Annotated in this window: 85 protein-coding genes and 2 riboswitches (1 of these 87 cut by a window edge); of the genes, 49 read left to right on the top strand and 36 right to left on the bottom strand. The window is 67.6% G+C overall.

Annotation, left to right across the window (positions count from 1 at the left end; genetic code table 11):
* Positions 1 to 112 precede the first annotated feature (112 nt).
* From queF to aceK, 9 genes are all read left to right on the top strand, one after another.
* Positions 113 to 931 (top strand): NADPH-dependent 7-cyano-7-deazaguanine reductase QueF, encoded by an 819-nt coding sequence (gene queF / locus N7367_RS06400; RefSeq protein WP_053515757.1) that lies wholly within the window; start codon positions 113 to 115, stop codon positions 929 to 931.
* Positions 932 to 1,216: 285 nt separating this feature from the next.
* Complete coding sequence (locus N7367_RS06395; protein WP_053515622.1) at positions 1,217 to 1,510, top strand: LysM peptidoglycan-binding domain-containing protein; 294 nt, start codon at positions 1,217 to 1,219, stop codon at positions 1,508 to 1,510.
* 47 nt (positions 1,511 to 1,557) lie between these two features.
* The gene (locus N7367_RS06390; RefSeq protein ID WP_053515624.1) at positions 1,558 to 2,064 is read left to right on the top strand and encodes a hypothetical protein; all 507 of its coding nucleotides are present in this window, start codon (positions 1,558 to 1,560) and stop codon (positions 2,062 to 2,064) included.
* Between the two features lie 296 nt (positions 2,065 to 2,360).
* Positions 2,361 to 4,583 (top strand): NADP-dependent isocitrate dehydrogenase, encoded by a 2,223-nt coding sequence (locus N7367_RS06385; protein WP_279941999.1) that lies wholly within the window; start codon positions 2,361 to 2,363, stop codon positions 4,581 to 4,583.
* Between the two features lie 309 nt (positions 4,584 to 4,892).
* Positions 4,893 to 5,864, top strand: coding sequence for a hypothetical protein (locus tag N7367_RS06380; RefSeq protein ID WP_279941998.1), 972 nt, complete (start codon positions 4,893 to 4,895; stop codon positions 5,862 to 5,864).
* On the top strand, positions 5,857 to 6,405 hold the full coding sequence (locus N7367_RS06375) for an ATP/GTP-binding protein (protein WP_065174394.1): 549 nt from the start codon (positions 5,857 to 5,859) through the stop codon (positions 6,403 to 6,405). Before N7367_RS06380 ends, N7367_RS06375 begins: the two co-directional genes overlap by 8 nt.
* A complete protein-coding gene (locus tag N7367_RS06370; protein WP_053515632.1) occupies positions 6,398 to 6,814 on the top strand; it encodes a roadblock/LC7 domain-containing protein in 417 nt (138 codons plus the stop codon). Before N7367_RS06375 ends, N7367_RS06370 begins: the two co-directional genes overlap by 8 nt.
* A 53-nt stretch (positions 6,815 to 6,867) precedes the next feature.
* Positions 6,868 to 7,227, top strand: coding sequence for a hypothetical protein (locus N7367_RS06365; protein WP_279941997.1), 360 nt, complete (start codon positions 6,868 to 6,870; stop codon positions 7,225 to 7,227).
* Positions 7,228 to 7,319: 92 nt separating this feature from the next.
* Positions 7,320 to 9,050, top strand: coding sequence for a bifunctional isocitrate dehydrogenase kinase/phosphatase (aceK, locus tag N7367_RS06360; RefSeq protein ID WP_279941996.1), 1,731 nt, complete (start codon positions 7,320 to 7,322; stop codon positions 9,048 to 9,050).
* Between the two features lie 16 nt (positions 9,051 to 9,066).
* Here aceK and N7367_RS06355 read toward each other — a convergent pair whose 3' ends face one another.
* From N7367_RS06355 to N7367_RS06345, 3 genes are all read right to left on the bottom strand, one after another.
* Positions 9,067 to 10,641, bottom strand: a complete 1,575-nt coding sequence (locus tag N7367_RS06355; protein WP_053515759.1) for a sensor domain-containing diguanylate cyclase — start codon at positions 10,639 to 10,641, stop codon at positions 9,067 to 9,069.
* 115 nt (positions 10,642 to 10,756) lie between these two features.
* Positions 10,757 to 11,773, bottom strand: coding sequence for a cupin-like domain-containing protein (locus N7367_RS06350; protein WP_065174396.1), 1,017 nt, complete (start codon positions 11,771 to 11,773; stop codon positions 10,757 to 10,759).
* Positions 11,774 to 11,896: 123 nt separating this feature from the next.
* On the bottom strand, positions 11,897 to 14,890 hold the full coding sequence (locus N7367_RS06345; RefSeq protein WP_277381140.1) for a TonB-dependent receptor: 2,994 nt from the start codon (positions 14,888 to 14,890) through the stop codon (positions 11,897 to 11,899).
* 409 nt (positions 14,891 to 15,299) lie between these two features.
* Between N7367_RS06345 and N7367_RS06340 the strand changes: the two genes are divergently transcribed.
* Positions 15,300 to 16,577, top strand: a complete 1,278-nt coding sequence (locus N7367_RS06340; RefSeq protein ID WP_065181547.1) for a sugar MFS transporter — start codon at positions 15,300 to 15,302, stop codon at positions 16,575 to 16,577.
* A 20-nt stretch (positions 16,578 to 16,597) separates the two neighbouring features.
* On the opposite strand, the gene N7367_RS06335 is transcribed toward N7367_RS06340, so the two are convergent.
* A complete protein-coding gene (locus N7367_RS06335) occupies positions 16,598 to 17,605 on the bottom strand; it encodes a LacI family DNA-binding transcriptional regulator (protein WP_053515642.1) in 1,008 nt (335 codons plus the stop codon).
* 341 nt (positions 17,606 to 17,946) lie between these two features.
* Here N7367_RS06335 and N7367_RS06330 point away from each other — a divergent pair, with 341 nt between their 5' ends.
* The gene (locus N7367_RS06330) at positions 17,947 to 20,478 is read left to right on the top strand and encodes an exo 1,3/1,4-beta-D-glucan glucohydrolase (protein WP_279941995.1); all 2,532 of its coding nucleotides are present in this window, start codon (positions 17,947 to 17,949) and stop codon (positions 20,476 to 20,478) included.
* 79 nt (positions 20,479 to 20,557) lie between these two features.
* On the opposite strand, the gene rho is transcribed toward N7367_RS06330, so the two are convergent.
* Positions 20,558 to 22,291 carry a transcription termination factor Rho gene (gene rho / locus N7367_RS06325; protein WP_279941994.1) on the bottom strand — a complete coding sequence of 578 codons (1,734 nt, stop codon included), beginning with the start codon at positions 22,289 to 22,291 and terminating at the stop codon, positions 20,558 to 20,560.
* Positions 22,292 to 22,521: 230 nt separating this feature from the next.
* Positions 22,522 to 22,851, bottom strand: a complete 330-nt coding sequence (gene trxA, locus N7367_RS06320) for a thioredoxin (RefSeq protein ID WP_025878607.1) — start codon at positions 22,849 to 22,851, stop codon at positions 22,522 to 22,524.
* A gap of 522 nt (positions 22,852 to 23,373) precedes the next feature.
* Here trxA and rhlB point away from each other — a divergent pair.
* The 6 genes from rhlB (at position 23,374) to rpoH (ending at position 29,575) form a co-directional block, all read left to right on the top strand.
* Positions 23,374 to 25,101: an ATP-dependent RNA helicase RhlB gene (gene rhlB / locus N7367_RS06315; protein WP_065174408.1), complete on the top strand. Its 1,728-nt coding sequence runs from the start codon at positions 23,374 to 23,376 to the stop codon at positions 25,099 to 25,101.
* A gap of 123 nt (positions 25,102 to 25,224) precedes the next feature.
* Positions 25,225 to 25,911, top strand: a complete 687-nt coding sequence (gene ftsE / locus N7367_RS06310) for a cell division ATP-binding protein FtsE (RefSeq protein WP_279941993.1) — start codon at positions 25,225 to 25,227, stop codon at positions 25,909 to 25,911.
* Positions 25,912 to 25,914: 3 nt separating this feature from the next.
* Positions 25,915 to 26,862 (top strand): permease-like cell division protein FtsX, encoded by a 948-nt coding sequence (gene ftsX / locus N7367_RS06305; protein WP_053515654.1) that lies wholly within the window; start codon positions 25,915 to 25,917, stop codon positions 26,860 to 26,862.
* 7 nt (positions 26,863 to 26,869) lie between these two features.
* On the top strand, positions 26,870 to 27,712 hold the full coding sequence (locus tag N7367_RS06300) for a response regulator (RefSeq protein ID WP_193395996.1): 843 nt from the start codon (positions 26,870 to 26,872) through the stop codon (positions 27,710 to 27,712).
* On the top strand, positions 27,709 to 28,422 hold the full coding sequence (gene ung / locus N7367_RS06295) for a uracil-DNA glycosylase (protein ID WP_053515657.1): 714 nt from the start codon (positions 27,709 to 27,711) through the stop codon (positions 28,420 to 28,422). The genes N7367_RS06300 and ung overlap by 4 nt, the downstream gene beginning before the upstream one ends.
* Positions 28,423 to 28,699: 277 nt before the next feature.
* Complete coding sequence (gene rpoH, locus N7367_RS06290; protein WP_053515659.1) at positions 28,700 to 29,575, top strand: RNA polymerase sigma factor RpoH; 876 nt, start codon at positions 28,700 to 28,702, stop codon at positions 29,573 to 29,575.
* An 81-nt stretch (positions 29,576 to 29,656) separates the two neighbouring features.
* Here rpoH and purD read toward each other — a convergent pair whose 3' ends face one another.
* Both purD and purH read right to left on the bottom strand, forming a co-directional pair.
* Complete coding sequence (gene purD, locus N7367_RS06285) at positions 29,657 to 30,943, bottom strand: phosphoribosylamine--glycine ligase (protein WP_279941992.1); 1,287 nt, start codon at positions 30,941 to 30,943, stop codon at positions 29,657 to 29,659.
* A 61-nt stretch (positions 30,944 to 31,004) separates the two neighbouring features.
* Positions 31,005 to 32,588 (bottom strand): bifunctional phosphoribosylaminoimidazolecarboxamide formyltransferase/IMP cyclohydrolase, encoded by a 1,584-nt coding sequence (purH, locus tag N7367_RS06280; protein ID WP_065174411.1) that lies wholly within the window; start codon positions 32,586 to 32,588, stop codon positions 31,005 to 31,007.
* Between the two features lie 210 nt (positions 32,589 to 32,798).
* On the opposite strand from purH, the gene N7367_RS06275 reads away from it, so the two are divergent.
* The 6 genes from N7367_RS06275 to N7367_RS06250 are packed head-to-tail and all read left to right on the top strand — an operon-like array spanning position 32,799 to position 38,606.
* Positions 32,799 to 33,416 (top strand): CDP-alcohol phosphatidyltransferase family protein, encoded by a 618-nt coding sequence (locus N7367_RS06275; RefSeq protein WP_128987698.1) that lies wholly within the window; start codon positions 32,799 to 32,801, stop codon positions 33,414 to 33,416.
* A gap of 24 nt (positions 33,417 to 33,440) precedes the next feature.
* Positions 33,441 to 35,204, top strand: coding sequence for a bifunctional alpha/beta hydrolase/class I SAM-dependent methyltransferase (locus N7367_RS06270; RefSeq protein ID WP_279941991.1), 1,764 nt, complete (start codon positions 33,441 to 33,443; stop codon positions 35,202 to 35,204).
* Positions 35,201 to 36,538 carry a phosphatase PAP2/dual specificity phosphatase family protein gene (locus tag N7367_RS06265; protein ID WP_279942002.1) on the top strand — a complete coding sequence of 446 codons (1,338 nt, stop codon included), beginning with the start codon at positions 35,201 to 35,203 and terminating at the stop codon, positions 36,536 to 36,538. The genes N7367_RS06270 and N7367_RS06265 overlap by 4 nt, the downstream gene beginning before the upstream one ends.
* On the top strand, positions 36,535 to 36,972 hold the full coding sequence (locus N7367_RS06260; protein WP_279941990.1) for a hypothetical protein: 438 nt from the start codon (positions 36,535 to 36,537) through the stop codon (positions 36,970 to 36,972). The genes N7367_RS06265 and N7367_RS06260 overlap by 4 nt, the downstream gene beginning before the upstream one ends.
* A gap of 12 nt (positions 36,973 to 36,984) precedes the next feature.
* Positions 36,985 to 37,614 (top strand): lysophospholipid acyltransferase family protein, encoded by a 630-nt coding sequence (locus N7367_RS06255; RefSeq protein WP_279941989.1) that lies wholly within the window; start codon positions 36,985 to 36,987, stop codon positions 37,612 to 37,614.
* Positions 37,611 to 38,606 carry a phosphatidate cytidylyltransferase gene (locus N7367_RS06250; RefSeq protein ID WP_053515673.1) on the top strand — a complete coding sequence of 332 codons (996 nt, stop codon included), beginning with the start codon at positions 37,611 to 37,613 and terminating at the stop codon, positions 38,604 to 38,606. Before N7367_RS06255 ends, N7367_RS06250 begins: the two co-directional genes overlap by 4 nt.
* Positions 38,607 to 38,635: 29 nt before the next feature.
* On the opposite strand, the gene fis is transcribed toward N7367_RS06250, so the two are convergent.
* The 3 genes from fis to prmA all read right to left on the bottom strand — a co-directional run bounded on the left by fis (position 38,636) and on the right by prmA (position 40,742).
* The gene (fis, locus tag N7367_RS06245) at positions 38,636 to 38,911 is read right to left on the bottom strand and encodes a DNA-binding transcriptional regulator Fis (protein ID WP_005419706.1); all 276 of its coding nucleotides are present in this window, start codon (positions 38,909 to 38,911) and stop codon (positions 38,636 to 38,638) included.
* Between the two features lie 115 nt (positions 38,912 to 39,026).
* The gene (locus tag N7367_RS06240; RefSeq protein ID WP_279941988.1) at positions 39,027 to 39,779 is read right to left on the bottom strand and encodes a DUF3426 domain-containing protein; all 753 of its coding nucleotides are present in this window, start codon (positions 39,777 to 39,779) and stop codon (positions 39,027 to 39,029) included.
* A 42-nt stretch (positions 39,780 to 39,821) separates the two neighbouring features.
* A complete protein-coding gene (prmA, locus tag N7367_RS06235) occupies positions 39,822 to 40,742 on the bottom strand; it encodes a 50S ribosomal protein L11 methyltransferase (RefSeq protein ID WP_279942001.1) in 921 nt (306 codons plus the stop codon).
* Between the two features lie 151 nt (positions 40,743 to 40,893).
* Between prmA and N7367_RS06230 the strand changes: the two genes are divergently transcribed.
* Complete coding sequence (locus N7367_RS06230) at positions 40,894 to 41,868, top strand: hypothetical protein (protein ID WP_053515678.1); 975 nt, start codon at positions 40,894 to 40,896, stop codon at positions 41,866 to 41,868.
* Positions 41,865 to 42,239, top strand: coding sequence for a hypothetical protein (locus N7367_RS06225; protein ID WP_065174417.1), 375 nt, complete (start codon positions 41,865 to 41,867; stop codon positions 42,237 to 42,239). Before N7367_RS06230 ends, N7367_RS06225 begins: the two co-directional genes overlap by 4 nt.
* A 133-nt stretch (positions 42,240 to 42,372) precedes the next feature.
* Here N7367_RS06225 and accC read toward each other — a convergent pair whose 3' ends face one another.
* The 4 genes from accC to N7367_RS06205 form a co-directional block, all read right to left on the bottom strand.
* Positions 42,373 to 43,740, bottom strand: coding sequence for an acetyl-CoA carboxylase biotin carboxylase subunit (accC, locus tag N7367_RS06220; protein ID WP_014648613.1), 1,368 nt, complete (start codon positions 43,738 to 43,740; stop codon positions 42,373 to 42,375).
* 10 nt (positions 43,741 to 43,750) lie between these two features.
* Positions 43,751 to 44,230 (bottom strand): acetyl-CoA carboxylase biotin carboxyl carrier protein, encoded by a 480-nt coding sequence (gene accB / locus N7367_RS06215; protein WP_279941987.1) that lies wholly within the window; start codon positions 44,228 to 44,230, stop codon positions 43,751 to 43,753.
* Between the two features lie 59 nt (positions 44,231 to 44,289).
* Entirely contained in the window at positions 44,290 to 44,733 is a 444-nt protein-coding gene (aroQ, locus tag N7367_RS06210) for a type II 3-dehydroquinate dehydratase (protein ID WP_053515684.1), read from the bottom strand.
* 231 nt (positions 44,734 to 44,964) lie between these two features.
* On the bottom strand, positions 44,965 to 45,699 hold the full coding sequence (locus tag N7367_RS06205) for a DOPA 4,5-dioxygenase family protein (RefSeq protein WP_164151383.1): 735 nt from the start codon (positions 45,697 to 45,699) through the stop codon (positions 44,965 to 44,967).
* A 153-nt stretch (positions 45,700 to 45,852) separates the two neighbouring features.
* Between N7367_RS06205 and N7367_RS06200 the strand changes: the two genes are divergently transcribed.
* Entirely contained in the window at positions 45,853 to 46,680 is an 828-nt protein-coding gene (locus N7367_RS06200) for an isocitrate lyase/phosphoenolpyruvate mutase family protein (protein WP_279941986.1), read from the top strand.
* A 64-nt stretch (positions 46,681 to 46,744) separates the two neighbouring features.
* Here N7367_RS06200 and N7367_RS06195 read toward each other — a convergent pair whose 3' ends face one another.
* On the bottom strand, positions 46,745 to 48,793 hold the full coding sequence (locus N7367_RS06195) for a TonB-dependent receptor (RefSeq protein WP_279941984.1): 2,049 nt from the start codon (positions 48,791 to 48,793) through the stop codon (positions 46,745 to 46,747).
* Positions 48,794 to 48,995: 202 nt separating this feature from the next.
* Between N7367_RS06195 and N7367_RS06190 the strand changes: the two genes are divergently transcribed.
* Both N7367_RS06190 and N7367_RS06185 read left to right on the top strand, forming a co-directional pair.
* Positions 48,996 to 49,592 (top strand): NAD(P)H-dependent oxidoreductase, encoded by a 597-nt coding sequence (locus N7367_RS06190; RefSeq protein WP_053515689.1) that lies wholly within the window; start codon positions 48,996 to 48,998, stop codon positions 49,590 to 49,592.
* Positions 49,593 to 49,608: 16 nt separating this feature from the next.
* On the top strand, positions 49,609 to 50,202 hold the full coding sequence (locus N7367_RS06185) for a TetR/AcrR family transcriptional regulator (protein ID WP_279941983.1): 594 nt from the start codon (positions 49,609 to 49,611) through the stop codon (positions 50,200 to 50,202).
* A gap of 13 nt (positions 50,203 to 50,215) precedes the next feature.
* On the opposite strand, the gene N7367_RS06180 is transcribed toward N7367_RS06185, so the two are convergent.
* Entirely contained in the window at positions 50,216 to 51,004 is a 789-nt protein-coding gene (locus N7367_RS06180; protein ID WP_279941982.1) for a D-alanyl-D-alanine carboxypeptidase, read from the bottom strand.
* Positions 51,005 to 51,124: 120 nt separating this feature from the next.
* Here N7367_RS06180 and N7367_RS06175 point away from each other — a divergent pair, with 120 nt between their 5' ends.
* The 3 genes from N7367_RS06175 (at position 51,125) to N7367_RS06165 (ending at position 54,515) form a co-directional block, all read left to right on the top strand.
* Positions 51,125 to 52,675: an alkaline phosphatase gene (locus N7367_RS06175; protein WP_279941981.1), complete on the top strand. Its 1,551-nt coding sequence runs from the start codon at positions 51,125 to 51,127 to the stop codon at positions 52,673 to 52,675.
* Positions 52,676 to 52,736: 61 nt separating this feature from the next.
* Complete coding sequence (locus N7367_RS06170) at positions 52,737 to 53,303, top strand: GIY-YIG nuclease family protein (protein WP_279941980.1); 567 nt, start codon at positions 52,737 to 52,739, stop codon at positions 53,301 to 53,303.
* A 315-nt stretch (positions 53,304 to 53,618) separates the two neighbouring features.
* On the top strand, positions 53,619 to 54,515 hold the full coding sequence (locus N7367_RS06165; protein ID WP_065174425.1) for a LysR substrate-binding domain-containing protein: 897 nt from the start codon (positions 53,619 to 53,621) through the stop codon (positions 54,513 to 54,515).
* 51 nt (positions 54,516 to 54,566) lie between these two features.
* Here the strand turns inward: N7367_RS06165 and N7367_RS06160 are convergent, their stop codons facing one another.
* On the bottom strand, positions 54,567 to 55,283 hold the full coding sequence (locus N7367_RS06160; protein WP_279941979.1) for a transporter substrate-binding domain-containing protein: 717 nt from the start codon (positions 55,281 to 55,283) through the stop codon (positions 54,567 to 54,569).
* 80 nt (positions 55,284 to 55,363) lie between these two features.
* On the opposite strand from N7367_RS06160, the gene N7367_RS06155 reads away from it, so the two are divergent.
* Entirely contained in the window at positions 55,364 to 55,570 is a 207-nt protein-coding gene (locus tag N7367_RS06155; protein WP_279941978.1) for a hypothetical protein, read from the top strand.
* A 23-nt stretch (positions 55,571 to 55,593) separates the two neighbouring features.
* Here the strand turns inward: N7367_RS06155 and N7367_RS06150 are convergent, their stop codons facing one another.
* Entirely contained in the window at positions 55,594 to 56,433 is an 840-nt protein-coding gene (locus N7367_RS06150) for an arylamine N-acetyltransferase (protein WP_279941977.1), read from the bottom strand.
* Positions 56,434 to 56,636: 203 nt separating this feature from the next.
* Between N7367_RS06150 and N7367_RS06145 the strand changes: the two genes are divergently transcribed.
* Positions 56,637 to 59,171: a methyl-accepting chemotaxis protein gene (locus N7367_RS06145; RefSeq protein ID WP_279941976.1), complete on the top strand. Its 2,535-nt coding sequence runs from the start codon at positions 56,637 to 56,639 to the stop codon at positions 59,169 to 59,171.
* Positions 59,172 to 59,207: 36 nt separating this feature from the next.
* Here the strand turns inward: N7367_RS06145 and N7367_RS06140 are convergent, their stop codons facing one another.
* Together N7367_RS06140 and N7367_RS06135 are read right to left on the bottom strand one after the other, a co-directional pair.
* Positions 59,208 to 61,724 (bottom strand): sulfite reductase flavoprotein subunit alpha, encoded by a 2,517-nt coding sequence (locus N7367_RS06140; protein ID WP_279941975.1) that lies wholly within the window; start codon positions 61,722 to 61,724, stop codon positions 59,208 to 59,210.
* A gap of 161 nt (positions 61,725 to 61,885) precedes the next feature.
* On the bottom strand, positions 61,886 to 64,429 hold the full coding sequence (locus N7367_RS06135) for a TonB-dependent receptor (protein WP_164151368.1): 2,544 nt from the start codon (positions 64,427 to 64,429) through the stop codon (positions 61,886 to 61,888).
* Between the two features lie 296 nt (positions 64,430 to 64,725).
* Between N7367_RS06135 and N7367_RS06130 the strand changes: the two genes are divergently transcribed.
* Positions 64,726 to 65,646: a helix-turn-helix domain-containing GNAT family N-acetyltransferase gene (locus N7367_RS06130; protein WP_279941973.1), complete on the top strand. Its 921-nt coding sequence runs from the start codon at positions 64,726 to 64,728 to the stop codon at positions 65,644 to 65,646.
* Positions 65,647 to 65,684: 38 nt separating this feature from the next.
* Here the strand turns inward: N7367_RS06130 and N7367_RS06125 are convergent, their stop codons facing one another.
* The 4 genes from N7367_RS06125 to N7367_RS06110 form a co-directional block, all read right to left on the bottom strand.
* On the bottom strand, positions 65,685 to 66,251 hold the full coding sequence (locus tag N7367_RS06125; protein WP_279941972.1) for a TlpA disulfide reductase family protein: 567 nt from the start codon (positions 66,249 to 66,251) through the stop codon (positions 65,685 to 65,687).
* Entirely contained in the window at positions 66,248 to 68,626 is a 2,379-nt protein-coding gene (locus N7367_RS06120; RefSeq protein WP_279941971.1) for a protein-disulfide reductase DsbD, read from the bottom strand. Before N7367_RS06120 ends, N7367_RS06125 begins: the two co-directional genes overlap by 4 nt.
* Positions 68,623 to 68,961: a divalent-cation tolerance protein CutA gene (gene cutA / locus N7367_RS06115; RefSeq protein ID WP_053515713.1), complete on the bottom strand. Its 339-nt coding sequence runs from the start codon at positions 68,959 to 68,961 to the stop codon at positions 68,623 to 68,625. The genes N7367_RS06120 and cutA overlap by 4 nt, the downstream gene beginning before the upstream one ends.
* 68 nt (positions 68,962 to 69,029) lie before the next feature.
* Positions 69,030 to 70,820, bottom strand: coding sequence for an endonuclease (locus tag N7367_RS06110; protein WP_065181577.1), 1,791 nt, complete (start codon positions 70,818 to 70,820; stop codon positions 69,030 to 69,032).
* 312 nt (positions 70,821 to 71,132) lie between these two features.
* On the opposite strand from N7367_RS06110, the gene N7367_RS06105 reads away from it, so the two are divergent.
* Positions 71,133 to 71,420 carry a co-chaperone GroES gene (locus N7367_RS06105; protein ID WP_006396661.1) on the top strand — a complete coding sequence of 96 codons (288 nt, stop codon included), beginning with the start codon at positions 71,133 to 71,135 and terminating at the stop codon, positions 71,418 to 71,420.
* Between the two features lie 81 nt (positions 71,421 to 71,501).
* Positions 71,502 to 73,151, top strand: coding sequence for a chaperonin GroEL (gene groL / locus N7367_RS06100; RefSeq protein WP_053515717.1), 1,650 nt, complete (start codon positions 71,502 to 71,504; stop codon positions 73,149 to 73,151).
* Between the two features lie 99 nt (positions 73,152 to 73,250).
* Here the strand turns inward: groL and N7367_RS06095 are convergent, their stop codons facing one another.
* Entirely contained in the window at positions 73,251 to 74,411 is a 1,161-nt protein-coding gene (locus N7367_RS06095; protein WP_279941969.1) for a serine hydrolase, read from the bottom strand.
* 166 nt (positions 74,412 to 74,577) lie between these two features.
* Between N7367_RS06095 and N7367_RS06090 the strand changes: the two genes are divergently transcribed.
* Both N7367_RS06090 and N7367_RS06085 read left to right on the top strand, forming a co-directional pair.
* A complete protein-coding gene (locus tag N7367_RS06090; protein WP_053515766.1) occupies positions 74,578 to 75,078 on the top strand; it encodes a MarR family transcriptional regulator in 501 nt (166 codons plus the stop codon).
* Positions 75,075 to 75,809, top strand: a complete 735-nt coding sequence (locus N7367_RS06085) for a DNA alkylation repair protein (RefSeq protein WP_279941968.1) — start codon at positions 75,075 to 75,077, stop codon at positions 75,807 to 75,809. The genes N7367_RS06090 and N7367_RS06085 overlap by 4 nt, the downstream gene beginning before the upstream one ends.
* Positions 75,810 to 75,868: 59 nt before the next feature.
* On the opposite strand, the gene N7367_RS06080 is transcribed toward N7367_RS06085, so the two are convergent.
* The gene (locus N7367_RS06080; protein ID WP_279941967.1) at positions 75,869 to 76,225 is read right to left on the bottom strand and encodes a hypothetical protein; all 357 of its coding nucleotides are present in this window, start codon (positions 76,223 to 76,225) and stop codon (positions 75,869 to 75,871) included.
* Positions 76,226 to 76,734: 509 nt separating this feature from the next.
* Between N7367_RS06080 and N7367_RS06075 the strand changes: the two genes are divergently transcribed.
* Together N7367_RS06075 and N7367_RS06070 are read left to right on the top strand one after the other, a co-directional pair.
* On the top strand, positions 76,735 to 76,995 hold the full coding sequence (locus N7367_RS06075) for a hypothetical protein (protein ID WP_053515725.1): 261 nt from the start codon (positions 76,735 to 76,737) through the stop codon (positions 76,993 to 76,995).
* Positions 76,996 to 77,252: 257 nt separating this feature from the next.
* Positions 77,253 to 78,326 (top strand): 3-deoxy-7-phosphoheptulonate synthase, encoded by a 1,074-nt coding sequence (locus N7367_RS06070; RefSeq protein ID WP_053515727.1) that lies wholly within the window; start codon positions 77,253 to 77,255, stop codon positions 78,324 to 78,326.
* Between the two features lie 197 nt (positions 78,327 to 78,523).
* Here N7367_RS06070 and N7367_RS06065 read toward each other — a convergent pair whose 3' ends face one another.
* A complete protein-coding gene (locus tag N7367_RS06065) occupies positions 78,524 to 79,141 on the bottom strand; it encodes a trimeric intracellular cation channel family protein (RefSeq protein WP_053515730.1) in 618 nt (205 codons plus the stop codon).
* An 82-nt stretch (positions 79,142 to 79,223) separates the two neighbouring features.
* Positions 79,224 to 79,329, bottom strand: a riboswitch (glycine riboswitch).
* Positions 79,330 to 79,342: 13 nt separating this feature from the next.
* Positions 79,343 to 79,432: riboswitch (glycine riboswitch) on the bottom strand.
* A 39-nt stretch (positions 79,433 to 79,471) separates the two neighbouring features.
* Here N7367_RS06065 and N7367_RS06060 point away from each other — a divergent pair.
* Both N7367_RS06060 and N7367_RS06055 read left to right on the top strand, forming a co-directional pair.
* The gene (locus N7367_RS06060) at positions 79,472 to 79,747 is read left to right on the top strand and encodes a GIY-YIG nuclease family protein (protein WP_279941966.1); all 276 of its coding nucleotides are present in this window, start codon (positions 79,472 to 79,474) and stop codon (positions 79,745 to 79,747) included.
* A 137-nt stretch (positions 79,748 to 79,884) separates the two neighbouring features.
* The gene (locus N7367_RS06055) at positions 79,885 to 80,295 is read left to right on the top strand and encodes a hypothetical protein (protein WP_253119251.1); all 411 of its coding nucleotides are present in this window, start codon (positions 79,885 to 79,887) and stop codon (positions 80,293 to 80,295) included.
* A 62-nt stretch (positions 80,296 to 80,357) separates the two neighbouring features.
* On the opposite strand, the gene N7367_RS06050 is transcribed toward N7367_RS06055, so the two are convergent.
* A complete protein-coding gene (locus tag N7367_RS06050) occupies positions 80,358 to 81,638 on the bottom strand; it encodes an NAD(P)/FAD-dependent oxidoreductase (protein WP_065174438.1) in 1,281 nt (426 codons plus the stop codon).
* Between the two features lie 119 nt (positions 81,639 to 81,757).
* On the opposite strand from N7367_RS06050, the gene N7367_RS06045 reads away from it, so the two are divergent.
* Positions 81,758 to 82,552: an NYN domain-containing protein gene (locus tag N7367_RS06045; protein WP_053515735.1), complete on the top strand. Its 795-nt coding sequence runs from the start codon at positions 81,758 to 81,760 to the stop codon at positions 82,550 to 82,552.
* Between the two features lie 104 nt (positions 82,553 to 82,656).
* Positions 82,657 to 83,277: a glutathione S-transferase gene (locus N7367_RS06040; RefSeq protein WP_053515737.1), complete on the top strand. Its 621-nt coding sequence runs from the start codon at positions 82,657 to 82,659 to the stop codon at positions 83,275 to 83,277.
* A 59-nt stretch (positions 83,278 to 83,336) separates the two neighbouring features.
* Here N7367_RS06040 and N7367_RS06035 read toward each other — a convergent pair whose 3' ends face one another.
* The gene (locus N7367_RS06035; RefSeq protein WP_111186295.1) at positions 83,337 to 85,514 is read right to left on the bottom strand and encodes a primosomal protein N'; all 2,178 of its coding nucleotides are present in this window, start codon (positions 85,512 to 85,514) and stop codon (positions 83,337 to 83,339) included.
* Between the two features lie 413 nt (positions 85,515 to 85,927).
* Between N7367_RS06035 and N7367_RS06030 the strand changes: the two genes are divergently transcribed.
* From N7367_RS06030 to sppA, 4 genes are all read left to right on the top strand, one after another.
* On the top strand, positions 85,928 to 86,935 hold the full coding sequence (locus N7367_RS06030; RefSeq protein ID WP_279941964.1) for a hypothetical protein: 1,008 nt from the start codon (positions 85,928 to 85,930) through the stop codon (positions 86,933 to 86,935).
* Positions 86,928 to 87,497, top strand: a complete 570-nt coding sequence (locus tag N7367_RS06025; protein ID WP_053515743.1) for a DUF3106 domain-containing protein — start codon at positions 86,928 to 86,930, stop codon at positions 87,495 to 87,497. The genes N7367_RS06030 and N7367_RS06025 overlap by 8 nt, the downstream gene beginning before the upstream one ends.
* A 125-nt stretch (positions 87,498 to 87,622) precedes the next feature.
* A complete protein-coding gene (locus N7367_RS06020; protein ID WP_053515745.1) occupies positions 87,623 to 88,987 on the top strand; it encodes an MATE family efflux transporter in 1,365 nt (454 codons plus the stop codon).
* A 109-nt stretch (positions 88,988 to 89,096) separates the two neighbouring features.
* Positions 89,097 to 91,019, top strand: coding sequence for a signal peptide peptidase SppA (gene sppA, locus N7367_RS06015; protein WP_279941963.1), 1,923 nt, complete (start codon positions 89,097 to 89,099; stop codon positions 91,017 to 91,019).
* A 100-nt stretch (positions 91,020 to 91,119) separates the two neighbouring features.
* On the opposite strand, the gene N7367_RS06010 is transcribed toward sppA, so the two are convergent.
* Complete coding sequence (locus N7367_RS06010) at positions 91,120 to 91,332, bottom strand: hypothetical protein (protein ID WP_053515748.1); 213 nt, start codon at positions 91,330 to 91,332, stop codon at positions 91,120 to 91,122.
* A gap of 111 nt (positions 91,333 to 91,443) precedes the next feature.
* On the opposite strand from N7367_RS06010, the gene N7367_RS06005 reads away from it, so the two are divergent.
* Entirely contained in the window at positions 91,444 to 92,220 is a 777-nt protein-coding gene (locus N7367_RS06005) for an SDR family oxidoreductase (RefSeq protein ID WP_065181584.1), read from the top strand.
* A 38-nt stretch (positions 92,221 to 92,258) separates the two neighbouring features.
* On the opposite strand, the gene N7367_RS06000 is transcribed toward N7367_RS06005, so the two are convergent.
* The 5 genes from N7367_RS06000 to N7367_RS05980 all read right to left on the bottom strand — a co-directional run.
* Entirely contained in the window at positions 92,259 to 92,981 is a 723-nt protein-coding gene (locus N7367_RS06000; RefSeq protein WP_279941962.1) for a hypothetical protein, read from the bottom strand.
* 25 nt (positions 92,982 to 93,006) lie between these two features.
* On the bottom strand, positions 93,007 to 93,681 hold the full coding sequence (locus N7367_RS05995; protein ID WP_053517098.1) for a hypothetical protein: 675 nt from the start codon (positions 93,679 to 93,681) through the stop codon (positions 93,007 to 93,009).
* Positions 93,682 to 93,737: 56 nt separating this feature from the next.
* Positions 93,738 to 94,328: a Sua5/YciO/YrdC/YwlC family protein gene (locus N7367_RS05990; protein ID WP_080375246.1), complete on the bottom strand. Its 591-nt coding sequence runs from the start codon at positions 94,326 to 94,328 to the stop codon at positions 93,738 to 93,740.
* Between the two features lie 105 nt (positions 94,329 to 94,433).
* Complete coding sequence (locus N7367_RS05985; RefSeq protein ID WP_279941961.1) at positions 94,434 to 96,920, bottom strand: DNA topoisomerase I; 2,487 nt, start codon at positions 96,918 to 96,920, stop codon at positions 94,434 to 94,436.
* 191 nt (positions 96,921 to 97,111) lie between these two features.
* A protein-coding gene (locus N7367_RS05980) for an RDD family protein (RefSeq protein ID WP_053517104.1) crosses the window boundary here: on the bottom strand, positions 97,112 to 97,386 show its 3' end. 658 nt of this gene lie beyond the right edge of the window; 275 of the gene's 933 nt are visible here — the last part of the coding sequence; its start codon lies off the right edge, out of view; the stop codon is at positions 97,112 to 97,114.

The following is a 97,386-nucleotide window of genomic DNA, read 5'->3' as shown; positions in this document are numbered from 1 at the left end:
CGGCCAAGCCGAGAGACCGCCTTCCACGACCAACCGACAAAACCACCACGGAGGGGCTCCGCCGTTGGCCGGCCCGGCCGGAGGCCCAGCGCCGTCGCGATACAATGGCCCCATGAACACCCCCCAGGATTCCAGCCTCGGTCGCGAGGTCAGTTACCCGTCGCAGTACGATCCCGGCCTGCTGTTTCCCATCCCCCGCCGCGCCGCCCGCGCCGAGATCGGCCTCGACGACACCGCGCTGCCGTTCGTCGGCCATGATCGCTGGCATGCGTTCGAGCTGAGCTGGCTCGACCCGCGTGGCAAGCCGCAGGTGGCCGTCGCCACCGTGCAGGTGCCCTGCACCTCGCCGTGCCTGATCGAATCGAAGTCGTTCAAGCTGTACCTGAATTCCCTCAACAGCAGCCGCATCGACAGTGCCGAGGCACTGCATGCGCGTCTTGTCGACGATCTGTCAGCCTGTGCCGGCGCACCCGTGCAGGTGGCGTTCGGCCTGCCCGAACTGCGCCCGGTACCGCTGGGCGAATCCATCGACGGCCTGGACCTGGAGATCGACTGCTACGGCCCCCCGCAGGCGGACTTCCTCTCGGCCGACGCTGCGCAGCCGGTGGAGGAGACGTTGGTCTCCGCGCTGCTGAAATCCAACTGCCCGGTTACCGGCCAGCCGGACTGGGCCACGGTCAGCCTGCGCTATCGGGGGCCGAAGATCGACCGGGCCGGCCTGCTGCGCTATCTGGTGAGCTACCGCGAGCACGCGGAATTCCACGAGCAGTGCGTGGAGCGGATCTTCAGCGAGGTCTCCGCGCGCTGCCGGCCGCAGTGGCTGGAAGTGGAAGCGCGCTACACGCGTCGCGGCGGCCTCGACATCAATCCATGGCGCGCCAGCCCCGGCATCGCGGCCCCGGCCGCGACCTACCGCGAGCTGCGCCAGTAACCGCGCAGGCGGTTACGGTAGCGCCGGGCCACGCCCGGCGAGCGCAGCGGCCCCACCGATCCCCCGCAGGCGTTACGGTAGCGCCGGGCCACGCCCGGCGAGCGCAGCGGCCCCAGCCACCGCCGCCGGGCATGGCCCGGCGCTACCGGTGGAGCAGCGGGCAGGGGGTGTCCATCTCCCGATTGTTCAGCCCCCCGGGGGGGCGGCTTCACATCTGCACCATCCCCATTTAACAACCGCCATGGCACCGTGCGAACCACGTAGTCATGCAGACGGGAGTTGTGGATGAGTACCGAGAAGAAAGCTGATTTCTCCGGCGTCAGCGCCAGCGTCGACAGTACCGCCCAGCAGGCACCGAAGGCGGACTTCTCCGGCGTCAGCGGCTCGGTGGACAGCACCGCCGAGGTGGTCAGCGGCGGCACCTACACCGTGCAGAAGGGGGACTCGCTGTCGAAGATCGCCAAGGCGCATCTTGGCGACGCCAATGCCTGGAAGAAGATCTTCGAAGCCAACCGGGACGTGCTTGATGACCCGGACAAGATTTTCCCTGGCCAGACCCTGAAACTGCCACCGAAGTAAGCCGGCCGCGCCCGCACGCCATCCGACAATCCTGGGAGGAACACCGAATGATCAAGACCACGCCGCTCCAGACCGCCCTGCTGACCGCCCTGTTGGGCAGCGTCGCCCTGGTGGGTTGCAAGAAGAAGGAAGAGTCGACCGACAGCAATGCAGCGCCCGCTGCCACCGCCCCGGCCGAAACGGCCCCGGCACCGATGACCGGCGCGCCGCCGCCGATGTCTGAGGCGGCAGTAGCCGTCTCCTCCGTCTCCGTCGGCAAGACGGCGGCAGCGGACAAGTCCGTCGCTCCGGCAGCACTGTTCGCGCCGAAGGACGATGTGATCGTGTCGGTCCGCACAGACGGTGCTGCCAACAACGTCAACGTCGGCGCCAAGCTGACCTTCCAGGACGGTCAGGTCGCCGGCGAGCAGAATGCCACGCTGAACACCAGCGGTGCCGAGACCACCAACATCACCTTCAAGAATGCCAATGGCTGGCCGGCCGGCAAGTACCGCGCCGAAGTCATGGTTGATGGTAAGGCGGCCGGAACGCCGCAGGAGTTCGAGGTCAAGTAAGTCCTGCCGACTCTCTCCCGGCAGGGCTCACGATGGACGCAGCCGCGAGGCTGCGTCTTTTTTTTTGCGTGACACCCCCAGCCGGGTGAATCACTGCGTTGCAGTACCGGCGCGTATGGCGCGGCTTTGCCCCGCGCGGCTGAAAACGCGACAATGCAGGGGTTTCCCCGCCGCGCGCCCACCCTGACGGCGACGGGGGAAAGCGTGGGGCCAAGCCCCGCGCGAGACACGGTTGCACGTGGTCCGGCGCTGCCGCCGGGCTTTCCCTGAGCACTGCTACAGAGTCCAAGTCCCCCATGTCCAAGATTCTCTACACGCTGACCGACGAAGCCCCGTTCCTGGCCACCCAGTCGCTGCTGCCGATCGTCGATGCCTACACCGCCACCGCTGGCATCGTGGTGGAAACCCGCGACATCTCGCTGTCCGGGCGCATTCTTTCGCAGTTCCCGGAACTGCTGGGTGAGGAGCAGAAGGTCAGTGACGACCTGGCCGAGCTGGGCCAGCTGGCGACCACGCCGGACGCCAACATCATCAAGCTGCCCAACATCTCCGCCTCGGTGCCGCAGCTGAAGGCGGCCATCAAGGAGCTGCAGGACCAGGGCTATCCGTTGCCGGATTACCCGGAAACGCCGGCCGACGACCAGCAGCGCGACTACAAGGCGCGCTACGACAAGGTCAAGGGCAGCGCGGTGAATCCGGTGCTGCGCGAAGGCAACTCCGACCGTCGCGCGCCGCTGTCGGTGAAGAACTATGCCCGCAAGCATCCGCATCGCATGGGCGCCTGGTCCGCCGATTCGAAGTCGCACGTCTCGCACATGGACGCGGGCGACTTCTATGGCAGCGAAAAGTCGGCAACCCTCGCCAACGCCGGCACCCTGAAGATCACCTTCCATGGCAATGACGGCAGCACCGTCGTGCTGAAGGAAAAGACCGCGGTCAAGGCCGGTGAGATCGTTGATGCCGCCGTGATGAGCCGCAAGGCGCTGGCTGCCTTCATCGACGCGCAGATCGCCGATGCCAAGAGCCAGGGCGTGCTGTTCTCGCTGCACCTGAAGGCGACCATGATGAAGGTCTCCGACCCGATCATGTTCGGCGTGGTCGTGGAAGAGTTCTACAAGGACGTGCTGGCCAAGCACGCCGACGCCATCCGGCAGGCCGGTTTCGATGCCAACAACGGCATCGGAGACCTGGTCGCGCGCCTGCCGACGCTGCCGGAGGCCACCCGCGCCGCCATCGAAGCCGACCTGAAGGCCGAATACGCGCAGCGCCCAGGCCTGGCCATGGTCAACTCGGACAAGGGCATCACCAACCTGCACGTGCCGAGCGACGTGATCGTCGACGCCTCGATGCCGGCGATGATCCGCGACTCCGGCAAGATGTGGAATGCCGAAGGCAAGCTGCAGGACACCAAGGCGGTCATCCCGGACCGCTGCTATGCCGGCGTCTACCAGGCCGTCATCGACGACTGCAAGGCGCACGGCGCCTTCGACCCGGCCACCATGGGCTCGGTGCCGAACGTCGGCCTGATGGCGCAGAAGGCCGAAGAGTACGGCTCGCACGACAAGACCTTCCAGATCGCCGCCGACGGCGTGGTCAAGGTCACCGATGACGCGGGCAGCGTGGTGTTCGAGCACGCGGTGGAGGCCGGTGACATCTGGCGCATGTGCCAGACCAAGGACGCCCCGATCCAGGACTGGGTCAAGCTGGCGGTCGAGCGCGCGCGCCTCAGCAGCACCCCCGCCGTGTTCTGGCTGGACGCTGCCCGCGCCCATGACGCGCAGGTCATTGCCAAGGTCGAGCAGTACCTGAAGAACCACGACACCGCCGGCCTGGACATCCGCATCCTGCCGCCGGTGGAAGCCACCGCGTTCTCGCTGGCCCGCATCCGCAAGGGCGAAGACACCATCTCGGTGACCGGCAACGTGCTGCGTGACTACCTGACCGACCTGTTCCCGATCATGGAGCTGGGCACCAGCGCCAAGATGCTGTCGATCGTGCCGTTGATGGCCGGTGGTGGCCTGTTCGAAACCGGTGCCGGCGGCTCGGCCCCCAAGCATGTACAGCAGTTCGTCGAAGAGGATTACCTGCGTTGGGATTCGCTCGGTGAGTTCCTGGCGCTGGCAGCGTCGCTGGAGCATCTGGGCAACCGCTACGACAATGCAGCAGCCCGTGTGCTGGCCAAGGCGCTGGACGAAGCCAACGGCCAGTTCCTGGACAACGACAAGTCGCCTTCGCGCAAGCTCGGTGGCATCGACAACCGTGGCAGCCACTTCTACATCGCGCTGTACTGGGCGCAGGCCCTGGCCGCGCAGGACGAGGACGCCGCACTGAAGGCACGCTTCGCCCCGCTGGCCAAGGCCCTGACCGACAACGAGCAGAAGATCGTCGAAGAGCTGATCGCAGTGCAGGGCAAGGCCGTGGACATCGGCGGCTACTACCGTCCGGACGTGGAAAAGGCCAGCAAGGCGATGCGCCCGAGCGCGACCTTCAACGCCGCGCTGGAGCAGCTGCGCGGTTGATCCATCGCCGTTCGGTCGTGACCCCGGAACCCGCGCTTCGGCGCGGGTTTCTTTTTGGCTCCGGGGTCAGATCCCCTTTTTGCCATGCAAAAGGGATCTGACCCCAAGCGATGAAAACGTGACTTCCGTCAGCTGTCGGAATGCCGTCAACACGGCATGAAACTTGCCCGCGATGGCCGTCGCAGAACCGATGCGTGCGTAGGCGCGGGCACTGTCAATCTGAGCGGTCGATCACGACGGATGCCGCGGGCGATGACCTAGCCTTGGCGACGCGAGATCGCCGGGGAGGCGGTCGCACGGGGAACACGGATGGCACGCGTGCTGGTAGTGGGAACCGATATCCAGGGAGAGCAGGCCCTGCTCAGGCGCCTGCGCATCGCTTCGGCCCTGCCTGACAGCCAGATCCGCCGCAGCCAGGATCTGGACGACTGTGATCTGCTGGTCATCCGCGATACGCCCGCATTGCGCAACGCGGCCCTGCGCATGCGCCAGCAGCGGCCCCGCCTGCAGTGCTGGATCGAAGATCCCGGTGGCCAGCTGCGCGACGGCGATGGCCAGCAGCGTGTGCTCGATGACGGCGCCATCGGCCGCGCACTGCGTGGCATGCAGCGCCCACCGGAACCCGTAATTCCACACGTGCCCGCGCCGATCCGCCTGGCCGATGGTGCACACGCGATCACCCGCCTGCTGCGCGAGCGCTTGCCACTGCGGCAGGGATACGCGCTGCTGGGGGATGCCGCTGCGCCCCTGCTGCTGCTGGACCTGGAGCAGGACCAGGCCATCGCACTGCACGAGCCCGTCGTGGCATTGGTCGAACGCCTTGCGCGGGGGTTCGAACAGCTCTGGCTCGATGCGCTGACAGCAGCGCAGCTGCAGGCCCAGGCGGCAGATCGCACCCGGCAGCCATTGCGCCCGTTGCTGTGGCAGTGGGCGCAGCGCAGCCCGCATTGGCAGGCCCTGGACGAGCGCCTGCGCGTCGCCTCGGTGAAACTGCTGCGCTGGCCTGACTTCCGCGTACTGGGCCACGATCACGATGGCTTCCGCCTGTGCTCGCTGCTGCTCAAGCGCGCCTGTACGGTGGACGAGTGTGCCGTGCTGCTCGACCTTCCGCAGGCTGCAGTACGCGATTTCGTGCACGCCGCTTATCTGTGTGGCTATGCGCAGCTGCAACCGGCGCCTGCGGCGACGGTGACGGTGACGGTCATGCGCGGCACGGGCAACGACAGCGGGCTATTGGCCCGGCTGTGGCGCCACCTGCGCGGGAGCGAACGCAATGCGTGAGCACAAGGTGGTCGTGCTGGGTGGCATGGGCAGCGGCAAGTCGACGCTGGTGCGCAGCATCGCCGCCGGCACGGTGGTGGACACCGACGTCGCCAACAGCGATCGGCTTGGCGCCGACAAGGCATCGACCACGGTGGCGCTCGACTACGCCGACATCGATCTGCCCAATGGCGAGCGTCTCCGCCTGTACGGTACGCCGGGTCAGCAACGTTTTGATTTCCTGTGGCCGATCCTGCTGCAGGGCGCGCGCGGCGCGGTGCTGCTGCTGGATGGCCGACGTGCCGGCGTGGCTGCCGAACTGGACGGCTACCTGCAGGTGCTGCGGCCGTTCGGACCGGCGCTGGCACTGGTGGTGGCGGTGACCCATCTGGACCAGGCACCGGCGGCCGCGATGGAACACTGGGCAGCACATGCGCAGATCGACGGCCAACCGCTGCCGCTGCTGCCGCTGGATGCGCGCGACCGCGAACAGGGGCTGTTGCTGATGGATGTGCTGATGAGCGAGATCGAAGCGTACGCGCTGGTGACCGCGCATGGCTGACGGACAGGCCGCACTGCTGCCCGATGCACGCCAGCGCGAACGCCTGCAGCCGTTGCTGCAGGACCTGCAGCACCGGGTGGAAGGGGTGCGCACCGTGGTGCTGGCCAGTGTCGATGGCTTCGCGCTGGTCAGCGCCGGCGCCGAAGGGCGTGGTGAACGCCTGGCCGCGATGACCAGCGCAATGCTGGCGTTGGCGGCAGCAGTAGGGCGCGAGCTGGTCCTGGGAGACCTGCAGACGCTGATGCTGGAAGCCGCGGGCGGCAAGGTGCTGATGCTGGCCATTCACGGTGAAGGGCGTGTGCCGCTGCTGCTGATGGCAGCCTGCGACCAGCGCAGCGTGATCGGCCAGGTGCTGTGGCAGAGCAGGGAATGTGGCCAGGCGATCCTGGCCGAACTCGGCGGACCGTGAGCCCGGCCGCAGGGGAACGAGGGGCTCGAACCTACACCGACAAGGGGTGCAACGTGTCTGGATTGACTGAATCGTTGAATGCACTGATGGGTATCGATGGCGCGCAGGCCGTGGCGCTGGTCGACTATGAAAGCGGCATGCTGCTGGGCGAAGCCGGTGCGGGGATGGACATGGAAGTGGCGGCAGCCGGCAACACCGAAGTGATCCGCGCGAAGATGAAAACCGCAGCGTCGCTCAACCTCAACGACAGCATCGAGGACATCCTGATCTCGCTGGGCAAGGCGTACCACATCATGCGCCCGGTGGCCAGGAAGAAGGGCCTGTTCTTCTACATCGTGCTGGACCGTAGCAAATCCAATCTGGCATTGGCCCGGCGCAAGGTGCAGGAAGTGGAGGCCGAGCTGGCCATCTGAGCCGATGCCTGTTGGAGCCGGGCATGGCCCGGCTCTACCCATTCCACCCCACGCTGGCGTATGGTTGAGCCATCTTCTCCGGTGAGCCCTGCATGTCCACGCCTGACATCGCTGCCGAGCTGGCGCCGCGCATCGCCGGCGCCATCCGCGATGGATTCGAGCAGTACCATGCCCGCTTCGCGGCGATCACCGCCCGCGCGCGGCAGCGCTTCGAGCAGCGCGACTGGAGCGGTGCCCGCCAGGACGCCGTCGAGCGCATCGCCCTGTACGACCTGTGCATCGCCGAGCAGATGGATGCACTGCGCCGGCTTGCCGGCGAGGCGATCGGCGAGCGCTCGCTGTGGCTGCAGGTGCACGGCGCCTACAGCGCACTGCTGCAGGGGCTGATCGACGCCGAGCTGTACAAGACCTTCTACAACACGCTGTCGCGGCGGCTGTTCGCCACCCGCGGCGTGGACCCGGCGGTGGAGTTCATCGCCTTCGATGTCGAGCCGTCCGATGCGATCACCCATCCGGTCGCCCGCCACACCTATGCGGTCTCGCCGACGCGCCCGGTGGAGGCGCTGCAGCGGGTGCTGGCTGACTATCGCTTCGATGTTCCCTATGCGCACCAGCTGCGCTGTGCCGCCGCCATCGCCGTACGGCTGCAGGATGATCTTGCGCACTGGGGCGATACGCCGGTACGCAGCATCGAACTGCTGGATACCGTGTTCTACCGCGAGCGTCGCGCCTATCTGGTAGGGCGCGTCTTCGGCGAGCATCGCTTCTCGCCCTGCGTGATCGCGCTGGTCAACGACGAACAGGGCCTGCGTGCCGATGCAGTGCTGACCCGTCGCCGCGACGTCGCCCACCTGTTCGGCGTGTCGCGCAGCTATTTCCAGGCCGACCTGGCCACCGTCGGCGACGCCGTGGTGTTCCTGCGCAGCCTGCTGCCGGGCAAGCCGATCGACGAAATCTACACCGTGCTGGGCCGTGCCAAGCAGGGCAAGACCGAGCGCTACCGCACCTTCTTCCGCCATTTCAACGAACATCCACACGAGCGCCTGGTCCACGCCGAAGGCACCCCCGGCATGGTCATGGCCGTGTTCACCCTGCCCAGCTATCCGCTCGTGTTCAAACTCATCCGCGATCGTTTCGCCTGGCCGAAGGCGATGTCACGGCAGCAGGTGGAAGAGAAGTACGCGCTGGTGTTCAACCTGGACCGTGTCGGCCGCCTGCTGGACGCGCAACCCTATCGGCACCTGCGCTTCCCGCGCGACCGCTTTGCGCCGGCGCTGCTTGACGAACTGCTGGGCCAGTGCGCGCAGAGCATCCGCGTCGATGGCGACGAAGTGGAAGTGGCGCTGTGCTACGTGCAGCGCCGTTTCCGCCCGTTGAACCTGTACCTGCGCGAGCAGGGCGCAGAGCCGGTGCGCGCTGCGGTGCGCGACTACGCGCAGGCGATCACCGACATGGCGCGCAACAACATTTTCCCCGGTGACATGCTGCCGAAGAATTTCGGTGTTTCACGTCACGGCCGTGCGGTGTTCTACGATTACGACGAACTGTGCCTGGTCAGCGACTGTGTGTTCCGTGCCTGGCCGCAGCCGAGCTCGCCGGAAGAGGCGATGGCCGACGAGCCCTGGTTCCATGTTGGCCCGCGCGATGTGTTCCCCGAACGCTTCGGTCCCTTCATGGGATTGCCGGTCGGCGAACTGGCGGCCGTACGTGAGCACTATCGGCACCTGTTCGATCCTGGCTGGTGGCAGGCCCTGCAGGCCCGCTTCGCCAGTGGCGACTATCCGGACACGCCGCCCTATGCCGCCAGCCACCGGCTGGCGTAGCCCGCGCGCCTGCGCTTCAGTCTGCGTGGGGGTAGACGATTACCCGGTTGCGCCCCTGTTCCTTGGCCAGGTACAGGGCCTTGTCGGCCAGGCGCAGGGCCTGCTCGGCATCGGCATGGAAGCTGGGGAAATGGGCCACGCCCAGCGACACCGTGATCGTGCCGACCGGTGCGAAGGGGTGATCGGCGATGTGCTGGCGCAGGCGCTCGGCGGCCTGGCGCGCAGGCTCGGTACCGATACCCGGCAACAGCAGCAGGAACTCCTCGCCGCCAGCGCGGCACAACAGATCGCTCTCGCGCGAGTGGCGGCGCATCTGCTCGGCGATATGGACGATGACGGCATCACCGACGTCATGCCCATGGCCGTCGTTGATCGATTTGAAGCGATCGATGTCCAGCGCCAGGATCGCGAAGGGAATGCCCTGCGCCTGCAGCGCATCCAGCGCATGCTGCAGCCCGCGACGATTCAACAGACCGGTCATCGGATCGGTGCGGCTGGCGCGGTTGAGCGTGCCGATCCGATCCTGCAGTGCGTTGAAACTGTGCAGCACCGCATGCTTGAGCTGGGCAACCTCGAAGTACCAGGCGCGGATGCCGTTGACATGGCTGATCGCGTTGCCCGTGTCCTCGCCGGCCTGCACGTTGCGCGCCAGCTGCCACAGCGGCAGCGAAATGCGCCGGGCGAACCACCAGGTGATCACCAGTGACAACACACCCAGCGGGATCGCGTTCCAGATCACCGCCGACATCAGCCGCGACAGTGGTTGCAGGGTGGCTTCGGTGGGCCGCTGGGCGACGATGCCCCAGCCGGTGACAGCGACCGGGGCATAGCCGGCCAGCATCGATACACCGCGGTTGTTGCGTACCTGCTGCGCTCCCCGCTCACCGTGGATCACCGCCGTCACCGCCGGATTGCCGACCACATAGTCGCCCACCCGCTCGCCTTCGACGTGGTACAGCAGGCGGCCATGGCGGTCGACCACATACAGATACGAGCCGTCGCGATAGTAATGCGTACCCAGCAGCGTATGCAGCGCGCTGCGCTGGCGCAGGTACAGGGTGCCGCTGATATAGCCGCGGTACCGGCCCTGGCCGTCGAAAATCGGATGCGACAGTGAGACCAGCAGCTTGCCGGTGGCCGACTGGTAGGGATCGCTGATCATCGGCTGACGGGAGGCCAGTGCCGCATTGTTGCCCGCGCTGTGCAGGATCTCGCCCTGGAGCTGCAGCGTCTGGGGCGAGGTGGCGATCACCAGGCCATCGGCATCCACGACCAGCGAGGAATTGAAGCTGCTCGACTGCAGCTGCAGGCGGCTGGCTTCGCCCTGCGCCTGGCGCGGATCCATGTCCGCCTCGCCCAGCCGGGTCGCGCTGTAGGCCAGCTGCTGCTGGGCGGACAGCAGGAAGTTCTGGGTCGTCTCGGCCAGCTTGCTGGCATAGACGCGGTTGGCCTCCAGCGTGTTGCCGACCAGCTGGTCGCGTTGCACGCGGTAGCTGGCCAGCAGTGTATTGGCCAGGGCGATGATGGCGCTGAGCAGGGCGAGGGCCAGGATCAGCTTGCCCAGGTTGAGGCGGGGCGAAATCAGGCGCATGCGGAGCAGGATGGGGCGGGGGGGACCGCAATGCGGGCAGGCGCAGGCGGAATGCAGGCAGCATTATCGCCAGAAACGGCGTCGGCGCGGGTGAAGCCCGGCGCGACCGGCGGCCTCAGCGCTGCAGGCGGCGCAGCAGGGTCTGGCGCACGTGCGCGGCCGCGGCTGCGTCGAGCGTTCCCAGCACACCCTGCGCCTGCATCGGGATGTGTGCGGTCGCCGCCTCGCTGTCGGCGAACACATAGTGGTCGAACATCGCGCGCCACTGCGCGCGCTGTGCCGCGGGCAATCCGCGCAGGGCCAGGATCGACAGCATCAGGGCATTCATCGGCGAGTCCATCCAGGCCGGCACCGGCCGCCACCAGGTGTTGACCAGCACATTGAATGTTTCCAGACCTTCCATGTGGTGCCACCACAGTGAAGGGATGAAGACCGCATCGCCCGGTTCAAGTTCGGCCACCAGCGCCTGCTGCAGCGCCTGCGGGAAGCGCGGAAAGCGATCAAGGTCAGGTGCGTGGAAATCGACCAGGCTGATCGCCTGCCCTGCGGGAGTGAAATCGAGCGGGCCGATGTACAGGTTGTCGATCTGGTCCGGTGGGAACAGCGTCACCCGGCGGCGCCCGGCCGCCACGCATGCCAGGTTGTCCGGTACGTCCTGATGGGCGGCAATGCGCGAGCGGTTGCCGATCCAGATGCTGCTGAGAGGTTCGTCCACGCCCAGCTGCAGCGGATTGGCCCGGGTGAAGCCGGGCAGGAAGCTGTCCAGCGTCGTCGATGCCACGTAGATCGATGGCGGCGCCGGATCGGTGGCGTACTTCAGCAGCGTGGCCAGCACCACTTTCAACGGTACCTGCTCGCGGCGGAAGTTGAAGCCGCTCATGTCCGCGTTGTAGAACAGCCGGCCGCCGGCGTCGGGTGCTGCCGTGGTCGCGGTCACCGGCATCTGCCCGTGGTCGAACGCGGCCAGGTGCGCAACCGCCTCCGCAGGCGAGCGGCGCGCGGCCGCGACCAGGGGCCAGTGCGCGACCAGCCCGCGGATCACCTTCGGCGTGGTCCAGGTGTGCAGCCGGGCCGGCAGCTCATCCGGGTCCAGGTCCCGCACGTCATCGATGGGTCGGGGGTGGGGCAGCATGCGTGGACATCCTGGTCGTGATGGAGAGCCGGGCCCGTGCCCGGCGGCCTTGGGTCCGCGCATCATGCACCCGTGCGGCGTGGGCCGGGCATGAACCCGGCTCCACGAGCCCTCCGGCGCCGGTCAGAACTTGTAGCGGACGCCGAACATGTAGCGCGGACCGGTCTGGGTGGCATAACGCAGCATGTTGGTGTGCCGCGAATAGGTGCGCATGGTCTCGTCGGTCAGGTTGATTGCTTCCAGGCTCAGCGTCAGCTGTTCGCTGACCGCGTAGCTGATGTTGAGATCGAGCTGACCGTACGCGGCAGTGTAGTTCGGGTTCGGGCCCTGGCCACCGATGCCGTTGAGGAACTTGTCGCGCCAGTTGTAGGCCGCGCGGATCTGCCAGGCGTTCTTGTCGTAGAACGCGACCACGTTGGCCGAATCGCTCAGGCCGATCATCGGGTACTGGTCGCCCAGGCTGAGGTTGTTGAACGTCAGCCCCGACTTCACCTTGGTGTAGTTCGCGGCCACGCCGAAGCCGGACTGGCCGAACAGGTGCTGCACCGCCACTTCCCAGCCGTCGAGGTGATCCGAGTGCTGGTTGGCCGGTACCGTGATGTCGAAACCGGCCACCGGGTCGTTGGGCTGGCCGACGATGGTGCCGGTCATCTGCCCGGCCGAATTGCGCCCGGTATAGGTTACGCCGGGATCCCCGGCATGGTTGGTGAAGATGTAGTCGCGGATGCAGGGCATGTCGGTGGTGCCGCAGCCCGATGCCAGTGCCTCGTTCCAGTACGCGCCACCGACCGGCGTATGCAGGGTGCCGGCGTTCTCGCGCACGATGGTGTCGCTGATGAAGTTCTTGATGTTCTTGCGGAAGAAGCCCACGGAGGCATAGCTGGCCTCGCCGTAGTACCACTCCAGCGACAGATCGAAGTTGTCCGAGATCAGCGGCTCCAGACCCGGATTGCCGCGGGTGCCGGTGCCGCCCTGGGTGCGCACGATGTCGGCCAGCGACTGACCGCTCTGGATCTGCGTCCAGCTCGGCCGGCCCAGGGTGCGGCTGTAGCTGCCGCGCAGCGCCAGCGTCTCGGCCAGGTCCAGTTTCAGATCAACGTTCGGCAGCACGTAGTCGTACTTGCCCTTGCCACCGACGAAGCCGCGATCGGCGGCGTAGTCGATGTTGAACTCGTTGGCCGAACTCCAGCTGATGCCGGTCGGTACGCGCACCAGCGCATTCGACTCCACCTCGGTCTGCTCGTAGCGCGCGCCGACGGCCACGTGCAGTGGCATCGACCAATCCAACGTGGTGCGGTACTGCAGGTAGGCACTCTTCGACTTCTCGGTGGTGCGGATGTCCTCGGAGTACTCCGTCGGTGCGTAGTAGCAGCTCGGGCAGGCCGGATCGGAATCGGTGCCGACCTGGGCCGCGCGATCGATCAGGCGGTCGAAGTCGAACACCAGGAACTGGCCGGTCAGGCGCGGATCGTTGTGGCCGGAGAATGCCTTGAAGTACTTGCCCATGTTGTCGGCGTACCAGATGTCATCGGCGTAGTCGGCCGGAGAGCCCAGACCGCCCCAGCTGTTGCGCTGCATGATGGCCGAGGCAGAGCGGTTCTCCACCTGGGTGTGGCCCACGCCGAAGTCCAGCGCCGAATAGTCGGCGAAGCGGAACGTGCCGCGGCCCTGATACTGCTGCACCTTGGACTTGTTGTAGCTGTTCTGGAACACCGAGCCGGTGACCAGTGCGTCGGAGGCCTGCACGCCGCCCGGCGGCAGTGCGATGTTGATGATCGGCAGGTCGCCGCTGTAGTCGACGGTGGTGGTGCCACGCACGAAGGCGGCCACGCCGAGCACGCCCGCCGAGCCATAAGGACTGTCCGGCCGCGATTCCGACTCGGCGTTGTGCACATCGAAGGACAGGTCCAGCGCGTCGTTCACTTCCCAGTCGACGTTGAAGCCCAGCGAGTGCATGTCGGTCTTGGTGGCCAGTTTGGCGCCGCCCATCGACACGTCCGAATTGGTCATGTCCTCGCTGTAGATGATCGGCGCGGACACCGGGCCGTTGGTCCAGATGCTGTCGCCCGGACCATAGTTGAACCAGACCGACAGCTCGCTGCGCTGCTGCTGCACCTTGTTCTCGACATAGGTGTAGTCCAGCGTGGTGGTGACATTGTCGGCCGGCTTCCACTGGAACGTCGCCTGCGCGTTGGTGCGCTGCCGCTGCACGCCGTTGACGTTGTAGGCGGTGTTCTGCGGACGTGCGTAGACGTCGTCGGGGCCGGGGCGGTTGGTGATGCGGTCGGAATACCCCTGGCCCGGCAGCGGCAGTGCCCGCCAGTCCGCGCTCTCGTTGCCCTTGAACGTGGCCCAGCCCTCGGCCACGGTGGCCTGGTTGAAGCCGGAATCACGTTCCTGGTGGCTGGCGCTGAACGTCACGCCGAAGCGATCGTCGGCGTAGCGCTGGCTGAAGATGCCCGAGAGCTCACCGGTGACGTTGGAGCCGCGCAGGGTCCGCGGCAGGTTGTCGTTGGACGAATCGTTGACCGCCTTCAGACCAAGGCTGATCACCGGTTCGGACTCCAGCGGCCGCAGTGTCTTGATGTTGATGGTGGCACCGATGCCACCGGCAGGATTGTCGGCGCGGCTGGTCTTGTATACCTCCACCGCAGAGATCGACTCGGAAGCGAGGTTGGCGAAGTCGAACGAGCGCGAGCCGGACAGGCCGCCGCCGCCGTTGCCCAGATTCGACGCCGGCATCTGCCGCCCGTTCAGCAGCACCAGGTTGTAGTCCGGACCAATGCCGCGCACGGTCACCTTGGACCCTTCGCCGCTGGAGGTGCGGTCGATGGAAACGCCGCTGATGCGCTGCAACGATTCGGCCAGGTTGGTGTCCGGGAACTTGCCGATGTCCTCGGCGACGATGCCGTCAACCACGCCCTGGCTGTCGCGCTTGAGGTTCATCGATGAGGTCAGGCTGCCGCGGATACCGGTGACCTGCACCGCATCGAGCGTGGTCGGATCGACTTGTTCGTTGGTGGCGGGTGCGTCCTGTGCCCATGCCGGGGCGGCCAGCGCAGCCAGCAGCGCGGAAGTGAGCATCGTCTTGCGAGGTACTGCCTTGTACGTCTTCATGGAAGCTCCCTCCCCAGGGAATTCGGTAATGGCGATCCTGCTTCGTTCAATCACGGACTACTGCATGTGGCCCGGATTGGAGCGACGCTTGACAGCGTTGTCAACAAACTGCCATGAAGTGCGCCGCGTCGGCGGTCGCAAGGTGCGCTGTGAAATCGTTGCCAGAACCTCGTCGCTTCGGAAACAACGCCTTGTGCGACGGCATCTGCAGCGGTTTTGCAGGGATGACAGCGCTGCCAACACGAGGGCAGGAAAGTGTTGTGCGGTGCAGAACAAAACTGCGCGGATCAGCTTTCAGCCCGCAGGTGTCAGGTCATTCGTCGGATTGACAGCGCTGGACAATCACAATGGCTGCAAATGTCACGCATGACCGCAGGATGGCTTCGATCACTGACTGGAAGGACAAGCAATGGACACAGTAACGACCGTTCGAGGACATCACGTGCAGGGCACCACCCGCGCACTGGCGGTGGTCACCGCCATCTTCTTCATGTGGGGCTTCCTGACCTGCCTCAACGACATCCTCATTCCGCACCTGAAAGCGGCGTTCGCGCTGAGCTGGGTGCAGGCGATGCTCATCCAGTTCACCTTCTTCGGCGCCTACTTCCTGATGTCGCTGCCTGCGGGCCGGCTGGTGGCTGCGGTGGGATACAAGCGCGGCATCGTCGCCGGGCTGGCCATTGCAGGCGTCGGCTCCCTGCTGTTCTGGCCGGCTGCGGCCGCCCATGTCTATGGGCTGTTCCTGGCGGCGTTGTTCGTGCTGGCCACCGGCATCACCGTGCTGCAGGTGGCGGCCAACCCCTACGTGGCATTGCTGGGCGAGGAGCGCACCAGCTCCAGCCGGTTGACCCTGGCGCAATCGATGAACTCGCTGGGCACCACGCTGGCACCGTTGTTCGGTGGCCTGCTGATCCTGTCGGCGCAGCCGCGCAGCGAGGAGCAGCTGGCGCTGTTGCCGCAGGCCGAAGCACTGGCCTACCGTGCAGCCGAAGCGCAATCGGTGCAGCTGCCGTACTTCGGCCTGGCCGTGGTCCTGTTCCTGCTGGCGGCAGCGATCTGGATGTTCCGTCTTCCCGCCATTCCCGGCGTGGAGGAACGCACCGGCGCGCGAAGCCGGCCGTGGGACGTCCTGCGCCACCGCCATGTGCGACTGGGTGTGCTGGCCATCTTCTGCTACGTGGGCGCGGAAGTTTCCATCGGCAGCGTGCTGGTCAACTTCCTGTCCTCGCCGGGCATCGGCCAGGGCATGACCGAGCAGGAGGCCACCGGTTATGTCTCGCTCTATTGGGGCGGTGCGCTGGTCGGGCGCCTGCTTGGCGCGGCGCTGCTGGCGCGGTTGGATGCGCGCTGGCTGCTCGGTCTTTTCGCGCTCGCGGTGGTGCTGCTGCTCGGCATCACCGTCTCCACCACTGGTGGCCTGGCCAAGTGGGCGGTGGTGAGCATCGGACTGTTCAACTCCATCATGTTTCCGACCATCTTCGCGCTGGCGATCACCCGCCTTGGAGCTCTCACCGGACAGGCTTCAAGCCTGTTGGTGATGGCGATCGTCGGCGGTGCGGTCATTCCGCTGGCCATGGGCTGGCTTGCCGACAATCATGGCCTGCAGCTGTCGTTCCTGCTGCCGGCGCTGTGTTATCTCTACATTGCCTTCTATGCATGGAAGGGTTCGCGGCTGCCTGCCGCGTGAGCCGCAGGTTCGCCGCTGGCTCAACGTCGCCGTGGTGCGGCGGTCGACTCGCGTTCGAGTACCGCGTGCTCGACCGTGATCATGCGGCCAGCGGCTTCGGCACGGATGTGCTCGATCAGCTGTTCGGTGGCCAGCCGCCCCATGTGCGAGGTCGGTTGGCGCACGGTGGTGAGTGCAGGGTAGATGTGCCCTGCGATCGGCGTGTCGTCGAACCCGCACACCGAGAGGTCGCGCGGCACGCGAAGGCCGCGTTCGCCCGCGACGCGATACACGGCCGCGGCCATGTCGTCGTTGGCGGCGAAGATCGCTGTGGGAGGCTCATCCATGTCGAGCAGCAGGTTGGCTGCGTCCACGCCGGACTCGAACGAGAACTGGCCGTTGACCACCAGCGCCGGATCGTAGGCGATACCCGCCTGCCGCAGGGCCTGGCGGTAACCGGCGTAGCGCCACTGGCAGGCACCATGCGCGCGCGGCCCCTTGATGTGGGCAATGCGGCGGTGGCCCTGCGCGACCAGGTGACCGATCAGCTCGACCACCGCAGTGGTTTCATCCATGCGCACGCCGATGCGTCCTTCCGGGTGTCGCGGGGCGATGCAGGCGAAGGGAATGTCATGCTCTTCCAGGTACGACAGCACTACTTCGTCGTCGGTCAGCGGCGGGATCAGCACCACGCCATCCGGACGCGAGTTCTCGAACAGCGCGGTCATGTCGGGCAGGGTACGCCGGCCAGTGCCCACCGGGCCGAGGATCAGGTTGTAGTGCTGTGCGTGGCAGGCCTCAAGCATGCCGTTCTGGATTTCCATCAGGTAGTTGCGCGAAGGATTGTTGTAGACCAGTGCCAGCGCGTACGAGCGCTGTCCGGCCAGGCTGCGCGCGGAGAGATTGGGCTTGTAGCCCAGGCGCGCCACGGCCGCCAGCACCCGTTCGCGGGTCTGCTCGCGCACGTTGGGCTCGCGGTTGAGCACGCGGGACACCGTCTTGATCGATACCCCGGCAACGGCGGCGACATCCTCGATTCGACTGCGCATGATGCGGTGGATCCTCCTGGAAGGCGGCGGCTACGCGCCGATGGTAGTGCGTACCTGCGATGTCGGTGTTGCCGGAGCAGGCGGATGGTGCCACGACGCGAGGGGGACTGGCACGTCCTGAATTCTTGTCGCGTCGCAACACCCACCGCCGCGGGCCGTGTGCTGCGTCGGCCGCAAAGCCCGCCGTTACGCGATTGCCGCCACAGGATGTGCGATCGCTCATTGACACGATGCAGGCAGGCTTATATGACAGCGCTGTCAGGACGGGCGTCCGATCGCCCATGCCGACGTGCCGCTGCAGTCCCGCACGCCAGGAACGTCATCCACGGAGGTAGTACCCAGTGAAGCGCCCCACCCAGACCCTTCTTTCCGGCTGTCTGCTGGCCGCCCTGGCCGCATCGGCGGGTGCCGCGCCGTCCACGGGCGAACGCCTGCAGGACTGGCCGCGCGTCCACAGTGTGATCGCTGCTGATGCGGATATCGAAAGGCGCGTGCAGGAGATCCTTGCGCAGATGACGCTGGCGCAGAAGATCGGGCAGATGACCCAGGCCGAGATCAAGACCATCACGCCGGACGAGGTGCGCCGCCACTACATCGGCTCGGTCCTCAATGGCGGTGGCTCCTGGCCGGGCATGGACAAGCACGCCAGCGTGCAGGACTGGCTGCAGCTGGCCGATGCCTACCACGCTGCATCGCTGGCAACCGATGCGAAGACGCCGGTGCCGGTCATCTGGGGCACCGATGCGGTGCACGGCCACAACAACGTGCTGGGTGCGACCCTGTTCCCGCACAACATCGGCCTGGGCGCGGCCGGCGATGCCGAACTGATCGAACGCATCGGCGAGGCGACCGCGCGCTCGGTGCGTGCCACCGGCATCGGCTGGGTGTTCGCACCCACCCTGGCCGTGGCCCATGACCCTCGCTGGGGCCGCACCTATGAGAGCTATTCGTCCGACCCGGCGGTGATCCGCAGCTACGCCCACGCCTACGTGAAGGGAGCACAGGGCACCTTCAAGGACGACGGTAACGTGGTCACCACCGCCAAGCACTACCTGGGCGATGGTGCCACCGACAACGGCCGCGACCAGGGTGAGGCGCTGGTCGACAAGAACACCATGATCAACGTCCACGCGCAGGGATACTATGGTGCGCTTGCCGAGGGTGCGCAGACGGTGATGGCCTCGTTCAACAGCTGGAACGACCGCGCCGCAGGCGTGGACTACGGCAAGATGCACGGCAGCAAGGCGCTGCTGACCGATGCGTTGAAGGACAAGATGGGTTTTGATGGCTTCGTCGTCTCCGACTGGAACGGCATCGCGCAGGTGCCGGGCTGCCGCAACGACAGCTGTGCGCAGGCCATCAATGCCGGCATCGACATGGTGATGGTGCCCGACGACTGGAAAGCGTTCATCGCCAACACCACCGCGCAGGTCAAGAGCGGTGAGATTCCGCTGACGCGCATCGACGATGCGGTCGCCCGCATCCTGCGGGTGAAGCTGCGCGCGGGCCTGTTCGACCACAAGCCGTCCGACAGCCGCTACGCCGGCGATGCCAGTGCCGTGCAGCACCGTGACCTGGCCCGGCGTGCCGTGCGCGAATCGCTGGTGCTGCTGAAGAATGAAGGCGAGGCACTCCCGCTGCGCCGCGATGCGCGGGTGCTGGTGGTCGGCAAGAGCGCCGACAGCATCGGCGACCAGTCCGGTGGCTGGTCGCTGACCTGGCAGGGCACCGAGAACAGGAATTCCGATTTTCCCAACGCCGATTCCGTGCTGGGCGCGCTGCGCGCCGAACTGGGTGCGGACAAGGTCAGCTTCAGCGCCGATGGCCAAGGCGTCGATCCGAAGGCTTTCGATGTGGTGCTGGCGGTGATCGGTGAGACGCCCTATGCGGAAACCAACGGCGATATTCTCGCTTCGGATACCGTCAGCCACAGCCGGGCCTACCCGCAGGACCTGGCCGCGCTGAAGGCCGCAGCTGCAACCGGCAAGCCGGTGGTGACCGTCTACCTGTCCGGTCGCCCGATGTATGTCAACGACCTGCTCAATCTGTCCAGCGCCTTCGTCGCCGCCTGGCTGCCGGGCACCGAAGGCAAGGGCGTGACTGATGTGCTGGTGGCGGGCAAGGGCGGCAAGCCGGCACACGACTTCCGTGGACGCCTCAGCTTCCCGTGGCCGGGCGTTCCGTGCCCGGCACCGATCGACCAGCCCGACGCGAAGAAGCCGGCGCTGTTCGCGCTTGGCTATGGCCTCAGCTACGCCAAGGGCGGCAAGGTCGCCAGGCTCGAGGAAGCTGACCCGGACAGCTGCGGCGAAGTCACCGTGCTGCCGATCTTCAACCGCGCCGACACGCCGCCATTCGCCCTGCACGTTGCCGCCGCGGGAGCGACCCAACCGCTTGGCAATGATCTGAACGCTACGCTGCGCTGGCCCACCGCCAAGCCGGTGGTGCAGGTGCGCACCGTGCAGGTGAACACCCAGCAGGATGCCAAGGAGGTGACCTGGCGGGCCCCGGCGCAGCTGATCGCACGCAGCACCTCGCGCCGCAATCTCGGCGCACTGGCGCGCAGCAACGGCGCGCTGCAGTTCGATGTGCAGCTGGTGAAGCGCCCGGCATCGCCGGTGAAGGTGACCATGCAGTGTGGCAGCGGCTGTGAGGGTGGGGTGGACATCGCCCCGCAGCTGGTCGCGCTGGCGCCCGGGCAGAAGCAGACGGTGACCGTGCCATTGGCCTGCTTTGCAAAGCGCGGCGTGGACCTGGGCGCGGTGGAGGCCCCGTTCGTGGTCAGCGCCGACGCGCCGTTCGCCGCGGCATTCACCCAGGTCAGGTTGACGGCCAACACGGCCACCGCCGAGGGCGCGGTGGCCTGCCCGTAACCGAAGGCAGCGCCGGGCCATGCCCGGCGAACGCGCCGTTCCCGAGCAAAAAAAAGCCCCGCAGTGCGGGGCTTTTCTCTTATCGCTTCATGGAACCGAAGAACTCGTCGTTGGACTTCGTGTTCTTCATCTTGTCCAGCAGGAATTCCATCGCGGCCATTTCATCCATCGGATGCAGCAGCTTGCGCAGGATCCAGATCTTCTGCAGCAGTTCCGGCTCGATCAGCAGGTCTTCGCGGCGGGTGCCGGAGCGGTTGATGTCGATGGCCGGGAACACGCGCTTCTCGGCGATGCGGCGGCTCAGGTGCACTTCGCTGTTGCCGGTGCCCTTGAACTCTTCGTAGATCACCTCGTCCATCTTCGAGCCGGTGTCGACCAGCGCGGTGGCGATGATGGTCAGGCTGCCGCCTTCTTCAACGTTGCGCGCGGCACCGAAGAAGCGCTTCGGGCGGTGCAGGGCGTTGGCGTCCACACCACCGGTCAGCACCTTGCCCGAGCTCGGCACGACGTTGTTGTAGGCGCGTGCCAGGCGGGTGATCGAGTCCAGCAGGATCACCACGTCCTTCTTGTGCTCGACCAGGCGCTTGGCCCGTTCGATCACCATTTCGGCAACCTGCACGTGGCGTGCGGCCGGCTCGTCGAAGGTCGAGCTGATGACCTCGCCGCGCACGGTGCGCTGCATTTCGGTCACTTCTTCCGGGCGCTCGTCGATCAGCAGCACGATCAGGTGCACGTCCGGATGATTGGTGGTGATCGCGGTGGCGACCTGCTGCATCATCATCGTCTTGCCCGCTTTCGGCTGGGAGACGATCAGCGAGCGCTGGCCCTTGCCCTGCGGGGCCATCAGGTCGAGGATGCGGCCGGTGATGTCTTCCGACGAACCGTTGCCGCGCTCCAGGGTGAAGCGGCGACGCGGGAACAGCGGGGTCAGGTTCTCGAACAGCACCTTGTTCTTCGACGCTTCCAGCGGCTCACCGTTGATGGTGTCCACGATCGACAGCGCGAAGTAGCGCTCGCCGTCCTTCGGGAAGCGGATGCGGCCGGACAGGTGGTCGCCGGTACGCAGGTTGAAACGGCGGATCTGGCTGGGCGAAATGTAGGTGTCGTCCGGGCCGGCCAGGTAGCTGGCTTCGGCCGCGCGCAGGAAGCCGAAGCCGTCCGGCAGGATCTCCAGCACGCCATCGGCGGCAACGCCGTCGCCGTGGCGGGTCAGCACCTTCAGCAGGGCGAAGATCACATCCTGCTTGCGGGCACGCGCCACGCCTTCGGAGATCTGCAGCTGTTCGGCGATTTCCAGCAGCTTCTGTGCCGGCATGCGCTTGAGATCGCTCAGCGAATAGACCGGGAAGCCTTCCGGCACCGTCGGCTGCACGCGCGGCACGAAGGCCTGCTGCTCGCCGCCCTCGTTGGGCATGCCGTCATCGCGGAAGCGGTTGTTGCGGTCGCGGTCGCGGCGGTTGCGGAAACGGTCACGGCGGTTGCCCTGACCCTGGCCCTGCTGGCCATTCTGGTTGTGCTGATGCTGGCCGCCACCCTGAGGGTTCTGCTGCCGCGGCTGGCCGGATTCGCGACCCTCACCGCCTTCACCGCCGCCACTGCTGGCAGGGGCCTCGGCGGCGGGCGCGCTCGGCGCGGGAGCGGCTGCGGCCGGCGCCGGTGCTTCGGGCGCGGCGGCCAGCGGCAGGGTCGGCTGCGCGGGGGGCGCGCTGGTTTCGGCGGCGGCCGGTGCGGCAGCCTTGGTCACGCGGGCCTTGCGCACGCGCTTTTCGGCGGGCGCTTCTGCGCTGCCGGTTTCGGGAGTGTTATCGGACAAGAGCGTTATTCCTCGCTTGAAGGTGCGAGCGCCCGGCTGGGGCGGCGAACGTTGGGGATGGGTCTGGAAGAAACTGCGTCCAGAAGGTGCGGCACGCGAACGCGGCCGGATATGCCGACACTATCATCGGCCCGCGGCGCCGTGCAAGGGTCGCCGGGAACAGCATTCATGCAGGCGCGGTCCGCGCCTGCCGGCAGCCGCACCGGGCGGCTGCCGGAGTCGTTACAGGGTCAGGCCAGGGCCTTGTCCAGCAGGCCGGCCAGCTGGGCCTTGCCCACCGCGCCGATCTGCTCGCCGACCTTCTCGCCATCCTTGAACACGACCAGGTATGGGATCGAACGCACGTGGTACTTGGCGGCCAGCGCACGATTGTTGTCGACGTTGACCTTGGCGATCTTGGCGCGGCCCTGGTAGGCATCGGCCAGCTCGTCCAGCGCGGGGGCGATCATCTTGCACGGGCCACACCACTCGGCCCAGAAATCGACCAGCACCGGTTCCTTGGAATTCAGCACGGCGCTATCAAAGTCGGCATCGCCGACGTGTACAACCTTGTCGCTCATCTTGGTTTCTCGTCTTGGATTGCACCCGGCCAGGCCGGAGGTGGGTGAACTGGGCCTTGCCCGGTGGCGCGACCCTCGTCGTTGCCTCGCGGCGTCCTGCCGCGGTGCGTTCGGCGGGATGCCTGGACGCTCACGGCCGGCAGTGTACCCCTATCGCGGGGCATGGACAGTGGCCGGCTGGAACCCAGCGTATCGTGATCGCTTCGAAGCGCGGTATGTGTCGGATTTCACTGTCTTCCTGAAGTGGGGCCGGCAGCCGCGGACTCCAGCGCCCCCGGCAGGGCTGTTCAATCGCGGTGTGGCTGGGTGAAGAGGCGTCCCGCACGGGCCTGTCTCGCGGTTGTGTGAGACGGTTCATTCCGGTTTGGCCGCCGGAGTGCGTTAAACTGGGGCATTGAGCGGCGCGCGGACCCGGTGGTCCCCGGTCCGCCGACCCGCCGCAGGGGCCGCAGTTTGCGACGGTGCCCCCAGACGATGCAGTGCCGCCCGCCCGCTGGCCGGTGGCCATACCAAGACGGACTCATGAGCGACAAACCGCTGACCGATTTGACCTTTTCCTCCTTTGAGCTGCATCCGGCCCTGCAGGCCGGCCTTGAAGGAGCCGGATTCACCCGCTGCACCCCGATCCAGGCGCTGACACTGCCGGTCGCGCTGGCCGGTGGTGATGTCGCCGGCCAGGCCCAGACCGGCACCGGCAAGACGCTGGCGTTCCTGGTTGCCGTGGTCAACCGCCTGCTGAGCCGCCCGGCGCTGGCCGACCGCAAGGCGGAAGACCCGCGCGCGCTGATCCTGGCGCCCACCCGCGAGCTGGCGATCCAGATCCACAAGGACGCCGTGAAGTTCGGTTCCGACCTGGGCCTGCGTTTCGCCCTCGTCTACGGTGGTGTGGATTACGACAAGCAGCGCGAGATCCTGCAGCAGGGCGTGGATGTGATCATCGCCACCCCCGGCCGCCTGATCGATTACGTCAAGCAGCACAAGGTGGTTTCGCTGCACGCCTGCGAGATCTGCGTGCTGGACGAAGCCGACCGCATGTTCGACCTGGGCTTCATCAAGGACATCCGTTTCCTGCTGCGCCGCATGCCCGAGCGCACCACCCGGCAGACCCTGCTGTTCAGCGCCACCCTCAGCCATCGCGTGCTGGAGCTGGCCTACGAGCACATGAACGAGCCGCAGAAGCTGGTGGTCGAAGCTGAAACAGTGACCGCCGCGCGCGTGCGCCAGAAGATCTACTTCCCGGCCGACGACGAGAAGATCCCGTTGCTGCTGGGCCTGCTCTCGCGCAGCGAGGGCGCCCGCACCATGGTCTTCGTCAACACCAAGGTCTTCGTCGAGCGCGTGGCGCGTTCGCTGGAAAAGGCCGGGTACCGAGTCGGCGTCCTGTCCGGCGACGTGCCGCAGAAGAAGCGCGAGAGCCTGCTCAACCGCTTCCAGAAGGGCCAGCTGGAAATCCTGGTCGCCACCGACGTGGCTGCCCGCGGCCTGCATATCGACGGCATCAAGTACGTCTACAACTACGACCTGCCGTTCGACGCCGAAGACTATGTGCACCGCATCGGCCGTACCGCACGCCTGGGCGAAGAGGGTGACGCGATCAGCTTCGCCTGCGAGCGTTATGCGATGAGCCTGCCGGACATCGAGGCCTACATCGAACAGAAGATTCCGTCCGAGCCGGTCACCAAGGAACTGATGACCGCACTGCCGCGTCCGGAACGCCCGGCCACGGTCGCTGGCGAGGACGGTGACGAGAACGAGAGCGTCGGCCAGATCTTCCGCGAGGCGCGCGAAGCCCGCGCCGCCGAGGAAGAGCGTCGTGGCGGTGGCCGCAGCGGTGGTCGCTCCGGTGCCGGCCGTGGCGAGCGCCGCGATGGCGAGCGCAGCGGCGAACGCCGCTCGCGTGGTCCGCGCAAGCCGCGGGTGGAAGGCGAGCAGGGCGCGACCGCGCCGGTGGAAGGTGCCGGGTCCGGCACCCCGGCCCAGGCCCCGCGTCCGCCGCGTCCGCCGCGTGCCGAAGGTGCTCCGGAGCTCGCGGCGGACGGCGAGCGCAAGCCGCGCAAGCGCCGTCGTCGTCGCCATGGCCGTCCGGTCGAGGGTGGCGAGGCGATGGTCGCCAACGGCAGCGCCGGCAACGGTGCCTCGCCGGTGACGCCGGTTCACGTGGTGGCCAAGCCGGTGCGCAGCACCGACGCCGCCGACTCGTTCCTGACCCGCATCGGCCGCAAGATCCGCCGGATGCTGTCGGGCGGCTGATCGGCGCACCCGGTCAGCGGTAGCGCCGGGCCATGCCCGGCGCGCGCAGCGGCAGATCAACGATTCCACCCGGGCGCGTCCCGGCGCTATCGATACTTCGCGCCGGTCCTGCATAATCGGGGCATGAGTGTCCTGCGCTTCGACAATGTCAGCAAACAGTACGCCGGTGGCCACGAAGCCCTGATCGACGTCAGCTTCGGGGTCGCGCCGGGCGAAATGCTGTTCGTCACCGGCCATTCCGGGGCGGGCAAGAGCACCCTGCTCAAGTTGATCCACCTCGACGAGCGGCCCAGCCGCGGCGCGGTGGTCTTCGACGAGCGCAACCTGCTGAAGGTGCGCGGCGGCGACGTCCCGCGCCATCGGCGCGCGGTCGGTGCGGTGTACCAGGACCATCGCCTGCTGATGGACCGGACCATCGCCGAGAACGTGGCACTGCCGCTGATCCTGCGCGGTACGCGCCGTGGCGACATCGGCAAGCGCGTGCGTTCCGTGCTGGAACGGATGGGCCTGGGCCATCGCGAGAAGGCGCTGCCATCGCAGCTGTCGGCCGGCGAACAGCAGCGCGTGGGCATCGCCCGCGCCATCGTCGGTGAACCCAAGCTGTTGGTTGCCGACGAGCCGACCGGCAACCTGGACCCGACCCTGGCGGCGGAGATCATGGCCCTGTTTGCCGAGCTGCCCGCGCGCGGCACCAGTGTGCTGGTGGTCAGCCACGACCTTCCCCTGCTGCGTCGCATGCGCAAGCGCGTGCTGATTCTCGACCACGGCCGGCTGGTGGACGACATCTCGCCGCAGGATCTGGCGGAGTAACGCATGGCGAAGAACGAAAACAGCGAAGCCGCCGCACCCTCGCGTCTCGGCGTGTGGTTCCAGCACCACGTGCACAGCGTGGTGTTCAGCCTGGGCCGCGCCTGCCGCAAGCCGTGGGCGACCCTGCTGACGGTGATGGTCATGGCGCTGGCGCTGGCACTGCCACTGGGCCTGTCGATCGCGCTGGACAACCTCAAGCATTTCGCCGGCAGCGTGCAGCAGTCGCGCGACATCAATGTCTTCCTCAAGGGCACGGTGGATGGCCCGGGTGCGTTGCGCCTGGCCGGCCAGCTGCGCGACCGCGATGACGTCGGCGAGGTGACCGTGCGCACGCCCGAGCAAGGGCTGCAGGAGCTGCGCGATGCCGGCCTTGGCGAGGCGATCGACGCGCTGAACGACAATCCGCTGCCTTCGCTGCTGGTCATCACCCCGGGGCAGGGCAAGGACGATGCGCGTCTGGCGCGTGCGCTGGAAAGCCTGCCCGAGGCCGATCTGGTGCAGCACGATGCGCTGTGGCGCCAGCGTCTGGATGCGTGGCTGGCGTTCGGCGCGCGGCTGGTACAGGTGCTTTCGGTGCTGCTCGGCGTCGGCGCCGCGCTGGTGGTCGGCAATACCGTGCGCCTCGACATCCAGGCACGGCGCGAGGAGATCGGCGTGCTGCAGCTGCTCGGCGCCAGCGATGGCTTCATCCGCCGGCCCTTCCTGTATCTGGGGGCCTGGTACGGGCTGGGCGCCGGCGCGGTGGCGCTGGCCCTGATCGGTGTTGCCGGTGCCGCCCTGCGCGCGCCGCTGGCTGACCTGTCACGCAGCTACGGCAGCCCGTTCGTGCTGCATGGCCTGGACCTGCTGCATGGCAGCCTGGTCCTGCTGGGCACGCTGCTGCTGGGCTGGCTGGGCGCGTGGCTGGTCACCGGCCACTTCCTCCGTCAGACCCGCCCGACCGACACCTGAGACCGGCATGCAACCGCAAGCGCTGAAGCACCTTGAAGGGCCCGCTACGCGGGTGATGGTGGTCGACGGTTCCAAACTGGTGCGCAAGCTGATCGCCGACGTGCTGCAGCGTGATCTGCCGGGCGTGGAGGTGATCGGCTGCGACAGCATCGAGGGTGCCCAGCAGGCGCTGGCGCAGGGGCCGGTGGACCTGGTCACCACCTCGCTGACCCTGCGTGATGGCGACGGCCTGGCGCTGGCGCGGACGGTCCGCGAAGCTGCCGGCCAGGCATACGTGCCGGTGATCGTCGTCTCCGGCGATGCGCAGCAGCATCTGGAGCAGCGGCGCTTCACCGAGTACGTCACCGACTATTTCGACAAGGCGCTGGGCCATGAGGCCCTGGCGACCTTCATCCGTGGCTATGTGCAGCCGCAGACCATTCCCGGGGCGACCATCCTCTACATCGAGGACAGCCGGGTGGTGGCGGAGGCGACCAAGCGCATGCTCGAACGCCAGCAGCTCAACGTGCTGCACGTGGTCAGTGCCGAAGAGGCCTTCACCCTGCTCACGGCCGAATCGCTGGGCCGCAGCCGCCACCGCATCGACCTGGTGTTGACCGACGTCACCCTGAAGGGCGAATTGAGCGGACGCGACGTGGTGCAGCGCGTGCGCGTGGATTTCGGCTACGGCAAACGCCGACTGCCGGTGCTGGTGATGACCGGCGACGGCAATCCACACAACCAGACCGGGTTGCTGCAGGCCGGTGCCAATGATCTGGTGCTGAAGCCGATCGAGGAGCGCCTGCTGGTGACCAAGGTGCTGTTCCAGCTGCGCCTGGCCCGCTTGAACGATGGACCCCTGTTGCGATGACCGATGACGTAGTGGACACCCCGACGATCCAGCTGGAACCGAGCTGGAAGCAGCAGGTCGGCGATTACCTGTTGCAGCCGCAGATGCGCGAACTCTCCACCTTCCTGCGCCAGCGCAAGGCGGCCGGCGCGGCGGTGTTCCCGCCGGGGCCGCAGATCTTCGCGGCGTTCGACGCCACGCCGTTCGAACAGGTGAAAGTGGTGATCCTGGGCCAGGACCCGTACCACGGGCGCGGCCAGGCGCATGGACTGAGCTTCTCGGTGCCCGCCGGCGTTCCGGTGCCGCCATCGCTGCTGAACATCTACAAGGAGATCGAGGGCGACCTCGGCATCCCCCGTCCCGATCACGGCTGCCTGGTGCCGTGGGCGCAGCGCGGCGTGCTGCTGCTCAATGCCGTGCTGACGGTGGAGGAGGGCAGGGCCGGCGCCCACCAGGGCCGCGGCTGGGAAGGCTTCACCGACCACGTGGTGGATGTGCTCAACCGCGAACGCGAAGGCCTGGTGTTCATGCTCTGGGGGGCCTACGCGCAGCAGAAGGGCAAGGTCATCGATACCCGGCGCCATCGTGTGCTGAAAGCCCCGCATCCCTCGCCGCTGTCGGCCCATCGTGGCTTCCTCGGCTGCCGGCATTTCTCGATGGCCAACGATTACCTGCAGCGTCGCGGGCAGGCGCCGATCGACTGGTCGCTGCCGCCGCGCGCGGCGCTTTGACCTCCGCAGGCGGCCGGGCCTGAACACCGGGCAACGTTTCCTGGCCTGAATGGGCCTCCGGAACGGCCCGTTCAGCTCCGCTTGACCGGAATCGGCCGGTTCCCGGCAGGTAATTGGTTGAATTCCAAGGGATTGTGAATCCCGAAAAGCGCGCTCGCCACTGTCATCAAATCGCGCTACGGTAGGGCTCTGTTTGGGACCAGTGTTGCATCAATAGGATGCTGGAACTTTTTCCTCCTTTAGCAGTCCAAATCCCGGACTGCTAAGATGGGTGCCTATGAGCCAGAACACCTCTACTGCCCTTGTGGCAAACAATCTCCCGATTCCCAGTGCGCTCGGTTCGCTGGACGCCTACATCGGTGCCGTGCACCAGATCCCGGTGCTGTCGGTCGATGACGAACAGGACCTGGCCCGTCGCTTCCGCGACGGCAACGATCTGGACGCTGCCCGTGAGCTGGTGCATTCGCACCTGCGCTTCGTGGTGCACGTGGCCCGCGGCTACAACGGCTATGGGCTCGCTCTGGGCGACCTGATCCAGGAAGGCAACATCGGCCTGATGAAGGCGGTCAAGCGCTTTGACCCGGACATGGGCGTGCGCCTGGTCTCCTTCGCCGTGCACTGGATCCGTGCCGAGATGCACGAGTTCATCCTGAAGAACTGGCGCATCGTCAAGGTCGCCACCACCAAGGCGCAGCGCAAGCTGTTCTTCAACCTGCGCAAGTCGAAGACGCGCCTGGGCTGGATGAACGCCGCGGAAGTCAGCGCGGTGGCCAAGGATCTGAACGTGTCCGAGCGCGAGGTCATGGAAATGGAGTCGCGCCTGTCCGGTCGCGATATCGGTTTCGATGCGCCCAGCGACGAGGATGATGATCATGCGCCGCCGTCGCCGGCCGCATACCTGGTGGCCAACGATGAAGATCCGTCGATGGCCTACGAGCGTGCCGACAGCGAGGACAACCAGCTGCAGCTGCTGCGCGAAGGCATGGCCGAACTGGATGCGCGTTCGCGTGACATCATCCGCCGCCGTTGGCTGGATGCGGACAGCAAGGTGACGCTGCAGGAACTGGCAGACGAGTACGGCGTGTCGGCCGAACGCATCCGCCAGGTCGAGGCGAATGCCCTGAAGAAGATGAAGGCGCTGTTCACCGCGTGATGTGACATCACAGGTATCCAACAGAAAACCCGGCATTGCCGGGTTTTTTGTTGGGCCTGCCAAGCAGCAGTCCGCTGCCTTTTACGCGTGCTCACGCGCGATCGCGCGCCAGCCGATGTCGTTGCGGTGGAATTCGTTGGCCCAGCTGACCTTGGCCACACCGGCGTAGGCATTGGCCTGCGCGTCACGCACGCTGTCACCCAGCGCCGCCACGCACAGCACGCGGCCGCCCGCACTGACCACCCGGCCCTGTGCGTCCAGTGCAGTACCCGCATGGAAGACCTTGGCGCTGCCCGGCACCTCATCCAGGCCGGAAATCACATCGCCGGTGACCGGCGATTCCGGGTAAGGTTTCGCGGCCAGCACCACACCCAGCGACGGGCGCGCATCCCACTGTGCCTGCACCTGGTCCAGGCGGCCATCAATGGCGGCTTCCACCAGCTCGACCAGATCCGACTGCAGGCGCAGCATCACCGGCTGGGTTTCCGGGTCACCGAAGCGCACGTTGAACTCGATCACCTTCGGTGCGCCGCTGGCATCGATCATCAGGCCTGCGTAAAGGAAGCCGGTGAACGGAATGCCGTCGGCGATCATGCCCTGCACGGTCGGGTTCACCACCTCGCGCATCACCCGCGCGTGCACCTCCGGCGTGACCACCGGGGCCGGTGAGTACGCGCCCATGCCGCCGGTGTTCGGCCCGGTATCACCGTCGCCGACTCGCTTGTGATCCTGCGAGGTGACCATCGGCAGCGCATGCACGCCATCGACCATCGAAATGAAGCTGGCTTCCTCGCCGTCGAGGAATTCCTCGATCACCACGCGTGCGCCGGCGTCACCGAATGCGTTGCCGGAGAGCATGTCGCGCACCGCATCCTCGGCCTCGGCCAGGGTCATTGCAACGATCACCCCCTTGCCGGCGGCCAGGCCATCGGCCTTCACCACGATCGGCGCACCCTTCTCGCGGATGTAGGCCAGTGCCGCCTCCACGTCGGTGTGCACGGCGTAGAACGCGGTCGGGATGTTGTGCCGGGCCAGGAAGTCCTTGGCGTAGGCTTTGCTGCCTTCCAGCTGGGCAGCGGCGGCGGTTGGCCCGAAGATGCGCAGGCCGGCGGCACGGAACCGATCAACGACGCCTGCCACCAGCGGCACTTCCGGGCCGACCACGGTGAGTTCAACACCTTCGGCCTGGGCCAGGGCCAGCAGGCCATCGATGTCGGTGACCTTCACCGCCACGTTGCGGCACTTGTCTTCGGTGGCGGTGCCGGCGTTGCCGGGTGCCACGAGTACCTCATCGACGCGGGAGGACTGGGCCAGCTTCCATGCTAGGGCGTGTTCGCGGCCGCCGGAGCCGATGACGAGGATCTTCATGGGACAGGGTTCTCGTAAGCAGAAAAGAAAAGCCGGGCAGGGCCCGGCTTGGTGATGCGGATCAGTGGCGGAAGTGGCGCACGCCGGTGAACACCATGGCCAGGCCATGCTCGTCGGCGGCGGCGATCACCTCGGCGTCGCGCATCGAGCCGCCCGGCTGGATGACCGCCTTGATGCCGGCGGCGGCGGCGGCATCGATGCCGTCGCGGAACGGGAAGAACGCATCGGAAGCCATCACCGAGCCTTCAACCACCAGGTTCGCGTCGGCCGCCTTGATGCCGGCGATGCGCGCCGAATACACGCGGCTCATCTGGCCGGCACCCACGCCGATGGTGCGGTTGTCCTTGGCATAGACGATCGCGTTGGACTTCACGAACTTGGCCACCTTCCAGGCGAACAGCAGGTCGGTGAACTGCTTGTCGGTCGGTGCCAGCCTGCTGACCACCTTCAGTTCGTCACGGGTCATGCCGCGGTTGTCCGAGGACTGCAGCAGCAGGCCCGAGCCGACACGCTTGCTGTCGAAGTTGTTCAGGCCATCGCCATGCGGAATGCGCAGCACGCGCACGTTGGCCTTCTTCTGCGCGTATTCCAGCGCCGCCGGCTCGTAGTCCGGTGCGATCAGCACTTCCACGAACTGACGGTCCAGGATGACCTGTGCGGTGGCGGCGTCCAGCGGCTTGTTGAAGGCGATGATGCCGCCGAAGGCACTGGTCGGGTCGGTGGCGTAGGCCAGCTCGTAGGCATCGCCGTTGCCGGCACCCACCGCCACGCCGCACGGGTTGGCGTGCTTGACGATGACACAGGCCGGCGCATCGAACTGGCGCACGCATTCCCAGGCGGCATCGGCATCGGCCAGGTTGTTGTAGCTCAGTTCCTTGCCCTGCAGCTGCTGGAAGGTGGCCAGGGTGCCCGGCACCGGGTACAGGTCGCGGTAGAACGCGCCGCTCTGGTGGGGGTTCTCGCCGTAGCGCAGGTCCATCACCTTGACGAAGGTGGAGTTCATCTGCGCCGGGTACTCGGCACGCACCGGCACGGCGGCGTCGGTGGCGGTGACCGCCGACAGGTAGTTGCTGATCGCCGCATCGTACTGGGCGACGCGGTTGAACGCGGCGACCGAGAAGGCGAAGCGGGTGGCCGCCGGCAGCTGGCCATCATGGGTGTCCAGGGCGCCCAGCAGCTCGGCGTACTGCGACGGGTCGGTGGCCACGGCCACGCGGGCGAAGTTCTTGGCCGCCGAGCGCAGCATGGCCGGACCGCCGATGTCGATGTTCTCCACCGCGTCGGCCAGGGTGCAGTCGGCCTTGGCGGTGACCGATTCGAACGGGTACAGGTTCAGTACCAGCAGGTCGATGGCGCCGATGCCGTGTTCGGCCATCACGGCGTCATCCAGGCCCGAGCGGCCCAGCAGGCCGCCGTGCACCATCGGGTGCAGGGTCTTGACCCGCCCGTCCATCATTTCCGGGAAACCGGTGACCTCGGCGACGTCCTTCACGGCCAGGCCCGCATCACGGATCGCCTTGGCGGTGCCGCCGGTGGACAGCAGCTCGACGCCGCGGGCGGCCAGAGCGGTGGCCAGCTCGACCAGGCCGGTCTTGTCGGAAACGGAGAGGAGGGCCCGACGGACGGGCAACAGATCAGCAGTCATGGGACAGGGCAATCGGCAGCGGAGCGGGGCCGATATTGTAGGCGGTGGGGGCCGACGGCGGGCGGCGGCGGCAAAATTGACCGGCCCCAACGGCCCTGCGGCCGCCTTCGGTATGCCCTGGCCGGCGCCGCGCCGCGGACATTTCGACGGAGGTGCGCTCCCAATCGGGTAGGCTGTGCCGGAACTGCCAGGGAGCTGCGGGTTCGGATCGTGTCGATCTATGCATTGAAAGGACGTTTCCAGGACCTGCTGCGTCCGGCCGTAAGCGGCCTGCATCGCGCGGGGATCACCGCCAATGTGGTGACCGTGGCCGCTGCCGTGGTCTCGCTGCTGGTCGCCGTCGTGGTCTGGTGCTGTGCGCCACAGCAACCGCTGCTGTATCTGGCCCTGCCGCTGTGGATGCTGCTGCGCATGGCCCTCAATGCCGTGGACGGCATGCTGGCCCGCGAGTTCGGCCAGCAGTCGCGGCTGGGCGCCTATCTGAACGAGCTGTGCGATGTGGTGGCCGATGCGGCGCTGTACCTGAGTCTGCTCAGCGTGCCGGGCGTTCGCCCGGAAGCGCTGTGGTTGCTGGCCTGGGGCGCAGCACTGAGCGAGTACGCCGGCGTGCTGGGCCTGATGGTCGGTGCCAGCCGCCGCTATGACGGCCCGATGGGCAAGAGCGACCGTGCCTTCGTCATCGGCCTGCTGGGCCTGCTGCTGGCGTTCGGCTGGGCCGGTGCCCTGACGGTCGGCGGCGTGGCCGCAGCGATGGCGCTGCTGTGCGGGGTAACAGCGGTCAACCGCGTCCGGCGGGGACTGAAGGAAGCGGCCACAGCGCAGCGATAAGTCAACAGCCCACCAGGAGAAGGCATGCGTCAGGTGCAGGAACGGGAATTCCACAGCTTCGACCACGTACCGCTGTTCTACCGGCACTGGCCGGTTGCGGCCGCAGGCACACCACCGGGGCGCACGGTGCGGGCCATCGTGCTGCTGCATCGTGGCCACGAGCATTCAGGGCGGGTCGCCCACCTGGTCGACGAGCTGGACCTGCCGGAGATCGCCTTCTTCGCCTGGGACGCGCGCGGCAATGGCCGTTCGCCGGGCGAGCGTGGCGACGCACCGGGCTTCCCTGCGCTGGTGCGCGACCTGGACAGCTTCATCGCCCACATCGGCAGCGAGCACGGCATCGCGGTCGAGGACATCGTCGTGGTCGCGCAGAGCGTGGGCGCGGTCATCGCTGCGACCTGGGTACACGACTATGCCCCCCGCCTGCGCGCGCTGGTGCTGGCGTCACCGGCATTCAAGGTGAAGCTGTATGTGCCGTTCGCACGTCCAGGCCTGGCCCTGATGCAGAAGCTGCGCGGCAATTTCTTCGTCAACAGCTACGTCAAGCCGCAGTGGCTGACGCATGATCCGGCACGGGTGGAGAGTTACCGCACCGATCCACTGATCACCCCGCCGATCTCGGTACGCGTGCTGCTGGGCCTGTATGAAGCCGCCGACCGCATCGTGGCCGACGCGCAGGCGATCAGCGTGCCGGTGCAACTGCTGGTGTCCGGCTCCGACTTCGTGGTGCACCGTGGTCCGCAGGACCGCTTCTATGAGCGCCTGTCCAGTCCGATCAAGGAGCGCGTGTACCTGCCGGGTTTCTTCCACGACACGCTGGGCGAGCGCGATCGTGCACCGGCACTGGCGCGCATCCGCGACTTCATCCAGGCGCGTTTCGCCGAACCGCTGCGCACGCTGTCGCGGCGCGACGCGCATCGGCATGGGCCGACGTTCGAGGAGTCGGAGATCCTGGCCTGGCCTCCGGAACGCAACAGCCTGGCCGACCTGCGCTGGCGCGGGGTGCGTGCGGGCCTGCGCCTGGGCGGCACCCTGTCCGAAGGCATCGCGCTGGGCCTGCAGACCGGTTTCGACTCCGGCAGCACGCTGGACTACATCTACCGCGACGAAGCGCGCGGCAAGGGGCCGCTGGGGCGGATGATCGACCGCAACTACCTCGATGCGATCGGCTGGCGCGGCATCCGCGTGCGTGGCCAGCACCTGCAGGAACTGCTGCGTGATGCGGCCATGCGCCTGCGCGGTCAGGATCTGCCGGTGCAGGTGCTGGACGTGGCCGCCGGCCATGGCCGGTATGTGCTGGAAGCTCTGGGCCAGGGCGAACAGCGCGCCGACCGCATCGTGCTGCGTGATTTCAGCCCGCTCAATGTGACCCAGGGCCAGGCCTTGATCGAACGGCTGGGAGCCGCCGACATCGCCCGCTTCGAGCAGGGCGACGCGTTCGATCCGGCGTCGTTGGCGACGGTGGAACCCGCGCCGACGCTGGCTGTGGTCTCAGGGCTGTACGAGCTGTTCCCCGACAACGACGCCGTGCTGCGTTCGCTGCAGGGTATTGCCGCGGTGGTGCCGGAGGGGGGCTACCTGGCCTATACCGGCCAGCCCTGGCACCCGCAGCTGGAATTCATCGCCCGTGCACTCACCAGCCATCGCGGGGGCGCGGCCTGGGTCATGCGACGGCGCACCCAGCAGGAGATGGACGAGCTGGTGCGGCTGTCGGGCTTTGAGAAGGTGACCCAGCGCATTGACGCGTTCGGCATCTTCACCGTATCGCTGGCGCGTCGGGTCGCCTGATGGCCATCACCGCAACGCCGATCGTTGCCGATGCACCGCGTCCGTGGCGCCGCGCGCTGCTGTGGCTGGCGGTGCTGGGCCCGTTCTTCTTTGCCAGTTATGGCTTTGCCAACTGGATGGCCGGCCGCCACGACGTGGTTCCGGTTGTCGTGTTCGACTGGGAGACGCGCATTCCGTTCGTGCCCTGGACGATCGTGCCGTACTGGTCGATCGACCTGTTCTACGCGGTGTCGTTCTTCCTGTGCCGGCAGCGCCTGGAGCTGGACCGCCATGCGCTGCGGCTGCTCAGTGCACAGGTGATCGCAGTGACCTGCTTTCTGCTGTGGCCGTTGCGCTTCAGCTTCGAGCGGCCGGAGACGGGCGGTGCCTATGGCTGGTTGTTCGAAGTGCTGCTGGGGTTCGACAAGCCTTTCAACCAGGCGCCGTCATTGCACATCGTGCTGCTGATCGTGCTGTGGGTGAAGTTCGCCCACTACCTGCAGGGCGCCTGGCGGCTGGTGCTGCATGCGTGGGCATTGCTGATCGGCATTTCGGTGCTGACCACGTTCCAGCATCACTTCATCGACATTCCCACCGGCCTGCTGGTCGGCTGGCTGTGCGTGTGGCTGTGGCCGGACCAGGGAACACCGCCGTTGCGTGCCTGGCAGTCCGCGGAGGATCCCGCGCGGTGGCGGCTGGCGCTGCTCTACCTTCTGGGTGCCGCCGTGCTGCTGGTGCCGGCGCTGGCGCTGCGAGGCACTGCGCTGTGGCTGCTGTGGCCGGCGATCTCGCTGCTGCTGGTGGCGCTGGCGTACGCCGGACTGGGCACGGCCATGTTCCAGAAGCGCGACGACGGGCGCCTGACCATGGCCGCGCGCTGGCTGCTCGCGCCTTACCTGGGCGCCGCCTGGATCAATTCGCGGCTATGGACATGGCGGGCACCGCAGCCCTCGGCGGTGGCCGATGGCGTGTGGTTGGGACGGATTCCACGGGCGGCCCTGGCGTCGCCACTGCACGGCGTGGTCGATACCTGCGCAGAGCTGTCGTGCCGGGCGCCAGGTGCTGCGTATGCCAGCGTTCCGATGCTGGACATGGTGGTGCCCTCGCCGGCGCAGCTGCGCGAGGCCGCTACCGCCATCGAACGCCTGCGCATGCAGGGGCCAGTACTGGTGTGCTGTGCCCTGGGCTATTCGCGCAGTGCGGCCAGCGTAGCGACCTGGCTGCTGTGCAGCGGCCGGGCACGGGACGCAGCCGAGGCGGTGGCACGGATACGTGCCGCGCGGCCCTCCATCGTTCTGCATGACGACCACCTGCGCGCCATCCAGGCCGCCATCACCTCGGAGAGCCCCGCATGAGCCTCGCTGTCGACCTGCCGACGATGCGCCTGCTGCTGCGCCAGGGCCGGCTGCCCGCTGCGCTGTCACTGGGACTGCTGCTGGTGGCGTTGCTGCTGCTGGGCATCGAGCCGGGACTGGCGATGTTCGCGGCCGGCCTGTTGCTGCTGAGCGTGGCGGCGGGGATGGTGCAGGCGTACTACGCGGTGCGCGTACAGCTGGACGCCAGCCTCCTGCAGCTGCTGTTGCAGGAGAATCTGCACGGTGAGGCGGCGGCCGAACGGGTGGACGCGGCCCTGCATGTCGCCGGCCTGCGCCGCCGCGACGCACAGGCGCCTACGCGCGGATGGGATGTGCGCTGGGCGGGCATGCGGGGCCTGCTGCTGCGCCAGTACGCGGCAGCGCTGCTGCAGTTCGCCACGCTGCTGCTGGCCGTGCTGTGGCCGCAGACCTGAGGGGAGACATCGATGTTTGCTGAACTGATCGCCCGCGCCTGCAGTGGCGCCATCCATGTGCTCACCGGCGCGCGGGCGCTATGGGTCGGATGCGCGCCCTCCAGCGAGCGCCGTGTCTACTACGGCAACCACGCCAGCCACGGGGATTTCGTGCTGATCTGGTCGTCGATGCCGCCGGCACTGCGGCGGCAGGTGCGTCCGGTGGCGGCCGCCGAGTACTGGCAGCGCGACGCCCTGCGGCGCTACCTGATCGATGCGGTGTTCAACGGCGTGCTGGTCGAGCGCGAAGCGGCGCGCCGCCAGCAGGATCCGCTGCAGGCGCTGCGCGAGGCGGTGGATGCGGAGTGCTCACTGATCCTGTTCCCGGAAGGCACGCGCAACGTCGGCGATGAGCCGCTGCTGCCGTTCAAGAGTGGCATCTACCATCTCGCGCGGCAGCGTCCGGAACTGGAATTCGTCCCGGTGTGGATCGACAACCTGAAGCGGGTGATGCCCAAGGGACGGTTCCTGCCATTGCCGTTGCTGTGCACGGCCACCTTCGGTACTCCGCTGCGGCTGCAGGTCGACGAGGACAAGGCGGCGTTTCTCCAGCGCAGCCGCCAGGCGCTGCTGGATCTGGCACCCGGCGGAGGACGCGCATGAGCGGGTTGATCGCCGTATCGGGTGATCTCGCCGCGCGCAGCGTGGGCCAGCAGACCGGGCTGCTGTTCGCCGGGGTCGGCGCGGTGCTGGTGCTTGCGACGCTGGTGGCCGAGACCCTGCGCTGGCGGCAGCGTGGACGGCCCAGCGCGGTCATCGCCAACCTGGTCTCGCGCATCCGCGCCTGGTGGGTGATGGCGATCGTGGTCGGCCTGGCGCTGCTGTTCGGCCGGGCCGGGGTGATCGTGCTGTTCGCGATCATCTCGCTGTTTGCCCTGCGCGAGTTCATCACCCTGGCACCCACCCGGTCAGGTGACTACTACGCGCTGCTGGCGGCGTTCTACATCGTACTGCCCTGGCAGTACTACCTGGTGTGGATCGACTGGTATGGCATGTACACGCTGCTGATTCCGGTCTATGCGTTCCTGTTCCTGCCGATCCTGGCGACGATCGGCGGTGACACCACGCATTACCTGGAGCGCACGGCCAAGGTGCAGTGGGGGCTGATGATCTGCGTGTTCTGCATTTCGCACGTGCCCCTGCTGCTGAACCTGCGTGTGCCCGGGCATGAGCCCGCGCGCAACGTGCTGCTGCTGGCGTTCCTGGTGATCGTGGTGCAGTCCTCGGACGTGCTGCAGTACATCTGGGGCAAGCTGCTGGGCAGGCGCCTGATCGCGCCCAGGCTGTCGCCGTCGAAGACAGTGGAGGGCTTCATCGGTGGCGTGCTGAGTGCCAGCGTGGTGGGCGCTGCGCTGTGGTGGATCACGCCGTTCACGCCGCTGCAGGCGTTCGGCCTGTCGCTGTTGATCAATCTGATGGGGTTCTGGGGTGGCCTGGTGATGTCGGCGATCAAGCGCGACCGTGGCATCAAGGACTGGGGCCACATGATCGAGGGCCATGGCGGCATGCTCGACCGGCTGGATTCGGTGTGCTTCGCCGCACCGGTGTTCTTCCACGTGGTGCGGTACTACTGGAAGGCGGGCGGCGGCGGGTGACCCCGCTTCCACGACGTCGCCATCCGCGCTCAGGCGCTGATGCCGTATTCCTTCAGCTTCTTGCGCAGCGTGGCACGGTGGATGCCCAGCATCGCCGCGGCCCGGCTCTGGTTGCCTTCGCAGTGGTTGAGCACCTCCACGAACAGCGGAATCTCCATCTCGCGCAGCACGATCTCGTAGACGTCGTCTGCATCGCAGCCATCAAGGTCGCGCAGGTACCGGCGCACGGACTGGGCGACGTGTTCGCGCAGCGGTGGCCGGGGAGCGCCACGACTGTTGTCAGGACGAGAAAGGACAGCGTTCAAGGGGGTTCCCGATCTGGTTGGCCCGTGCACGCGGAGCGCGCGGCCGGATGAGGTGGTGGCGGTCAGTCTAGCGCGAGCGTGCCCGACCTGCCATGGCTGGTCGCCTTCGTCCCGATCACAGGAACTCGAAGGTGAATGCGACAGTGGACGCCGCAGGCTCCTGCACGCGGAACGCGATGTGTGCGCTCTGACCCGGTTCCAGCACGGCGGTACCCGGGTTCTCGCCGAGGTACTGCGTGGGGCTGAAAACGTCACTGCCGATGACCCGTCCGTCCGCATCGGACAGCGAAAGCCGCAGGTCGGGCCAGGCCTGTGGCCATCGCGCGTCATTGCGGATGCTGGCCTGGACCTGCAGTACGCCGGCCTGACCAGGCAGCGGGCGGATGTCGCGACTGGTCATGGTGAAGGCGGTGGGTTCGTGCCAGGCGGGCAGGCTGCAGCGCAGCACGCTGCACAGCGCCACCAGCCATGTGCGGTGGCCGGCATCGGCGGCCAGCCGCGCGCGGTCGGCGAGCACGCTCTGCAGGATCAGCAGCGCCGCCAGCCCCGCCACCAGCAGCCAGTGCCAGCGCGGCGCCGGGTGCGAGCGTGAAGGTGCACGGGCGAGGAAACCGGGTGCGTCATGGTTCGATGGTGATGCCACCGCCGCGGCATGCGGGGGCACATCATCGGTGTGCTGCGGAACGGGTTGCGCAGTGATCACCGCCGCTGCCGGCGCATGTTCGATCTCCGCCGCAGTGGGTTCGGGCGCCGGACCGGCCTGTGCAGGCATATCGACGTGCGCCTCGACGGCAGGTGCCGTTCCGCCTTCCGGCGCGGGGCGCAGGAAGGTGGCCAGTGGACGTCGTGCGGGGGTCGGCTCGGACATGCTCACGGTGCGGGTTCGGGTCGAGCGCTCATTCAAACACGATCAGGCGCGGCGCACGCCGGTGATGCGCATCCAGTCGCCATCGCGGGTCGCCTGCAGGTCGTCGAACCAGGCACTGTAACGCTGCAGCAGTTCGTGCTCCTGTCCATGCAGGATGCCCGACAGTGCGATGCGGCCACCGCCGGCCACGCGCGCGGCCAGCAGTTCGGCCAGCGCATCGAGGGCCGAGGCGAGGATGTTGGCGACCACGATGGGATAGGTTGCCACCGGCTCGTCCTGTGGCAGATAGACCCGCATGCGGCCCTGCTCGCCATTGCGCTCGGCATTGTCGGCGGTCGCGACCAGGGCCTGCGGATCATTGTCCACACCGATCGCCTCGGCGGCGCCCAGCTTCAGCGCAGCGAGGGCGAGGATGCCCGAGCCGCACCCGAAATCGAGCACGCGCTGGCCCTGCAGCTGGCCGTCCACGGCCAGCTGGTCCAGCCAGCGCAGGCACAGCGCGGTGGTGGGATGAGTACCGGAGCCGAAGGCCAGGCCCGGGTCCAGCCGGACGACGGCCGCGTCGGCGGCCTGCGCCGCCTCCGGCAGCTCATGGTTCCACGGCACGATCCAGGTGCGGCTGCCGAAGTCCATCGGCTGGAACTGGTCCAGCCAGGCACGCTCCCAGTCCTCGTCCTCGACGGCGCGGAAGCTGCCACCGCTCCAGTCCAGTTCCGGGTCGAACGCTTCCAGCGCCGCCAGCAGCAACAGCGCGTTGCTGTCAGCCGGGAACAGCGCCGTCAGCACCAGGCTGTCCCACAGCGGCGTCTCGCCCACGCCCGGTTCCAGGATCGCCTGCTCGTTGCTGGTGTCGGCCTCGGCATCGAGCAGGGTCACGGCCAACGCCCCGACGTCCTCCAGCGCATTCTCATAGCGGGGCTGGGTGGCTTCGGTGCAACGCAGGGTCAGTTCCAGGAACGGCATGGGATCGGGGGCAATCGCGGGAAAGGGGGCCATGCTAGACCATCGGGGCGTCTCCGTATGCTCTGAGATGAACGGCCCCCGTTCAGACAGGCCTGCCGGGCCTTGCTAAACTGCGCGCTTTCCTGTGCGCCCCCGACGCTTTCCGTTGCCGATGGCCCTCGCTCCGACCCTGAAAACCTGGTTGCTCGTGCTGCCGGCGGTGGCCGTGCTGGGCGTGGCCGGGTATCGGGCCAGCGGGCACGTGGGCTCGGTATCGTCTCCGGTCGCGGCCTCCGGGCTGCCGACGGCCCAGGTGGCGGGCAACGAGGATGGGACGACGATGCCGGTCATGCCCGAGGCGCTGGCGCGGCGTCTGGCGGCCTTCGAGCGGGGCGGCGCACTGCCGTCCGGCCTGCCGCTGGACATCCGGGCCGACATCGAGGGCGCCACCGATCTGTTCGCCTATGCGCAGCGGTTGCGTGCGCAGGCCGACGGTGGCAACCACGAAGCGCGCTGGATGCTCAGCCGGGTGTATGACTACTGCGCGCAGTACGCGGTCGATCCCGGGGGGTATCGCCTGGACAACAACGTGCTGGCGGGGCTGGGCCTGAGTGCCGCACCGGCCATGGTCGATGCGCGCGAGCGCGTGGCCCAGCGCTGCGGCGGGTTCGTGCCTGGCGACAAACTGGGCGCGGCGCTGGTGCTGGCGGAGCGTCGCAAGGCGGCCGCGCAGGGCAATCTGGCGGCCGAAGCTGCGCTGTTCGCTGAAGGTGAGCCGCTGCATGACAGCGCGGACTACCGCCGTGGCCTGGTCGAGCGCGTGCGCCTGTCGCGCGATCCGGAGGCATTCATGGCCCTCGCTCCGGGAATGGGCGTGCGCGCCGCCGGTGACAGTGCACTGGACGGGCTGGTGGCCGGCGAGCAGCTCAGCGAAATGGCGTGGCGGCTTGCGGCCTGCGAACTCGGTCTACCGTGTGGGGCCGACAGTGTGCTGGTCAACAGTTTTTGTGCGAATGGAGGGATCTGTTCGCAGGATGAGACGCAGGATTTCCGGGATTTCGTGTATGACGCTGCGGTTTCGCGGCAAGGTGCTGGGAAGATGAACGAATGGATCAAGCGATTGATTGGAAGGGGGAGCAGGCCATGAACTACCGTCGATTCCTTCACGGGGCCAAGTTCTGGTTCTGGGTGGCACTGTTCGTGGCCTATTCGGCCGGCGCGGTGGGCCTGTTGATGATCGATACCTACGAGGATCGCTACCGGCATCTGTCGAAGGTGGAGCTGACCACGGTGAAGGCACAGGAAGACCTGCGCCGCGCCGGCGCCAGCCAGGTCGCTGCGGTCTATCGCGCGCAGAGCGGCGTGCCGTTCGCATCGCTGCCGGCGGGCAGCACCTTCCAGGTGGTCTGGCCCGATGGCTCGACCGAGACCATGGTGATCGTCGATCCGACCTCGCCCAATGGCGTGCGCCCGCTGCCGAACTCGCAGATTCCGGCAACCGCGGCCGACAGGCACTGACGCCGATCCTGCAGCGCCGGGCCCTCACGCGCGGCTGCTTTTCCCGGTACGCCGGGCGCGGGGGAAGGCGCTGCAGAATGCACGAAAAGGGCGGGGATATCCCCGCCCTTTTCGTGTCCGGCACCTGTGCCGATCAGGTCAGCGCGATCGGTTTGTTCTTGCGCTCGGCCAGACGCTTTTCCAGGTAGTGGATGTTCTGGCCACCGGCCTGGAAGCCCTTGTCGCGCATGATCCGCTGCTGCAGGGCGATGTTGGTCTTGATACCGTCGACCACCATTTCGCTCAGCGCCACCCGCATGCGGGCGATCGCGGTTTCGCGGTCCGGGCCGTGCACGATCAGCTTGCCGATCATCGAGTCATAGTTCGATGGCACGCGGTAACCACTGTAGATGTGGGTGTCCACGCGCACGCCGGGGCCGCCCGGCGGATGGAAGCCGGTGATGGTGCCCGGGCTCGGCACGAAGGTTTCAGCATCTTCGGCGTTGATGCGGCACTCGATGGCATGGCCGGTGAGCACCACGTCGCTCTGCTTGATCGACAGCTTCTGGCCGGCGGCGATCTTCAGCTGCTCGGCCACCAGGTCGATGCCGGTGACCATTTCGGTGACCGGATGTTCCACCTGGATGCGGGTGTTCATTTCGATGAAGTAGAAGCGGCCGTCCTCGTACAGGAACTCGAACGTGCCGGCGCCGCGGTAGCCGATGCGGATGCAGGCCTCCACGCAGACCTTGCCGATCTGCTCGCGCTGCTCGGCGGTGATGCCCGGTGCCGGTGCTTCCTCGACCACCTTCTGGTGACGGCGCTGCATCGAGCAGTCGCGCTCGCCGAGGTGGATGGCATTGCCCTGGCCGTCGGCCAGCACCTGGATCTCCACGTGGCGCGGGTTCTCCAGGAACTTCTCCATGTAGACCTCGCCATTGCCGAACGCCGCCTTCGCTTCGCTCTTGGTGGTTTCGATCGAGGTCTTCAACGAGGCTTCGGCGTGCACCACGCGCATGCCGCGACCGCCGCCGCCGCCCGCTGCCTTGATGATGACCGGGTAGCCGATCTCACGGGCGATCTTGGTGTTGGCGACGATGTCCTCGCCCAGCGGGCCGCCCGAGCCGGGCACGCACGGCACACCGGCGGCCTTCATGGCGCGGATGGCTTCGACCTTGTCACCCATCATGCGGATGGTGTCGGCCTTGGGGCCGATGAAGATGAAGCCGGATTCCTCCACGCGCTCGGCGAAATCGGCGTTCTCCGACAGGAAGCCGTAGCCCGGATGGATGGCCTGGGCATCGGTGACTTCCGCCGCGGCGATCAGGGCGGGGATGTTGAGGTAGCTCTGCGGCGACGGCGCCGGGCCGATGCAGACCGACTCGTCGGCCATGGCCACATGCTTGAGGTTGCGGTCGACCGTGGAGTGCACGGCCACCGTGCGGATGCCCAGGGTGTGGCACGCGCGCAGGATGCGCAGCGCGATCTCCCCTCGGTTGGCGATGACGACTTTGTCGAGCATGGCGTGCCCCTCAGCCGATCACGAACAGCGGCTGGTCGAACTCCACCGGCTGGCCGTTCTCGCCGAGGATGGCGACGATGGTGCCGGACGCGTCGGCTTCGATCGGGTTGAACATCTTCATCGCTTCGATGATGGCCAGGGTTTCGCCTTCCTTGACCTGCTGGCCCACGGTGACGAAGGCCGGCTTGTCCGGAGCGGACGAGGCATAGAAGGTGCCGACCATCGGCGAACGCAGCACGTGGCCTTCCGGCAGCGCCGGGCCCGGCTTGGCGGTGCCGCCGGTGGAGGCTTCGGTCGGCGACTGCATCGGCATTGCCTGCGGCGCCGGTGCGGCAGGGGCGGCATACACCGGAGCGGCGACCGGGGCGGCATAGCCGGTGACCGGGGCGCGCGACAGGCGCACGGACTCTTCGCCTTCCTTGATTTCGATTTCGGCCAGGTTCGACTCTTCCAGCAGGTCGATCAGCTTCTTGATTTTGCGCAGATCCATGAGGGCCTCTTGGGTTTCTATCTAGGTGAGGAGAGCGCCGTGGGCGCCCGGGTCGACAATCAGGTGGCGGACAACCGCAGCAGCGCCGCGTCCATCGCGTAGCGGTAGCTGTCGGCGCCGAAGCCGCACACCACGCCGACCGCCTTGTCGCTGAAATAGCTGTGCTGGCGGAACGGTTCGCGGGCGTGCGGGTTGGACAGGTGGATTTCGATGAACGGCACGGCCACGGCCGCCAGCGCATCGCGCAGGGCGACCGAGGTGTGGGTGAACGCGGCCGGGTTGATCAGGATGAACGCCGTGCCGTCGGTGCGGGCGGCCTGTACGCGGTCCACCAGCGCGTGTTCGGCGTTGGACTGCAGGCTCTCCAGCACGTGCCCGGCGGCGTCGGCCTGGCGGGCCAGCGCCTGGTCGATGTCGGCCAGGGTGGTGTGGCCGTAGACCTCCGGCTCGCGGGTACCGAGCAGGTTGAGGTTGGGGCCGTGCAGGACCAGCAGCTTCGCCATGGGATCCGATCGACTGGAAAGGGCGGCAGTCTGGCGGAAGCGGCCGATGCTGTCCAGTTCGGCGAAGTTTGCTGCGTTTCAATCGATTGTTTGAAATCGCTGGAAGCGCTTGTGCCCGTATGCCGGGCAGCGCCTCAAGGCGCGCTGAACGCGGCGACGGCTGCTGATACCCGCACGTACGCCGACGATGGCGGCCGACCGCTCCTGTCCGGCCAGGCCGGGCGGGTCTGCTCAGGTTTCCAGCGGCCGCGTCGGCACGACGTTGGGGAACACCTGTTCCAGCGGCTCCTGCTCGCCCGGCCGGGGCGCGGGCCAGTCGTAGGCGTTCACCGGCTGCGCGCGGTTCACCCACAGCGCGTAGTGCAGGTGGTCGGCGCGCCCATCGCCGGTGTTGGGGTGGATGAGGATCGTCAGGCCCAGGCTGTTGAGCTGCAGCCATGGCACCACGACCGGCAGGAGATCGTTGGTGAAGCCGAAGTAGAAGGACGGGGTGACATGGGGGCCGCGTGGCTCCGGATTCCAGTTGCCCAGTTCCACCGGGAAGCGTTCCGCCACCCAGCGCCGGATCAGTGCGGCCTTGGCCGAGGTGTCCTCGTCGAAATAGATGTGGGCGTGGTAACTCTTGATGTCGGTGTAGGGGCGTGGGAGGGTCGGCAATGGCGATTCGCCCGGGCGTGTGCTGCGCGGTCGTGGGGTCGGTTCGCTGGCGGTGTCCTGTCCCCAGGGACTGCGGCCCTGCGCCGGCGGCGGGACGATCGCCTGGAATCCGGGACGCCCCGGTGCGGTCGTGTTCGCCACCTCTCGGGCCGGTGTTGCGGCGGCCGGACTCGTGGCGCCGGCCAGGCCACCTGCGGCCAGGCCGGCCGATGCGATCAGGCGGCGCCGGCTGGGTGAGAACGGCGCGGCCTGGTGTGCATCGGTGTCGTCGCCAGCAACGGCGTCAGGGGAATGCGGGGAGCGCGGCATGGTCGTTTCCGTGGACGGCGGACCGTCACCGTCGGACGGATGCGGGGGCCGCGTCCAATGATCCGGTGGCATCACCTGATGCTGCGCCGCAGGTGCGTTGAGTCCTGTGCGCGGCCCGGATAGGGTGGTCAGCTCACCGCACGGATACCCGCCATGAACAGCGCAGATGCCAGCACTGCCCGCAGACGTGCCACGTTCCGGCAGTTGCATGCGCAGGGCTGCTTCGTATTGCCCAATCCGTGGGACATCGGCAGCGCGCGCTACCTGCAGCGGCAGGGCTTCCTGGCATTGGCCACCACCAGCGCGGGATGTGCATGGAGCGAAGGTCGCCCCGATGGTGCGGTATCGCTGCAGGCGACGCTTGACCACCTGCGGCTGATGGTGGCCGCCACCGACCTGCCGGTGAACGCAGACTTCGGCGATGGCTTCGGCGCCACGCCACAGGACGTGGCTGAGGCCGTGACGGCGGCCCTGGATACGGGCATCGCCGCTCTGTCGATTGAAGATGCCAGCGGTCTGGCCGACGCGCCGCTGCGCCCGCTGGAGGAGGCCGTGCAACGCCTGCGTGCGGCGCGTGCGGCCATCGATCGCGCCGCGGCCGATGTGCTGCTGGTGGGCCGGGCGGAAAACTTCTTCGTGGGCGTACCGGATCTGGAAGACACGCTGCAGCGCCTGCGTGCCTACGCGGCCGCAGGTGCCGATGTGTTGTACGCACCGGGCATCACCACGGCCGAACAGATCCAGGCGGTGGTGGCCGCGGCCGGCGGCAAGCCGGTGAACCTGCTGGTGGGCGCACCGACGTCACTGACGCTGCAGGACATCGCTGCGATGGGGGTACGCCGGGTCAGCCTGGGCGGGGCGTTGGCCCGTGCGGCGTGGGGGGGATTGATGCGGGCCACCGATCCCATCCAGCAGGAAGGCCGCTTTGATGGCCTGCAGGCGGCAGCATCGGGTGCGGCGCTGAACGCGCTGTTCCGCTGAGGCAGGGCCGCGGATGCACGGCAGGATCCCTTCGCTGCGCGAAGGGATCCGAGCCAGTGCTGCATCAGAACCGTGCGGTGGCGCCCACGAAGAAGGTGCGTGCACCGCCGTCGTAGTTGTTGCCTTCGTCGATCGTGGAAACGTCGCCCACGTTCAGGACGCCGGCACGCAGGGTCAGGTTCTCGTTCACATCGAAACCGGTCACCAGATCCCAGGTGGTGTACGCCTTGGCGAAGGTCGCGCTGGTGGCCGATACCAGTTGCTTGCCGATGTGCTGCGCACTGGCATTCAACGACCAGGCATCGGTCACCTGCCATTCCAGCGAGGTGTTGGCGGTCAGCTCCGGTACTACCAGCAGGGTAGCGCCGGTGGTGCGGTTCTTCGATTCCAGCATGCGCGTGGCGTGGGTGGTCCAGCTCAGGCGTTCGTGCAGCGGCACGGTCACGCTGGCCTCCACACCGCGGGTGCGTGCCTTCTGGATGTTCTGCGCCACCGTCCACCAGTAGCCATTGACGAAGCTGCTGGTCTGGCCGGGAATCTGGCTCAGCGGCACCTGTTCGATCTTGTCGTCGAAGTTGGTCAGGAAGTAGGTGGCCGAGGCCGACCAGCCCTCGCGGTCGAAGCCCACGCCCAGCTCGTAGTTGGTGCTGGTCTCCGGTTCCAGGTTGGGGTTGCCGGCCATGTAGCAGCCGCGCGTGCCGTCGGCATTCACCGAACGGCTGCTCCAGCCTTCGGCGGTCAGGGCACGGCAGCCGTTGCCGCCGGACTGGGTCGCAGCGCCGGCCGTTCCCTGCTTCAGGTTGGGGGCACGGAAGCCCTTGGAAATGCCGCCGCGCACGGTCCATGCATCGGCCGGGTGCCAGACGCCGTAGATGCGCGGGCTCAGGTTGTCATCGTAGTTTTCCGTGTTGTCCCAGCGCAGGCCCAGGGTCAGCACGAAGCGCTCGTGCAGGGTGAGGTGGTCCTCGGCGAACAGCGCCCAGGAGTCGGCCTCGCTGGTCGGGCTGATGCGGCCGCTGCCCGTCCAGGTGACCGGAACGGTACCGATGGTGTCGCTGTTCTCCAACTCCTCGCGTTTCCACTGCCCGCCCACATTCAGGCTGTGCTCGACGCCCCAGTGGAAGCCGGTGTTGAAGGCGGTATCGAACACCGTTTCCTTCGAACGGTTGCCGACGTCGCTGCCCTTGTCTTCGTATTCGTTCTGCACCAGCGTGGTCTTCGACGTGGTGGCGTCGCTGTAGGTGCCGTCATGGCGGATCACGTAGCCGGTCTGCACCAGCTTGGACAGTCCCCAGCTGTTGACCTGGCCGGCCCCGCTGTTGCGCTGCGTTCCGCGCGAGGCCTCCACGCCCACGACGTGGCTGTCGCTGATGCGCCAGTCGAACAGCACGTTGGCGTTCTCTGCCTTGTTGCCCGGTGTCTGCCGCGCGCCGCGGTCAGATTCGCGGTCAGTGACGTTGGCGCCGATGCGCACGCCCAGGTTGTCGGTCAGCGGGCCGCTGAACAGCGCTCCCATCTGCGTGGTGTTGCCGCGGGTGTCCGAATCGGGCTTGCTGTAGTTGAAGGTGGCCGAGCCGCCCCAGTGGTCGGCGATCTTGCGGGTGATGATGTTGATCACACCCCCCATCGCGTCCGATCCGTACAGCGAGGACATCGGGCCGCGCACCACTTCGATGCGTTCGATCATGTCCGGCGACAGCCAGTTCAGATCCTGCGGGCCCAGGTCATCACGATAGTTCACGCCGGCCGAGCTGCCCTGGCGGCGGCCATCGATCAGGATCAGTGTGTACTGCTCGGGCAGGCCGCGCAGCCGGATCTTCGACTGCGCACCGGACAGCGCGTAACCGCCGGTCACGCCGGGCACGGTGCTCAACAGCTTGCCGATGCTGCTGACCGGCTTGCGCTCGATGTCCTCGCGGGTGATCACGCTGATGCTGGCGGGGGCATCCCGGATCCACTGCTGGGCGCCGGTGGCGGTGACCACCACGGTGTCCATCTGCTTGGCGGCGGCATCGGCTGACGCCTCGGCGTGGGCCTGGGAGGCGAGGGCAAGGCCGATGGCCACGGCCAGCGTGGCAACGGAACGACGGGACTTCAGACTGGCATGCAACATCGCGCGGTACTCCGGGTGAGGGGTCCACTGGCGATGGCTGGGACGTCCGTGTGGGGTTTCAGATCTCCTTAACAATCGTATCACGAATCATTTGCATTTGACTTGAGGCGATACAGAACGCCAGAAACAGTGTCCTGCTGGCAGTGCTGATCGGGCTGGGTTCGCTAGTTACCATTAGTAACTAATCTCCACGGAGTTGCCCATGCACAGCCTGATTGTTGTTGCCCATCCCGATCCTGCCTCGCTGACCCACGCGGTAGCCGCTCGCATCGCGCAGGCCATCGCCGATGCCGATGAGAGCAATACCACCGCCATGGCCGATCTGATGGCCGAAGGCTTCGACCCGCGCTTCAACGGGCAGGACCAGGCCCTGTTCCGCGGCATCGCGCCGCCGCCGGCCGATGTGGCGGCCGAGCACGCACGGCTGGATGCGACCGACACGCTGGTGCTGGTCTACCCGCTCTACTGGTGGTCGTTCCCGGCGCTGCTGAAGGGCTGGATCGATCGCGTTTTCACCCAGGGCTGGGCCTACGCCGAGGGTGCCGATGGAAAAGTGGAGAAGCGGCTGCAGCGGCTGCAGGTGCATCTGGTCGGCATCGGGGGTGCCGATGCCGCGATGATTGAACGCCGTGGCTATGGCGCGGCCATGAACACGCAGATCGACATGGGCATCTTCGATTACTGCGGCGCGCGCGTGCTGTCCTCCACCCTGCTGCTGGAGGCGGACACCGGGGCGGCCGCGGCGCATCTGCAGACCGCGATGGAGATCGGCCGTAAAATCGGACATCCAACGAGCTGACAGCCGTGTTCCGCCGATGCCTGCCACCGACACCCCCACGCGTCGCCGACTGACCCGCGAGCAGCGGGCCCGCCAGCTGCTGGATGTCGCATGGGCGCTGGTAGGCGCCGAAGGCACCGATGCCTTGACCCTGGGGCGCCTGGCCGAAGCGGCGGGCGTGACCAAGCCGGTGGCCTACGATCACTTCGTGACGCGCAACGGCCTGCTGGCGGCGCTCTACCATGACTACGACCAGCGGCAGACGCTCATTTTCAATGACCGTATCGCCGCGGCGCCGGCAGAACTGACCGCGCGCGCAGCGGCCATCGCGTCCGGTTACATCGACTGCGTGCTGAGCCAGGGCAGCGACGTGCAGAGCATCCTCGCAGCGCTGGTCGGCGCGCCGGAACTGCGCGAGGTGCGGCACTGCTACCAGCAGGAGTTCATCGACAACTGCGCGGACTGGCTGGGCCCGTTCGCCGGTGACGGCCAGATACCGGTGGAGGGGCGCTGGGCGATCCTCGGCGCTGCCGAAGCGCTGTCCGAAGCGGTGGCCAATGGCGCGATCGGCAAAGCCGACGCGGAACGCGAACTGCAGCGGGTGATCGTATCCACGGTTGTACGGGCCTGACTGCCCGCAAAGCTCAGGCTTCTGCGACGGTGTCGCCGGCCAACGCGGCGAATCCACTGGCAAGATGCCTGCGCACCCGCGCATCGCGTGCTTCGCGGTCTTCCGAGCCAAGCACCACGGTGATCAATCGCACCGGCTGCGCGTGTCCGGCGATGGGGCGGCGCGCCGTAGCCGCCAGGCAGAACCCGGCCGCGCGGGTATAGCCGGTCTTCAGGCCGTCCACACCTTCATCGGCGAGCAGTGCGTTCTGGTTGCTGCGGCTGAACGTCCCGTGCGCGAACGCCGGCTGTGCGGTGATGGCCAGCACCTGTGGATGATCTGCCAGCAGGCGGCCCGCCAGCACCGCCATGTCGCGTGCGCTGGATACGTGCCGCGGCGTGGTGATGCCGGACACCGACGCGAACCAGGTACTGCCCAGGCCGAGACGCCGCGCCAGCGCGTTCATGTGCTGCAGGTACGCCGCCTGCGAGCCGTGCAGATGGCGGGCAAGCACAAGGGCCGCGTCGTTGCCCGATACCACCAGCATGCCCTGCAGCAGCCGGCCCAGCGTGACCGTTTCGCCGGGCACCAGGCCCATGCGCGTTTCATCGTCAGCAACCGCGTGCACGTCCTCGGCGGCAACGGTCACCGGCATCTCCCAAGCGGCGGCGCCGGACGCGACCTGTTCGTAGGCTGCGTACGCGATCATCAGTTTGGTCAGTGAAGCAGGCGGACGCTGCAGGTCGGCGTTCTCCTGGTGGATGACCGCGAAGCTGCCGGCATCCAGGGTGATCGAGGAGACCGGGGGACGTGGAGACGGCATGGTGGCGCGGCATGGGAGACGTTCCACAGGATACCGCTGCCACGATGCGTGAATCTGCAATATTGCAATGATATAACGTCGCGCATTCCGGGCCGCCTGCCCGACCCCACAGGATGCACGATGACCGCACACACGCCGCGCCGTTGGCTCTACCCTTCGATTCTGGCCGCGCTGGCAGCCCTCGCCGGCTGCCAGCCGGCACCGCGTGCGCAGGCGCCGGTGGCGACCGGCGGCTACCCGCACAACGTGATCGTGATGATCAACGACGGCGCGGGCTGGGGAACCTGGGATGCCGCCGCGTACTGGCAGTATGGCGGCCGCGAAGGCGCCCCGTACGCGCACTTCCCGCAGCGCCTTGCGGTGGCCACGTTCCCGCTCAACGCCAGCAGCCAGCCCACGCACGATTCGGCGCAGACGCTCGGCTACGACGCCGCGAAAGCATGGGATGCCACCCCGGTACCGGCAGCGGATCTTCCGTTCGCCGGTTATCAGTACCTGGCCGCGGTGGCGACCGACAGCGCCGCGGCGGGCACGGCGTTGTCGTCGGGCATCAAGACGTACAACAACGCCATCAACGTCAACAACGACGGCGTCACGGTCGAGTTCAACACCCTGCGCGCCAAGCGCCTGGGCATGGCAACCGGTGTGGTCACCTCGGTGCCGTTCTCGCACGCGACACCGGCCGCGTTCGCCGCGCAGAACGCGTCGCGCAACAACTACCATGCCATCGCCCACCAGATGCTGGCCCAGGGCCACATGGACCTGGTCATGGGAACCGGCGGCCCCGGCTACAGCGTCGATGGCCGCGCCTGCGATGACGATGCAGGCGCAGTGAAGGAAGAGGGTTGCGCGAACCCCTGGGAGTGGGTGTCGCAGCAGGACTGGCAGCAGCTGGAAGCAGGCACCCCCATCGCTGGCAATCCTGCCGGACCGTGGCGGTTGATCCGCAGCAAGGAAGCGTTCGCTGCGCTTGCACAGGGGAGGTTGCCAGCCGACCGCCCGTTGATCGGCGTACCGCGTGTGGCCAGCACCCTGCAGCAGGCGCGTCAGCTGCAGGTCCTGGGCAGGGATGAGACCACTCCCTCCGGCGTGAGGAAGATCGACAGCGTGCCGGATCTGGCGACCATGACCCGCGGCGCCCTGCAGTTTCTGCAGCAGCGCTCGTCCAAGGGCCTGTTCCTGATGGTGGAAGGTGGGGCCACCGACTGGGCCGCGCATACCAGTGCGTGCGGCACCGAATGGCATTACGGCCAGTGCGGCGACCAGCCGCAGTACGGCCGCCTGATCGAAGAGACGGTCGAGTTCAACGATGCGGTATCGGCGGTGGTGGCGTGGATCGAGCGCAACGGCGGATGGCAGCGCAATCTGCTGATCGTCACCACCGACCACGACAACAGCATGCCGATGGGGCCCGACGCGCAGCAGGTGGCGTTCGAGCCGGTGCGCAACAACGGGCGCGGGCGGATGCCGGGGATGAGCTTCCGCCCCACCGGCAATCATTCCAATGCACTGGTACCGCTGTGGGCCAATGGCGCCGGCGCGGAGCGGCTCGGCGCCCGCGTACGCGGCATCGACGCCGGCTACCGCCAGCATGTGCGGTGGAATGATGGCAGCTACATCGACAACACCGACGTGGCTGCCGCAGTGCAGGACGTGCTGCAGCGGCCGTGATCCGAACGGCGCACGGTTCGGCCCGGTTGCCATCGCGTCCGAAGCGATGCAGCCTGCGCCGATGGAACCGCAGATCCGCATCGATGGTCGTGTCTTCGCCTACGTCTTTCCCTGCGCCTGGGAGGATTACGCCAAGATCGGCTTCTCGCGTGACCCGCTCGGTCGCATCAGCGCACTGCATCGGCGCTGGTTCGAGTTCTTCGATCTGTGCGCCGGGGCGCTGGTGGAGGCGGAAACCGAGCGCGATGCGCGTGACCTGGAGCTGGAGCTGCGTGCCCCCTTCCGAGCACATCGCGCGCCGGCACCGATGACCGTGCAGGACAAGGCCGGCGGGCGCACCGAATGGGTGCGTGGCGCGAACCAGGCCCTGTCCGATGCTGTGCGTACGCTGGATGGGCGCGGATATCGGACCTTCCCGCTGCGCCCCTGGCTGCGCGCCGCCATGGTCCAGCGGCTGGATCGCCTGCATGACTGGGCCGCCCTGCAGCTGCCGGAAGAGGAAAGCCTGCGCATTCCGGGCAGCGCCGGCCCGGCGGTGCTGCGCGATACCCTCGATGGCTATCGCGCGCTGGACATCGACCCGCTGCCATCGCTGCCGCCCCATGTGCAGGCCTGGTACGGGCATTAGCGCCCCGGCCCCGGTAAGCCCGCCGCTGCCGCGCTCAGCGCGGGGCGGAGCAGGTGGGGCAAGGCACCTTTGCTGCAGCTGGGCGGTCCAGGTGTGTGCTCCGGTACGGCTTTGCCGGTGCCCCGGTCGTGCTGGCCACCGGCGTGGCCAACTGGCGGGCCAGCTCCGCGCTTGCGATGTGACCGTGCAGGAACAACAGACTGCTGAAGATGTTCATGATCGTCGCTCCACTTGAGTGGATTGAACGATACGGGCAGCATGAGGACGTAAAAAGCGACATTTCCGCAAGCTTGACTTGAACAGGATTCAAGCCTCATGTCCCGCCCACCCCTCCATGCCCTGCAGGGTTTCGTGGCTGCCGCGCGCCTGGGCAACCTGTCACGCGCCGCGGCGTCGATGAACCTGACCGTCAGCGCGCTCAGCCACCAGATGCGGCAGCTCGAAGAACGCCTCGGCCAGCCTCTGCTGGTCCGCCAGGCGCGCGGGGTCGCACTGACCCTGGAGGGCCAGCGCCTGCTCGATCGGGTCGGGCCGCACCTGGATGCAATCAACGAGGTGTTCCAGCGCTACGCCGCGCGCGCCGAACATGTGCTGACGATCAGCGCCGTACCGTCGATGGCCTCCGCATGGCTGGTGCCACGGCTGGGTCATTTCGTCGCCGCACACCCGCAGATCGAGATCAACCTGCAGTCCAGCGAGCGCCTTGTCGATTTCGATCGGCAGCTGCAGTTCGACGCGGCGTTGCGCGTAGGCGGCGGGCAATGGGCCGGGCTGGTGGTCGAGCGGCTGTTCGATGAGTGGCTGGTGCCGATGGCCAGCCCGGCGCTGATCGCGCGGATGGGCGGCATCGACCGTGCTCCACTGGCGCAGTGGCCGCTGCTGGGCGATCCGGATGGCGCATGGGCCGCGTGGTTTGCGCTGATCGGGCAGAGCCCCCCTTCGCGGTTCGTGGCGGTGCTCGACGATTCCGAAGCGCATCACCGTGCAGCGCTCGATGGCGTCGGCGTGGCCCTGGGCCGGCTGACGCGCGCGCGCCTGCTGCTGGATTCGGGCCAGCTGGTCGCGTTGTCGGAGCAGCGGCTGAAAACGGCCTGGCCGCACTGGCTGGTGTATCCGCAGCGCTCGGCGCGCCACCGTGGATTCCTCGCTTTCCGTGAGTGGTTGCATGCGCAGGCCAGCGAGCATGCGCGGCACATGGAGACGCAGGGCTGATCCGGCCCGGCGCACGCGGCCACCTGTCGCGTGCTGCGGGCCACCGCTGCGTCATCGCACCAGGGTGACCGCCTGTCCGGAACGTGCGAAAGCGTCCTCGAGCAAGGGCCCTGCCCTGATCGCCTCGACCTCGTCGAACAGGGCCCGCAGGGCGGCAGCGGGGCGCGCCGCAGGTGCGGCCACTGCCTGCTGGATCGCAGTGAAGCGGTCGGCGAGCACGCGGTGTCCCGGATGCTGCAGTGCCCAGGCCTGCAGTGGCTGGCGCACGCCAGCGGCGGCATCCAGGCGCCGTGCGTCAAACAGATCGATGGCCGTCGCCGACGTGTCGGCACGCTCGATCGTGGCGTGCCGCAGTTCCCGGCTCAGGAACAGATCGTAGGCGGCACCGCGGCCAACGGCGATACGCAGCCCATCGCGATCCAGATCGGCCACCTGCCGCGCGGGACTGTCCTCGCGCACCAGGTAGGTTCCTTCGATCTCCACATACGGTGCACTGAAGGCGATGCGGCCGGCACGTGCCGGATCGATGGCGAGAAAGGCCAGGTCCCATGCGTCGTCGGCTGCCGCCGCGACCACCGATGCGGCCGCATCGTGACAGGTGAATCGCGCCTGCACGCCCATCCGCTGCGCCAGCGCGGTGGCCAGTTCCACCGAGGGGCCGCGCGGCGATCGGGTGTCGCCCTGAGCAAGGACCGGATTCCCCAGATTGATGGCGACGCGCAGATGGCCCAGTGGCGCCAGTGCACTTCGGTGATCGGCCAGGGTCATGCAGCGCTCCGCGAAGGGGGGCAGGCCAGCATGCCCGCAACGATGCGCACGGAATGTCAGGGCGGCGCCATCCTGCGACGATGAACCCCATCGCGCATGTCGAGATTCCGGCCAGCGACCTGGCTCGCGCCATCGCCTTCTACCAGCAGTGGCTGCAGGTGCGCATCGATGCGCCGGTCCACCTGCACGGCTGCCGCGGCCCGGCAGATGCCGGCCACTGGCGGGTGGCCGAGATCTGCGACAGCGAGGGCAACCGCATTGCGCTGCAGGCGCCGGTGACGCCGTAACCCGGGCACCGTGCCGCGCGGTGCTACCGTGATGCGGCGTGCGAGCGCTGCAGCCAATCGGTGATCGCCGGATCGAGCCGCGCATCGTCCGGTACGCGCAGGCCGAATGCCGACTGCAGCACGTCGCGCACGTCGGCGGCATCGCGCAGTGGGCGCTTGAGCGGCGCCTGCCCGGGGCGGTACTCGGTGTAGTTGCCACTGCCGATGGTGCGCCGCCAGTCCGGGCCGGCCAGTGACGCGCGCAGCTGGCCGGGGAAACCCGAATCCGGGTGCGTGCACACGTACCAGTTGGCCACCACGTTGTCGATCGGCGCTGGCGGCCGCAGGTCGAAGCGGTACAGCGCCCGCCATGCGTCGCCCGTCTGGGCGGACAGCACGAAGTCGTCCTCGCCCGGCAGCTGCTGCAGCTGGAAAGACTCGTGCGGCGTGGCCTGCGGCGCCGTTTCGTACAGCCGCAGCGGCACTGTCGGAGTCAGGCCACCGAAGCCGGCATCGACCAGCCAGTCCTCTCCCTCCACATGCACGCGCAGCAGCAGGTGGGTACGCGCCGTCGGGGCATTGTCCTGTGCCGCCAGCAGCACGCGCGCGCTCAGCGGCTGTGCGTCGAAGCCCACTGCCTGCAGGAGCGCCAGCAGGCCGCCGTTGAGTTCAAAGCAGTAGCCGCCGCGCTGCTGGTCGAGCAGCTTGTGCTGCACGCTGTCCAGATCGATCGGTACCGCGTCGCGCAGCAGGCTGCTGAGGGTTTCAAAGGGGAGCAGGGCGTTGTGGCGCTGCACCAGCAGGGTCAGTCCGGCAAGGTCCAGCGACGGCGGAGCATCCAGTTGCAGGCGCTGCAGATAACGGGGGACGTCGAGCGGGGTCATGGCGAGGGCGGCCGGTGGGAACAATCCCACTGTGCAACCACAACCGGGGTTGAGGTCAAGCGCGGGCGCTGTGTCACGTCTCCGTCGCCTGGGGCCGGTACAAAGAGCGCAACCGGCACGGTGCGTGCCATGGCGTCGGCAATGCGCCTAAAGTTGTCGCCGGTCAGGCCGATACAGGTGCGTCCTTCCGCCTGGAGTCTGTGATGTCGGCCGTCGTCCCCCTTCGGTCCCTGCGCACCCGTCTCATCGCGATGCGCTCGGCGTTTCCACGCCTGCTGGTCTGGCTGCAGCCGCATCGGCTCAGCGTGGCCAACAAACTCAAGGCCACCCTGCTGGTCTGCGGCGCGGGCCTGGTGGCGATCGCCGCCGTCCATGCCTGGACCGGCCATGCCAGCAGCCAGGCCGCACGCAGCCAGGCCAGTTACCAGCGTGGCAGCGATCTGGCCGCACGCCTGGCGACGCGGGTGGCGGAGGCGCGTCGCCTGCAGACCCAGTATGCACGCAGTTTCGACGATGCCGACCGCAGCCAGCTGCAGGCGGCCCAGCAGGCACTGCAGGTCGATCTGAAGGCGCTCAGGGCGATGCCGATGGATGCCGGTCGCCGCAAGGCATTGCAGGCGCTCACCGAGGCCGCTGAGGGATTCTCGCAGGGAGTGGCAGCGCTGTTCGAGCGTGTGGATGAGATGGGGCGGGGTGATGCCGGCCTGGCTGCACAACTGCAGCAGGCCGCCGACGCCCTGCAGCAGCGGGTGGATGGCCTGGACCGGCCGGCACTGGCGCTGCACCTGCAGAAGATGCGGCGCCAGGAAGCGCTGCTGCTGCTCGATGGCGATTCGACTCATGCCGACCGCGCCAGCGAAGAGAAGCTGCCGTTCGATCTGGCGCTGGCGGGGTTGCCGCCCGACGTGCAGGAGGCGCTCCGCACCGGCATGGACGCCTATCAGTCGGCACTGCTTGGCTATACCGCTGCCCGCGTCGGCCTTGATGTGGAGACGCAATCGCTGCTGGAGACGGCTGCCGGCGTGGCGCCTGCACTCGCCGCCTTCCAGCAGGCACAGGTGAAGGCGCTGGCCCTGGCGCAGGCGCGGCAGCAGGCCAGTGCACGCACCATGAGCGTGCTGTTCGCCCTCACCCTGCTGCTGGTGGCCGGCGTGCTGATCACCAGCCTGCTGCTGGTGCTGCGCGCGGTGCGCAGGCCGATCCAGGACACCCTGCGGTTCGCCAGCGACATCGCCGATGACCGGCTCGATACCACGCTGCGCGTTCACAACGCCAACGATGAGATCGGCCAGCTGGCACAGCGCCTGGTGGACATGCAGCAGCGGCTGCGTGCGCGCATCGAGACCGAGCGTGCGGTGGCCCGTGGCAACACGCGCGTACGCCAGGCCCTGGACTGCGCGCAGACCGGGCTGATGGTGGTCGATGCCGAAGGCCAGGTGGCCTACGCCAATCCTGCGTTGCGGCACCTGCTGGGCCTGCAGGCCGACGCGCTGGTCGGCACTGACGCGCGGGACCTGCATCCGGCCCTGGCCAGCCTGGTCGATGCGCGCCACCGCCAGGAGCGGGAAATCAGTCATGCGGGTGTGCGCTATCAGTTGATTGCCAACGCCATCGTCGATGACGACCAGTTCCTGGGCGTGGCGCTGGAGTGGCGCAGCCGTGCGCTGGAAACGCTGCTGGAGACCGAGGTGGCGGCACTGGTCGACGCTGCCGCGCAGGGTGACCTGCACGGGCGCATCGCCCTGCAGGGCAAGCACGGTTTCGTGCATACGCTGTCCACCAGCATCAACCGCCTGCTGTCCACCTTTGAAACCAACCTGGGGGACCTGCAGGCACTGCTGGCGGCGTTGGCCCGTGGAGATCTCAGCGTACGCATGGAAGGCGAGCTGCAGGGCGTGTTCGCACGCATGCGCGACGATGCCAATGCAACCGTCGCACAGCTCGGCCGCATCGTGACCCGCATCCAGCGCGCCGCTGCCAGCCTGGACAGCGGTGTCGGTGAAATCGTTGCCGGCCATCACGACCTCTCGCAGCGTACCGAGCAGCAGGCGGCCAATCTGGAAGAGACCGCAGCCTCGATGCATGAGCTGACCGACACCGTCGGCCGCAACGCCGACGCCGCCGGACGTGCCGACGCGCTGGTGCAGGGGGCTGCAGCGGTTGCACAGCGGGGTGGGATGGCCGTCGGTCAGGTGGTGGAGACCATGCAGGGCATCAGTGAAGCATCGCGCCGCATCGGGGACATCACCCAGTTGATCGACGGCATCGCGTTCCAGACCAACATCCTTGCGCTCAACGCCGCCGTGGAGGCCGCGCGTGCTGGAGAGCAGGGCCGCAGTTTCGCGGTGGTCGCGGCGGAAGTGCGTCTGCTCGCGCAGCGCAGTGCCGAGGCAGCCAGGCAGATCAAGTCGCTGATCGAGGATTCCGTGGCACGCGTCGGCCAGGGCAGCGTGCAGGCCGCGCAGGCGGGCACCACCATGGACGAGATCGTCGGCAGCGTGCAGCAGCTGGCGGACCTGCTCGCTGGCATCCGCAGCGCCTCGCAGGATCAGCACGCGGGCATCGCCCAGGTGAACCACGCCATCGTGCAGATGGAGGCCAGTACCCAGCGCAATGCCAGCCTGGTGGAAGAAACCGGCTCGTCGACCGCGCAGATGCAGGCGCAGGTGCGCGCGCTGGCCGAAGCCGTGTCCGCGTTCCGCCTGCAGCCGGACCGTCAGGCCCGCGCGGCGGCGTGATCGCGTCCGCCGCCGGGTCCAGCCCGGCGGCGCGGCTCAATACACGTCGCGCCGGTAGCGGCCGCTCTCGAGCAGCGTTTCCACCACCTCGTCACCGAGCGCGCCGCGCAGTACCTGATCCACGCCTTCGGCCATGCCCTGCAGCGAGCCGCAGACATGGATCACGGCGCCGCGCTGCATCCATTCCCGCAGTTCATCGCAGGCCGACCGCAGGCGGTCCTGCACGTAACCGCCCGCTGCGTCGCGCGAGAACGCCAGGTCGACCCGAGTCAGATGGCCCTGCGCCTGCCATGCAGTGACCTCATCGGCGAACAGGAAGTCATGAGCGCGCTGGCGCTCGCCGAACAGCAGCCAGTGGCCGTGCTCGCCTGCGTGTGCCGCCTCGCGCAGCAGGCCGCGCAGGCCGGCGATGCCGGTGCCGTTGCCGATCAGCACCATGGGTGCGCCCGGCACGCGATGGAAGCCGGGGTTGCGGTGCACGCGCGCGGCGATGTGCGCGCCTGCCGGCGCATGCAGCGACAGCCAGCCCGAACCCAGCCCCGGGCGCCCGTTGTTGTCGTGCACCAGGCGCACGACCAGTTCCACCACGCGATCAGCCGGGCAGGAGGCGATCGAATACTCGCGGCCCGGCAGTACGGGCAGGGCCGTCAGCCAGCGTCCGGCATCCTGCACCTGCAGCGCACTGGCCGCGTCCGGCAGTTCGCGTTCGCTGGCCAGGCACTGCAGGGTCTGCGTGCCGCCTTCGATCAGCAGCGGTTGCAGCGGGTCCAGTCCATGCGCCAGCAGTACCGCACGGGCATGCGCGGCGCTGTGCCGCGGCGCGATGTGCAGGATGTCGCCGGCCTGCCACTGCACGTCATCCGGCGCGGCCAGCCGGATCCGCCAGATCGGACCACCGACGCTGCCCGGGTTCAGCTGCTGGCGATCCAGCAGCTGCCAGTCGTGCATGCGGGTGGCCGCCGGCAGCACGCTGTCGTCGGCAGCAATGCCGGTCAACAGGCCGAGCTGCTGCTGCCACTGGCGCAATGCCGCGACCGATGCAGCGTCCACGTCGATGCGGTCGAACATCGCGCGGGCACCGTTGCCCAGCAGCCACGCATCGAACTGGCGGCCGAAGGCGCAGTAGTGCGGGTACTGGCGGTCGCCCAGCGCGAGCATGCCGAACTGCAGTGTGGCCAGGTCCAGGGATCGGCCCAGCAGCTGGCGCGAGGCACGTCGTGCCGAATCCGGCGGTTCGCCGTCACCAAAGGTACTGAGCACGAACAGCGCGTGGCTCGCCGCCTGAAGGCGGTGCGCGTCGATCCTTGCCAGCGGCAATACCTGCACCGCCTGTCCGCTGGCCTGCAGCTGCGCTGCCGCGCGCCATGCCAGCTGCTCGGCCAGGCCGCTCTGGCTGGCATGCACCACCAGCCATGCGGCGCCGTTGGCTGCGGCCGCCGGCAGCGGCTGGCGCAGCGCACGTGCGGCGCGCTGGCTGCGGCGACGGTCGAGATAGAGCAGCCAGCCGGTGATGAAGAACAGGCTCATGCCCAGGCTGCTGAGCATCACGATGATGCGCCCGGGAATCCCGAAGTAGCTGCCCGAGTGCAGCGCGAACACGCTGGTGGCCAGCTGGCCGCCAGCGCCCTGGCGCGCATAGGGACGCGCGTCCAGAATCGCACCGGTGGCGGGGTCGAGCTGCAGCAGATCGTGCGCGCGGTCATGATGGCCGCCGCGCAATGCCGGATCGCCCGCCATGGTCCGCACATTCAGTGCCTGGCCGGGCTTCTCGGGCAGCCGCAGGTCGATGTAACCGGTGCGCACCCCGGCCTGCGCGTAGAGCGTCGTTTCCACGCGGCGCAGGTCGAGCACGGCGCCGGCATCGATCACCTGCTTTGCCGGTGGCACCACGCCGAGCAGGGTATTGGCCGCGCTGCGGTACCAGTCGAACGACCACCACAGGCCGGTCAAGGCACTCATCAGGTAGATCAGCAGCACCCAGGTGCCGGCCACCGAATGCAGGCTCCACAGGAAGCCGCGGCCGCTGCGCTTCCATTCCACGGCCAGCCAGCTTCGCCAGTGCCACCAGCGGCGGGGCCAGCGCAGGTAGAGCCCGGACAGCGTGAAGAACAGCAGGGCGATCGCGCAGCTGCCGGTGATCCATTTTCCGCGCTCGCCCGCGGCGAGGTGGCGATGCAGGTCTTCGACGAAGTCGAAGAAGGCCTGCCCGCGCAGGGCGCTGAAGCGCTCGCCGCTGTAAGGGTCGAAGTACACCCAGTGCGCTTTGCCGCCGGCGAAACGGGCCACCGATGGGCGCTGGCCGCTGGCATCCACGCGCAGCCGCTGCAACGGCCGTTTGCTGTCGGCCTGCAGCATCGGCACCAGCTCGCTCAGGGGCAGCGGCTGCTGGCCTTCGGCGTGATGTTCGGCGATGGCGGCGAAGCCGGGGTTGGCGGCGCGCAGCAGTTCATCTTCAAAAGACAGGGCTGCGCCGCTCAGGCCCATGATGGCCAGGACGGTGCCGGCCGTGATGCCCAGCAGCCAGTGCAGTTGGAACAGGACGTTCTTGAACATCGGGGGATGAAAGCCAGGAGGGCTGCCGCCCGCATCCTGCGCAACAGCAAATGAGAATTAGTCGCGTAATTCTCGGGGGCGCCCTGCCTGCGGTCAAGCCGGTGGGGTGGCGCCAGCGACGGGGCCTTCCATGGCCACCGTTGCGCGCACTTGCACCTGCGTCAGAACTTCCAGCCCACCCGCGTGTAATAGAACCCGCCGTTGAATCCGTAGGGCGAATGCACCGGATACTGCGCACCGGCCACGCCCCCCCAGGGGTTGCTGGCCGGCACACGGTCGAACAGGTTCTGCGCGCCCACGCTGACGTACAGGCCCGAATCGAACTTCCAGCCCACCTCCGCATCCACGATCAACGCGCTGCCCCCGTAGATCGGCAGGCCGCCGTCCTCGGCGGAGATCACGCCGCTGTCCAGGTGATCCTCGTACCAGCTGCTGTAATAGTTGAACCGGAGATTGGCGTGGAAGATCTGCCGCTGGTGATTGATGCTGAAGTAGCCCTTGGTCCTGGGCAGCGATTTCTCCAGCTTGTACACGCGCGCTTCGTCGATGAAGTCGGTGTCGTAGCGGTCCACCTTCGTGCGGTTCCAGTTGGCCGCCAGCGAGTAGGTGGTGACCCCGCCGAAGTGGTTGCTCTTGAAGCTGGTCACCAGGTCCACGCCGGTGGTGGTGGTATCGAAGGCGTTGCCGAAGTAGGTCACCTGCGAGATGGACGCGGCTTCCGCATTGCCGCCGGCCACCAGCGCCGCACGCTCCTCCGGAGTGACTGCAAAGCTGGTGCTCAGAGCAATGCGGTCTTCCACCTTGATCTGATAGCCGTCCAGGGTGACCAGCCAGTCACCTTCGGTCCACACCGCGCCCAATGACACATTCCTGGACTCTTCCGGAGTAAGCGGCTGCGCGCCCTTGAGCTGGGCAATCGGATTGGTCGGCGGCAGGGTGGCGATGTCTTCCAGTGCGGTACCGCCGAACACGGTGCTGATCTGGCTGATGTTGGCCTGGCCGGGAGTCGGCGCACGGAAGCCGGTGTTGTAGGCGCCGCGCAGAGCGAAGTGCTCGTTGAAGTCGAAGCGCGCGGTGAGCTTGCCGGTGGTGGTGCTGCCGAACGAATCGTAGTCCTCGTAGCGCAGCGCACCGGCCAGCAGCAGCCGCTCGGTGAGCTGTGCTTCCAGGTCGGCGTAGGCGGCCCAGTTGCGACGATCAAAGGTGCCGGCGGTGCGCGTGCTGAAGCCGTTGAACCCGTTGGAGCCCAGCGCGAAGCCCTGTTCGGTCAGCGGCCCGATGGCCGTGGACGGGCCGTCACCGGGGCTGATCCTGAAGCTCTCCTCGCGCCATTCGGCACCCATCGCCAGGCGCAGCGGCTGGCTGCTGAAGCTGACCGGGATGTCCCGGCTGACGTCCACGTTGAGGTTCTTTTCGGTCTGGGTATTGCCACCCGGGCGGAAGAACAGCCCGGCCGGCTGGTCGGGACCGAGCGAGGCGTTGACGGTGTTGTAGATGGTGAACTCGATGTCGTTGCGCCCCCAGGAGCCGCTCACGTCCCAGTACCACTCACCCCAGGTGCCTTTGGCGCCGGCGAACACCGAGGCGTCTTCCAGTTTGCCGCCGAAGCGTGGGGTGAAGCCGCCGGGCAGGCTGGACAGGAAGGTAAAGCAGTTGGCGGGCAGGGCAGCCACCGCGCCGCTCACGGTGCCGTACGGCAGCAGGTTGCCGGCGCCATCGCGCAGGGCGATGGTGGGGCATGCGCCCACGCCGGTCAGGTTGCCCACCAGCAATGTCTGGCCACCATCGTTGGAGTAGACGCCCGAACGTGCGGTGGGGTCGCGGTAGTAGAACCCGCCATCCACTTCACGCTTGGCGTAATTGCCGAACAGGTAGAACTCCACGTTCTCAGTGTCGTAACCGAGGTTGGCGACCAGCTTGAGGTCGTCGTCCACCTTCGGCGATCCCCAGATCTGCGCAGGATCTTTCACCCCGGGGTAGCCTGCCGCTGCGACCGCGGCGGCATCGTCGCGCTGCACACTGCGCGAGGTGTCGTCGGCGTTGCGCCATTCGGCCGTAAGGGTGGCGAAGCCGTGCTCGGTGAGCGGCAGGCCGATCTGCGCCGAGTACTGGGTGGTGAGCCCGTCGCCCTCGTAGTACTGGCCGGCGAACACCTCGGCGGTGCCGCCTTCGCGCAGCTTCTTCAGGCTGAAGTTGAGCACGCCGGCAATGGCGTCCGAGCCGTATTGTGCCGCTGCGCCGTCGCGCAGCACGTCCACCTGTTCCAGCGCCAGCGAGGGGAACACGGACAGGTCCGGTCCCTGTGCGCCGTCGGACAGTCCGTGGCCGAGGAACGTGATCACCGCCGAGCGGTGGAAACGCTTGCCGTTGACCAGCAGCAGGGTGTTGTCCGGCGGCAGGCCACGCAGGTTGGCCGGACGCACCAGGCTGGCCGCATCGTCGATGGGAATCGTGCTGACGTTGAAGGAAGGCACGAGCACTTTGAGCTGGTCGAGGGCGTCGGTCGCGCCCTGGTTGCGGAACTCTTCACCGCTGATGATGTCGATCGGCACCGCCGACGAGGACACCGTGCGCGGTTTGGTGCGGCTGCCCAGTACCGAAACGGTATCCAGGGTGGTGGCCGCGTCGGGCGTCGTCGATGTGCCGCTGTCCTGCGCCCGTGCAACGGGGCTGGTGGACAGCAGCGCGGTGGCGAGGGCCACCATTACTGCGGATGCCAATGGCGTGATTGCGTCTGGAGCCTGAACACTTCTGCGAATTCCGTGTTTCATGCATGCACCCTGCAGTCGATTTGAGTGGTTTGTCGGTCAGTCGTTCATCCTGTTGGTTCTCCTTGCAGCCAGGGCCCTGGTCGCTAAACGCAGAATTAACAGAACGTAAACCGTACTGCAACGAATCTTTCGTTTTAAGGCGCCAAGACGCGGAATGGATCGCAAAACAGCGTTATATGGTTGCTCGAGGCATGTACTATGTGCCCAAGGCAACCATCAGGAACGTCCCCGTGTCTGCGCTCACTTCCGATCCCGTCGCACAGGTCCGCGCCTTCAACCGCTTCTACACCCGCAGGATCGCGGTGCTCGAGGAGCGTTTGCTGCACAGCGACTTCACCCTCACCGAGGCGCGGGTGCTGTTCGAACTGGCGGCGGGCCAGGGCATCACGGCTGCGCAGCTGGGCCATCGGCTGGACCTCAACGCGGGCTACCTCAGCCGGCTGCTGAGCGGGCTGCAGGCGCGCGGTCTGGTTCAACGCGAGCCGTCGGTGATGGATGCGCGCGCGAACCGGCTGGTGTTGACCGAGGCGGGCCGCGCCGCCTTCGCACAGCTGGATGCAGCGTCCAGCGAAAGCGTCGCTGCCATGCTGGGAGATATCAGCGAAGCAGGATGCCAGCGCCTTCTTGAGGCGATGGCGCACATCCAGGCACTGCTGGGAGGTGCATCGTCGGATTGCGTGCTGCGCGATCCCCGCCCCGGCGACATGGGCTGGGTGATCCAGAAGCACGGCGCGCTGTATGCACGCGAATTCGGATGGAACGCGGAGTTTGAAGCGCTGGTGGCCGACATCGTCACCCGCTACCTGCGCGAACACGACCCGCAGACCGAGCGCTGCTGGATCGCTGAACTGGACGGCACCCCGGTGGGGTCGGTGTTCGTGGTCCGGCACGACGCGCACAATGCCAAGCTGCGGCTGCTGCACGTCGATGCCAGCGCGCGCAGGCGGGGCATCGGGCAGCGACTGGTGGACGAGGCGATGAGCTTCGCGCGCGCGGTGGGCTACAAGCGCATGGTGCTGTGGACCAATGCCGCGCTCATCGACGCCCGCGGCCTGTACGAACGGGCCGGCTTCGAACTGATGACCGAGCAGCACGAGCAGCTGTTCGGCCGGCCACAGGTGTCCCAGCTCTGGGCGCGCTCACTGGTCTGACCGGGATCAGGACGCGTGGATGCCGGCCGCGGCCAGGCTTACAGCCGGGCCCACGTCCGGACTTCGCCGGCGGCAAACGGCCCCAGCTTCTGCTTCACGATGCGGCCCTGTGCATCCACCAGCACGCTGTAAGGCAGCAGCCCCTGGGCATTGCCCAGCTGCACGCTGGCATCGCGCGGACCGGGCGTCTCCAGCACGATCGGGTAGTCCACCGGCACCCGCTGCAGGAAGCGCTGCACATCTTCGGGTGTATCCAGCGCCAGCCCCAGCACCTGCACGCCGTCAGGTTGCTGCGCCTGCGCGAAGCGCGACAGTTCCGGCATTTCCTCGACGCAGGGCCCGCACCAGCTGGCCCAGACATTGATGAGCAGCGGCCGGCCGGCAAAACGCTGGCGCAGATCGAGCGGCTGTCCCTGCAGGTCCGGCAGCACCAGTGCGGGCAGGGCATCGCCTGCCTGCAGCACGGGCAGCGGTGCTGCAGGTGGCTGCACGTCTGGATCGCCAGCGTCCGCCGCCGGCACCGGCGTCAGCCGATGGCCGGCCCACAGGCCCAGGCCGGCAGCCAGCACCGCGGTCCACAGCAGCGCTGGCCGTTGCCACCTCATCGTGCGGTGCGCAGCAGCGCTTCTTCGACCACGGCCTGGGTAAGCAGGGTCGGCAGCACCGTCGGCGGTGCGCCGGGCCCATACACCACGTAAAGCGGAACGCCCACGGCCTTGTGCTCATCGAGGAAAGCGGTGATCTGCGGGTCCACGTTGGTGTAGTCGCCGCGCATGTACACCGCGTTGGTGCGCCTGAGCAGCTCCCTGAACTCCGGTCGCGACAGCACGGCGCGCTCGTTCGCCTTGCAGCTCACGCACCAGTCGGCGGTCATGTTGACGAACACCACGCGGTTGTCGGCACGCAGGCGGTCGAGCAGCTGCGGCGAATACTCCACGACGTTCTCGCTGGTGGCCTGTGCCGCACGTGCCGGTGGCTTCAGCTGGGTCACGCCCCACACCGGTACCAGCGCGGCGATTGCCAGCAGCACGCCCAGCAGGCCGGCGGCGCGCTGGCTGCGCCAGCGGCTGCGCTCGAACAACCACAGGCCCAGGGCCAGCAGCAGCAGTCCGCCCAGCGCCAGCGCCATGCCGTCCACGCCACGCTGCTTGCCCAGCACCCACAGCAGCCACAGTGCGGTGGCATACATCGGGAACGCCAGCACGTGCTTGAGCGTTTCCATCCACGGGCCGGGCTTGGGCAGGCGCCGCGCGAGCGCCGGCACGAAGCCGATCAGCAGGAACGGCAGGGCCAGGCCCAGGCCCAGGAACAGGAACACGGCCATCGCCTGTATGGGCGTGGCAACGAAGGCATAGGCGACCGCGCCTCCCATGAACGGACCGACGCACGCGCTGCCGACCACGCAGGCCAGCGCACCGGTGAAGAAATCGCCGGCCGGACCGCTGCGACGGGCAAGTGACTGGCCGAGGTTGCCCAGGCCACCGCCGAGGGTGAACACGCCGGACAGGCTCAGGCCAACCGCAAACATGATGTAGGCCAGTGCCGCGACCACGCCTGGGTGCTGCAGCTGGAAACCGATGCCCACCGCATTGCCAAGCATGCGCAGGCCGACCATCAGCGCGCCGATCACCGCGAAGGCGACCAGTACGCCCAGCGTGTACCACATGGCGTGGCTGCGGGCGCGCTCGGCGCTCTCACCGCTCTGTGCCAGGCCCAGCACTTTCAGCGACAGGATCGGCAGCACGCAGGGCATCAGGTTCAGTACGAGACCACCGGCCAGTGCCAGCAGCAGCACCCACAGGAACGAACGGTCCGGATCCGGGGTGGTGGCCGGCGGGCGGGTACGCAGCGCGTTGTCGCCCCGCGCATCGGCGGCGAACCCTGCCTGCGCGCCGTCCACATCGGTACGCGCCGGTTCGCTGTTCGGCACGGTCGGCAGCAGGCGCAACGGGGTGCCGTTGGCAGCCTCGCGCGGTGCGGCGCTGCCCGCCGGCAGCGGTCGGATCATTTCGCTGCGTGGCGCAGGCTGGCCGGCGTGGGCGCTGATCTTTCCCGCGGGGATCGACAGCTTCACCCGGCGGGTCATCGGCGGGTAGCAGATGCCATCGGTCTGGCAACCCTGGAAGGTCACCACCAGTGTGCTGTCCACCGCGTCGGTCACCGTGCGGCGCAGCGGCAGCGGCACTTCGACCTGGTTGAAGTAAACCGACACATCGCCGAAGTGCTCGTCGCGATGCGACTGCGCGGCGGGCCAGCGCGGTGTATCAGCCAGCACACCGGCACTGCCTTCCAGCTTCAGCGAGGTGCGATCGCGATACAGGTAGTAGCCCGGCGCGGGACTGAAGCGCAGCAGCAGGGTGTTGCCATCGCTGGCGATCGCGTCGAAGCCGAAGGCCTGTTCGGAGGGCAGCGGAAGCGCCTGGCTGTTGCTGCTGCCGGGCAGGCGCAGGCCACCAGCGCTGCCGGCCCCGGCAAGCGGAGTGTTGAACGCGTTCACGCCGGTGACCCGCGCGGTTGGCAGGCCGGCTGCGGCGCCACCGCCACCACCGGGCAGTGTCACCTGGACCACGCGCTTCTGCGGCGGGTAGCAGACACCGGCATCGGCGCAGCCCTGGTAGCGCACTTCCAGGCTGAGGGTGCCGGCCGCATCCGTCGGGGCGCCCGGCAGCGAAACCTGCAGGCGTTCGCGGTAGGTCTCGACCTCGCCGAAGAAATCGTCGTGGTGCTTGGTGCCGCTGGGCATCTGCAGCGCACCGGCATTGAAGGCCGGGTCGGCCTTGACGCTGGTGCGGTGGCGATAGAGGTAGTACCCCGGCGCGATCTTGAACTGCAGCTGGATCTGGTTCCGCTCCGGCGCACTGGCGGTGAGCGCGAACGCCTGGTCCACCGGCAGCAGATCTTTCTCGTCCAGGGCGAATGCAGGCAGGGCCAGCGAGAGCAGGGCGCACAGCGCGGCGGCACGGGCAAACAGATTCATCAAGCGGTGTCCTCCCGGGTCTGCGCCCGGATCCAATCCAGATAGGCCGGCAGTCCGGCCCGGGCTTCGACCGCGATGCACTCGGGGAGTTCATACGGATGCAGTTCGACGATCCGTGCCATCGCTGCCTCCACGCGGCTGGCCGTAGTCTTCACCAGCAGCTGCAGCTCGGCATCGGTAGTGACCTCGCCCTGCCAGCGGTAGGTCGACTGCGCCCCTTCCAGGCGCGTCACGCAGGCGGCCAGGCGCTCGCCGACCAGCGCATGCGCGATGCGCTCGGCACTGGCCCGGTCCGGGCAGGTGGTCAACAGCAGCAGGACGGGATCGACGGTCGGCATGACCGTCGAGTATAGGGCCGCCGCCGGATCAAGGTCCGGCGGCGGCGATGGACCGCTGCGTTGCGCGGTCAGTTGGCCAGCTGGCAGGTCGCCGGCTTGGCCGAGGTGAACAACGCCGGCGTCGCCCACTCGGGGTGGTCGATGAACGGGTTGCGGTTGCCCTGGAAGCTGTAGATCACGTCGTTGCGCGCGCGCTCGGCGTCGTCCGGCGGATCGGACAGATGCCAGTCGATCAGGGTCGAGAGCAGGCCCATGTAGGCCGGCGAACTGCTGGTCCTGACGATCCGGCTGCGGTCGTCGGTCAGCTCCAGGTCCGGCTCGGACTGGCCGGTGGCTGCATCCTTGCCGCCCTCGTAGCGGATCGCCATGTACATCACCGCGCGCGCCATGTCGCCCTTGCGATGGCCCCACACCTCGAAGGTGCCGGTGTTGCCGTCCGGCGTGCGCACCCAGTTGGAATTGCCCGGGTAGCCGCCGCTGCCGCCGCCATGGCCGTTGTTGGCCTCGGTGGCGCGCTCGCCACAGTTGGCATCGCACTTGCCGAACGGCTTGTTGCCGCGGTCGGCATTCCACTGCGCATCGGTCAGGTACAGCATGTGGGTGTCGGTGTAGGGCGCGTAGGGCAGGCCCTTGTCGCCGGTGGTGCTGGCAAAGCCCAGCGAGTTCGGCCAGGTGTGCTCGCGGTTGTAGGTCAGGCCGCTGCCGGTGCCTGCGCGATCGCTGACCTTGGCGTAGCTGCGGTTGCGATAGGCATCGAGGATGCGGTTGGGATTGTTCGGATCCTCGTCGGCGATCTCCAGGATGGTCCAGGTGCTGGTGCCCGAACCGCTGTACGGATAGGCGGTGTGGCCCTTGATGGTCGCGTGCAGCGAGCAGCGCAGCTGGCTCGGGCTGGAGGTGTTGACCCTGGAGTAGTAGCCCGCCGGCACGCCGGGATTGCCCGGATCGGGGTTGCCCGTGGCGCTGGCCACGGTGAAGGCGATGCGGCTGTCGGCAGCCGGATGCGCGCCCTGCAGGTCGGTGATGCGCGCGGCGCGGATGTCGAAGCGGCAGGCCTCACCGGCCACCAGCGCGGTGTTGGTGGACACCTTCACGCTCCTGCCGCTGGCCGGGTGGGTCAGCGGTACGCTGCCGGAGGCGCCGCAGCTCAGCGCGAAGGCGCCGCTGGCCAGGTTCACCGTCTCGCTGAACACCACTTCCAGATCGGCCGCGGCCGGGAACGTGCTGCTGCCCTGGGCGGGGGTGGTGGTGGACACCGATGGCGGCGTATTGGGACCGGGCGTACCCCCACCGCTGAAGGTCTGGCCGTTGTTGCAGCTGCCGAAGGTCTGCGTCGCCGATTCGGCCCAGGTGAAGTGGGCGTACTGGCTGCCGCTGCCCGTCAGCTGCAGTGAGGTGCCAGGGGCCGTGCTGTTGGTCTCGGCCACCGGAATGTTCTGGCTGGTCATGCCTGCGGCAGGACCGCCGGAGGCAGTGATCGTGCCCTCATAGCTGAGGAACTGGACCACCTTGCCGCTGGCGTCGACCAGCGCGATGCCGTCGTTGGGACCGTTCTGGATGCCGTTGGTCGGATAGCTGACCACGGCCAGAGTGGCGCTGCCGCACCCGGCGGCGCTGCCGGCAGGGACGGCCGTGTTGGCGTACACCGAAGCGGCCGACGGCGTGCTGCCGTTGTAGAGATACAGCCGATAGCCGGACAGATCCTCGCCGGCGGTGGCCACGACCTCGATCGCCTCGCCGACGTCACCGGCTGCGGTGCTGTCGTCGTAATGCAGTTCGTTGATGAAGACCTCGGCCTGGGCCGGCGCGGTGGCCAGGGCCAGCACGCAGGCGGTGGCGAGCGGGGACAGCAATCGCATCGACGACTCCTTGTGATTGGGAATGCGCGGCCGAGCCTAAGGCCGATCCAGTGACACTTTGTCGTAAATGAACGTCAGATATCTGACAGTGCGACGTTGGTCACCTAATTCGGGGCCACCCCACCGCACTGCCGCAGCGTCCGGCGCGGAAACTTTTTTCGCGACGCCCCTTGAAAGCCTCCCGGGGGGCTCCATCTCTGCCGTGCTCCCGACCTTGTCGGGTTTCTTCACGTGCGGTTCTGGCACTCGCCTGGTGCGAGTGCTAACATCGCCGGACTTTTTTAGACCAATCAATCACTTAAGAGGTCTCCTATGAGCATCAAGCCGCTGCACGACCGCGTTGTGGTCAAGCCGATCGAAGCCGACGAAATCTCCGCCGGTGGCATCGTCATCCCCGACTCGGCCAAGGAAAAGTCCACCAAGGGTGAAGTCGTGGCCGTCGGCCCCGGCAAGCCGCTGGACAACGGCAGCGTGCGCGCGCCGTCGCTGAAGGTCGGTGACAAGGTCATCTACGGCCAGTACGCCGGCAGCTCGTACAAGAGCGAAGGCGTCGAGTACAAGGTCCTGCGCGAAGACGACGTGCTCGCCGTCATCGGCTGAGCCCCGCCGCGACCTGTTTCAACCTGATCCCTACATCCCAGCCGCCGGGCACGGCCCGGCGCGACCAATGAGGTAATTGCAATGGCTGCCAAGGATATCCGTTTCGGTGAAGATGCCCGTTCGCGCATGGTGCGCGGCGTCAACGTTCTCGCCAATGCCGTCAAGGCCACCCTCGGCCCGAAGGGCCGCAATGTCGTGCTCGAGAAGAGCTTCGGCGCCCCGACCATCACCAAGGACGGCGTCTCCGTCGCCAAGGAAATCGAGCTGGCTGACAAGTTCGAGAACATGGGCGCGCAGATGGTGAAGGAAGTTGCTTCGCGCACCAACGACGACGCCGGCGACGGCACCACCACCGCCACCGTGCTGGCCCAGGCCCTGATCCGCGAAGGCGCCAAGGCCGTTGCTGCCGGCATGAACCCGATGGACCTCAAGCGCGGTATCGACAAGGCCGTCGTGGCTGCCGTCACCGAGCTGAAGAACATCTCCAAGCCGACCGCTGACGACAAGGCGATCGCCCAGGTCGGCACCATCTCGGCCAACTCGGACGAGTCGATCGGCCAGATCATCGCTGACGCGATGAAGGAAGTCGGCAAGGAAGGCGTGATCACCGTTGAAGAAGGCTCGGGCCTGGACAACGAGCTGGACGTGGTCAAGGGCATGCAGTTCGACCGCGGCTACCTGTCCCCGTACTTCATCAACAACCAGCAGTCGCAGACCGCTGACCTGGATGACCCGTTCATCCTGCTGCACGACAAGAAGATCTCCAACGTCCGTGACCTGCTGCCGGTGCTGGAAGGCGTCGCCAAGGCCGGCAAGCCGCTGCTGATCGTGGCCGAGGAAGTCGAAGGCGAAGCGCTGGCGACCCTGGTGGTCAACACCATCCGTGGCATCGTCAAGGTCGTGGCCGTGAAGGCCCCGGGCTTCGGCGATCGTCGCAAGGCGATGCTGGAAGACATGGCCGTGCTGACCGGCGGCACCGTGATCTCCGAAGAAGTGGGCCTGTCGCTGGAGAAGGCCACCATCAAGGACCTGGGCCGCGCCAAGAAGGTGCAGGTCTCCAAGGAGAACACCACCATCATCGACGGCGTGGGCGACAAGGCTGCGGTCGAATCGCGCGTTGCGCAGATCAAGACCCAGATCCAGGACACCTCCTCGGATTACGACCGCGAGAAGCTGCAGGAACGCGTGGCCAAGCTGGCCGGCGGCGTTGCCGTGATCAAGGTGGGTGCGTCCACCGAAATCGAAATGAAGGAAAAGAAGGATCGCGTCGACGACGCCCTGCACGCTACCCGTGCAGCCGTTGAAGAAGGCGTGGTTCCGGGCGGCGGCGTTGCACTGGTCCGTGCGGTCACCGCGCTGGCCGGCCTGAAGGGCGCCAACGAAGACCAGAACCACGGCATCCAGATCGCCCTGCGCGCGATGGAAGCCCCGCTGCGCGAGATCGTCGCCAACGCCGGCGAAGAGCCGTCCGTCATCGTCAACAAGGTCAAGGAAGGCAGCGGCAGCTTCGGCTACAACGCCGCCACCGGTGAGTTCGGCGACATGCTGCAGTTCGGCATCCTGGACCCGACCAAGGTGACCCGTTCGGCGCTGCAGAACGCGGCCTCGATCGCTGGCCTGATGATCACCACCGAAGCCATGGTTGCCGAAGCTCCGAAGAAGGACGAGCCGGCCCTGGGCGGCGCCGGTGGCATGGGCGGCATGGGTGGCATGGGCGGCATGGACTTCTAAGGTCCGCTGTTCCCGATGAAGTGAAAAACCCCGCCGCAAGGCGGGGTTTTTTTGTGGGCGTTCCGCCCCCTCTGCTGGACGTGGACCGTGGTCCACCTGTCAGCGCACGAATGCCTTCGTGGCCCCATATTCCCATTCCCACGGCACCCCCGTCTCGCCCAGCACGAAGCGCACCAGTGCCGGAAAGGCCGCTTCGGCGCGCACATCGTTGCCCAGGATCACCACGCAGCGTTGGCCTTGCTCGACGCACACCAGCGTGTTGCCCACCGCATCGTCATGTCCGCCCTTGTAGAAGCCTGCGCCTTGTGCACCGGTGAATGTCACCACGCCCAGTCCCGCAGCCAGGTTTCTGCGCCGCTGCGCCACCGGCAGTTCCGGCTGCAGCGTCGGGAACTGGCTGGCGGTGGTGATCGGCAGCTGCGGCCGCACCAGCTCCCGACGCATCGATGCCGACAGCCCCTGGCCACTGACATAGCCGGCCGCGAAATTGCCCATGTCGGCGATGGTCGTGTCCATCGAACCGGCGGCACGCACGCGGCTGCGTTCATCGTGCGGCTCCGCCGTGCCTTCGGCGGTCCAGCCGTCGGCCAGATTCGTGGCGAAATCCTCGCGCCACATCATGCTGGTGCGGGGCATGCCGAAGCGGTCGAATACGCGCTGCTGCATGAGCGTACCCACGTCCTGGCCCAGCCCGCGCTCCAGCACGAACTGCAGCAGGATCAGGCCTTCGCCGGAATAGCCATAGCGGCTGCCCGGATCGAAGTGGAATTTCAGTTTTCCGTCCGGTTCCAGGAATGCAAAGTTGGCAAAGCCGCTGGCATGGTTGAGCAGCAGGCGCGGGGTCAGCCGGCGCCAACGTTCGTCGCCGGCCAGCACGGTGTAGTCGGCGTACTTCTTCGGCTCGGCCGGATAGTCCGGCAGCGGTCTGTCCAGTGCGCTGGCGATGCTGGCATCCAGATCGATCACCTTGTCCTGTGCAAGCTGCGCGATCAGGTGGCCGAAGGCCATCTTGGTCAGCGATGCCGCATACATCACCGTGTCGGTCTGTAGCGGTTCGCCGGCAGCGTTGCGCTCGCCATAGGCGGCGACGTGCACGACCTTGCCACCGTCGACGACGGCCACTGCCATCCCGCGGACGTGGGCGACCTGCATCAGGCGCTTGGCTTCGGCATCGATCCGGGCCGGGGAGGGCACGGGAGGGGGAGCGGCCATTACGGCGGCGGGGAACAGCGTCAGCAACAGCAGGACGGCACGGCGCATGCGTGGAACTCCTGGCGGGACGTGGCGCGATGCTACCGCAGCTTCGGCTGCTTGCAGCCCCCTGCGCGAGGAGTGCGCCCGGCCGGGCCCGGCGGCAGGCCCCGTAGGTGTTGCGCTCCATCCCGTCATGAATATGATTAGGCACCTAAACACATTGGAAATCACCGTGCTTGAGGCAAAACATGGCGCCCTTCTGGATGAGGCCCGGCGACGTGGCCACGCCAATGTCGCCCTGCTGCATCTGTGCTTCCAGCTGCTGTCGCTGTCCTCGGCGATCGATCGCGACTGCGCCAGCCGGCTGGCACCGCACGGGCTCAGTGAAGGTCGCTTCATCGTGCTGTTCCTGCTGCACGGTGCCGGCGGCACACTGTCGCCGCATGCGCTGGCCGAACGTGCAGGCGTGACCCGCGCCACCATCAGCGGCCTGCTCGATGGCCTGCAGCGCGAAGGGTTGCTGCAGCGGCGCAGCGATGCGGACGATGGCCGTCGCCTCCAGATCGTGCTGACCGTGCAGGGCAAGCGCTTGGCCGAAGACCTCTTCAATCAGCACACGCAGTGGATCGCGGGCCTGTTCAACGGCCTGGACACTGCCGAGCAGGTGCAGCTCTCACAGCTGCTGGCCAAGGTGTGGCAGCACACCGGCGGCGGACGGAAGGACCTGCAGTGAGCGCAGCGATCAGCCCGGCGCGAAAGCATCAGCTGGATACCGGGGCAGCCGCCAGCACGCATCTGGCGGAATGTCTGGCCGTGGACTTCGCGGTGCTGCTGCAGACCGTTGCGGTGCTGCCGGAGACTGCCATTCAATGCATGCGCGATGCCGCCAGCAAAGGCATTACCCAGCGCATGGTTCTGGCGGCAACGCTGTTGCGTGAGGCCAGGCAGGGTGATCCTGCACAGTGGCAGTCGCATGCATCCGACACCGTGCGCGGCTGGGCCTGCTACCTGATCGGTGGCGATGCCACCGCCTCCCTGCCGGTGAAGCTGGAGAAGATGCGCCCGTTGGCCGATGATCCGCATTTCGGCGTGCGCGAATGGGCGTGGCTGGCGCTGCGCACCGACATCGTTGCCGGGCCACTGCTGGCGCTTGAATGCCTGCAGCCGTGGACGCAGGAACCGTCCGCGCATCTGCGCCGGTTTGCCTGTGAAGCACTGCGTCCCCGTGGCGTCTGGGCGGCGCACATCGCTCTTTTCAAGCAGCATCCCGAACACGCGCAATCGCTGCTGGAGGCACTGGCTGATGATCCCGAACGCTATGTGCAGGATTCCGTCGGCAACTGGCTCAACGATGCCGGGAAGACCCAGCCGCAGTGGCTGCGTGACCTGTGCACACGCTGGCAACGCGAGCGCGACAGCCCTGCCAACGCCTACATCCGCAGGCGCGCACTGCGTTCACTGTGATCCGGCGGGTGCCGGCCCATGACCGGGCCATCGGGCCCGGTCACATTGCGCGGACGCGGCTAGTGGGGCTGCAGGCGTTCGGCCGCATGCGTGGCCAGCCCCAGGGATGCCAGCATCAACCCTTCCATCACCCGGTCGCTCACGTGATGTTCGGGCGCGGCATTCTGGCGGCAGCGTTCGGCGGCCAGCAGCACCTCCTGCACGATGCGCAGGCCGGCCAGTGCGCCATCGGCATCGGCCAGCATCATGCGTCGGCCATTCGCTGGATGGCGCTCGGGCCAGGGTTGGCCATCGGCGGCCGCACCGCTGCCGATGCGCTGCAGGTGGGCGACCAGACTGTTGGGATCGAACGGCGCCTGATCGGCATTGGCCGGATCGGGGTGGGCACCGGGGAAGGGAACGTGTGGTGTGTTCATGGCGTGTGCTCCGTACAGGACAGACGACACCGCCACCGGAAGAGGTGGCGGACGGTACGTGGCGGCAAAGACCGGGTCACTGATCCGGCGGGCGCAAGCGCCCCCCCGCACCGCCCGCCATGGAACGCGGACGGATTGCCAGCCGGCGCCGCCCAAGGCGACGCCGGCTGACAAACGCGAACTTCAGTGACACACGGGCTTTGCCGACCCGGCCACCCTTTTCCGGTGGCAAACCATCTTGAGCACATGTCCGCGTGGGATGCCAAGGCAGTACGCGACACGTCATGGAGACGGAGGAAGTATCGCATATGCCGTTGCCCGTATAACCGCGCATTGAGCGCCTGCAGGCCCCTCCCGGCCGGAGGGTGAGAAGTCTGGAAGGAAGATCTCAACGCGGTGGCACCATCGGTCCAGTCGCGACACCATCGATCCGCACATCGGCACATGCGCCGGTCATCCGGACGCGGTAAACAGTGCATTGCCCACGTCCACCCGCAGGGAAGTCGATCATGCAGAGCACGCTCCAGGTCACGCTGTTCGGCCCTCCCGGCGACACCCCGGCGTTGCAGTTGCCGGATGTGGACGGGCCCTCGGTGGCGATACCGGAATCGACCCTGCGGCGGCTGGTCTCCGATCTCTACACGGCGCGGTCCCTGCTCAACCCCGAGCAGCTGGAGGAGGCGAGGCGGGAGCTGGACCAGGTGCTGGAGCGCTGGGCCGATATCCACGAGGGCCTGCTGCTGGACGTGGAAGTGCATGGCAGCCGCTAGATCGCCGTGCTGCTGAACCGCTTCCCCAGTTGCGGATGAAACATTTTGTGCTGCGCAGAAGCTGTGCTATCAATACACCCCATGAACGCAGCCGCTACCTGCTTTTACTGGTATTACTTTCCGAAGCCACTGGCGGAGGAAGGACTGCGCTCACCCTGAAGAAAGCTTCAGACGCATTCCCGAAAGCCGCCAGCGAACCTGGCGGCTTTTTTCATGCCGCCTCGCTGGGGACCCCCTACGTACCGGAGACCTCCCCCATGCCCCCCCATACCGACGACCTGCGCATCCGCACCATCGAACCGCTCACACCGCCTGCCCAGCTGCTGGCGATGCTGCCGTGTGACGATGAAGCCTCCGACACCGTCAGTGCTTCGCGCGCGGCCCTGCACCAGATCCTGCATGGCCGCGACGATCGCCTGGCGGTCGTGGTCGGCCCGTGTTCGATCCACGATCCGAATGCGGCCATCGAGTACGCACAGCGCTTGAAGCCGCTGCGCGACGCGCTGGCCGGCGAGCTCGAGATCGTCATGCGCGTGTACTTCGAGAAGCCGCGCACCACGGTGGGCTGGAAGGGCCTGATCAATGACCCGGACCTGGACGGCAGCTTCCGGATCGACAAGGGCCTGCGCATTGCCCGCGGCCTGCTGCGCGACATCAACAAGCTGGGCCTGCCGGCCGGCGTTGAATTCCTTGACGTGATCTCGCCGCAGTACATCGCCGACCTGGTGGCATGGGGCGCGATCGGCGCACGCACCACCGAAAGCCAGGTGCACCGCGAACTGGCCTCCGGCCTGTCGTGCCCGGTGGGCTTCAAGAACGGCACCGATGGCAACGTCAAGATCGCGGCCGATGCGGTCGGCGCGGCCTCCAACCCGCATCACTTCCTGTCGGTGACCAAGCAGGGCGGCACCGCCATCGTTTCGACCACCGGCAACCCGGATTGCCATGTGATCCTGCGCGGCGGCAAGCAGCCGAACTACGACGCGGCCAGCGTGGCCGACGCCTGCCAGGCACTGGCCAAGGCCAGGCTGCCGACGCGGCTGATGATCGATGCCAGCCATGCCAACAGCCTGAAAAACCCGGAAAACCAGCCGAAGGTGATCGAAGACATCGCCGTTCAGTTGGAAGACGGCGAACAGCGCATCGTGGGCGTGATGATCGAGAGCCATCTGGTGGGAGGCCGGCAGGAACTGGTGGAAGGCCAGCCGCTGGTCTACGGACAGAGCATCACCGATGGCTGCATCGACTGGGACACCACGGTGACGGTGCTGGAGCGACTGGCTGCGGCCGTGCGCGCCCGTCGCGAAGTGACGGTGTCAGAAGCCGCCTGAGCGCGGCATGTGTGTGGATGGCGGCCAGCGCCTGCGGGGGTGCGGCCGCGATCAGGGCCGGTCGGAGTTGGAGACCGGCCCGTCCGCACCGGCGATGCGCCTGGCGCTGCGCATGAGCGACAGCGCCAGGTCCATCGCCGGGGTGGTGCAGGGCACGAAGGGGAGCGCCGGGCCACGCCCGGCGAACACGCCATCGTTCAATGCACTTCGTCGTGATACACGAACTTCGGCATTTCCCAGCGGTAGTGGATCGCCAGCAGGCGCAGGGCGAAGCCGCCCGCCAGGCAGCACAGGATGGCCGTGGCATCGGACACGTTCCAGTGCAGCAGCAGCAGATAGGCGGCGCCGGTCAGCAGCGCGATGATCGCGTACAGCTCCTTCTGGAAGATGAGCGGCACCTCGTTGCAGAGGATGTCGCGCAGCACGCCGCCGAACGCGCCGGTCAGCATGCCGGCGATCAGCACGATCGGCGTGGCATGACCGGCCTCGCGTGCGATCGAGCAACCGATCAGGGTGAAGGCGATCAGGCCCAGGCCGTCGAGCACCAGGAAGGTGCGGCGGAAGTGGTGCATCCAGCGTGCGACCCAGGTGGCGATCAGCGCCGCGCACACGGTGAAGCCGAGGTACTCGGGGTGTTTGACCCAGCCCAGCGGATAGTGGCCAAGCAGGATGTCGCGCAGTGAACCACCGCCGAGCGCGGTAACGCAGGCGATCATGACCACGCCGAACAGATCCATGCGGCGGCGTCCCGCGGACAGTGCGCCGGTCATGGCTTCGGCGGAAATGGCGATCAGGTAGATGATGGACAGCAACATGGAACAGGCTCCGGACGCGGTGGGGCCGGCCATGCGCGGACACCGCCATTGCCTGTGCAATGGCGGGATGACGATGACCGGTGCCGCTCCCGCTGTCCTTTTGCCTGAGAGTTCAGCGGCGTAGGCCGCGTGCCCCTTCGGCGGATCGTACCGGGCATGCCCGGTGACCTCTCTCCAGCTCGGCGAGTCGAATGCATGGTTGGTGGGATTCCAGCCCACCGGCCTGAGCGATCATGGGAGCCTGCGCCTTCGGCGGGCGCCAGCGCGGCGCCTCTCTCCTGCATTCGCGGGCAGTATATCCGCTGCGGTGCAGCACGGCATAATCCCGGCATGGCCCCGTCCCAGCGCCCGTGGTTCCTGTACCTGCTCGAATGCCGCGATGGCAGCTACTACGCTGGCATCAGCACCGACGTGGACGCGCGTTTCGCCGCCCATCGCGCCGGCACGGGCGCGCGCTACACCCGGGCCCGCCCGCCGCTGCGCATCCTGGCCGTGCGCGAGTACCCGGACCGCTCCACCGCCTCGCGCGCCGAACGGCAGCTCAAACAGCTGCCGCGCGATCGCAAGCTGGCGTGGTTGCAGGCGCCGACCGAGGGAATTCTTTAGAGACGGGCCGTGCTCGGCTCCGGCCCTCCGCCATCACTAGGTTCAGGACATTCACAACATGCGACGACAGGAACTCTGACCATGCGATTATCGCTGCGACCATCGACACAGGGATCGATCCGATGAAGGTCCGTTGGATGCTGCTGTTGACCCTCTGCTTGGCCCTGCAGGCCTGCACGCAGACACCGGCACCGCCGTCGCCGCTTCAGCACGGGCAGATCGGTACCGCCGCCGAGCTGGCCTCGCAGCGTGGCCTGACCGCGCCGAATACGCCCCGTTTACGCCGCGATCTGGTGCCGGCCGAACTGGTCGATCTGATTCCGCTCGCCGAAAAATGGGGCATCGGCGATGACCTGCTGCGCAGCGAGATGCAGGAACGTGCCACTGACGCGGAGAAGCAAGCGATGGGCGATGCATTGAAAGACCGTCATGCGCGTATCACCGCGTGGCTCGACAGCCTTCCGCCGGGGCAGTCAATGTCCGACGAGGCCGCTGCGTTCATGTATATGCAGGTGAGTGCTGACGAAATGGGCCTGATGCAGCAGTAGGTTCACACCATGTGGGGTCAGATCCCCACAGGAAAGGGATCTGACCCCGTTGCAGACCTGCGCTACCGTTTCGGCCGGCGGTCATCCTGGTCATCGCCGAAGATGATGCGTGCGCTGCGCTGGTAGCTCCAATACGCCACCGCCCAGTTCAGCAGCACCACGATGCGGTTGCGGAAGCCGATCAGGAAGAACACGTGCGCGGCCAGCCAGAACCACCAGGCCAGCACGCCCGACAGCTGCAGGCGCCCCAGGTGCACGATGGCGGCCATGCGGCCGATGGTGGCCAGGTTGCCGTAGTCCGCGTACTTGAAGGGCCCGGGCTCCGGCCTGCCGTGCAGGCGTGCACGGATGACCTCGGCCACGTACTTGCCCATCTGCTTGGCGGCGGGCGCTACGCCGGGCACGGGCTTGCCGTTGGCCTGGTTCACCGCGGCCAGATCGCCGGCCACGAACAGTTCCGGATGCCCGGGCAGGGTCAGGTCCGGCTGCACCTGCACGCGCCCGGCACGGTCCAGTGGCACGTCCAGCGTGCGCGCCAGCGGCGAGGCGGCCACGCCGGCCGCCCACACCACGGTGCGCGCCGGCACGAACTGGTCACCCAGCGTGAAGCCCTGGCTGTCGATGTTGCTCACCGGCGTTCCGGTCAGCACTTCCACACCCAGCTTTTCCAGCTGCCGGCGCGCCTTCAGTGAGAGCACTTCCGGGAACGAAGACAGCACGCGTGGACCGGCTTCCACCAGGCGTACCTTGGCGCTGGCCGGATCGATGTGGCGGAATTCATTGCGCAGCGTATGGCGTGCAATCTCGGCCAGGGTGCCCGCCAGTTCGACGCCGGTCGGGCCGCCGCCGACGACGGCAAAGCTGAGCCACGCCGCCTTCCTGGCCGGGTCCGGTTCGGCTTCGGCGCGCTCGAACGCCAGCAGCAGCTTGCGGCGCAGGGCAATGGCATCGTCGAGGGTCTTCAGGCCGGGCGCATCATCGGCCCACTGGTCGTTGCCGAAGTAGGCGTGAGTGGCGCCGGTAGCCAGCAGCAGGCTGTCGTAGTCCAGCGTACTGCCGTCGGCCAGCCGCACCTGGCGGAGCTGCCTGTCGATGGCCACGACCTCACCGAGCCGCACTTCCACGTTGCGCTGGTGGCCGAGGATGTGGCGCAGCGGTGCGGCGATGTCCGGCGCTGACAGGCCTGCAGTGGCGACCTGGTACAGCAGCGGCTGGAACAGGTGATGGTTGCGGCGGTCGACCAGGGTGATGCGGATGCGTTCGCGTGCCAGCGCACGGGTGGCCCAGAGGCCGGCAAAACCGCCGCCGACAACGACCAGGTGGGGAACGCGCTCACGACTCATCGACTCACTCCAGGGGGCATGGGGAACCGTCCGGCATCTTCGCACGGCGGCGGCCTGTCACGTCAGCGTGCGCGCGGATCGGCGATACTCGGATTCAGGCAACCGCCAGCGAGAGGCCCATGAGCGAACCGGAAAAGCGCATCGCCCTGTTGATCGACGCCGACAACGCGCCCGCATCGAAGATCGACGAAGTGCTGGCGGAGGTGGCCCGCTACGGCGTGGCCAATGTCCGCCGTGCCTACGGCAACTGGAAGAGCCCACGGCTGAAAGGCTGGGAGGCGGTGCTGCACGAGTACGCGATCCGGCCCATCCAGCAGTTCGCCTACAGCAAGGGCAAGAACGCCTCGGACATGGCCATGGTGATCGATGCGATGGACCTGCTGTACGCGCGCAACCTCGACGGCTTCGCCATCGTCTCCAGCGATGCTGATTTCACTCCAATGGTGATGCGCCTGTTGACCGATGGGGTGAAGGTGTATGGCTTCGGCGAAAAGAAGACGCCGGAGCCCTTCGTCAATGCCTGTTCCAAATTCACCTATCTGGAAGCACTGGGCCAGGCCCATGCCAGCGTGCCGGAAGTGGAACAGGGCACGGCAGAGCCGGGTGCCATCGAGCCGGCCACCGGTGAGACGGGCAGCGGCGAGGAAGTGCGCCCGCGCAAGAGCGGCGCGGAAATGCGCAGCGATACACGTCTGGTGAAGATGCTGCGCCGCGCCGTGTCCGCAGCGGAAGGCGAAGACGGCTGGTCGCACCTGGGGCCGGTGGGCAGCCAGATCGCCAACCAGGCCTCGTTCGATTCGCGCAACTATGGCTATGGAAAGCTGAGTGATCTGCTGGCGGCGATCGGTCTGTTCGAACTGAAGAAGGATGGCAAGTCCTCCTACGTGCGCGCGCTGCCGAAGAAGAACCGGTAGCGCCGGGCCATGCCCGGCCGACGCCCGCGCATCATTCCGCACGCCCACATGTACGCCGATCAGGCGTATCGTTGCCGCTCGCATTGCCCGCAAGGAATACCCGCATGTTGAAGATCTGGGGCCGTCGCAATTCCAGCAACGTCCGCAAGGTGCTGTGGTGTGCCGAAGAGATCGGCCTGCCCTACGAGTCCATCGAAGTGGGCGGCAGCCACGGTGGCACACAGACGCCGGAATACCTGGCGATGAACCCCAACAGCCTGGTGCCGGTGATCGAGGACCACGGCCTGCCGCTGTGGGAGTCCAACGCCATCGTGCGCTACCTGAGCGCGCGCTACGCGCTGGGGACACTGTACGCCGAGGATCCGATGGAACGCGCACAGGCCGAGAAGTGGATGGACTGGAGCACCTCGCGGATGGCGCCGCTGTACAGCGATCTGATCTGGGGCATCATGCGCACCGCGCCGGCAGATCGCGACGAATCGCGCATCAATGCCGCCATCGTGCGCGCCGCCGATTACCTGGCGATGGCCGATGCGACGCTGGCCACGCAGCCGTGGCTGTCGGGCGCGACATTCGCGATGGGCGACATCCCGTTGGGTTCACTGGTGTACGCCTGGTATGAACTGCCGATCCAGCGTCCGGACCTGCCCCACCTGGCCGAGTGGTACGCACGCCTGCGTGAGCGACCCGCTTACCAGCGCGGCGTGATGTCACCGCTGACGTAAGCGGGAATCGCGCGCGGTAACGGTAGCGCCGGGCCATGCCCGGCGGATTCTGCTTGCATTCAATACAGATCCGTCGGATCCACATCCAGCGACCAGCGCACCTTGCGGGCTTCCGGCAAGGCATACAGCTGCGGTACCAGCTGCGCCAGCACGCCGTGCAGAGGCGGGCGCTGTGCCGATGAGAGCAGCAGCTGCGTGCGCTGGTAGCCGGCCCGGCGCGGCATCGGTGCCGGCATCGGTCCGTACGCCTCCACCAGCGCCTGTTCGCCCAGCAGTCGCCGTGCAGCCAGCAGGAACGCGTTGGCGTGCTCCACCTGCTGCGCTTCGGCACGCATCAGTGCCAGATGCGCGAAGGGCGGGAAGCCGGCGGCCTGCCGCTGGTTCAGTTCGGCCTGTGCGAACGGGTGGTAGCCGCCGTTGACCAGCGTCTCCAGCAGGGGATGACCCGGATGGTGGGTCTGCAGCCACACCTCGCCCGGATCGCGGGCGCGCCCGGCGCGGCCGGCGACCTGGATCAACTGCTGCGCGAGTTTCTCGCTGGCGCGGAAATCGGCCGAGAACAGGCCCTCGTCGATGCCGACCACCACCACCAGCGTGAGTCTGGGCAGATCGTGGCCCTTGGCGAGGATCTGCGTGCCGACCAGGATGCCGGCCTGGTCCCCCAGCTTGGCCAGCTGCTGTTCCAGCGCATCGCGGCGGGCGGTGGTGCCGCGGTCGATGCGCACCACCGGGTACTCGGCGAAGGCGGCGGTGAGGTGCTCCTCCAGCCGCTCGGTGCCGATTCCCTGTGGCTGCAGGGCCAGGCTGCCGCAGGCGGGGCAGGCCAGTGGCGCCGGTTGCCGCGCACCGCAGTGATGGCACTGCAGGCGACGGCCGCCGCCATGCACGGTCATCGGCGCATCACAGCGCTGGCAAGGCGCCGTCCAGCCGCAGTCATGGCACAGCAGTACCGGTGCGTAACCACGCCGGTTCTTGAACACCAGCACCTGCTGGCCGCGCTGCAGGTGCTCGCCGATGCCGGCCAGCACTTCGGCCGAGAGACCGTCCTGCAGGGGACGCTTGCGCACATCCAGGATGCGCACGCGTGGCGGCCGCGCGTCGCCGGCGCGCTGCTTCAGGCGCAGGTGCAGGTAACGACCGGCATAGGCGTTGTGCAGGGTTTCCAGCGACGGTGTCGCGCTGCCCAGCAGCACCGGAACCCCCAGCGCCTTGGCACGCACCAGGGCGAAATCGCGCGCGTGGTAGCGGATGCCGTCCTGCTGCTTGTAGCTGCCGTCATGTTCCTCGTCCACGATCAGCAGGCCGGCCTGCGGCAGCGGCGTGAACACCGCCGAGCGGGTGCCGACGATCACCCGCGCTTCGCCGCGCGAGGCGGCGGCCCAGACGCGCGCGCGCTCGTTGTCATTCAATCCCGAATGCAGCGCATGCACGGCGATGCCCAGGCGGCCGCGGAAACGCGCCAGGGTCTGCGGCGTCAGTCCGATTTCGGGCACCAGCACCAGCGCCTGCCGGCCTTGGGCCAGGCAGTGGATGATCGCCTGCAGGTAGACCTCGGTCTTGCCGCTGCCGGTCACCCCATCGAGCAGGAAGGGCTGGAACCCCTCCGCGGCGTTGATCGCGGCAACGGCTTCGGCCTGGTCCGGATTGAGGGTCGGGCCGGGCAGCGGTTGCGCGTGCTGTGGCGCCACGCTCAGTGCAACGCGCTCGGCCAGTGCGCGCTTGCCGAGGCTGCGCGCCGCGCTGCGCCAGTCCTCCATGCGCGCCCCCAGCACGTCCTCGTCCACGACGGCGTCGGCCAGCAGTTCCGCCAACTGCCGCGGGCGGCTGCCTGCGCGCAGCGTGCCGCGCTGCGCGTGGCCTGCGGCGGTCAGCTGCCAGCCCCAATGATGGGTGTCGGGCAGGGCTTCGCCGTGCCGCAGCGGCCCCGGCAGGGCCGTGCTCAGCACTTCGCCCAGCGGCGCGTGGGTGTATCGGGCCAGCCATTGCAGGCTCTGCCACAGTTCGCCCTGCAGCAGGGGCGCGGGGTCGCACCACGCGAGCGCCTGACGCAGGCCCTGGCCGTCGTCGGCCTGGCCGTGGCCGGCCACCACGCCGATGAGTTCGCGGTTGCCGAACGGCACCTTCACCCGGCAGCCGACCGCCACGTCCGGGGCATCGCCCTGCGGCGACAGATAGTCGAACAGGCGGGGCAGGGGGACGGGCAGGGCGACCTGCAGGGTCGGAATCGGGTCGAGCATCGGGGCAGTGTAACGGGCCGTGTGCACCCGCATGCCGCCCGGAAGGCCCACACGGGGGACGTCGCCGAATCATAAATGTCACCTAAATATCGGTGTCCATTGGAGATTCAGTCTTATCCACACGTTCTGTGGATAACACTGTGCGTTACCGGTCAACGGCTGCGTAGGACGCCGATGGCGACGGCCTCGCCCTTGGGTTGGTCAAAAAATCGCCATACTTTAAAATGCATTAAAATCAATACTTTATGTGTGAAACATTGCTGAAACAGAGTGAATTCAGCGAGATGTCGCGGTTTTGCCGGGCGCCAGCGTGGTGCTGTGCACAACCTGCAGCATGAAGTGCCCACGGACGCAAGTCCTGCCGGGCGCCGATGGCCTGCCGCTATCATGCCGGCAGACCTCTGGAGTGACCGATGACCGCTGTGCCCGCCCCTGTTTCCTCGACCGCGGCCGGTGCGCTGTCGGCGTTTCTGCGTGGCGTAGAGCGCCGTGCCCTGGTAGTGGCGGAGCTGCAATGCGGCGACCCGGCCCGGGCCGAGCAGACCCTGGTGGCGGTGATGCGCGCCTTCTCGGCCGTTGCCAGCGATCTGCCGATGGCACAGTGGCCGACCCGCTTCTGGACCCTGCTGGGGCAGCGGCAGGCACTGCGCGAGCCGGCCCCGGGTCAGTGGCCGCCGGCACTCGCCGCACTGGGCGGCATGGCACCGCTGCCACGGCTGGCCCTGCTGCTGCGGGTGGGCGGCAGCCTGGATGAGAACATCGCCACGCGGGTACTCGATCGTGATGAGGCCGGCTATCAGCAGCTGCTGGCCGATGCCTGCCCGCGTGATGCCCAGGGTCAGCCGGATGCCGTTGCCTGGCGCGGCCTGGCCGAACAGGTGCAGCAGCGCATCCGCGACCTGCCGGCGCAGCGACTGCAGCAGCTGCAGCAGCCGGCAGCTGCCACCAGCAGCAATCCGCAGGCGCCGACGTCCAGCTGGAGGGCACCGCAGCGCAATGAACGGAGCGCTGCCAGCCCCCGGCGCCGGCGCCCCGATGCCCGACCGCGCTGGCGCGGGCCGGCGATCCTGCTGCTGACGGTGGCAGTACTGCTGGCAGCCGCTCTGGGCTGGCGCCATTGGAGCGGTCGGTCGCTGGTGAGCGATGCGCCGCTGCCGGAGGGGGTGGTTGCCGAGGCCGGCCCGGTCACGGTCGAGGCGCTGCCGCCGAGCACGGTCGCTGCCACGCCGCAGGCGGACAGCGCCCCGGCCAGCGATGACGCAGCAATGCTGGCCGACCGCGATTATCCGTTGCTGGCCGAGGCCGATCTGTATGCCTGGACGGCCGCCGGTGGTCCGCTGCCGGTGGACGAATCGCAGACCAAGCCGAGCCGGCCAGAGCCGGCCAGCGCAGTGCTGGAAACCGCCGCCGCCGATGAATAAGTCCGTGATCACCAGTCTGCTGCTGGCCATCCCGTTGTCGCTGTCCGCAACGCCCCAGACCCTGAATGTTCCACTGCCACCCGCGCCGGCGGCCACGCCCGCGGTCCCGCCATCGGCGGCACCCACCGCGTTCGTCCAGCTCGACGCGCAGCAGCAGCGGCAGCGCCGCGCCGACTACGCCGCTTGGCGCGCGCTGCCGGAAAGCGAGCGCGAACGCATCCGTCAGGCGGCCACGCGGTTCGCCGCACTGCCGGCCGCACAGCAGGAGCGCCTGCGCTCGCAATTCCAGGCACAGGACCAGGCGTTCCGCGATGGCTGGCGGCTGGGGCCGCAACTGGGCGTGGAGTTTCCCAAGCTGCATGGGCTGTTCGGCTTCCTGCCACCGCAGCAGCGCGACAGTGCACTGGCCGTGCTGCACCAGCTCAGCCCGGCACAGCTGGCGCAGTTGGCGCTGGTGGCCCAGCGCACGCCGCCGCAGGAACGCGATGCGGTGCGCAGCGCGTTCCTCGCCGTACCTGCTGCGGAACGGGACGCCTGGCTCAAGCGCCAGGCCGGCCAGTAAGCGCGCGGTCAAACCCAGCGTTCACGCCATGTCATGGGAATGAACGCACCGCGCGCGTAAGATGACGGCCCGCAACCCGGTGCCTGTGCCCTTCGCGCGCAACCGCAGTTCGCGTTCTGCATCCCATGTCCAACGCAACCTCCACGCCGCGCTTCAGCAAGGAAGTCGGCGCCACCGGTCTGCTCGCCCTGCCGCTCGTGCTCGGGCATGTCTCCACCGGCCTGATCTCCTTCGTCGACAACGTGATTGCCGGTCATCACGCCACCTCAACCCTGGCGGCCGTGACCATCGGCACGGCCCTGCTCTGGCTGCCGATGCTGATTCCGATCGGCACGCTGATCTCGCTGACCGCCTCGGTATCACAGCTGCACGGCGCCGGCCGCGAGCGCGAGATCGGTCCGCTGTTCCGGCAGGCGTTGTGGCTGGCGCTGGGCCTGGGCCTGATCATGTTCACCTTCCTCACGGTGGTGCCGCCGCTGCTGCCCGCCTTCGGCATCGCGCCGGACATCGTGCCCGGCGCAACAGCGTTCCTGCATGCGGTGCGCTGGGGCGGGCCGGCGCTGACGCTGTACTTCTGCATGCGCTATCTCAGCGAGGGCATGCACTGGACGCTGCCGACCATGTTGATCGGCTTCGGCGGCCTGGTGGTGCTGGCGCCGATGGGCTACGTGCTGGCCAACGGCAAGCTGGGCTTCCCGGAGCTGGGTGCCGAGGGCCTGGGCATCGCCTCGGCGGTGATGATGTGGTTGCAGGCAAGCGCATTTGCCCTCTATCTGTGGCGTACCCGGCGATTCGCCCATCTGCAGCTGTTCTCGCACTTCGAGTGGCCGCGATGGAAGGCGATCTGGGACCTGCTGCGCACCGGTCTACCGATCGGCATCACCGTGCTGATGGAAGGTGGGTTGTTCATCGTCACCGCGCTGCTGATCGGCCGCCTCGGTGCCAACGAGGCGGCAGCCCACCAGATCGCGATCAACGTGGCGCAGCTGTGCTTCATGATCCCGATGGGCGTGGCCGAGGCCACCACGGTGCGCGTGGGTCATGCAGTGGGGCGGGGTGATGGCTTCGGTGTGCGTCGTGCAGCCTGGGCCGGCTACGCGATCATCATGGGTACACAGACGTTGTCCGCGCTGGTGCTGCTGTTCGGCCACGATGCCATCGTCGGGGTGTACACCAACGATCTGGCGGTGGCCGGCCTGGCCTCCACGCTGCTGCTGTACGCGGCCACCTTCCAGTTCCCGGACGGCATCCAGGTGCTGTCGGCCGGAGCTCTGCGTGGCCTGAAGGACACCCGCGTGCCGATGTTCATCGCCATGTTCGCCTACTGGGGCCTGGGCATGCCGCTCGGCGCCGGGCTCGGCCTTGGGCTGGGCATGGGCCCGCAGGGCATGTGGATCGGCCTGATCGTCGGCCTCACTGCCGCCGCCATCCTGATGGGCTGGCGCCTGCGTCGCAGCAGCCAGCGCATCGGCCAGTCCGCGCTGTCCTGACCCTCCGCCCGTCACCCCGTGACGGGCGATCCCCTGACTTGTGTCCGATGCCGCCTCACACGGCACCGGCTATGCTGGTACCACGGCAAGAAGCCATCCGGAGCGCTCCATGAATCAACCCGTGCCCCCGCTGCCCCAGGCGCGTCGCAATCCCGTCGCCAGTTTCTTCATCGGGCTGTGGGACGTCATGAATTTCACCCGCCGGTTGATCCTCAACCTGGTGTTCTTCGGCCTGCTGTTCCTGCTGCTGGTGGTGTTCGTCATCGCCGCCGGCATGGGCGCCGGTGCCAGCAAATCGCTGCAGGACCGCACGACCCTGGTGATCGCACCGGAAGGGCGCCTGGTCGAGCAGTTCAGCGCTGATCCGGTCAGCCGCGCGCTGGCCAAGGCCGTGGGCGACAACAGCGCCGAAGAGGTCCAGCTGCGTGACCTGGTCCGGGTGATCGAGTCGGCGCGCGACGACAAGAAGATCGAACGCGTGGTGCTGGAACTGGACAAGCTGCAGCCCTCCGGTTTCGCCTCGCTGCGTGAAGTCGCCGCCGCGCTGCAGAGCCTGCGCGCGTCCGGCAAGCAGCTGGTGGCCTACAGCGAAAGCATGGGCCAGTCGCAGTACCTGCTGGCTGCGCAGGCCGACGAGGTCTACCTGGATCCGATGGGATCGGTGGTGCTCGAGGGTCTGGGCCGCTACCGCCAGTACTTCCGCTCCGGCCTGCAGGACAAGCTGGGCGTGGACGTGCACCTGTTCAAGGTGGGCGAGTACAAGTCCGCGGCCGAGCCCTATGTGCTTGATGCTGCTTCGCCGGCGGCCAAGGAAGCCGACCTGTACTGGATGAACGACGTGTGGCAGCGCTATCTGGGCGACATCGCCAAGGCGCGCCGGCTGGATCCGGCACAACTGGCCGCCGGCATCGATACGCTGCCCGAAGGTGTGGCGGCTGCCGGTGGCGATCTGGCCAAGTTCGCCCTGCAGCAGAAGCTGGTGACCGCGCTGAAGACCCGCGAGGAGTTCGAAGACCTGATGATCGAACGCGGCGTGGCCGATGAAGACGCTGAGGGCGGCTTCCGCAATGTCGATTTCGGTCGCTACATGGCCCTGCTCGACGCCCGCCGCAGTCCGGTGGATGCACGCCCGCAGGTGGCCGTGGTGGTTGCCGCCGGCGAGATCAGTGGCGGTGACCTGCCGGCCGGCCGCATCGGTGGTGAGTCCACGTCGGCGCTGCTGCGCGCTGCGCGCGACGACGAGCAGGTCAAGGCCGTGGTGCTGCGCGTGAATTCGCCGGGTGGCGAAGTGTTCGCCTCCGAGCAGATCCGCCGTGAAGTGTTGGCCCTGCAGGCCGCCGGCAAGCCGGTGGTGGTGTCAATGGGTGACCTGGCCGCGTCCGGTGGTTACTGGATCAGCATGAATGCCGATCGCATCTACGCCGATCCCTCGACCATCACCGGTTCGATCGGCATCTTCGGCATGATCCCGAACTTCAGCCGCGCGCTGGACAAGATCGGCGTGCATACCGATGGTGTCGGCACCACGCGTTTCGCCGGTGCGTTCGACGTCACCCGTCCGATGGATCCGGCGGTGGGGCAGGTCATCCAGACGGTCATCAACAAGGGCTACGCCGACTTCACCGGACGTGTCGCCGAAGCACGCAAGAAGCCGGTCGAGGCCATTGATGAGGTGGCCCGTGGCCGTGTCTGGAGTGGCGCGCAGGCAAAGGAACGTGGTCTGGTCGATGCCTTCGGTGGCCTGAAAGACGCCGTGGCCGATGCCGCCAGCCGCGCCAAGCTGGGCGGCGAAGACAAGTTCCGCGTGCGTTACATCGAAAAGGCCGCGACCCCGTTCGCGCAGTTCGTCAGTGGGTTTGCCGGCAGCCGTACCGGTGCCTGGATGCTGTCCGATTCGGGCGTGGCGCGGATGATGCTGGCGCGCACGATGCCGGAAGTGGATACCCAGCTGCGCTTCGTCGAGAACGCCGCGCGCGAGAAGGGTAACGGCGCTCCGGTAAAGACCCTGGCGTACTGCTTCTGCGGGTTCTGAGCACAGCCAGCCACGCGTAGCGTGGATCGACGGAAAACGCCCGGCCCTTGGCCGGGCGTTTTCGTTCGGCGGCGCTCCGCTGACGGCGCCATCGCGGCGATCAGCGCGCTGCGTCGGCCTCCGCGCTGCGCTCGCGCTCGGCGCCATCATCGACGGTCTTCTGCACGGCGCGCGCGCGATCGATCGGTTGCTGCGCTGCACGGGCCAGGGCTTGGGGTTCCGGCGGCCGTTCCGGGTCCGGTGCCGGTGGGCGTTGGCAGCCGGCCAGCAATACAGTTGCCGACAGCAGTACGGACAGGATCAGGATGCGCATGGCGGCTCTCCACGACGGGCGTGCGGCCAGTGTGGCACCGCCGGCAGGGGCGTGCCGTGAGCGCGTATCCTTTCTGCATCGGAACACAGCGGGCGCAGCCCGGGAGGACACATGACCCAGCAACGGTGGCGACTGGACGGGCAGACCGCACTGATCACCGGCGCCAGCGCCGGCATCGGCCTGGCCATCGCGCGTGAACTGGCCGGCTTCGGTGCCGACCTGATGATTGTCGGGCGCGACATCGACGCGCTGGAAACCGCGCGCGACGAGCTGGCCGACGCCTATCCCGACCAGCAGGTGCGCGCGCTTGCCGCCGACGTCTCTGACGACGAGGATCGCCGGCAGATCCTGGACTGGGTCGAGGACCATGCCGATGGCCTGCACGTGCTGGTCAACAATGCGGGTGGCAACATCACCCGCGCCGCCATCGACTATACCGAGGACGAGTGGCGCGGCATCTTCGAGACCAATCTGTTCTCGGCGTTCGAACTGTCGCGCTATGCGCATCCGCTGCTGGCACGTCACGCCTCGTCGGCCATCGTCAACGTCGGCAGCGTCTCCGGCCTGACCCATGTGCGCAGTGGCGTGGTGTACGGCATGAGCAAGGCGGCGATGCATCAGATGACCCGCAACCTGGCCGTGGAATGGGCCGAGGACGGCATCCGCGTGAACGCGGTGGCGCCGTGGTACATCCGCACGCGCCGCACCTCCGGGCCGTTGTCCGACCCTGACTACTACGAGGAAGTCATCGATCGCACGCCGATGCGCCGCATCGGTGAGCCGGAGGAAGTCGCCGCGGCCGTGGGCTTCCTGTGCCTGCCGGCGGCGAGTTATGTCACCGGCGAATGCATCGCCGTGGACGGCGGTTTCCTGCGCTACGGGTTCTGACCGTCACCGCGTTGGGCCCGCGCCACGCCGGCAGGTCCTCACCCCGGTACCGGGCAGTCGCTGGCCTCGAGCACGGCCTGCAGACGCTCGCGCTCGCTGCGCGCGGCGTCGAGGTTCTCCGGCGCGGCGAAGCGCTCGCGCCCCCGGGCGTCGCGCAGGCGCTGCTGCCAGCTGCCGCAGCGCTGGATCTCGGGAACCTCCTCGCAGCGGTCGCGTACCACTTCGCAGCTGGCGGCATTGGCCGGGGTGACACCGCCAAGACCCTGTACGTCGAGCAGCACGCAGTGCGGTGGCGCCGCCTCGTACTCGTGCAGGTAGCGGCTTCCTTCCTCGCTGCTGCACTGGAAGATCGGCGGCAGCGGTGCCCGTGGCGCGGTGTCGCTGCGGCTTGCCGGGTCCGTCCGCAGCGGCAGCGCTGCGCTGTCCAGAATGGCGTCGCCGCCGCCAGCGGGTTCAACCATGCCCGCTTCCATGATGGTGCGCGCCTGGTCGAGCCCGCGCGGCGTGTCCGCCGCTGCCGGCGGCGGCGCTGACGACGGGGCGAGCTCCATTTCCTGGCCGGCGGGCGGCTCCACGCGCAGTGCCGGAGTCGCTGATGGCTCCGGTACCCGCTGGATCTGCTGCGTGCTGCCTCCGGGGCAGGGCGTGCGCTGCAGGGTAGGAACGTCGCTGCTGCTGAATGTGCAGCGGTAGATCACCATGTCCTCGGCGAACGCGTTTGCGGGCAGCAGCGCCAGAACCAGCCAGAGTGCTTTTCTCATGCGTGCAGCCTACACGGGCAGGGGCTCAACGCCCGCAGTCGCGCGACAGGCGCGCATCGATACCGCGCTGTTCGTTGCTGATCGCGGTGCGCTCGCTCTGCAGCGCGCTGTTGTAGCGGCGGTCCAGCTCCCAGCGGCGATCGCGCAGGCGCGAACAGACTTCCTGCGGCGGCAGCGCATGGCAGGTGTCGCGGACCAGGATGTTGCCTGCCGGCACCTGCACGCCGACGCCGACCGCAGGTGGCCGGTAGATCGGCGGACCTCCGGCCGATGCGCCCGTGGCCGGGCGGGGCCCGGGATGGCCTGGCCCGAAATGGCCGCGCGGCGACCAGACCGTGGTCCACAGCGGGACCCAGCGTGGATTGCCTTCGTTGCTGTCGCTGGTGTAACGCTCGCCGTCGGCGGTAACGCATTCGTACATCGGTTGCGGAGGCTGGACGTAGACGTGCCGGACCTCGCGCTCGATCACGGCCGGCGGCGTGCTGGTTGCGGGCGCGGCGTCGCTGCGCACCCCCTGCGGCGCCGGATCACGCGGCCGCTGCAGGTCGCGCACTTCCTGGCGGCCGCTGCTGCACGGCGTGTCCTGCAGTGCCACGGCGCCATTGCTGCCGACACAGCGGTAGACACGCACATCGTCGCCGGCGGTGGCGGTCAATGGCAGCAGCAGGCTCAGGCAGAGGGCGGCGCGCAGCGGGCTCATGGAGGCAGCGTGCGGGATCCGGCGGAGCGGCGCAATCCGCGCGTCCACAGGGCGGCTCAGGATCGCAGGACGTTGCCGCTGAGCGCATCGCGGATCGGCGTCGGCTGGGCCAGGCCGCCGGTCGGGCCGTCCAGGATACCGTCCAGCAGGCGCAGCAGGCGCGGATCCAGTTCCTCGCGGCTGCGTGCCGGCGGCTCGCCGGCCAGGTTGGCGCTGGTGGAGACCAGCGGCCCGCCCCACGCGTGGCACAGTGCCGCCACCAGCGGGTGGGCGCTGATGCGCACCGCGATGCCGCTGTGTTCGCCGGTGATCCAGCCTGGCGCGCGTGATCCGGCAGGAAGAATCCAGGTGTTGGCGCCGGGCCAGCTGGCCAGCACTGCACGCTGACGCTCGTCGGGCAACGCCTGCAGGCGTACCCAGCCTTCCAGCTGCGCCAGCTCGGCGGCCACCAGGATCATGCCTTTCTCGATCGGCCGCTGCTTCAGCCGCAGCACAGTGTGCACCGCCGCTTCGTGCGACGGGTCGCATCCCAGGCCCCAGACCGCTTCAGTGGGGTAGGCGATCACGCCGCCGGAGCGCAGCAGGGTGACGGCAGAATCCAGGGTGAGTTCTTTCATGGTGGCGACGGGCCCGGCATGGGCCTTCATTATCCTCCCACCGCGTGCAGATGGGGTGGACCGGCGCCATCGAGGCGGCGGCGGACCGGGCACTGCACTGCCCGCGCCCGACCCATGGCCGGGCGCTGTCCCACATCAGGCCTTCTTGACGACCTTCTTGGCCGCTTTCTTCGCCGGGGCCTTCTTGGCGGCGACCTTCTTTGCCGGCGCCTTTTTCGCGGCGGCCTTCTTGGCCGGTGCCTTCTTCGGCGCGGCCTCCTTCTTCACCGCTGCCTTCTTCGCCGGTGCCTTCTTGGCAGCGGCCTTTTTCGCGCCGAAGCCCTTGCGCACCGGCTTGCCGGTTTCTTCCATCAGCTGCTGCACTTCGGCCAGCGTCAGCGAGGCGGGCTCGCGGTCCTTGGGAATCTTGCCGTTCATCCTGCCGTCGCTGATGTACGGGCCGAAGCGGCCATTCAGCACCTGGATGTCGCTGCCTTCGAATTCCTTGATGATCCGGTTGCGCGCGATCTCTTCCTTCTCTTCGATCAGGAAGACGGCGCGGGCCAGGTCGATGGTGTACGGGTCGTCTTCCTTCTTCAGCGAGGCATAGGTGCTGCCACGCTTGGCGAACGGGCCGAAGCGACCAATGCCGACGCTGACCGGTTCGCCCTTGTCCTCACCCAGCGCGCGCGGCATCAGGAACAGCTCCAGCGCGTCTTCCAGGGTGATGGTGTGCATCGACTGGCCCGGGCGCAGCGAAGCGAACTTCGGCTTCTCCTCGGCATCTTCGGCGGTGCTGCCGATGGCGGCGTACGGCCCGAAGCGACCCAGGCGCACGCTGACCGGCTTGCCGGTCTTCGGGTCGGTGCCAAGCTCGCGCGCACCACTGGCTTCGGCACGATCGACCGATTCCTTCTTGTCCTCGACCAGCTCCTTGAACGGCTCCCAGAAGCGTGACATCAGCGGGATCCACTCTTCCTCGCCGCGCGAGACGGCGTCCAGCTCGTCTTCAAGCCTGGCGGTGAAGTCGTAGTCCACGTACTGGGTGAAGTGGCTGGACAGGAACTTGGACACTGCACGACCGACGTCGGACGGACGGAAGCTGCGACCTTCCATCTCCACGTACTTGCGGAACAGCAGGGTCTGGATGATCGAGGCGTAGGTCGAGGGACGACCGATCCCGTACTCTTCCAGCGCTTTGACCAGTGCCGCTTCGGTGAAGCGGGGCGGCGGCTGGGTGAAGTGCTGCTCGGCCAGGATGCGTTCCAGCGGCACGCGGTCGCCGGGCTTCATCGCCGGCAGCTTGCGGCCTTCGTCCTCGTCTTCGGCGCTCTTGCTGTCCTTGCCTTCCTCGTACACGGCCAGGAAGCCGGGCACGACCACGGTGGTGCCACTGGCACGGAAGACGTGTTCGCTGCCGGCCGACAGGTCGACACTGACGGTGTTGAGCGTAGCCGGAATCATCTGGCACGCTACCGCGCGCTTCCAGATCAGTTCGTACAGCCTGCGCTCGTCGTCGGTCAGGAACCGCGACACCTGCGCCGGCGTGCGCAGCGCCGAGGTCGGTCGCACCGCTTCGTGCGCTTCCTGGGCGTTCTTGGACTTGGTCTGGTAGGTGTTGGGCTGGTCCGGCAGCGAACCGATGCCGTAATCGCGGGCGATCACGTCGCGGATTTCCGCCAGCGCATCCTGAGACAGGTTGACCGAGTCGGTACGCATGTAGGAGATCAGGCCGACCGTGCCCTCATCGCCGATTGCCACGCCTTCGTACAGCTTCTGCGCCACCTGCATGGTCTTGCGGGTGGTGAAGCCGAGCTTGCGCGAGGCTTCCTGCTGCAGGGTGGAGGTGGTGAACGGCGGCGCCGGGCGGCGCTTGCGCTCCTTGCTGGCCACGTCGGTGACATGCAGCGAGCCCTGCGCCGCCTGCTGGATGCGCAGGCGGGCGGCCTCGGCGGTATCGCCGTCGGTGATGGTGAACTGTTCGAACTTCTGTCCGTCCAGCTTCACCAGCTTGGCATTGAAGTGTTGCGACGGGTGCGCGCATTCGGCGGCGATGGACCAGTATTCGCGCGCGATGAAGGCTTCGATCTCTTCCTCGCGCTCGACGATCATGCGCAGTGCCGGGCTCTGCACGCGGCCGGCGGACAGGCCGCGCTGTACCTTGCGCCACAGCACCGGCGACAGGTTGAAACCGACCAGGTAATCCAGCGCACGGCGCGCCTGCTGGGCGTCCACCAGATCGCTGGCGATGGCCCGCGGCTGGTTGATCGCTTCCTTGATGGCGCGCGGGGTGATCTCGGTGAAGACCACGCGCTGCATCGGCTTGTCCTTGACCAGCCCGCGCTCCTTCAGGATCTCGGCGATGTGCCAGCTGATCGCCTCGCCTTCGCGGTCCGGGTCGGTCGCCAGCAGGATGTCATCGGCGCCCTTGGCCGCCTTGGCGATCGCATCGACGTGCTTTTCGTTCTTGTCGATCACGTCGTAGTGCATGGCGAACCCGTTGTCCGGATCGACCGCGCCTTCCTTCGGGATCAGATCGCGCACGTGCCCATACGAGGCCAGGACGGTGTAGTCCTTGCCGAGGTATTTGTTGATCGTCTTGGCCTTGGCCGGCGATTCGACGATGAGCAGGTGCTTGGGCATGGCAGCAGTGTCTGTGGGGCGAGCCGCAGGGGAGGGGCCGCTAGGGTGGAGCAAACGGCCGCATTAGTGAAGCGGCCACGGGCAAATCCATAAACTGAACGCCCGGTTGGGTGCCGGGCGTTCAGGTTTCCTTATTAGAGGAATCACGCCCGGACGCTCCATGTCAAGCGCCCAGGCGTGAGGATGGCCGGTCAGGAGGCCATCTTGGCGATGAATCCGATGGCCGCCACCATCAGGACCAGGCCGGCCAGGGCCAGCAGGGCGGTGATGACCAGGACGGCGATGGTGACCACGCCCAGCTCGCGGCGTTGCAGCTGCGGCTGGTCGGTGAAGGCCCAGCGGTCCACCACCAGGGTGTCGCACATCATGTCGTGCAGGCCCTGCTTGCGCTCGGTGAACGCGGCCATCAGGTAGCCGATGCACAGGATCAGGCCGCTCAGCACGGCGGCCCAGTAGCGTCCGAAGG

Source organism: Stenotrophomonas sp. GD04145 (assembly GCF_029835135.1).
Lineage (GTDB): Bacteria > Pseudomonadota > Gammaproteobacteria > Xanthomonadales > Xanthomonadaceae > Stenotrophomonas > Stenotrophomonas maltophilia_P.
The sequence above is the reverse complement of the archived record's forward strand: the minus strand, read 5'-3'. Positions and strand labels throughout refer to the sequence as shown.

Coding starts and splice junctions, on each gene's coding strand:
- queF (WP_053515757.1), top strand. CDS start 113: ATGAACACCCCCCAGGATTCCAGCCTCGGTCGCGAGGTCAGTTACCCG.
- N7367_RS06395 (WP_053515622.1), top strand. CDS start 1,217: ATGAGTACCGAGAAGAAAGCTGATTTCTCCGGCGTCAGCGCCAGCGTC.
- N7367_RS06390 (WP_053515624.1), top strand. CDS start 1,558: ATGATCAAGACCACGCCGCTCCAGACCGCCCTGCTGACCGCCCTGTTG.
- N7367_RS06385 (WP_279941999.1), top strand. CDS start 2,361: ATGTCCAAGATTCTCTACACGCTGACCGACGAAGCCCCGTTCCTGGCC.
- N7367_RS06380 (WP_279941998.1), top strand. CDS start 4,893: ATGGCACGCGTGCTGGTAGTGGGAACCGATATCCAGGGAGAGCAGGCC.
- N7367_RS06375 (WP_065174394.1), top strand. CDS start 5,857: ATGCGTGAGCACAAGGTGGTCGTGCTGGGTGGCATGGGCAGCGGCAAG.
- N7367_RS06370 (WP_053515632.1), top strand. CDS start 6,398: ATGGCTGACGGACAGGCCGCACTGCTGCCCGATGCACGCCAGCGCGAA.
- aceK (WP_279941996.1), top strand. CDS start 7,320: ATGTCCACGCCTGACATCGCTGCCGAGCTGGCGCCGCGCATCGCCGGC.
- N7367_RS06355 (WP_053515759.1), bottom strand. CDS start 10,641: ATGCGCCTGATTTCGCCCCGCCTCAACCTGGGCAAGCTGATCCTGGCC.
- N7367_RS06350 (WP_065174396.1), bottom strand. CDS start 11,773: ATGCTGCCCCACCCCCGACCCATCGATGACGTGCGGGACCTGGACCCG.
- N7367_RS06345 (WP_277381140.1), bottom strand. CDS start 14,890: ATGAAGACGTACAAGGCAGTACCTCGCAAGACGATGCTCACTTCCGCG.
- N7367_RS06340 (WP_065181547.1), top strand. CDS start 15,300: ATGGACACAGTAACGACCGTTCGAGGACATCACGTGCAGGGCACCACC.
- N7367_RS06335 (WP_053515642.1), bottom strand. CDS start 17,605: ATGCGCAGTCGAATCGAGGATGTCGCCGCCGTTGCCGGGGTATCGATC.
- trxA (WP_025878607.1), bottom strand. CDS start 22,851: ATGAGCGACAAGGTTGTACACGTCGGCGATGCCGACTTTGATAGCGCC.
- rhlB (WP_065174408.1), top strand. CDS start 23,374: ATGAGCGACAAACCGCTGACCGATTTGACCTTTTCCTCCTTTGAGCTG.
- ftsE (WP_279941993.1), top strand. CDS start 25,225: ATGAGTGTCCTGCGCTTCGACAATGTCAGCAAACAGTACGCCGGTGGC.
- ftsX (WP_053515654.1), top strand. CDS start 25,915: ATGGCGAAGAACGAAAACAGCGAAGCCGCCGCACCCTCGCGTCTCGGC.
- N7367_RS06300 (WP_193395996.1), top strand. CDS start 26,870: ATGCAACCGCAAGCGCTGAAGCACCTTGAAGGGCCCGCTACGCGGGTG.
- ung (WP_053515657.1), top strand. CDS start 27,709: ATGACCGATGACGTAGTGGACACCCCGACGATCCAGCTGGAACCGAGC.
- rpoH (WP_053515659.1), top strand. CDS start 28,700: ATGAGCCAGAACACCTCTACTGCCCTTGTGGCAAACAATCTCCCGATT.
- purD (WP_279941992.1), bottom strand. CDS start 30,943: ATGAAGATCCTCGTCATCGGCTCCGGCGGCCGCGAACACGCCCTAGCA.
- purH (WP_065174411.1), bottom strand. CDS start 32,588: ATGACTGCTGATCTGTTGCCCGTCCGTCGGGCCCTCCTCTCCGTTTCC.
- N7367_RS06270 (WP_279941991.1), top strand. CDS start 33,441: ATGCGTCAGGTGCAGGAACGGGAATTCCACAGCTTCGACCACGTACCG.
- N7367_RS06260 (WP_279941990.1), top strand. CDS start 36,535: ATGAGCCTCGCTGTCGACCTGCCGACGATGCGCCTGCTGCTGCGCCAG.
- N7367_RS06255 (WP_279941989.1), top strand. CDS start 36,985: ATGTTTGCTGAACTGATCGCCCGCGCCTGCAGTGGCGCCATCCATGTG.
- N7367_RS06250 (WP_053515673.1), top strand. CDS start 37,611: ATGAGCGGGTTGATCGCCGTATCGGGTGATCTCGCCGCGCGCAGCGTG.
- N7367_RS06240 (WP_279941988.1), bottom strand. CDS start 39,779: ATGTCCGAGCCGACCCCCGCACGACGTCCACTGGCCACCTTCCTGCGC.
- prmA (WP_279942001.1), bottom strand. CDS start 40,742: ATGCCGTTCCTGGAACTGACCCTGCGTTGCACCGAAGCCACCCAGCCC.
- N7367_RS06230 (WP_053515678.1), top strand. CDS start 40,894: ATGGCCCTCGCTCCGACCCTGAAAACCTGGTTGCTCGTGCTGCCGGCG.
- N7367_RS06225 (WP_065174417.1), top strand. CDS start 41,865: ATGAACTACCGTCGATTCCTTCACGGGGCCAAGTTCTGGTTCTGGGTG.
- accC (WP_014648613.1), bottom strand. CDS start 43,740: ATGCTCGACAAAGTCGTCATCGCCAACCGAGGGGAGATCGCGCTGCGC.
- accB (WP_279941987.1), bottom strand. CDS start 44,230: ATGGATCTGCGCAAAATCAAGAAGCTGATCGACCTGCTGGAAGAGTCG.
- aroQ (WP_053515684.1), bottom strand. CDS start 44,733: ATGGCGAAGCTGCTGGTCCTGCACGGCCCCAACCTCAACCTGCTCGGT.
- N7367_RS06205 (WP_164151383.1), bottom strand. CDS start 45,699: ATGCCGCGCTCCCCGCATTCCCCTGACGCCGTTGCTGGCGACGACACC.
- N7367_RS06200 (WP_279941986.1), top strand. CDS start 45,853: ATGAACAGCGCAGATGCCAGCACTGCCCGCAGACGTGCCACGTTCCGG.
- N7367_RS06195 (WP_279941984.1), bottom strand. CDS start 48,793: ATGTTGCATGCCAGTCTGAAGTCCCGTCGTTCCGTTGCCACGCTGGCC.
- N7367_RS06190 (WP_053515689.1), top strand. CDS start 48,996: ATGCACAGCCTGATTGTTGTTGCCCATCCCGATCCTGCCTCGCTGACC.
- N7367_RS06185 (WP_279941983.1), top strand. CDS start 49,609: ATGCCTGCCACCGACACCCCCACGCGTCGCCGACTGACCCGCGAGCAG.
- N7367_RS06180 (WP_279941982.1), bottom strand. CDS start 51,004: ATGCCGTCTCCACGTCCCCCGGTCTCCTCGATCACCCTGGATGCCGGC.
- N7367_RS06175 (WP_279941981.1), top strand. CDS start 51,125: ATGACCGCACACACGCCGCGCCGTTGGCTCTACCCTTCGATTCTGGCC.
- N7367_RS06170 (WP_279941980.1), top strand. CDS start 52,737: ATGGAACCGCAGATCCGCATCGATGGTCGTGTCTTCGCCTACGTCTTT.
- N7367_RS06165 (WP_065174425.1), top strand. CDS start 53,619: ATGTCCCGCCCACCCCTCCATGCCCTGCAGGGTTTCGTGGCTGCCGCG.
- N7367_RS06160 (WP_279941979.1), bottom strand. CDS start 55,283: ATGACCCTGGCCGATCACCGAAGTGCACTGGCGCCACTGGGCCATCTG.
- N7367_RS06155 (WP_279941978.1), top strand. CDS start 55,364: ATGAACCCCATCGCGCATGTCGAGATTCCGGCCAGCGACCTGGCTCGC.
- N7367_RS06150 (WP_279941977.1), bottom strand. CDS start 56,433: ATGACCCCGCTCGACGTCCCCCGTTATCTGCAGCGCCTGCAACTGGAT.
- N7367_RS06145 (WP_279941976.1), top strand. CDS start 56,637: ATGTCGGCCGTCGTCCCCCTTCGGTCCCTGCGCACCCGTCTCATCGCG.
- N7367_RS06140 (WP_279941975.1), bottom strand. CDS start 61,724: ATGTTCAAGAACGTCCTGTTCCAACTGCACTGGCTGCTGGGCATCACG.
- N7367_RS06135 (WP_164151368.1), bottom strand. CDS start 64,429: ATGGTGGCCCTCGCCACCGCGCTGCTGTCCACCAGCCCCGTTGCACGG.
- N7367_RS06125 (WP_279941972.1), bottom strand. CDS start 66,251: ATGAGGTGGCAACGGCCAGCGCTGCTGTGGACCGCGGTGCTGGCTGCC.
- cutA (WP_053515713.1), bottom strand. CDS start 68,961: ATGCCGACCGTCGATCCCGTCCTGCTGCTGTTGACCACCTGCCCGGAC.
- N7367_RS06110 (WP_065181577.1), bottom strand. CDS start 70,820: ATGCGATTGCTGTCCCCGCTCGCCACCGCCTGCGTGCTGGCCCTGGCC.
- N7367_RS06105 (WP_006396661.1), top strand. CDS start 71,133: ATGAGCATCAAGCCGCTGCACGACCGCGTTGTGGTCAAGCCGATCGAA.
- groL (WP_053515717.1), top strand. CDS start 71,502: ATGGCTGCCAAGGATATCCGTTTCGGTGAAGATGCCCGTTCGCGCATG.
- N7367_RS06095 (WP_279941969.1), bottom strand. CDS start 74,411: ATGCGCCGTGCCGTCCTGCTGTTGCTGACGCTGTTCCCCGCCGCCGTA.
- N7367_RS06080 (WP_279941967.1), bottom strand. CDS start 76,225: ATGAACACACCACACGTTCCCTTCCCCGGTGCCCACCCCGATCCGGCC.
- N7367_RS06075 (WP_053515725.1), top strand. CDS start 76,735: ATGCAGAGCACGCTCCAGGTCACGCTGTTCGGCCCTCCCGGCGACACC.
- N7367_RS06070 (WP_053515727.1), top strand. CDS start 77,253: ATGCCCCCCCATACCGACGACCTGCGCATCCGCACCATCGAACCGCTC.
- N7367_RS06065 (WP_053515730.1), bottom strand. CDS start 79,141: ATGTTGCTGTCCATCATCTACCTGATCGCCATTTCCGCCGAAGCCATG.
- N7367_RS06060 (WP_279941966.1), top strand. CDS start 79,472: ATGGCCCCGTCCCAGCGCCCGTGGTTCCTGTACCTGCTCGAATGCCGC.
- N7367_RS06055 (WP_253119251.1), top strand. CDS start 79,885: ATGCTGCTGTTGACCCTCTGCTTGGCCCTGCAGGCCTGCACGCAGACA.
- N7367_RS06050 (WP_065174438.1), bottom strand. CDS start 81,638: ATGAGTCGTGAGCGCGTTCCCCACCTGGTCGTTGTCGGCGGCGGTTTT.
- N7367_RS06045 (WP_053515735.1), top strand. CDS start 81,758: ATGAGCGAACCGGAAAAGCGCATCGCCCTGTTGATCGACGCCGACAAC.
- N7367_RS06040 (WP_053515737.1), top strand. CDS start 82,657: ATGTTGAAGATCTGGGGCCGTCGCAATTCCAGCAACGTCCGCAAGGTG.
- N7367_RS06035 (WP_111186295.1), bottom strand. CDS start 85,514: ATGCTCGACCCGATTCCGACCCTGCAGGTCGCCCTGCCCGTCCCCCTG.
- N7367_RS06030 (WP_279941964.1), top strand. CDS start 85,928: ATGACCGCTGTGCCCGCCCCTGTTTCCTCGACCGCGGCCGGTGCGCTG.
- N7367_RS06025 (WP_053515743.1), top strand. CDS start 86,928: ATGAATAAGTCCGTGATCACCAGTCTGCTGCTGGCCATCCCGTTGTCG.
- N7367_RS06020 (WP_053515745.1), top strand. CDS start 87,623: ATGTCCAACGCAACCTCCACGCCGCGCTTCAGCAAGGAAGTCGGCGCC.
- sppA (WP_279941963.1), top strand. CDS start 89,097: ATGAATCAACCCGTGCCCCCGCTGCCCCAGGCGCGTCGCAATCCCGTC.
- N7367_RS06010 (WP_053515748.1), bottom strand. CDS start 91,332: ATGCGCATCCTGATCCTGTCCGTACTGCTGTCGGCAACTGTATTGCTG.
- N7367_RS06005 (WP_065181584.1), top strand. CDS start 91,444: ATGACCCAGCAACGGTGGCGACTGGACGGGCAGACCGCACTGATCACC.
- N7367_RS06000 (WP_279941962.1), bottom strand. CDS start 92,981: ATGAGAAAAGCACTCTGGCTGGTTCTGGCGCTGCTGCCCGCAAACGCG.
- N7367_RS05995 (WP_053517098.1), bottom strand. CDS start 93,681: ATGAGCCCGCTGCGCGCCGCCCTCTGCCTGAGCCTGCTGCTGCCATTG.
- N7367_RS05990 (WP_080375246.1), bottom strand. CDS start 94,328: ATGAAGGCCCATGCCGGGCCCGTCGCCACCATGAAAGAACTCACCCTG.
- N7367_RS05985 (WP_279941961.1), bottom strand. CDS start 96,920: ATGCCCAAGCACCTGCTCATCGTCGAATCGCCGGCCAAGGCCAAGACG.